This is a genomic window from Paraburkholderia sp. HC6.4b, from assembly GCF_014200875.1.
Taxonomy (GTDB): Bacteria; Pseudomonadota; Gammaproteobacteria; order Burkholderiales; family Burkholderiaceae; genus Paraburkholderia; species Paraburkholderia tuberum.
The window spans coordinates 230,687-346,029 of the sequence record NZ_JACHDC010000004.1; the positions used below are offsets into that span (position 1 = coordinate 230,687).

96 protein-coding genes and 5 pseudogenes (2 of these 101 running past the window's edge) are annotated in these 115,343 nt (G+C 61.7%); 62 read left to right on the forward strand and 39 right to left on the reverse strand.

The genetic code is table 11. The annotated features are described in order from the left end of the window. On the reverse strand, positions 1–779 hold the 5' portion of the coding sequence (locus HDG34_RS07730; protein WP_184058919.1) for an IclR family transcriptional regulator. Its footprint begins 76 nt before the window's first position; 779 of the gene's 855 nt are visible here — the first part of the coding sequence; the start codon lies at positions 777–779; its stop codon lies beyond the left edge, outside the window. Between the two features lie 61 nt (positions 780–840). Continuing rightward, positions 841–1,588: pseudogene (locus HDG34_RS07735) on the reverse strand (IclR family transcriptional regulator); the annotation flags it as partial. Between the two features lie 205 nt (positions 1,589–1,793). On the opposite strand from HDG34_RS07735, the gene HDG34_RS07740 reads away from it, so the two are divergent. Both HDG34_RS07740 and HDG34_RS07745 read left to right on the forward strand, forming a co-directional pair. Further along, positions 1,794–2,753 (forward strand): MBL fold metallo-hydrolase, encoded by a 960-nt coding sequence (locus tag HDG34_RS07740; protein ID WP_184058923.1) that lies wholly within the window; start codon positions 1,794–1,796, stop codon positions 2,751–2,753. 87 nt (positions 2,754–2,840) lie between these two features. Further along, complete coding sequence (locus tag HDG34_RS07745) at positions 2,841–2,993, forward strand: hypothetical protein (protein WP_184059277.1); 153 nt, start codon at positions 2,841–2,843, stop codon at positions 2,991–2,993. Here HDG34_RS07745 and HDG34_RS07750 read toward each other — a convergent pair. Further along, entirely contained in the window at positions 2,990–4,033 is a 1,044-nt protein-coding gene (locus HDG34_RS07750; protein WP_184058925.1) for a hypothetical protein, read from the reverse strand. The genes HDG34_RS07745 and HDG34_RS07750 overlap by 4 nt on opposite strands. Positions 4,034–4,323: 290 nt before the next feature. Here HDG34_RS07750 and HDG34_RS07755 point away from each other — a divergent pair, with 290 nt between their 5' ends. Further along, a complete protein-coding gene (locus HDG34_RS07755) occupies positions 4,324–4,686 on the forward strand; it encodes a hypothetical protein (RefSeq protein ID WP_184058927.1) in 363 nt (120 codons plus the stop codon). On the opposite strand, the gene HDG34_RS07760 is transcribed toward HDG34_RS07755, so the two are convergent. The 9 genes from HDG34_RS07760 to HDG34_RS07800 all read right to left on the reverse strand — a co-directional run bounded on the left by HDG34_RS07760 (position 4,676) and on the right by HDG34_RS07800 (position 27,236). After that, positions 4,676–4,951: an immunity protein Tsi6 family protein gene (locus tag HDG34_RS07760; RefSeq protein ID WP_184058929.1), complete on the reverse strand. Its 276-nt coding sequence runs from the start codon at positions 4,949–4,951 to the stop codon at positions 4,676–4,678. The two genes, HDG34_RS07755 and HDG34_RS07760, sit on opposite strands and share 11 nt — an antisense overlap. Before the next feature lie 13 nt (positions 4,952–4,964). Further along, positions 4,965–5,219 carry a polymorphic toxin type 46 domain-containing protein gene (locus HDG34_RS40105; protein WP_184058931.1) on the reverse strand — a complete coding sequence of 85 codons (255 nt, stop codon included), beginning with the start codon at positions 5,217–5,219 and terminating at the stop codon, positions 4,965–4,967. Then, on the reverse strand, positions 5,123–6,127 hold the full coding sequence (locus tag HDG34_RS07770) for a polymorphic toxin type 46 domain-containing protein (protein ID WP_184058933.1): 1,005 nt from the start codon (positions 6,125–6,127) through the stop codon (positions 5,123–5,125). Before HDG34_RS07770 ends, HDG34_RS40105 begins: the two co-directional genes overlap by 97 nt. Before the next feature lie 40 nt (positions 6,128–6,167). After that, complete coding sequence (locus HDG34_RS07775) at positions 6,168–6,419, reverse strand: hypothetical protein (RefSeq protein ID WP_184058935.1); 252 nt, start codon at positions 6,417–6,419, stop codon at positions 6,168–6,170. Continuing rightward, positions 6,416–10,624 carry a LysM peptidoglycan-binding domain-containing protein gene (locus HDG34_RS07780; protein WP_221309068.1) on the reverse strand — a complete coding sequence of 1,403 codons (4,209 nt, stop codon included), beginning with the start codon at positions 10,622–10,624 and terminating at the stop codon, positions 6,416–6,418. Before HDG34_RS07780 ends, HDG34_RS07775 begins: the two co-directional genes overlap by 4 nt. Before the next feature lie 188 nt (positions 10,625–10,812). Next, on the reverse strand, positions 10,813–11,406 hold the full coding sequence (locus HDG34_RS07785; protein WP_184058939.1) for a hypothetical protein: 594 nt from the start codon (positions 11,404–11,406) through the stop codon (positions 10,813–10,815). Between the two features lie 81 nt (positions 11,407–11,487). Next, complete coding sequence (locus HDG34_RS07790) at positions 11,488–11,754, reverse strand: hypothetical protein (RefSeq protein WP_184058941.1); 267 nt, start codon at positions 11,752–11,754, stop codon at positions 11,488–11,490. A gap of 2 nt (positions 11,755–11,756) precedes the next feature. After that, on the reverse strand, positions 11,757–12,587 hold the full coding sequence (locus tag HDG34_RS07795) for a hypothetical protein (protein ID WP_184058943.1): 831 nt from the start codon (positions 12,585–12,587) through the stop codon (positions 11,757–11,759). Between the two features lie 456 nt (positions 12,588–13,043). Next, positions 13,044–27,236 (reverse strand): LysM peptidoglycan-binding domain-containing protein, encoded by a 14,193-nt coding sequence (locus tag HDG34_RS07800; protein ID WP_184058945.1) that lies wholly within the window; start codon positions 27,234–27,236, stop codon positions 13,044–13,046. Positions 27,237–27,520: 284 nt separating this feature from the next. Between HDG34_RS07800 and HDG34_RS07805 the strand changes: the two genes are divergently transcribed. The 18 genes from HDG34_RS07805 (at position 27,521) to HDG34_RS07890 (ending at position 43,799) form a co-directional block, all read left to right on the forward strand. Continuing rightward, positions 27,521–28,699 (forward strand): tetratricopeptide repeat protein, encoded by a 1,179-nt coding sequence (locus HDG34_RS07805; protein ID WP_184058947.1) that lies wholly within the window; start codon positions 27,521–27,523, stop codon positions 28,697–28,699. A gap of 279 nt (positions 28,700–28,978) precedes the next feature. Then, entirely contained in the window at positions 28,979–29,221 is a 243-nt protein-coding gene (locus HDG34_RS07810; protein WP_260321071.1) for a flagellar biosynthetic protein FliQ, read from the forward strand. Between the two features lie 4 nt (positions 29,222–29,225). Continuing rightward, positions 29,226–29,978 (forward strand): flagellar biosynthetic protein FliR, encoded by a 753-nt coding sequence (locus HDG34_RS07815; protein WP_184058950.1) that lies wholly within the window; start codon positions 29,226–29,228, stop codon positions 29,976–29,978. 2 nt (positions 29,979–29,980) lie between these two features. After that, a complete protein-coding gene (locus HDG34_RS07820) occupies positions 29,981–31,051 on the forward strand; it encodes a flagellar biosynthesis protein FlhB (protein ID WP_184058952.1) in 1,071 nt (356 codons plus the stop codon). Then, positions 31,048–33,150 carry a flagellar biosynthesis protein FlhA gene (locus HDG34_RS07825; RefSeq protein WP_184058954.1) on the forward strand — a complete coding sequence of 701 codons (2,103 nt, stop codon included), beginning with the start codon at positions 31,048–31,050 and terminating at the stop codon, positions 33,148–33,150. Before HDG34_RS07820 ends, HDG34_RS07825 begins: the two co-directional genes overlap by 4 nt. Positions 33,151–33,197: 47 nt before the next feature. Further along, complete coding sequence (locus HDG34_RS07830) at positions 33,198–33,920, forward strand: flagellar hook-basal body protein (protein ID WP_184058956.1); 723 nt, start codon at positions 33,198–33,200, stop codon at positions 33,918–33,920. 2 nt (positions 33,921–33,922) lie between these two features. Further along, positions 33,923–34,696 (forward strand): flagellar hook-basal body protein, encoded by a 774-nt coding sequence (locus tag HDG34_RS39820; RefSeq protein WP_184058958.1) that lies wholly within the window; start codon positions 33,923–33,925, stop codon positions 34,694–34,696. A gap of 57 nt (positions 34,697–34,753) precedes the next feature. Further along, positions 34,754–35,935, forward strand: a complete 1,182-nt coding sequence (locus tag HDG34_RS07840) for a transferrin-binding protein-like solute binding protein (RefSeq protein ID WP_184058960.1) — start codon at positions 34,754–34,756, stop codon at positions 35,933–35,935. Between the two features lie 9 nt (positions 35,936–35,944). Further along, complete coding sequence (locus HDG34_RS07845) at positions 35,945–36,727, forward strand: hypothetical protein (RefSeq protein WP_184058962.1); 783 nt, start codon at positions 35,945–35,947, stop codon at positions 36,725–36,727. Between the two features lie 7 nt (positions 36,728–36,734). Continuing rightward, entirely contained in the window at positions 36,735–37,322 is a 588-nt protein-coding gene (locus tag HDG34_RS07850; protein WP_184058964.1) for a flagellar basal body L-ring protein FlgH, read from the forward strand. After that, the gene (locus tag HDG34_RS07855) at positions 37,322–38,464 is read left to right on the forward strand and encodes a flagellar basal body P-ring protein FlgI (RefSeq protein WP_260321072.1); all 1,143 of its coding nucleotides are present in this window, start codon (positions 37,322–37,324) and stop codon (positions 38,462–38,464) included. Before HDG34_RS07850 ends, HDG34_RS07855 begins: the two co-directional genes overlap by 1 nt. Positions 38,465–38,478: 14 nt before the next feature. Then, positions 38,479–38,844 carry a hypothetical protein gene (locus HDG34_RS07860; RefSeq protein ID WP_184058966.1) on the forward strand — a complete coding sequence of 122 codons (366 nt, stop codon included), beginning with the start codon at positions 38,479–38,481 and terminating at the stop codon, positions 38,842–38,844. A 4-nt stretch (positions 38,845–38,848) separates the two neighbouring features. Next, positions 38,849–39,322 (forward strand): flagellar basal body rod protein FlgC, encoded by a 474-nt coding sequence (gene flgC / locus HDG34_RS07865; RefSeq protein WP_184058969.1) that lies wholly within the window; start codon positions 38,849–38,851, stop codon positions 39,320–39,322. Next, positions 39,322–39,657 (forward strand): flagellar hook-basal body complex protein FliE, encoded by a 336-nt coding sequence (fliE, locus tag HDG34_RS07870; protein ID WP_184058971.1) that lies wholly within the window; start codon positions 39,322–39,324, stop codon positions 39,655–39,657. Before flgC ends, fliE begins: the two co-directional genes overlap by 1 nt. Positions 39,658–39,670: 13 nt before the next feature. Next, positions 39,671–41,215 (forward strand): flagellar basal-body MS-ring/collar protein FliF, encoded by a 1,545-nt coding sequence (fliF, locus tag HDG34_RS07875; protein ID WP_260321073.1) that lies wholly within the window; start codon positions 39,671–39,673, stop codon positions 41,213–41,215. Further along, complete coding sequence (locus tag HDG34_RS07880) at positions 41,202–41,768, forward strand: hypothetical protein (protein WP_184058974.1); 567 nt, start codon at positions 41,202–41,204, stop codon at positions 41,766–41,768. The genes fliF and HDG34_RS07880 overlap by 14 nt, the downstream gene beginning before the upstream one ends. Next, complete coding sequence (locus tag HDG34_RS07885) at positions 41,765–42,478, forward strand: FliH/SctL family protein (RefSeq protein ID WP_184058976.1); 714 nt, start codon at positions 41,765–41,767, stop codon at positions 42,476–42,478. The genes HDG34_RS07880 and HDG34_RS07885 overlap by 4 nt, the downstream gene beginning before the upstream one ends. Beyond that, complete coding sequence (locus HDG34_RS07890; RefSeq protein WP_184058978.1) at positions 42,471–43,799, forward strand: FliI/YscN family ATPase; 1,329 nt, start codon at positions 42,471–42,473, stop codon at positions 43,797–43,799. Before HDG34_RS07885 ends, HDG34_RS07890 begins: the two co-directional genes overlap by 8 nt. A 4-nt stretch (positions 43,800–43,803) precedes the next feature. On the opposite strand, the gene HDG34_RS07895 is transcribed toward HDG34_RS07890, so the two are convergent. After that, positions 43,804–44,259, reverse strand: a complete 456-nt coding sequence (locus tag HDG34_RS07895; RefSeq protein WP_184058980.1) for a hypothetical protein — start codon at positions 44,257–44,259, stop codon at positions 43,804–43,806. Here HDG34_RS07895 and HDG34_RS07900 point away from each other — a divergent pair. The 15 genes from HDG34_RS07900 to HDG34_RS07970 all read left to right on the forward strand — a co-directional run bounded on the left by HDG34_RS07900 (position 44,259) and on the right by HDG34_RS07970 (position 55,828). After that, entirely contained in the window at positions 44,259–45,032 is a 774-nt protein-coding gene (locus tag HDG34_RS07900) for a hypothetical protein (RefSeq protein WP_184058982.1), read from the forward strand. The two genes, HDG34_RS07895 and HDG34_RS07900, sit on opposite strands and share 1 nt — an antisense overlap. Next, positions 45,022–45,444, forward strand: a complete 423-nt coding sequence (locus HDG34_RS07905) for a flagellar hook assembly protein FlgD (protein WP_184058984.1) — start codon at positions 45,022–45,024, stop codon at positions 45,442–45,444. Before HDG34_RS07900 ends, HDG34_RS07905 begins: the two co-directional genes overlap by 11 nt. A gap of 12 nt (positions 45,445–45,456) precedes the next feature. Continuing rightward, complete coding sequence (locus HDG34_RS07910) at positions 45,457–46,650, forward strand: flagellar hook protein FlgE (RefSeq protein ID WP_184058986.1); 1,194 nt, start codon at positions 45,457–45,459, stop codon at positions 46,648–46,650. 134 nt (positions 46,651–46,784) lie between these two features. Next, entirely contained in the window at positions 46,785–47,477 is a 693-nt protein-coding gene (locus HDG34_RS07915; protein ID WP_184058988.1) for a FliM/FliN family flagellar motor switch protein, read from the forward strand. Next, a complete protein-coding gene (fliN, locus tag HDG34_RS07920; protein ID WP_260321074.1) occupies positions 47,474–47,803 on the forward strand; it encodes a flagellar motor switch protein FliN in 330 nt (109 codons plus the stop codon). Before HDG34_RS07915 ends, fliN begins: the two co-directional genes overlap by 4 nt. Further along, a complete protein-coding gene (locus tag HDG34_RS07925; RefSeq protein ID WP_184058990.1) occupies positions 47,800–48,171 on the forward strand; it encodes a flagellar biosynthetic protein FliO in 372 nt (123 codons plus the stop codon). The genes fliN and HDG34_RS07925 overlap by 4 nt, the downstream gene beginning before the upstream one ends. Then, a complete protein-coding gene (gene fliP, locus HDG34_RS07930) occupies positions 48,168–48,971 on the forward strand; it encodes a flagellar type III secretion system pore protein FliP (protein WP_260321075.1) in 804 nt (267 codons plus the stop codon). The genes HDG34_RS07925 and fliP overlap by 4 nt, the downstream gene beginning before the upstream one ends. Next, a complete protein-coding gene (locus tag HDG34_RS07935) occupies positions 48,968–49,747 on the forward strand; it encodes a sigma-70 family RNA polymerase sigma factor (RefSeq protein WP_184058992.1) in 780 nt (259 codons plus the stop codon). Before fliP ends, HDG34_RS07935 begins: the two co-directional genes overlap by 4 nt. A 49-nt stretch (positions 49,748–49,796) precedes the next feature. After that, the gene (locus tag HDG34_RS07940) at positions 49,797–50,333 is read left to right on the forward strand and encodes a tetratricopeptide repeat protein (protein ID WP_184058994.1); all 537 of its coding nucleotides are present in this window, start codon (positions 49,797–49,799) and stop codon (positions 50,331–50,333) included. A gap of 14 nt (positions 50,334–50,347) precedes the next feature. After that, on the forward strand, positions 50,348–50,716 hold the full coding sequence (locus HDG34_RS07945; RefSeq protein ID WP_184058996.1) for a hypothetical protein: 369 nt from the start codon (positions 50,348–50,350) through the stop codon (positions 50,714–50,716). Positions 50,717–50,837: 121 nt separating this feature from the next. Beyond that, positions 50,838–51,044, forward strand: coding sequence for a hypothetical protein (locus tag HDG34_RS07950; protein ID WP_184058998.1), 207 nt, complete (start codon positions 50,838–50,840; stop codon positions 51,042–51,044). A 137-nt stretch (positions 51,045–51,181) separates the two neighbouring features. After that, a complete protein-coding gene (locus HDG34_RS07955; protein ID WP_184059000.1) occupies positions 51,182–53,077 on the forward strand; it encodes an FAD-binding monooxygenase in 1,896 nt (631 codons plus the stop codon). Between the two features lie 27 nt (positions 53,078–53,104). Further along, a complete protein-coding gene (locus HDG34_RS07960; RefSeq protein ID WP_184040718.1) occupies positions 53,105–53,545 on the forward strand; it encodes a MarR family winged helix-turn-helix transcriptional regulator in 441 nt (146 codons plus the stop codon). Positions 53,546–53,941: 396 nt separating this feature from the next. Continuing rightward, complete coding sequence (locus HDG34_RS07965; protein ID WP_184059002.1) at positions 53,942–54,769, forward strand: MetQ/NlpA family ABC transporter substrate-binding protein; 828 nt, start codon at positions 53,942–53,944, stop codon at positions 54,767–54,769. A gap of 93 nt (positions 54,770–54,862) precedes the next feature. After that, positions 54,863–55,828, forward strand: a complete 966-nt coding sequence (locus tag HDG34_RS07970) for a sulfonate ABC transporter substrate-binding protein (protein ID WP_184059004.1) — start codon at positions 54,863–54,865, stop codon at positions 55,826–55,828. Between the two features lie 33 nt (positions 55,829–55,861). On the opposite strand, the gene HDG34_RS07975 is transcribed toward HDG34_RS07970, so the two are convergent. After that, a complete protein-coding gene (locus tag HDG34_RS07975; RefSeq protein ID WP_184059006.1) occupies positions 55,862–57,262 on the reverse strand; it encodes an MFS transporter in 1,401 nt (466 codons plus the stop codon). A 287-nt stretch (positions 57,263–57,549) separates the two neighbouring features. Here HDG34_RS07975 and HDG34_RS07980 point away from each other — a divergent pair, with 287 nt between their 5' ends. From HDG34_RS07980 to HDG34_RS08000, 5 genes are all read left to right on the forward strand, one after another. Next, entirely contained in the window at positions 57,550–58,098 is a 549-nt protein-coding gene (locus HDG34_RS07980; RefSeq protein WP_184059008.1) for a DUF488 family protein, read from the forward strand. 45 nt (positions 58,099–58,143) lie between these two features. Continuing rightward, a complete protein-coding gene (locus tag HDG34_RS07985; protein WP_184059010.1) occupies positions 58,144–58,758 on the forward strand; it encodes a uracil-DNA glycosylase family protein in 615 nt (204 codons plus the stop codon). A 291-nt stretch (positions 58,759–59,049) separates the two neighbouring features. Continuing rightward, entirely contained in the window at positions 59,050–60,159 is a 1,110-nt protein-coding gene (locus tag HDG34_RS07990) for a sugar ABC transporter substrate-binding protein (protein ID WP_184059012.1), read from the forward strand. Then, positions 60,159–61,163, forward strand: coding sequence for an ABC transporter permease (locus tag HDG34_RS07995; protein ID WP_090811666.1), 1,005 nt, complete (start codon positions 60,159–60,161; stop codon positions 61,161–61,163). Before HDG34_RS07990 ends, HDG34_RS07995 begins: the two co-directional genes overlap by 1 nt. Continuing rightward, positions 61,163–61,993, forward strand: a complete 831-nt coding sequence (locus tag HDG34_RS08000) for an ATP-binding cassette domain-containing protein (RefSeq protein ID WP_184059243.1) — start codon at positions 61,163–61,165, stop codon at positions 61,991–61,993. Before HDG34_RS07995 ends, HDG34_RS08000 begins: the two co-directional genes overlap by 1 nt. A 34-nt stretch (positions 61,994–62,027) precedes the next feature. Here HDG34_RS08000 and HDG34_RS08005 read toward each other — a convergent pair. The 4 genes and pseudogenes from HDG34_RS08005 to HDG34_RS08020 form a co-directional block, all read right to left on the reverse strand. Then, positions 62,028–62,201: pseudogene (locus tag HDG34_RS08005) on the reverse strand (hypothetical protein); the annotation flags it as partial. Positions 62,202–62,246: 45 nt separating this feature from the next. Beyond that, positions 62,247–63,395 carry a hypothetical protein gene (locus HDG34_RS08010; RefSeq protein ID WP_184059016.1) on the reverse strand — a complete coding sequence of 383 codons (1,149 nt, stop codon included), beginning with the start codon at positions 63,393–63,395 and terminating at the stop codon, positions 62,247–62,249. 82 nt (positions 63,396–63,477) lie between these two features. Next, a complete protein-coding gene (locus tag HDG34_RS08015) occupies positions 63,478–64,716 on the reverse strand; it encodes a lipopolysaccharide biosynthesis protein (RefSeq protein ID WP_184059018.1) in 1,239 nt (412 codons plus the stop codon). A 68-nt stretch (positions 64,717–64,784) separates the two neighbouring features. Then, positions 64,785–67,046: a polysaccharide biosynthesis tyrosine autokinase gene (locus tag HDG34_RS08020; protein WP_184059020.1), complete on the reverse strand. Its 2,262-nt coding sequence runs from the start codon at positions 67,044–67,046 to the stop codon at positions 64,785–64,787. Positions 67,047–67,441: 395 nt separating this feature from the next. Here HDG34_RS08020 and HDG34_RS08025 point away from each other — a divergent pair, with 395 nt between their 5' ends. The 3 genes from HDG34_RS08025 (at position 67,442) to HDG34_RS08035 (ending at position 70,572) form a co-directional block, all read left to right on the forward strand. After that, positions 67,442–68,353 (forward strand): polysaccharide deacetylase family protein, encoded by a 912-nt coding sequence (locus HDG34_RS08025; protein ID WP_184059022.1) that lies wholly within the window; start codon positions 67,442–67,444, stop codon positions 68,351–68,353. A 257-nt stretch (positions 68,354–68,610) separates the two neighbouring features. Then, positions 68,611–69,552, forward strand: a complete 942-nt coding sequence (locus HDG34_RS08030) for a glycosyltransferase (protein ID WP_184059024.1) — start codon at positions 68,611–68,613, stop codon at positions 69,550–69,552. Between the two features lie 99 nt (positions 69,553–69,651). Further along, positions 69,652–70,572, forward strand: coding sequence for a glycosyltransferase (locus HDG34_RS08035; protein ID WP_184059026.1), 921 nt, complete (start codon positions 69,652–69,654; stop codon positions 70,570–70,572). A 280-nt stretch (positions 70,573–70,852) separates the two neighbouring features. On the opposite strand, the gene HDG34_RS08040 is transcribed toward HDG34_RS08035, so the two are convergent. Beyond that, positions 70,853–71,977 (reverse strand): glycosyltransferase, encoded by a 1,125-nt coding sequence (locus tag HDG34_RS08040; protein ID WP_184059028.1) that lies wholly within the window; start codon positions 71,975–71,977, stop codon positions 70,853–70,855. 105 nt (positions 71,978–72,082) lie between these two features. Next, positions 72,083–72,679: pseudogene (locus tag HDG34_RS08045) on the reverse strand (sugar transferase); the annotation flags it as partial. 1,199 nt (positions 72,680–73,878) lie between these two features. On the opposite strand from HDG34_RS08045, the gene HDG34_RS08050 reads away from it, so the two are divergent. Further along, positions 73,879–74,964: a glycosyl hydrolase gene (locus HDG34_RS08050; protein ID WP_184059245.1), complete on the forward strand. Its 1,086-nt coding sequence runs from the start codon at positions 73,879–73,881 to the stop codon at positions 74,962–74,964. 540 nt (positions 74,965–75,504) lie between these two features. Here HDG34_RS08050 and HDG34_RS08055 read toward each other — a convergent pair. The 5 genes from HDG34_RS08055 to HDG34_RS08075 form a co-directional block, all read right to left on the reverse strand. Further along, complete coding sequence (locus tag HDG34_RS08055; protein WP_184059032.1) at positions 75,505–75,942, reverse strand: hypothetical protein; 438 nt, start codon at positions 75,940–75,942, stop codon at positions 75,505–75,507. Between the two features lie 228 nt (positions 75,943–76,170). Then, entirely contained in the window at positions 76,171–78,432 is a 2,262-nt protein-coding gene (locus HDG34_RS08060; protein WP_184059034.1) for a polysaccharide biosynthesis tyrosine autokinase, read from the reverse strand. A gap of 456 nt (positions 78,433–78,888) precedes the next feature. After that, a complete protein-coding gene (locus HDG34_RS08065) occupies positions 78,889–79,323 on the reverse strand; it encodes a hypothetical protein (protein WP_184059036.1) in 435 nt (144 codons plus the stop codon). Then, entirely contained in the window at positions 79,323–81,281 is a 1,959-nt protein-coding gene (locus HDG34_RS08070) for an RICIN domain-containing protein (RefSeq protein ID WP_184059038.1), read from the reverse strand. Before HDG34_RS08070 ends, HDG34_RS08065 begins: the two co-directional genes overlap by 1 nt. Positions 81,282–81,298: 17 nt before the next feature. Continuing rightward, positions 81,299–81,943, reverse strand: a complete 645-nt coding sequence (locus HDG34_RS08075) for an SCO family protein (RefSeq protein WP_184059040.1) — start codon at positions 81,941–81,943, stop codon at positions 81,299–81,301. Positions 81,944–82,422: 479 nt separating this feature from the next. Here HDG34_RS08075 and HDG34_RS08080 point away from each other — a divergent pair, with 479 nt between their 5' ends. After that, on the forward strand, positions 82,423–82,656 hold the full coding sequence (locus HDG34_RS08080) for a hypothetical protein (RefSeq protein ID WP_184059041.1): 234 nt from the start codon (positions 82,423–82,425) through the stop codon (positions 82,654–82,656). A gap of 1,179 nt (positions 82,657–83,835) precedes the next feature. After that, positions 83,836–85,020 (forward strand): glycoside hydrolase family protein, encoded by a 1,185-nt coding sequence (locus HDG34_RS08085; RefSeq protein WP_260321077.1) that lies wholly within the window; start codon positions 83,836–83,838, stop codon positions 85,018–85,020. 275 nt (positions 85,021–85,295) lie between these two features. On the opposite strand, the gene HDG34_RS08090 is transcribed toward HDG34_RS08085, so the two are convergent. Beyond that, entirely contained in the window at positions 85,296–86,081 is a 786-nt protein-coding gene (locus tag HDG34_RS08090; protein WP_184059042.1) for a hypothetical protein, read from the reverse strand. Positions 86,082–86,220: 139 nt separating this feature from the next. Beyond that, positions 86,221–87,093, reverse strand: coding sequence for an endonuclease/exonuclease/phosphatase family protein (locus HDG34_RS08095; RefSeq protein WP_184059044.1), 873 nt, complete (start codon positions 87,091–87,093; stop codon positions 86,221–86,223). A gap of 247 nt (positions 87,094–87,340) precedes the next feature. Here HDG34_RS08095 and HDG34_RS08100 point away from each other — a divergent pair, with 247 nt between their 5' ends. Further along, positions 87,341–88,033: a phosphatase PAP2 family protein gene (locus HDG34_RS08100; protein ID WP_184059046.1), complete on the forward strand. Its 693-nt coding sequence runs from the start codon at positions 87,341–87,343 to the stop codon at positions 88,031–88,033. A 62-nt stretch (positions 88,034–88,095) separates the two neighbouring features. On the opposite strand, the gene HDG34_RS08105 is transcribed toward HDG34_RS08100, so the two are convergent. Next, positions 88,096–88,995 (reverse strand): SDR family oxidoreductase, encoded by a 900-nt coding sequence (locus HDG34_RS08105; protein WP_184059048.1) that lies wholly within the window; start codon positions 88,993–88,995, stop codon positions 88,096–88,098. Between the two features lie 104 nt (positions 88,996–89,099). Here HDG34_RS08105 and HDG34_RS08110 point away from each other — a divergent pair, with 104 nt between their 5' ends. The 3 genes and pseudogenes from HDG34_RS08110 (at position 89,100) to HDG34_RS08120 (ending at position 91,688) form a co-directional block, all read left to right on the forward strand. Further along, positions 89,100–89,957, forward strand: a complete 858-nt coding sequence (locus HDG34_RS08110; protein ID WP_184059051.1) for a helix-turn-helix domain-containing protein — start codon at positions 89,100–89,102, stop codon at positions 89,955–89,957. 322 nt (positions 89,958–90,279) lie between these two features. Further along, positions 90,280–90,546, forward strand: a pseudogene (locus HDG34_RS08115) (trehalose synthase); the annotation flags it as partial. Positions 90,547–90,674: 128 nt separating this feature from the next. Continuing rightward, the gene (locus HDG34_RS08120; RefSeq protein ID WP_184059053.1) at positions 90,675–91,688 is read left to right on the forward strand and encodes a Gfo/Idh/MocA family protein; all 1,014 of its coding nucleotides are present in this window, start codon (positions 90,675–90,677) and stop codon (positions 91,686–91,688) included. A 97-nt stretch (positions 91,689–91,785) separates the two neighbouring features. On the opposite strand, the gene HDG34_RS08125 is transcribed toward HDG34_RS08120, so the two are convergent. From HDG34_RS08125 to HDG34_RS08130, 3 genes are all read right to left on the reverse strand, one after another. Next, entirely contained in the window at positions 91,786–92,133 is a 348-nt protein-coding gene (locus HDG34_RS08125) for a hypothetical protein (protein WP_084754269.1), read from the reverse strand. A gap of 133 nt (positions 92,134–92,266) precedes the next feature. After that, entirely contained in the window at positions 92,267–92,524 is a 258-nt protein-coding gene (locus HDG34_RS38975; protein WP_260321079.1) for a hypothetical protein, read from the reverse strand. Positions 92,525–92,780: 256 nt separating this feature from the next. Beyond that, the gene (locus HDG34_RS08130) at positions 92,781–93,485 is read right to left on the reverse strand and encodes a GntR family transcriptional regulator (RefSeq protein ID WP_184059055.1); all 705 of its coding nucleotides are present in this window, start codon (positions 93,483–93,485) and stop codon (positions 92,781–92,783) included. Positions 93,486–93,689: 204 nt separating this feature from the next. Between HDG34_RS08130 and HDG34_RS08135 the strand changes: the two genes are divergently transcribed. From HDG34_RS08135 to HDG34_RS08155, 5 genes are all read left to right on the forward strand, one after another. Beyond that, complete coding sequence (locus tag HDG34_RS08135) at positions 93,690–94,964, forward strand: glucarate dehydratase family protein (protein ID WP_184059057.1); 1,275 nt, start codon at positions 93,690–93,692, stop codon at positions 94,962–94,964. 71 nt (positions 94,965–95,035) lie between these two features. Further along, positions 95,036–96,364: an MFS transporter gene (locus HDG34_RS08140; protein ID WP_184059059.1), complete on the forward strand. Its 1,329-nt coding sequence runs from the start codon at positions 95,036–95,038 to the stop codon at positions 96,362–96,364. Positions 96,365–96,416: 52 nt separating this feature from the next. Then, positions 96,417–97,706 carry an MFS transporter gene (locus tag HDG34_RS08145; RefSeq protein WP_184059061.1) on the forward strand — a complete coding sequence of 430 codons (1,290 nt, stop codon included), beginning with the start codon at positions 96,417–96,419 and terminating at the stop codon, positions 97,704–97,706. Between the two features lie 66 nt (positions 97,707–97,772). Next, positions 97,773–97,895 (forward strand): hypothetical protein, encoded by a 123-nt coding sequence (locus HDG34_RS08150; RefSeq protein WP_409259271.1) that lies wholly within the window; start codon positions 97,773–97,775, stop codon positions 97,893–97,895. 39 nt (positions 97,896–97,934) lie between these two features. Then, complete coding sequence (locus HDG34_RS08155; RefSeq protein ID WP_184059063.1) at positions 97,935–98,669, forward strand: ABC transporter substrate-binding protein; 735 nt, start codon at positions 97,935–97,937, stop codon at positions 98,667–98,669. A gap of 106 nt (positions 98,670–98,775) precedes the next feature. Here HDG34_RS08155 and HDG34_RS08160 read toward each other — a convergent pair whose 3' ends face one another. The 3 genes from HDG34_RS08160 to HDG34_RS08170 all read right to left on the reverse strand — a co-directional run bounded on the left by HDG34_RS08160 (position 98,776) and on the right by HDG34_RS08170 (position 103,097). Continuing rightward, positions 98,776–99,192: an organic hydroperoxide resistance protein gene (locus tag HDG34_RS08160; protein WP_184059065.1), complete on the reverse strand. Its 417-nt coding sequence runs from the start codon at positions 99,190–99,192 to the stop codon at positions 98,776–98,778. A 233-nt stretch (positions 99,193–99,425) separates the two neighbouring features. After that, positions 99,426–100,730 carry a cation:proton antiporter gene (locus HDG34_RS08165; RefSeq protein ID WP_184059067.1) on the reverse strand — a complete coding sequence of 435 codons (1,305 nt, stop codon included), beginning with the start codon at positions 100,728–100,730 and terminating at the stop codon, positions 99,426–99,428. Positions 100,731–101,060: 330 nt separating this feature from the next. After that, positions 101,061–103,097 carry a protein-L-isoaspartate(D-aspartate) O-methyltransferase gene (locus HDG34_RS08170; RefSeq protein WP_184059069.1) on the reverse strand — a complete coding sequence of 679 codons (2,037 nt, stop codon included), beginning with the start codon at positions 103,095–103,097 and terminating at the stop codon, positions 101,061–101,063. 230 nt (positions 103,098–103,327) lie between these two features. Here HDG34_RS08170 and HDG34_RS08175 point away from each other — a divergent pair, with 230 nt between their 5' ends. Further along, the gene (locus HDG34_RS08175) at positions 103,328–103,852 is read left to right on the forward strand and encodes a CinA family protein (RefSeq protein WP_184059071.1); all 525 of its coding nucleotides are present in this window, start codon (positions 103,328–103,330) and stop codon (positions 103,850–103,852) included. A gap of 84 nt (positions 103,853–103,936) precedes the next feature. On the opposite strand, the gene HDG34_RS08180 is transcribed toward HDG34_RS08175, so the two are convergent. From HDG34_RS08180 to HDG34_RS08190, 3 genes are all read right to left on the reverse strand, one after another. Next, positions 103,937–104,215, reverse strand: coding sequence for a DUF2934 domain-containing protein (locus HDG34_RS08180; protein WP_184059073.1), 279 nt, complete (start codon positions 104,213–104,215; stop codon positions 103,937–103,939). 302 nt (positions 104,216–104,517) lie between these two features. Continuing rightward, positions 104,518–104,790 (reverse strand): DUF6723 family protein, encoded by a 273-nt coding sequence (locus HDG34_RS08185; protein WP_184059249.1) that lies wholly within the window; start codon positions 104,788–104,790, stop codon positions 104,518–104,520. Positions 104,791–104,958: 168 nt separating this feature from the next. Further along, the gene (locus HDG34_RS08190; RefSeq protein WP_184059075.1) at positions 104,959–105,519 is read right to left on the reverse strand and encodes a hemerythrin domain-containing protein; all 561 of its coding nucleotides are present in this window, start codon (positions 105,517–105,519) and stop codon (positions 104,959–104,961) included. A gap of 142 nt (positions 105,520–105,661) precedes the next feature. Here HDG34_RS08190 and HDG34_RS08195 point away from each other — a divergent pair, with 142 nt between their 5' ends. The 3 genes from HDG34_RS08195 to HDG34_RS08205 all read left to right on the forward strand — a co-directional run bounded on the left by HDG34_RS08195 (position 105,662) and on the right by HDG34_RS08205 (position 112,224). Continuing rightward, positions 105,662–106,741 carry a glycosyltransferase family 4 protein gene (locus tag HDG34_RS08195; protein WP_184059078.1) on the forward strand — a complete coding sequence of 360 codons (1,080 nt, stop codon included), beginning with the start codon at positions 105,662–105,664 and terminating at the stop codon, positions 106,739–106,741. Positions 106,742–107,047: 306 nt separating this feature from the next. After that, on the forward strand, positions 107,048–108,037 hold the full coding sequence (locus HDG34_RS08200) for a chemotaxis protein CheB (protein WP_184059080.1): 990 nt from the start codon (positions 107,048–107,050) through the stop codon (positions 108,035–108,037). 104 nt (positions 108,038–108,141) lie between these two features. Beyond that, positions 108,142–112,224, forward strand: coding sequence for a CheR family methyltransferase (locus tag HDG34_RS08205; protein WP_184059082.1), 4,083 nt, complete (start codon positions 108,142–108,144; stop codon positions 112,222–112,224). Positions 112,225–112,280: 56 nt separating this feature from the next. Here the strand turns inward: HDG34_RS08205 and HDG34_RS08210 are convergent. Next, positions 112,281–112,676 (reverse strand): annotated as a pseudogene (locus HDG34_RS08210) (phophatidylserine decarboxylase associated domain-containing protein); the annotation flags it as partial. Between the two features lie 103 nt (positions 112,677–112,779). Between HDG34_RS08210 and HDG34_RS08215 the strand changes: the two are divergent. Together HDG34_RS08215 and HDG34_RS08220 are read left to right on the forward strand one after the other, a co-directional pair. Continuing rightward, positions 112,780–113,487, forward strand: a complete 708-nt coding sequence (locus tag HDG34_RS08215; RefSeq protein ID WP_184059251.1) for a PIG-L deacetylase family protein — start codon at positions 112,780–112,782, stop codon at positions 113,485–113,487. Positions 113,488–113,542: 55 nt separating this feature from the next. After that, positions 113,543–114,475 carry a glycosyltransferase family 2 protein gene (locus tag HDG34_RS08220; RefSeq protein ID WP_184059084.1) on the forward strand — a complete coding sequence of 311 codons (933 nt, stop codon included), beginning with the start codon at positions 113,543–113,545 and terminating at the stop codon, positions 114,473–114,475. A gap of 31 nt (positions 114,476–114,506) precedes the next feature. Here the strand turns inward: HDG34_RS08220 and HDG34_RS08225 are convergent, their stop codons facing one another. Continuing rightward, positions 114,507–115,343 carry the 3' portion of an ATP-binding cassette domain-containing protein gene (locus HDG34_RS08225; protein ID WP_184059086.1) on the reverse strand. The gene runs 1,857 nt beyond the window's last position, so only the last 837 of its 2,694 coding nucleotides appear in the window; its start codon lies off the right edge, out of view — the gene reads right to left on this strand; its stop codon occupies positions 114,507–114,509.

Genomic DNA, 115,343 nt, shown 5'->3' on the forward strand with positions numbered 1-115,343 from the left:
GTGCTGAAATCAAAGCCGCCCGACGGACCGATCACCGCGACCACCAGACTGACGCTGCCCGTATGATCGAACACGGGCGCGGCCAACGCGCCGATGCCCGGCACCGGCGCATCGAGTGCGTCATCGATGCCGTCGCTGACAACCTTCGCACGACGTGCCAGATAGGTCGGGGCCAACGACGGCGGGCCCTTTTTCGGCGCCACGAGCACTTCCGCAACCGGCGCGCCCGCGAGTCTGATCGATTCCTGCGACAACAGTCCGACCAATACGTCGTCCGCAAGATGCGCGGCGAACACGCGCCCTATCGCCGTGTTGACGAGCGACATCACGGTGCCCACGCGCAGGCTCACGTGTTGTGGTCTCGCCGATTCTTCGAAACGGATTACCGTGGGACCCAAAGGTCCAAGAATCGCCACCGCGACGCTCATGCCGGACTCCGCCGCAAGCGTGACGATCTCCGGTTCGGCATCGCGAATCGGCGACATGCGCTGCAATGCGATCAGGCCGAGCTCCATGCCGAGCGGTCCCGCACTGAAAAGACCGGCGTCGTCGCGGCTCAGCAAGCCGACCTTGAGCAGACTCACCAGATGCGGAAACGCCTTGGCGGCGGCCATATCGGCGGCCGCGGCCAGATCGCGCAACGACAGCGGACGGCCGGCGGCAACGAGTGCCAGCAGGAGTTCGCCTGTGTTGTCGAGCGCGCTGATTCCGCGCTGAGCTTTCGTGTCGTTGAGTTGGGGCGTGTTCGCGTCGGACGCGTCCGGGGTTTCGATCTGCATGATTCTCAGCTGGGTGTGACCAGCGCTTCGGTGATACGTCGGGAAGTTTCGAGCAATTGACGCGCGACCACACCGTCCCACGCGACTTCGATCGAGCCCGACGAGCCGATCGCCGTCAACGCGAGTTGCATCCGTTGATCGCCATCGAACACCGGCACGCTCAGACTGCTGATGCCCGGACTCGGCGCATCGATACCTCGCTCGATGCCGCGCGCGCGGATCTCATCGAAGCGTTTGCGCCACTCCGCGCTAGTCGGCCCTTTGGCGGCGCGGCCGCGCGCCGGCGTCGGGTCCGCCGAATGCGCCTGGCTTCGCGCCATTTGCGCGACCTGCTCGGGCGCGCAGAACGCGCAGAATACGCGGCCCGTCGATGTCGCTTCGAGCGACATCACCGTGCCGATGTGCAGATTGACATGCAGCGGCGCACCGCTGCGCTCGTATCGGACGATGGTCGGGCCCTGCACGCCCGCCACGCAGATCGCCACGCTAAGACCGATCCGCTCCGCGAGCGACGCCGCGTGGGCAGCCGCGATGCGATAGACCGGCTGCTGTTCGATATGCATGAGGCCAAGCCGCAACGACAGCGGCCCCGGCTCGTAGTTGCCGGTCAGGGCATCGCGCTTGACGAGGCCGAGGCGCGTCAGGCTCACGAGATAGGTATGCGCCTGCGCCGACGACAGTTGCGCCTCGCCGGCCAGTTCGGTCAGCCCGAGCGGTTCGCGCTGTCGCGCCAGCGCCTGCAGCAGACGTCCGCCAACCTCGACGCTCTGAATCCCCCGCTGTTTCTTTTCGCTTGTCGTATCAGCCATCGTGTTGTCCGCCCTTGACCCGAAGGAGATTCGGCCCGTCCGCTGTCGCCCGTGGAAGGCCTAGATGGTATCCGATCGAACCGTGCAGACCAACCAACGGAGTTTACCCTTGCTTAGTGAATGACAAGGTATTTTGTCATTGACAAATATCAGCGTGACGACGACTATTAGTCATCCCCCAACGAGTCGTGAGACGGAGACAGACATGGCGAAGGCTTTCGCATCCCAGGCCGATCTGGAAGAGAAGAAGATCACGTGGACCCAATTGTCGGAAAACGCGTATGCCTACACGGCCGAAGGCGACCCTAACTCGGGCGTGATCATCGGCGACGACGGCGTGCTGATCGTCGACACCACCGCCACGCCGGCCATGGCGCAAGACCTGATCGCGAAGATCCGCAGCGTCACCGACAAACCGATCAAATACGTCGTGCTGTCGCACTATCACGCGGTGCGCGTGCTGGGCGCGTCGGCGTACTTCAAGGAAGGCGCGCAGCAGGTGATCGCCAGCCGCGGCACCTACGAAATGATCGTCGAGCGCGGCGAAGCCGATATGAAGTCGGAGATCGAACGCTTCCCGCGCCTTTTTGCGGGCGTCGAAACGGTGCCCGGCCTGACGTGGCCGACGCTGGTTTTCGAAAAGGAAATGACGCTCTTTCTCGGCAAGCTCGAAGTGCGCATCGCGCATCTCGGCTCCGGCCACACGAAGGGCGACACGGTCGTCTGGCTGCCGTCGCAGAAGGTGTTGTTCTCCGGCGACCTGGTCGAGTACGACGCGGCCTGCTATTGCGGCGACGCGCAACTCGAACAATGGCCGGCAACGCTCGAAGCATTGCGCGCCCTGAACGCGGAGAAGCTGGTGCCGGGTCGCGGCCCCGCGCTGCTGTCGCCGGCGGAAGTGAACAAGGGCCTCGATTACACGAAAGACTTCGTCACCATGCTGTTGCAGGCGGGCCGTGACGCATTCAAGGACAAGCTCGATCTGAAGGGCGCGATGGCGCTCACGCGCAAGTCCATGGACCCGAAGTTCGGCAACGTCTTCATCTACGAGCATTGCCTGCCGTTCGACGTCTCGCGAGCCTACGACGAAGCGAGCGGCATCAGCCATCCGCGCATCTGGACCGCGCAGCGCGACAAGGAAATGTGGGACGCGCTGCAGAACTGATCGTTCTGTGCATTCGAGGAAAGGCCGTTCGGTCTTTCCTCACTTCCGTTTAGACCATGAAGGCGCGCTCCGCACGCGGAGCGCGACATGCAGCATTGCCTCGATGGCAACGCTATTGGCTGCGCCGCGCCCGTCGCGAGTGACGATTCGGTGTTCAAGAAGGTCGCGTGGCGCGTCGTGCCGTTTCTCTTTCGAAAATGCAATGGATACGAAGTGCGCAACGCCTACCGTGACCTCTAATCCGCATTGGGAGTAGCCGCTTGCGCCGATGCCTCAGATACACTCGCCGCTTGTCGCACTACGTCGAAGTTCGCCAGCGCTACCTCAAGGTTGGCGTTAAATTGCAGGGACCCATCAGGATAGCGCAGCAGCGACCCTGTGTTCCCCATCGATACTTGACTCGCGGCAATGCCGTTATCGTCCTTGACCTGAGTGTCGTTTCCGTTGATCTCATACTTGCGCTGCAGGCTCTCGGCCACCAAACGGCCCATCTGCGCAATACCATCATGCATGCTTGCTCGCAGCAGACGGCCATTGTTGTCATTCCATATCGCGACGTTCTGCGTCGAATCTTTGCCAGAGGTCACTAGCTTGGCGCGGTACGTGATACTGGCCCGGTACACTGAGTTCTTCGGGGCAACCGCTAGTCCGTTGTCGGGTGCCGTCGCTTGAACGATTGGCTGCAGTTTGGCCGCGGCGCGAGCCTTGGAGCTACGCGGAAACAGCAGACTGCGTGTCGAAAGCTCAAATGTGGAAAAATCAGGCGATAGGTGATAGTCAACAGTCACGAACATCACAGAGCCTGACTGCGAGGCGATGAACAATTCATTATAGTCTTGGTCCTTTACATCCTTAGTCACTTCAACGCGCTCGACTTGCATCTCCGGCGCTTCTCGAAGCGCATTCAATATCGATTCGCGCATCTGCTGGTCGAAATTTAGCTCGACCAGTTGGTCCTTTAGAGGATGGATCGTTTCCTCAGCGCTCTTAGCACGCGAAGTATTGATACCTGCGTCCACCGCGCCGAGAGCACCGCCACAGGCAGCGGCCAGTAGAATGCCAATGCCGGGAATCACCCCACAGGTCGCGGCCGCAGCCAAGCCCGTGGTCGACGGGACGAACGCCGCATACAACTCTGGTTGCGCGATACCCACCCGAACTTCGACGGGTTGCATGGTTGTCAGAACATCGTGCTCCACAGACTGGGTGAGCGGCGGGCGAGCACACCCGGTAAGAACAACGAGACTCGCAAACATTGCGACAGCACGGATTTTCTTCAAGATACTCCCTTTTCTTTGATTTATATTACAAATTCAAGCTCGATCGGCTGCGCGAGCTGCTGCCCGTGAAGCTGGTGATAGAGGAAACAACCTTCGAGAAACCACCGGTACCCGAACGCAGGCCCGGCTAATGCCTACGCTCGCGGAAACGACAAACCCACTTGGTATTCTTCACAGATAAAGCCATCCTCGGCCGGATTGTGCGGTGTCCGATCCGAAGACCAATACCGCAATGACGGAATTTGGCTTTGTATGTCATTGCGCACTGCCGCGGACATTCGGCTTGTCATGTGAACGACCTGTTTCACCTTGGACCATCCTTCCGCGATCTCTTTGACCGAGTTGCCAGCCGCAACCGCGATCTGAACTGCAAGGTCGATATGCGGGGAAAGACACCAACATCAACGGGATCGACATCCACCGTCAAGGAGTACTGCGCTTCCGCGTTGACGCCCGCGCTAATCGCTCCTGTGCCTGCAAAAGAGGCCCACATCTGCGAACCAAGCAAGCCACCTGACCTGAAGATCGGTGCATCACCGCCGAGCATTTCGCTCGCGAGTGCTGCACGCCCGCCGTTGATGAGCGCGGTGATTCCCATTTTGATCGGTACGGCAACTCCCATCTTGAGGATACTCAATCTGCCTAAACCTTAAGCCCCTTTGCTGCTTTATATGCAATCGCTTGTGCAGCATGCAATGCTTTTGCCAGCTCAGGATCGTTCTCTTCGAACTCCCGTGCAGCAAAGTGCCCCACAACTATTTTTTTCAGGCGCGTGCGATCTTTATCGTCCCCTCTCAGAACGGACAGCAAATACTCTAACTGGGCCACAGTCGAAGCAAATATCTCGAACCCAGAGGCTGCATTCAACCTTGCTCTCGCAAGAGCCAACGCTTTCTCTACTGTTTCTATTGCGGTCATACCTTTCCCCAAATCATCGTGGAACCAGCACAAACACTGGTTTCTGCGTAGAAAACAATTGGCGTGCCCCACCAACGGCCGGGTACGACTGCCCCTTGACCGACCAGAAATCGTCTACGGCCGCCGATGTACTGCGCAGCATAGTTACCGGCTCTGCGGTCCTGTAGGAGTTCAGGATTTTCGGCTCAACAGTTTGTGTCGTCCGATTAAAACCAAGTGGACTGATGCCAAGCTCGGCCGGCTGAGCGGACGAACAAACGAGTACCAATTACCTTGTGGAGCTCCTGGCGTCTGGTATTGCCATAATGACCGTCCAGTACCGATGGTCTGCATTTCAACGCATTTAGTGAAGTCAATACCCATCATATACGATGGAATACTGGTTTCCGGTACACCCTGAGACACGAAGAAGTTAGTTGCCGTTTCTTGGCGCCCTCGAATGTTAATGTCAAGATTCAAATTTCCTGTGCGATCAAACTTGTCATTTAGATAAGCACGCCGCAATGCTGTTGCATCAGATGTAATGTCCCTCACAGCCTGCCCAGGTAACATCGCATCAAGCAGTCCCGTCCCCTTCATGGCGAGTTGCTCCGTCATCCCGAACATGCTCAACGCAAATCCCGTCGCATTACCCGAGCGCGCCGCGAACGTATCCTCAGCCTGGAAATACGGAATCTGAGGCGTCTTGCCACTAGCCGCACCCGGCGGGAAGACTCCAACCGCTTCAAGCCCACCCACTGCCACATGATCCAGTTCAAACCCGCCATTCACAAACTGGATTGGTGTGTTGGCCAGACCCATCACGAAGTTGACGCTGTCCGATGCCGCCTGCTTCGCATACTCCCACGCGAGCAACGTATTGTCCGGATTGCCGCCCGTATCCGCCAGCATGATCGGTCGCTGCCGATCCGGCAACCCCATCGATGGGCCAAACAGCGTCGACGATGCGCTATATGACGACTCACTGTTATCAACCAGCCCACCATACACACCGAACAGCGGCGCATTGCTGCTGTATGCGGGTGCGACGAACCCGATGCCCACTCCACCAAGACCACCCGGCAGAATCTGACCGGTCACGCCATCGATCGCCTGCTGCGTGCTCAGCGCCGTCGTGTCACTCGCTGCGACGCGGTCCACCACCATATTGCCAATCGTCGATGCGATCGCATCCATCGCAATGGCGCCAACATTGCGCCCATCTTTGAAACGGTATTTAATCCGTGTTCAAGTACCCGGCTTCCTTGAGGAAGTGTGCGATTCCAATATTCAAATCCGCATCTGAAATCCCGTCTACTCGTCCTACGCCCTTCCAGCGGCGAATGAGTTGGATTGCGGCACCATCAATTTCCGGGAAGCGATCAACTAGTAAACGACATAAATCCCGTGAAGTAAACGTTGGATTGGAAGACAAGATCTCTCCAAAGAGATCTGAAGCGACTACGCCTTTGATTAGCTCATCCATCATCGACCAAGCTTCATAAAGTAAGCAAATTGAGTATTGGAAATGACTGGATCTGGCACGATTACTGACGTATATCCATAACTCGACGCTAACCTGCCAGTCCATGTATTGAGCGCAGCATTTTCCTTGCTCATCCCTGCAGCCAAGTTCCGCGCATACTCAGCGGCATTGACACTGTCCGTTCCTGATACCCATGTACCGGTAATGCCATTAACCTCAATTCCTTCTCTATCCAATCTCAGCATCATACTGGCAAACATATCTTTGCCAGAGCCGAGTTTCGCTACATCGCCGTTAGCACGAATCTCAAACGAGAGACGCTGGCTTTGATCGATGTATGCGTTCAGCCCATGGCTCCCGTATTCTGCGTCGAGATAGTCAATGCTAACTCCCCCACCATATCTATTGATTGAGAATTGGTCGCTAACATCGAGCCGTGGGATAGGAGGTCCAACCCGTGAACTGATCGCCATGTCCTCGGGTAGTGCATACATCCGAAGCCCCGGCGCCGCGCGTTCGAACATACCTTCAATCTGCGGCCCAAAGCTCTCGCCCGCCGACCGCAACATTGCCTGGCCCTGCTGCCTTGCAAGCGTTACCGCTCCACTTTCGAATGCACCAACGCCGAGCGTACCGGCGTTAATCACCAGGTCTTCCTTTGTCCGCTGAAGTTGCCCCGGGCTACGCATCTCGCCAGTGACCGGATTCAGGCCGAACTGGGAGAACAGTGCAGCAACGTCGCCAGCCTTTTCAGCGGCACTATATGCAAACCCAAGGATGGCACCGCCCGGCGTATCCGCCACGCTCGGATCAGACAGCCGCTCGCGCATGCTCAGCGGCAAGGCACGAATTTCACCAGCTTCTCCGCGCGACCCAACACCCGTAACCAGAACGTTCAGTTCGCCCCATCCCGGTCGAACATCGGCCGGGTTCGCCGCCTGCAACTGCATCTCTGCGATACGGGCGATGCGTGCCTGCTGCGCGTTGAACGCAGCACCACCGTACGGACTCGGCGTACCGCTCACATAGCCGCCTGCTGCACTGGCGGCACCAGTCGATGCCGCTGGCCCCTGCAACGCTAGGCTCCAGCCCGCCGTCCCTGCAAACTGATCGCCAGCGCTGACGTTATAGCTCTGCTGCGTCGTCTGTCGAACCAGGTCATCGTAGTTGCCACCGACACCGTACAGCGCACTCATGCTGCCGTCACCGGACGTCGCAGTTTTCGCGACCGACGCGGCCTGAACCTGGCTCACCACCAGATTGCCAATGGTGCTCGCGACGGCATCCATCGAGATTGCGCCAACATTGCGCCCAAGGCTCCCACCGCGCACGATTGTACTAGCCGCACCTGCAGCAACCCCCGCGCTCACGCCCGTCACAAATCGACCGCTGTCGGACTGCATATTGAAGCCAAAGTCCGCCCCGACGCTACGCACTGCGGCGCCCACGCCATACGCGACTCCCGACGCGATCGCAGAAGCAGCTACCCCCTTCCAGTCGAAGCTGTGCTGTGCGCCAGTCAGCACGCCAAGACCCTGCGTAGTTACCGACCGGATTGCTCCTTGCGCGGCGGCACCGGCAAACTGGCTGGCGGCACTTCCGCCGAACGCGCTACCGACCGCCGTGCCAACTCCGGTTACGCCAAGAACGCTCGAGCCGACCGCTGCGCCGACAGCGCCCATCGCCACCCCCTTCCAGTTGAAGCCGCTCTGCTCGCCAGCCGCGATCATGACGCCCTGGGCCGCTGCCGCTCCTACGGCACCACCGATCACAGACGCCGCTACCGCAGTACCGAAGCCCATCGCCGCACCGCCGCCTACCAGCGCGGCGGCGCCGGCCGTCATCGCGCCACTCACGGTCAAGCTCGACAGCGTTCCGGCCAGCGCCATCGATGCCGCTCCTGCAGTGAACACCGTTGCCACCGCCGCAACCACGACGGCAATGATCGCCGCCACCGGACCACATCCCCCATCCTTGCTCGGCGGAGGCGGCGGATCAGGCAAGGTCGGCTGCGTATTGCCGATCGCCTTGCCCGGGTCATACGGCTTGAACGTCGTCGCCGTATTGTGCACGTTCGTGACCTGGTTGGGCACCGTCAGCATCTGCCCGGCCTTCAGCACGTCGTCGCCCTTCAGCCCGTTCGCGTCCGCCAGGATGTACCACAGCGTCGCATCCCCCCACAGCGACGACGCGATCGACTGCAGCGTATCCCCATCGCGCACCGTCCAGGTACCCGGGCTCACGCCCGGATACACCCCGTTGATCGCCATGAAGTTCTCGTCGAAGTCCGCGCTGCCCACCGGCGTGAACACCTTGTACTGACTCTCGCTGCCCTTCGCGAGCTTGCCGGCCAGCTCCTGCACGTAGTCGACCGTCTCGACCCCGTCGTTGCCCTGGTTGCCCACCCGGTTGCCGTTCAGGTAGTAGTAGTTGTGCTTGCGATCGCCCGTCGCGCCCCGGATCGTGCCGTCATCCCCAACCGTCACGCCCACCAGTTCGTCGCGCCGCTGCACCTGGCCGCGCAGATCCGTGTAGTACGTGAACGCGCGTGCGCTGCCCGCCTGGCCGCCACCATCGTCGTAGGTGGCCTTCAGGTTGCCGTTGACGTCGTAGTTGAAATAGCTCGATGCCGGTCTCCAGCCCGGCGCGTCCGGGTTGCTCCCCTGCGCCAGGATCTGGCTCTGTTTCGCGCTGTCCCACCATTCGTACGAATAGGTGGATGTCATGGTCGCGCCGCTGCCATTGTCGGGACGTGTGGCGACCTGCCCGAGCGTGCCGTCGGCCATGCGCGTATAGGTCGTCGTCGTACCTTCGATGTTGTCATGCTCGGACATTAACTGGCTGTCGGCGTCCCAGTCGCGCGTCACCGCCGTCACGATCTGACCGCTGCTCCTGTCCCGTTCGATGATCTCCGTGACGCGCCCCAGCAGATCATTGGTGCGCTGCCGGATCACCATGCCGTCGACCGTCTGCGTCGCCAGCAAGCCGTTCGCGTCGTACGTGTAGTACTCCGTGCGTCCATCCCTGGCATAGACCGCCATCGTCCGCTCGCCGGCCGCGTTATAGCCAAGCTGCACGCCGTCGCCGCCGGCCGCGCCCGCCACGATATGCACACTGGTGTCGTCCGGATCGGTGGCGCGCGTGCCCGACAGCGATCCCATCGAGACCGTGAAGCGGTTCAACGCGTCGTACTCGTACCAGTACTCCTGCTCCGTCGCGTGATAACCCACCATGTCCGTGTACGTCGCCATCATCCGGCGGCGATTGCCGACCGCATCGTACTCGTAACCGACCTGGTAGCTGTTGTCACGGATCGCCACGACGCGATTCAGGGCGTCGTATTCGACCCGCGACTGCGCGAACACGTACGAGTTGCCGAAGTCCGTGAAAAATTCCGCCGTACGGTTGCCGTCGCCGTCGTATTCGTAGAGCGACTGGGTCTGCGTGCCGTAATCCATGATCGAGCGCACCAGACCGTGCGAGTAATAGCTGTATTCGACATGCTGGCCACTCGTGCCTTCCTGTTTTGTCAGCAGACCGGCCCAGTTGTACGTGTACTGGAACACGTGGCCACCGAGATCGGTATGTTTCGTCACCCGGCCGAACAGATCCACCTCGTCGACCATCGAGCGGCCGTTCGCATCGATCGTCGTCTTTACCCATCCACCGCTCGCGACCGAGCCGATCGAGCTGATCGTGCTCGCCCAGCGGTAGTCGTACTGCACCGTGCGGCCCGCCGCGCTGACGGTCTTCACGATACGACCGTCGGCGTCGTAGTAGATGCGTTCGCGTCCGCCCAGCGCGTCCGTGTGGGCAATGCGGTTACCCGCACCGTCGTACTCATAGCGGTCGACGCTGCGCTGCCCGTTGGCTAACACCGGCCGGGCGATCTCGATCAGCTGGTTGGCCCTGTCGTACGTGTAATCGGTGCGTCGTCCCAGCTCGTCGGTCGACACGCGCAGATTTCCCACCGCGTCATACGAGAAGTTCTTGCTATACCCCATCGCATCCCACGACTGCGCCACCGCCGGCTGCGCGAGACCGTAGTTCCACTGCTGGGTGCTCAGATGACCGTTCGCATCCTTCAGGCCCACGAGGTTACCGGTCAGATCGTAGTAGTACGTGGTGAGCGGAGCCATCTCTATCTGCGCCCCGTTCTCCAGCGTGACCATGACAGTCGGCTCGCGTTTGAGCGTGAGAGAACCCACTGCGACGATTGCGCGATGAAGTTGACTGAGATGACACGATCACCATCGGTCGGCACATCATGTATTTCGGCGATATCGTGCGACGGCACCATGATGCCCAGGGAATGCAAGACCAAGGAGTTGGGACTCAAGCGCGCAGAGCGAAGGGCCGATAACACCGTTATGAGGACGGCACTATCGGCAATACTTTACTTGTCGCCGTTCGATGTGAACTCCACATCGCTAACCACGCCCTTGTCGTTGAAAGCAATAACAAGCTGTTTGTTATTGAACTTTAGGCTGAATGCCGATCCGGAAACTTGCGTGTAGCTGTAGATCAGCGCATCGTCATCCTTGTTCTTGATCAGAGGATAGATAGCTCGCCCGCTCGGCTTCCCCAACATCGCGATCACATCGTCCCGCGTCGTCTGGCCCTTGGCGATTGAACCCACCTTCGATTCGTCGAAGTCCGTGGAATCCGACTTGAATGAACTGACGAACTCGTCTCCGACAAGTGTGTTGTTGAACAGCGAGAAGTTCATCGCACGCGCAGGCGTCACCCCGCTTTTTACAGCTTCACCAGCCGTGTTAGCGTAAGCATATTTTTTGACCTTGATGATCTGTCCGTTTTTCGTGACCTCACCGTTCTGATATGGTTTTCCCATCATCGCCTCGACATCCGCAGCGGTTGACTTCCCGACATCCAGCCGTCCCGCTTCCGGACGAACAAAGTCGGTCCCGGCACAACCGGACAGGAATGCGACAGCAAACAGGGTAACGACCAAGATCTTTTTGCTTTTCATGTAGTTCAAAGTTTGAAGCTGGTGATAGAGGAAACAACCTTCGAGAAACCAGCGGTACCCGAAAGCAGGCCCGGCTAATGCCTACGCTCGCGGAAACGACAAACCCACTTGGTATTCTTCACAGATAAAGCCATCCTCGGCCGGATTGTGCGGTGTCCGATCCGAAGACCAATACCGCAATGACGGAATTTGGCTCTGTATGTCATTGCGCACTGCCTCGGACATTCGGCTTGTCATGTGCACGACCTGTCTCACCTTGGACCATCCTTCCGAGACCTCTTTGACCGAGTTGCCAGCCGCAACCGCGATCTGAACTGCATGGTCGATATGCGGGGAAAGTATTTTCATTTTCAGTTCCTCAGTTTGATTTTGTCGATCAATCGAAGCTGGTTGCTGTAGTCATGAATAAAGTACTGGGGCGCTTGGTCTGCTCTTGCCAGGTGAATGTCAAATCCGGAAGATGCGCGTGCAGCCTGACTCTCCGCAACGTTCGCGAGAACCGTTTCGCGAATTGCACCCATGCCGCCGCTGACGGAGATTTCCGCTCCCCTTCCAACAGTGGCAGCCGGGGCCGCGCCTTCGGGCCCAAGCAGCAACGCGCCAGCAAAGCCAAGCATCGCACCAGCCTGGGCCGCCGCGTTCGGGTTCACACCAAATTGTTCGAAATGAGGAACGCGAACATCGGACGCGCCGGGTGGCAGAACACCATATTTTTCACCCAGTGCCAACCCCAGATGAATCGTGTCGAATGCGCCGTTCACGCCAGCATTCGTACCATTGACCAAGCCCTTGCCAGCATCAACGAAAGACTGGCCGACCTCTTGAGCCGTCTTTTTCGCGAAGTCCCAGGCCGACAATAGCGCCTCACCATCACGACCTGCCAGCGGCATCGAAGCGATCCGGTTTCCGCCGAATGCGCCATTGTCGTAGCCGAACCCGGTTCCTTGACCCAATGGACCCGCCATCGACAACCCAAGGTTGGGACCGTAGAGCGTAGCAGCGGCGCTGTACGCCGTAGGCGCCCGGCTCGATGCAAGCGCATCCTGGGCGGCCGAACCAGTCAATCCGTCCAGCAGACCAAGCGAACCGTTGCCGAACAGCGCAGCATTGCTGCTGTACGGCGACGCTACAAACCCGCTGCCCACCCCGCCCAGCCCACCTGGCAGGATCTGACCAGTCACGCCATCGATGGCCTGCTGCGTGCGCAGCTTCGTCGTGTCAGTCGCCGCAACGCGATCGACGACCAGATTTTGCCAAGACCCGATGGCTCAAGCGTATGCGTCGCCCCCCGTCGCGCACCCCATCCTTATCGAGCTGCGCAGCTTCAACTCTTGCTTTCGTATCCTTCCACCTTGAGCGAGTGACCACATTTTGCACAGACTTTCGGATTCAAATCGACATACCGAATGAAACGTCCTCGCGGGATAGCTCCACAAAATGGACATTTGTAACGAGCCACAATAATAATCATGACGATTATCCATGGGAACGACAAATACATCGCAAGTGACTCATAATGCCCAGCATCGTAAAATTTCAGAAAAATCAATACAAATATCCATATCGCAATCCCCAGGATTATATCCCGTCTGATTCTATTAAATCGGATGACACTCGACTTATCAGATTCCACCGCGTCACCTCCATTTGTAATTGAATTCGATGACATTGACTTTAAATTCGGCGCCAACACCCAAAGAAGGAGTTAAAGCTATACCGCTTTTAAAGTATGAATAGGCTCCAGATACCGGCGTTTGCGTTATATTTGAGTATCCACCTGCACCCGTCGACAGTAATTGAAATGACGCTGGTCCAGCGATAAAATTAGCGCCGATTGATGAGCCAATACGATAATCCCCAGCATCGAGAGTACTATTTCCCGTGGAAATAAAGTCAATTGGAAAGCCCTGTGCGGAAGAGCCTACCGATTTTAGATATCCATGGGCACCGAATCCGGTACCGACGCCAAATTTCACCTCGTTAGGGATGATGCCGTTGAACGTCATTTCGACTTCACCGCCAAACCCAAGATATGCGCCGACTGAAACCGAATAATTTGGTAGACCGAGGTTCGCCAAGTCGAATTGGGCACGTCCAGCGGTGCTGTTTCCGTATTGATCAAATCCGCCTCGGACATCGTTGGACGACGATGCTAATTGAAATGGCAACGCAGTAAAGGACTTCGACACATACCGCGTCGCCTCCCGATTAGTGGGCGTGCTGGCCGGAGCAGCTTTGGAGGTAAGGCCGTAGGCGTATTCAATTTCCGGTGCGCTAAACGGGTCATTGTTGCCCGGTGCATACGCCGCTGAAGTAAGGGATCGCGTTAGCGGTTCGGAATGTACAGGCTGTCGCGCATTCGAAATTCCATAGGCACGCTGCGCAGCAAGCGCCTGATTTGCGGAACTTGCGAACTCGTTGCCAAGCTGCTGCTTGAAAGCGATGTCTTGTGCGATTGCATCATTCGCCAGTCGGCCGAATTGATCCTGCAAACCGCCAACGAACGCCTGCTCGCGAAGCCCTGCCTTCAACGACAGGTCCCAGTTCGCCAGGCTCGCGAACTGCTTGCCCGGATCGCTCGGGTAGACAGCCCGCACCATGCCGTCGATATCGCCGCCTGCGCCATACAGCGTACTGGTGTTTTGCCGGTTCGCGATATTGTCGACCACCAGATTGCCAATGGTGCTGGCGATGGCATCCATCGAGATTGCGCCAACATTGCGCCCAAGGCTCCCACCGCGCACGATTGTACTAGCCGCACCTGCAGCAACCCCCGCGCTCACGCCCGTCACAAATCGACCGCTGTCGGACTGCATATTGAAGCCAAAGTCCGCCCCGACGCTACGTACTGCGGCGCCCACGCCATACGCGACTCCCGACGCGATCGCAGAAGCAGCTACCCCCTTCCAGTCGAAGCTGTGCTGTGCGCCAGTCAGCACGCCAATACCCTGCGTAGTTACCGACCGGATTGCTCCTTGCGCGGCGGCACCGGCAAACTGGCTGGCGGTACTTCCGCCGAACGCGCTACCGACCGCCGAGCCAACTCCCGTTACGCCAAGAACGCTCGAGCCGACCGCTGCGCCGACAGCGCCCATCGCCACCCCCTTCCAGTTGAAGCCGCTCTGCTCGCCAGCCGCGATCATGACGCCCTGGGCCGCTGCCGCTCCTACGGCACCGCCGATCACAGACGCCGCTACCGCAGTACCGAAGCCCATCGCCGCACCGCCGCCTACCAGCGCGGCGGCGCCCGCAGTCATCGCGCCACTCACGGTCAAGCTCGACAGCGTCCCGGCCAGCGCCATCGATGCCGCCCCTGCAGTGAACACCGTTGCCACCGCCGCAACCACGACGGCAATGATCGCCGCCACCGGACCACATCCCCCATCCTTGCTCGGCGGCGGTGGAGGATCGGGCAGCGTCGGCTGCGTATTGCCGATCGCCTTGCCCGGGTCATACGGCTTGAACGTCGTCGCCGTATTGTGCACGTTCGTGACCTGGTTGGGCACCGTCAGCATCTGCCCGGCCTTCAGCACGTCATCGCCCTTCAGCCCGTTCGCGTCCGCCAGGATGTACCACAGCGTCGCATCCCCCCACAGCGACGACGCGATCGACTGCAGCGTATCCCCATCGCGCACCGTCCAGGTACCCGGGCTCACGCCCGGATACACCCCGTTGATCGCCATGAAGTTCTCGTCGAAGTCCGCGCTGCCCACCGGCGTGAACACCTTGTACTGACTCTCGCTGCCCTTCGCGAGCCTGCCGGCCAGCTCCTGCACGTAGTCGACCGTCTCGACCCCGTCGTTGCCCTGGTTGCCCACCCGGTTGCCGTTCAGGTAGTAGTAGTTGTGTTTCCTGTCCCCCGTCGCGCCCCGGATCGTGCCCTCGTCCGCCACCGTCACGCCCACCAGTTCGTCGCGCCGCTGCACCTGGCCGCGCAGATCCGTGTAGTACGTGAACGCGCGTGCGCTGCCCGCCTGGCCGCCACCATCGTCGTAGGTGGCCTTCAGGTTGCCGTTGACGTCGTAGTTGAAATAGCTCGATGCCGGTCTCCAGCCCGGCGCGTCCGGGTTGCTCCCCTGCGCCAGGATCTGGCTCTGTTTCGCGCTGTCCCACCATTCGTACGAATAGGTGGATGTCAGGGTCGTGCCGCTGCCATTGTCGGGACGTGTGGCAACCTGCCCGAGCGTGCCGTCGGCCATGCGCGTATAGGTCGTCGTCGTACCTTCGATGTTGTCATGCTCGGACATTAACTGGCTGTCGGCGTCCCAGTCGCGCGTCACCGCCGTCACGATCTGACCGCTGCTCCTGTCCCGTTCGATGGTCTCCGTGACGCGCCCCAGCAGATCATTGGTGCGCTGCTGGATCATCATGCCGTCGACCGTCTGCGTCGCCAGCAAGCCGTTCGCGTCGTACGTGTAGTACTCCGTGCGTCCATCCTTGGCATAGACCGCCATCGTCCGCTCGCCGGCCGCGTTATAGCCAAGCTGCACGCCGTCGCCGCCGGCCGCGCCCGCCACGATATGCACACTGGTGTCGTCCGGATCGGTGGCGCGCGTGCCCGACAGCGATCCCATCGAGACCGTGAAGCGGTTCAACGCGTCGTACTCGTACCAGTACTCCTGCTCCGTCGCGTGATAACCCACCATGTCCGTGTACGTCGCCATCATCCGGCGGCGATTGCCGACCGCATCGTACTCGTAACCGACCTGGTAGCTGTTGTCACGGATCGCCACGACGCGATTCAGTGCGTCGTATTCGACCCGCGACTGCGCGAACACGTACGAGTTGCCGAAGTCCGTGAAAAATTCTGCCGTACGGTTGCCGTCGCCGTCGTATTCGTAGAGCGACTGGGTCTGCGTGCCGTAATCCATGATCGAGCGCACCAGACCGTGCGAGTAATAGCTGTATTCGACATGCTGGCCACTCGTGCCTTCCTGTTTTGTCAGCAGACCGGCCCAGTTGTACGTGTACTGGAACACGTGGCCACCAAGATCGGTATGTTTCGTCACCCGGCCGAACAGATCCACCTCGTCGACCATCGAGCGGCCGTTCGCATCGATCGTCGTCTTTACCCATCCACCGCTCGCGACCGAGCCGATCGAGCTGATCGTGCTCGCCCAGCGGTAGTCGTACTGCACCGTGCGGCCCGCCGCGCTGACGGTCTTCACGATACGACCATCGGCGTCGTAGTAGATGCGTTCGCGTCCGCCCAGCGCGTCCGTGTGGGCAATGCGGTTACCCGCACCGTCGTACTCATAGCGGTCGATGCTGCGCTGCCCGTTGGCTAACACCGGCCGGGCGATCTCGATCAGCTGGTTGGCCCTGTCGTACGTGTAATCGGTGCGTCGTCCCAGCTCGTCGGTCGACACGCGCAGATTTCCCACCGCGTCATACGAGAAGTTCTTGCTATACCCCATCGCATCCCACGACTGCGCCACCGCCGGCTGCGCGAGACCGTAGTTCCACTGCTGGGTGCTCAGATGACCGTTGGCGTCCTTCAGCCCCACCAGGTTGCCGGTCAGATCGTAGTAGTACGTGGTGAGCGGAGCCATCTCTATCTGCGCCCCGTTCTCCAGCGTGACCATGACAGTCGGCTCGCGTTTGAGCGTGAGAGAACCCATCGTGTTATACGACGAGTAGGTCCAGTTGCCGCGCCCGTCCCTCTCCGCCGACACCTCACCGAACGCGTCGTGCTGCTGCAGACGGTCGATCGTCATGTCCTTCGCCAGTTCCTCGATCACTCCGACGATGTCGACATTGGTGACCGGGTTATTGCGCGTGCCGGTCAGGAAGTAGCTCTGGCGCTCCATCAACACGTTGCCGGCGGCGTCCATTGCGAGGTAGCGGTACTCGTACTCGACGTTCGTCGGCAGATCGCCCGCGTCGAACAGGAAGCGGCCGGCAGCGTCGCGAGTGAGGATCGCCGTTTTGAACGGCCGATCATAGTCATCATCCTGCTTTGTCGATTCGCGGTAGTACAGCGTGATCGTATCGACGTTCGTAAGCGGCGCGCCGCTGCTGTCCGTCGGCGAAAACTGGAAAATCGACGGCAGTGCGCTACCGGTCAAAGTCACTTCGGACGTCGCGTTGACACCGATCCTGATATCGCCCTGCCCCATCGAGAGCGGCCGGCCCGCCGTGTCGTAAGCGGTGAACCTGATCGAATAGACCGAGTCAGGCTGCAATCCCGCTTTCGTTGTGTCCCACAGGAAGTCGCCCGCCATGCCGGACAACGTCGTGTACTGCGTGGTGCCGTCCTGCTCCCACGACACGACCATGTGGTCCGTGCCGGCCGGTTGGCTATGAAACACCACAGTCGATTTCAGGTCCACAAGGTAGCCGAGCGCAAACGACGGCGACTGGCCATTGCCCGGCAAATTGATCGTGCCGCGCAGTGCATCGATCTGTGCACCGGCCGAGTCGAACAGGTCGAGCGATATCTCATAGACTCCGGCGCCTAGCGACGCCATGTCGATCTGGAACCCGCCGGTAATCGGATTGCGCCAGACCGGATAGTCAAGCTGCCAACCTGGATTATTCGGGTCGCGCAGGCGCACGACGATATAGTCCGCCAGCTTTCCTTCTGTGCTTCGTATGCCAAAGATATTCAGCGACTGCGGTGCCGCCCAGATATAGTTTCCTGACGCATCGACGGTAAAGCCGGGACATGAGCTTGGCGACGCCGCAGGAAGGTCGGCTAATTCGATCTTCGGACCGTCGGTATGCGAAATGTGAAGCCTATAGCCATCGCGCCGAAGCAACGACCCCGCCTCGCCGTAACTACCATCGCTGACAGCAATGAAGATCACCTCATAGTCGTCGTCCGGCAGTCCGCTGGTGTCGACGGTAAACGAGTTTGGGAGGCTGCTCGAACTCTTTGGAAGCGGCAAAAATGTTTCTGTCGATCCCGCGCGACGGTAGTACAGCATGCCCGCAGTTCCTTCCGGGAGCGAATTGCGCGCGACACTCAGCAAGCCTGAAGCAACCTGCAGCGGAGCACTGGCGTCAAGCACATCACTGTTTCCAATCAGGGCCTGGCCGTTGCTGAAGTTGATGAGCTGCGCCGACTGCGAAACCGTACCCGCGAGCACTGGACCCGATCCCGCGCTGAGCGGCGTCACGTAGATTTCAGCGGTCCATGTAAAGGTCACGCTTGAATCGACAAAAAAGCCATTTAACCAAAGCTGACCCGAACGCCAGTTGACCGGTACGCTCACCTGCGTCGCATTCATCGGCACCACGGCTGACCAAGCCGTACCCGACGGCCTGCCGAATGGCTGCGCAAACGCTGCCTGATCCTGTCCACCACGGATCTGCCATTCGGATCCGGAGGCGGTATAGCTCACGCGAACCTCAACGTTATAAGCACCATACAACTGCGCAAAGTCAGGCAAAGAAAAATCCAGGCTGCTCACGCTGATATAGCCGTTATCCTCAGATTTGTCCACAGACCAGGAGCCTGTCACGCTAACCTTTCCGTCTGCATCCAGCATTCCCGCATCGCCGTTGACGAGCGGCAACGTCGGCCCGGTCACCGGCCGCGCTGACGAATCGATCCACCCCGAGATGCTCAATTCAGTATTCGCGAACACCCCACCATCGATCGGAATATCGACCGGGCTAAAGCTGATGGTCGGTATCCCGCCCGACGTCTTCGGCTGCCGAATCTGAATCACCTGATTCCGCTGGTCATAGCGCGTGTAAGTCTGCATCATGTCGACGCTCTGCAGCAGCGCGACGAGATCGTCCCCGGTCGTGATCACGCGATAGCGCAGATCGCTCTCCATCGACTCGACCTTCAGCGTCGCATTGCCATTGCGGTCATACATGAACAGATGCGACACCCCGTCATCAAAGTTCGTGCGCACCACCCGGCCGGCGTTGTCATAGTCCGCATATTCCTGCCATTCACCGTTCGCGCCGCCGCCCCCCGTACGCCGTCCGGTCACTTCGCCATACGCGTTGTAGCGCTGCTCGATCAGTGCACCAGTTGACACCCGTGCACCCGTCGCTGCGTCACTCGTTTGGGTGACGCGCGAAATTTCGCGGTTTTCCGCGTCATAGGTGATTGTGGTGGAGTCGAGCCGCTGGTTCCCGTCCACATCGCTGCGTAGATAGAAGACGCTCGTGACATTGCCCACGGCGTCATACCGAAAATTCGTCGCCACGCCCAGCGCGTTGACTTTCGAATGAAGTCGACCACCCGCGTCGTAAAGGTACGTGGTCACCTGGTCCGGCTCACCCTTGCGGGTTTCCCTGACGACATTGTTCAGGCCGTCGTAGTCGTATATCGTGGTGACGCGCACCTGCCGGTTCTGATAGTCGGCGAACTGCGGCAGCATCTCGCCCGTCAGACGTCCGAGCGCGTCGTAGGTGAAGTCGTACTGGCTGCCGTTCGCGTCGACCTTGCGCAGCAGGTGCCCCTCTCCGTCGTATGAATAGTTCGACGTGGCGTCACCGGTCGACTGCACGAGCTTGCCGTTGGCGTCGACCTTCGCGAACTCAACGCCGACGCGCGACTCGCTCAGCAACCGGCCGTTGTTGTCCCAGGTGTAGTTGGTGATGCGATCGTCGGGGCTGCGGGGCCACGAACTGACGATGGTATTGACGGAGGCGCTCGCCGAAACCGGGTCCGGGAACGGCAGTGCAAACCGCGTTTCCTGCGTGACGTTGCCTTGCGCATTCACCATGTACGCGATGCCGAATCCCTTCGCGTCGATTTCGAGCGTCTTCTGTCCGGCCTTGTTATAGAAGTAGGTTGTGCGATTGCCGGCCGGATCGACGGTCGCGGTAACCTGGCCGCAACCATCGTATTCCCACGTCGTCACCAGCTCGCTGCCAGACGTGATGAAGTATTCGCCCCGCGCGTCGTCACCCGCGCTCGGATCGAAATAGCCTGTCGCTACATTCTGCACGCGGGACTGAATGAGCCGGTTATCCGCGTCGTAGACGTATCGCGTTTCGCGCACGTTGGCCGCATCGGCAGGCACAGGCGGTTGCGAACCAGGTTGCGCCACGATCGGATCCGCGTAGACCTTCGTCGCGATGACATTGCCCACCGCATCGCACGCCCATAGCGTGAGCGTGCCGGTCGGGCTGACCTGCGCAGTCTTCCGGCCCGCCACGTCGTAGTACAACGTGGTGGTATGTCCATTCGCGTCGGTAATCGATGTGAGATTGCCTTGCGCGTCATAGACCCGTGTCTCGGTCGTGCTCGCAGGAAAGCCAGCCTGGTACACCGACACGCCGGTCAGCGTGATCTGCCGGTCAAGCAGGTCATACCCATAGCGCGTAACACGCTCCTCTTTGAGCCCCTGCGCTTCGATCGTCGCTATGCGATTGCCGCGCGCATCGTATTCGAACGTGTTGACAACCGCCTGGCCACCCGAAGTAACCGGTAGTGTTTCCGACAGCATCAGTCCACGGCGATCATACGTATAAGAAAACTGCCCGCCGACCTTGTTCGTATAGCCGGTGCGGTTGCCGAATGCGTCGTACGCGTAAAGTTCGCTATAGCCCTCGGCGTCGGTCGACCTCACCAGGTGGCCGAGCCGGTCGTACTCCATGCGGGTGACCGCCTTCGTATCCTGCGTCACCTTGACCGCATCGCCAAACGCGTCGTATTCGGTCAGCACGATGCTCGCCGTCGGCGAGACGACCTGCACCGCGCGGTTCAGCACGTCGTAGGAGATCTGGCTGATGATGTTCCTGTTCTGGTCGGCCGCCGTCACCCTGTTGCCGAAAGCGTCATAGGTGTTACTGGTTATATAGCCGAGCGCATCGGCCGTAACCAGTAGATCACCCCTCGCGTTGTAGATATAGCGCATGCGATACGCCGCCTGCAGATTGCTCCGCTGGCTGGGGCTGAGCGCTGCTGCCTCGAGCGCCTCGCCATTCGCGTCGACATAGCCACGCGCCTTGCGCTCGGCAAGCGCCCAGGCGGTGTCCCGCTCGGAAAGCTCCACCCCGCGTGGATCGGTCTCAGCGGTCACACGTCCCATCCCGTCATACGTGTAACGTGATGTCGCAGCGATTGACGTACCGTACGCGCGGGTCTGTTCGATCATGCGCCCAGCTGCGTCGAATACCGCATGTGTGACGCTCTGTTCGGGCAGACCATCGGCGACGCTCGTGTTCACCGCGCGTCCCAGCGCGTCAAGTTCATAGCGCGTGACGACGCCTGCCGCATTCGTCGTGCTCGTCAGACGTCCGGCGCTGTCATAGTCGTATCCCGTCACGGCCGCCGAAGCCGGAATGATTTGCGGCAGAAGTGCGGCAGCCTGTTTCTGGCTGGCGCCGCGCGCCGCTTCGTATCTGTCCGCGTAGCGGATGGTCGTCAGCAGATGGCCCGCTGGATCGTAACGTTGCTCCGTGACGTAGCCTTCGGCATCGATCACATAGACCGGCCGGGTGGCGGCATCATAAATCCACGTGGTCGTGCGATCCCCGGACGGCCTCCCGACGCCAGGTGAGGCGAGCCAGAGCTCCAGCGTCGAGGCGTCTGGAATGCCGGCCTCCGCATACGGCGTCTGGTACTGCGTGCGTTCGAGGAGATTGCCGCCGGCGTCGTAACGGTTGGATGTGACGAAGCCGAGCGCATCGATACTGGCTGCCACCCGGTTTGCCACGTCATAAACCATGCGCGTCGTGCGATCGCTCGCATGCGCCTGAGCCGATTGGGCGCTCAGCGCTGTGGCAACGGCGTCGACGGTGAGGGCACCCGCTATATTGACGGGGCTTGCATACGTGATCGTGCTGATCACATTGCCGTTGGCGTCGTAGACGTTCTCGGCAACGTAGTTCAGCGCGTTCACCACGTAGCGCAAGCGGCCGTCTGCGTCATACACGTATTGCGTGGTCTGGTCGAGCAGCGGCTGAACCGTTTGACTTCCCGTGATGTACGCGTCGGTCAGATTGTCCGGCGAACCGTCCAGAGGGAAGGCAAACGCCGTTCGCGCGACGACACGCCCTGCGGCGTCGTACACGCTCCTGACGAGCGCGCCGGTCGGTCCGACCGACCATATCTGCCGCCCCTCCTCATCGTAAACGTAGCGCGTGACGCCACCCGCCGCATCGGTCACGGACACGACATCGCCATTGGCGTCGTATGCGTAGCCTGTTGTGAGGCTGAGTCCTGCCGGGTCGACGACCGTACTGGTCAACCGCCCCGCCTTGTCGAATACGTTCTGCGTGACACGCGGGTTGCTGCTGCCCGCACCTTCGGTCACGGTGAGGACGTTGCCAACACCATCGTAAGCAAACGTCGTCAACAGGTTCAGTCCACCTACGTCGGCCGTCACGGAAGCCGTGTGTCCGGCTGCGTCATAACGGGTCTCAGTCACGACCCCAGACGGGTCCGTCACGCGGGTCGCCTGACCCTTGCCGTCGTATTCGTAGCGGGTCGTGAGATTCAGGCCGCTCGGGTCGACTGTGCAGCTCAGCACGCGGCCCGTCGCGTCGTAGCTATACGTGGTGTGAACACCGCGCGCGTCAACCGTATCGATCAGATGGCCTGCGTGATCGTAGTTTTGCGTGGTCGTCGCACCGGTTGCATCGGTCGTGCTGACCAGGTTGCCGTCACGGTCGTACGTGTAGCCTGTCGTGTTGCCGCGCCCGTCAGTCAGCGTCACGATCTGGCCGGCGTCGTTGTACGTCAATGTGGTCCTGATGCCCTCGGCGGTCGTCACTGTCACCGCGCGGTCGAACTCCGAGTATGACCATGTCGTCGTGCTGCCCGTCGCGTCGGTGCGGGTGAGCATGTTGCGGAACGCGTCGTACGTCATGTGCATACGCGCGCCAGTGCCGTCGGTCACCACCACCACATTGCCGTTGCGATCGTAGTCCTGGCGGCGCAGCACACCGTTGGCATCGATCGATTCGATCACACGCCCAAACGCGTCGTAGATTGCCTGAGTGATCAGGTTGAGGCCGCCCGCGTCGGACGTATGGCGGATCGCCTGACCGAGCCGGTCGTAGTCGATCGTGTCTCGCACCTGAACATTGGAGGCAATGTCACGAACGGTGGAAATCTGCTCGCCAAACGTGTTGTAGGTATAGCGTGTGCTCAGACCTAACGCATCGGTACGCTGGACGAGGCGGCCGGCGGCGCTGTAAGTGAAAGCAGTGCGCGTGACGTCACTATCATCACCCAGCACCGCGAGTGTGCTTCTGAGCGGGTCGGGCAGGAGACCGCCTACCAGACTGGCCAGCGTGTCCGCTGCAACGCGCGTCGCGTAGACCAGCGTCTCCGTCACGTCACCGAATGCGTCATACTGGTACTCGACGACTTCGCCGATCGGATTGACAACGTGGGTGAGGTGGCCCGCCACGTCGTAGTAGTAGTACGTGGTGTTGCCGTTCGCGTCCGTCATGGAGGTGCGCAGGCCCGCCGCGTCGTACGTGTAGCTCACCCCCCACGATTGCCATACGGCATCGATCTGTGCAAGCGTTGCGTTCGCGCCAAGCGCTGCGAGCGCCGTGCTGCCTTCGCCGCCCAGCTGCGCAATCAGCCGTCCCTGCAGATCGTAGCGGTAGGTCGTCGTGCGCCCAGCGGTCGTCTCGCTGGCCACGCGGCCCTCGTCGTCCCAGGTCCAGCTAGTGGAGACATTGCCGCCCATACCGTCCTGCGAATACGTAGTGCGGCCCGTGAGCCGTCCCATTGCGTCGTAGGTGTAGTAGGTGAACTCCATCTGCCCGGGACGACTTGTCCACGCGAGCATGGCGTCGGCCCGCAGCACATAGCGCAGGCTTTGCTGCGAGGCGTTACCGCCTACCGGCGTGCTCAGCTCGTCAGCCTTGCTCAGGCAGGATGCGCCAAAGGTTGCGGACCCTATCGAGAGGCCGCTGTCCGCCGGATAGCGGAACTCGATCGTATGATGCGCAAGCGGCACTATGTTCGGTACGTCAAGCGTACCGGTGGCGAAGCCTCCGAATGGGAAGTCGAACGTGAGCGCTCCCGCCTGCACGCCATCGATCCAGATTTCAACACTGCCGCTTGAACCCAGCGTCCCGGTCACGTTAATCGTGACCGGGATCTGCTGTGGCGCCTGCGTCGAGCCGAGATCGACTTGCTGGCCGCGCACGCGCTGTGTGACGTTGCCCCACGCATCGTAGCTATAGTGCGTCACGTAACCTTCGGCATCGACTTCTGCACACAACAGGCCGCGCGAGTCATAGAAGTAGCTCAGGTGAGCGTCTGCGTCGCTGCTACCGGGAACCAGCTGCGCAAACATGCCCTGACTGCGCAACGAGGCGTCCGTTGCCGTGGCATAACGAACCGTCTCAACACGCTCCCCTGCGCCGTTGTACCGGTATTCGGTCAGGAAACCTTCCGGGTCAAGTTCCCCGCGCAACAAACCATCCTGATCGTAGAAGTAGCGCGTGACGCGATCGTTGGCCGGATCGGGATCTGGTAAGACCTGTGTCGGCGCCACGCTGGTGTCGACCCGGTTCGCAAAGACCGTCTTCACCACGGGACGTCCGCTGCCGTCGTACTGAACCTGGGTGACGGTTCCGTCCGCGTCAACGGTATGGTCGATGAAGTTGTTGAGATAAAAAGCCCATACCGTCCGGTCGTCCACCGATGCAGGCGGGCGCAGCTTCGAGGAGTCGAGCGTCAGCAACGCCCCCGATTTCAGCCTTTCGGCGGGTGTCCCGTCGGCGTTGGTCAACGAGGCGAGTTGCGCGGCCGTAAGCCTGGTTGCATAGGTGAGCGTGCGCAGCGGCCTCGCGAATGTGGTGTCGTAGACATACTCCGTCAATGTTCCATCAGGGGCGATCTGTGCGACACACTGGCCACGCCCGTTGTACAGGTAGTGCGTATTCAGTCCATTGGCATCGGTCGTCATCTGCAACCGGCCGTTGGTGTCGTAGTAGTTCCTGATCTGCGACTGCACTTTGCCCTGCACCGAATCGACCACGGCGACCAGTTCCCCCGCGGCGTTATACGTAGAGGTACGCGTCAGCCCGTTGCTGAAGGTGACTGAAACCGTGTGGTGCGCATCGTCGTACTGATACAGCGTCGTGACGCCGTCGAACTGAATCGCGCAGAGGAGGCGGCCGAGCCCGTCGTACGTGAAAGTTTCAGCCTTCTCGTTGCCCGGACTGCCCGCAAAACGCTGTAGGAGACGACCGGCAGCATCATAGACGTACCGTGTCTGGATGATTGCTCCCGTCACATCGCCTGTGCCGTCGGCCAGCAGCTTCTCATAGCGCGTGACCGTCGCGAGGTTCCCACGGTAGTCATACGTCGAATCGATACGGATCGCCTCGCTGGGATTCACAAGGCCCGCCGCCCATGCATTCAACGTCGCCTCCGACACTGCATCGGTGTTGCTCAAGGCGCTGACGTCGAATGCCGCCGATGTGTACTGGATCTCGCTGACCTTCTGGCCCGCCGCGTTGTACCTGAACTCCGTGACGCGGCCCGCCGCACTCACCACGTATCGCAGATGCCCGGCTGCGTCATAGACATAGCGCGTCGTCAGGTACTGGTTCGCGTAACCATTGGCAAAATTGCTGGTCTTGTCAAAGACCGTCTCGGTCAACAGTTCATTGTTCGACCCGTACGTACGGGTAACGTCGGCTGAGCTGTCCGATTGGCTGATCAGATTGCCCGCGGCATCGTAAATAAAGTAGATCGGTTTGCCCTTACCATCATTCAGAATCCGCAGGTCGCTGTCGCCGTTGACGGTATACGTAAAGTTCAGGTTTACCCACTGTCCGTCCAGAGACGAAGTCGACCGGATGCTGATCAACCTGCCGGCATCGTCATACGTCAAGACCTTCCTGTAGCCAAGCGGATCGGTCACCGTCGTCTGCCTGTTCGCGGTGTCATAGCTAAGCGTGGTGATCCGAAACACCCCGTCGTCGGCCTTTTCGGCAATCGTCGCCACCCGGTACTCGCCGTTCACCTGAAGATAGGTGAACATCACCTGGGATCCATCCGACTGGGTGATCGAGGCGATCCGGCTGCTCGTGCCGTCGTACGTATAGGTCGTCGTATAGACGTGAGCGTCGGCGATGCTGTTGTCTTCCGGACTCAGGTCGACTGTCACCCGCGACAGTCGACCCTGTGTGTCGTACGCGTAACGGATCGTGGTCGACGTGACCAGACTGTTACCCATCCCCCGGTAGACCGAGCGCAGATCCGTCAGTTGACCGGCTGCGTTGTAGTCGAGATAGGTGACGTCGCCCCCTGCAGTCGTTACCTGCGCGAGCTGCCCTGCGGCGTTGTAGGCGTAGCCGACCGTATTGCCGTCCCTGTCGCGGGTTGACACGAGCCTGCCGCCTCGCGTGGCATCGTAAAGCTCGCTCAGCCCGTTGTTTCCGTCGTTCCACTGCCAGTTGCGGGTCGCCTCATCAAAGGACAGTGTCGCGTACGCCCCTGTGCCAGTAGCATCGGCATAGCCGGGCTCAAAGTCGCCTTGGGCAACGCTGGCGCCAAGCCACGCGGTCGACACATACAACTGGCGCGACGCATCGTACTCGTACACCGTACTCGAACCATCCCAGTCTGTCAGGGTTACCGTACTGCCTATGCTATTCAGCGTCCCAGTGAGGCCATCCACCGTGCGCGATCCGCCTGGGCGCCAGTTGTCTCCAGCAAACTGTCCGAGGCTGTTATAGGCGCGGTAGATCGAACTGTTCACCCCCTGGCCGAGCAGCAACTGGTCACGATCCTGAATCACCAGATTGCCGTTCGCCGCGTTCACATAGAGCTGCTCTCCGGTCTGCCCGAATGCCGCATTGCCGACCTGACCATGGGCTCCAAGCCCCAATGCCGACGACGACTGCAACCCCAAACCATTGCCCGTAACGATCGCTACCATCTATGCCCCGTACTTGTTCGTTAAGCCTTGCGCGATTGGTTCCCCGAACCGCTTCCGAACAAGTTGTCCGAAGATTTTTAGAACTGTTTAGCAAAAATCTCAGGCGCTCAGGATCTCGTGCGTCCTTGCGTGCGATGAAGCATAAATTGTGGCGGCGATTGCCGGCCTGATCTCGCAATAAGGATCCCGCAGCAATTCCAGACTGCTATGCTAGAAAAGGGCTACTCACTTCCGATCCCTCACTTTCGGCTTTGTCCACCGACGCAGCGAACACCCGACGCCAAATGAACTCCACTTCCGAACACGCCGTTGCTTTGGCATCTGCCCGACTGACCCGGCTGCTTGCGTTCCTTGAGTCCGACCCCAACAACCTGTCGTTGCTAGGAGACGCCACCGCGTGCGCATTCGACGCACAGCAATTCGAACGGTGCGATGAACTGCTCGCACGTCAGCAAGCGCTCGGTGCGGTGCCGCCGGAGTCGATGCATCTGCGTGGGCTGTGTGCCATGGCTCGTGGCAAATTCGAGGACGCGCTCCGGGCATTCGCCGCGTTACCGGACGGTGAAAGCCATCCCGCGATTCGCTATAACAAAGCTTATGCGCACGCCATGCTCGGCGCTTTCGACGAAACGCTAGCGCTGCTGGATGAAGGCGTGCTGACAACGATTCCGCAAGCCATCACGCTCCAAATGCGGTCGCTTCACCATCAAGGCCGCCTTGACGAGGTCATCGAAGTTGGCAAGCGGTATGCGGATCATCCGGAGACCGGCATCGAAGTCTGCGGACTCCTCGCCGCTGCTTTGTTCGATGCCGGACATCCCGACAGCGCGCGACAGTTCGCGTCTCTTGCAAAGCGCTCTCCCGACGGTCTCGCCATAGCTGGTTTGCTGGCACTCGGCGAAGGCCGCGAGTTCGACGCCATGGCGCTGTTCGCGGAGGCACTGCGCATCCAGCCGGCACACAGCCGCGCGCTTCTCGGCACAGGGCTCGTGCTACTCGAACAGCACCGCTTCGAGCAGGCCGCGCAACACATCGACGCCGCATCCGAATCGTTCGGCACCCATGCGGGCTCCTGGATTGCGGCCGGCTGGGCCCATTTGCTCAATGGCGATCTGCAACTGGCGCGGTCGCGCTTCGAACAAGGCGCTCACCTAGATCGCGGTTTTGCCGAAGCCCCAGGCGCACTGGCCATCGTGGCGCTGCGCGAAGGCAGACTCGACGAGGCGCGTGCGCATACGAAGGTGGCGTTGCGGCTGGACCCCGAGTGTCTGTCCGCCGCGCTTGCGAAGAGTCTGCTCAGCACCTCCGCAGGCGATCAAACTACAGCGAGTCAAGTCCTTGATGCGGCATTGAATCGGCCCTTGGACCCACAAGGCAATACGCTTGCAAAAGCGATCGCGAGAAGGGTGACCCGGAGCAATAAGACCCCTCCCCTCAACAAATCGTCACAAGAACTGGAATAGGCAAACGCCTAATTTTTCGCGAATGGTCGATCATCTGCGAAATAGAACTTGTCCTAAAAATACGTGCCGATCGACTATTTTGAGTGACGCTCGACTATTTTGATATAAGCACCTACCTCTCTGATTACATTCGTTTTTGATTCGTTTGCCTCACTATTTTCACTCGTTTGCCTAACTATTTTTTTCAATTTTACAACTTCCAATTCGAAAGAAAGCTCTTCATAATGCGGCCCACTTAAACACGGGACCTTATCCATGTCGGCCGACCAGGCAATCCAAATGATGACGCAGCTGTTCTGGAACAGCTTCCTCATTGCGGGGCCAATTGTTATTGCCACGCTCGTGGTCGGTCTGCTGATCAGTGTCTTTCAGGTCGTCACACAGCTGCAGGAGATGAGCCTGAGCTATGTGCCGAAGCTCGCGGTCGCCGTCATCGTGACGGTTTCGCTCGCCCCGTGGATGCTCGCGCGTCTGACCGGTTTCGCAGCATCGCTTTTCCGCAGCATTCCTGATCTGGGCTAACGCAATGACAATCGAAGCCAGCACGAGCTGGACGCTCGGCGTTCTTCTTCTTTCGTTGCGAATCGGCCCGGTGTTCGTTCTTGCGCCGCCGTTCTCACAAACGCAGGTGCCCGCGCGGGTCCGCGTGTGCTTCGTGCTGGCGCTCGCCGCATGTCTGGCACATCGCGCTGCACCCGACGTCTACATGGACGGCGCAGCGCTACTCATCGCCGCTGCAGCCGAATTGATGCTGGGCCTCGCGATCTGCTTCGCGTTCCAGGCCGCGTTTGCCGCGCTAACGTTTGCTGGCCGCGTGCTCGACGTCCAGGCCGGCTACGGTCTCGCGATGGTGATCGATCCGGGTTCGCGTGCACAGGCGCCGCTGTTCGGCACGATACTCACGCTCGTCGCGGGCCTGCTGTTTTTTGCTTCGGGCGGTCATCTCGAGCTGGTACGGCTTTTGATGGCGCTAACGAGCGTCATACCAGTCGGCTACGCGCGAGTCGCCGTCACTCCCGATGCGCTGATCGGCTATTTCGGCATTGCGCTCGGCATGGGTCTGTCGGTCATCGCGGCCGCAATGGTCACACTGTTTCTAATCGATGTATCGATCGCCTTTCTCTCCCGCGCGTTGCCGCAAATGAACGCACTGATGTTGGGTCTGCAAATCAAAGTCATCGCGACGCCCGTCATGATGGTGCTATCAGCGGGTCTACTCGCACCTGCGACATTGCGTTTGCTGACGCACGCATTGGCTTTCGTACCGTCCCTGGATTAGTCATGTCGGATACGGAACAGAACAAATCGGAACAGGCCACTGCTTACAAGCTCGATCAGGCGCGCAAGAAGGGTATGGTGCCGCGCAGCCAGGAGCTCGGCATGGTGCTCGGCCTGCTTGCGAGTACCGGCTACCTGTCAGTGTGGGGCGGAGAAATGGCGGCACGTCTCGCTTCGCTCGGCGCTCATGCGCTGAGCGAAGCCGCGTCACTCGACGCAAGCGGCCGTGCGCTGCCGGTCGCGTGCGCGGCGCTGCTGCTGCAGGGCGCGCACGCGGTTGCGCCACTGATTGCGATTGCGATGGGTAGCGCGCTACTGTCAGCGCTGATGCAGACCGGCTTCCTGTTCGCCCCCGGCGCACTCAGGCTGGACACCAGCAAGCTGAATCCGGTGCAAGGTCTCAGGCGTGTTTTCTCGACACAGACGCTGATCGAAGCCGCCAAGGCATGCTTCAAGATGGTCGTCTATGTGGCGATCATCCGTTTCACGATCATCGATGCGGCCGTCTCGCTCGCACATGAGGACCTGTCCGCGGTACGCATTGCGCAGACGCTGCTCGCTAGCGGCGTCCACCTGCTTTTCATGCTGCTCGCGGCCGCGTCGGTGTTCGCGTTGCTCGACCAGGTGCTGGTGCGACGCTCATTCGCGAGAAAGATGCGTATGAGCCGCTACGAGCAGAAGCAGGAAATGAAGCAGCGCGAAGGCGATCCGCGCATCAAGCAGCGGCGCCGCCAGTTGCAGCGCGAATTGCTGCAGCGTTCGCGCAGCATGAAGGCGGTGCGTAGTGCGGACGTGATCGTCGCGAACCCGACGCATTATGCGGTCGGTCTGAAATACGATCCGTCACGGATGGCCGCGCCGCATGTCGTCGCCAAAGGGGCCGGCGATTTTGCACTGCGTCTGAAGAAGCTCGCCTTCATCTACGGCGTGCCGGTCATCGAGTCGCCACGTTTCGCCCGCGCGCTCTATTTCAAGGCAGTGCTCGAACGCGAGGTGCCGGGCGATCTGTATCGCGATACCGCGGCGATCTATTTGCAGGCGCGACGTGCGCCGTCGCAGGTGATGTCCGCATGACGCTTCGATCCCGTCTGCGCAATCATTCCGACCTCGCGCTCGTCTTCGCCGTCGTCGCGATCCTGTTGCTGCTGTTTACACCGATTCCGGCAGGGGCGCTCGACCTGTTCATCATCGTCAATTTCGCATTCGCGTTCACGATCCTGTTGATGACGTTTTACGTGTCGCGACCCGTCGAGTTCTCGACGTTCCCTTCCCTGCTGCTGATCGCGACGCTGTTCCGCTTGTCGCTGAACATCGCCGCGACCCGTCTGATCCTGTCCGGCGCCGAAGCGGGCCAGGTCATCGCGGCAATCGGCGCATTCGTCGTGCAGGGTAACTTCGTCATCGGCCTGATCGTCTTCTTCATCCTGATCGTCGTGCAATACGTGGTGGTCACGACCGGCGCGCAGCGCGTGTCGGAAGTCGCCGCGCGCTTCGTACTCGACGCGATGCCCGGCCAGCAGATGAGTATCGACGCCGACCTCAACATGGGTCTCATCGATCAGGACGAAGCGAAGCGCCGACGCAAGGCGCTCGAAAAGGAAGCTGGCTTCTACGGCTCGATGGATGGCGCGAGCAAGTTCGTCAAAGGCGATGCGGTAGCCGGCATCATGATCCTGCTGATCGACATTCTCGGCGGCTGGGCGGTCGGCGTCGCGCAGATGGGCATGCCGCTCAGCCAGGCAATGCAGACCTTCACGCTGCTGACGATCGGCGACGGCATCGTCACGCAGGTGCCCGCGCTGATCATTTCCGTCGCGACCGGCATCATCGTCACGCGCTCGTCTGCGGACGGGGAGCTCGGCAACGAGGTGCTGCGTCAGCTCGTGCAATTCCCGAAGATACAGATCCTCGTCATGGTCGCGCTGACCGGCCTGCTCGCGCTGCCGGGCATGCCGAAGTGGCCCGTGCTGATCCTTGCAACGATTGCGGGTGGCGCCTGGTGGATCGCGCGCCGCAAACGAAGTGCGGCGCCGGATAACCAGGCCGCGACGGACGGAGACGACAGCGACGCGGCCGCGGCCACCCAGGCCACCGATCTGCCGGCCGTCGAAGTGTCGTTCGGCGCCGCGCTGACGGCCGCATGGATCCCGACGCAAAGCTTGCTGGCCGAACGCATTGCGGCGTTTCGCAAACAGTACGCGGCCGAGATGGGTGTGTCCATTCCGCCCGTGGTGTTCCGCGACGGCGCGCAGCTTGGCTCCAACGACTACCGGATCTTGCTGTTCGGAGACCGCTTCGGTCAGGCAACGCTGTATCCGGAAAAAACACTCGCCATTCACTCGTCGGACAAGGGTGAGAAGGTGCCCGGCATCGCCACTCACGATCCGGCCTTCGGGCTGCCCGCGGTATGGATCGATACGGCCGACCTGTCGCGCGCGCGCTCGCTCGGTTACACCGCGGTCGATCCGCTGACCGTGCTGATCACGCACGTCACCGAGGTGATCAAGGCCAACGTACCCGCGTTGCTGTCGCGCACCGAAGTCGTCGCGATGCTCGAAGGAGTGCGTTCACGCACACCCGGCCTCGTCGAGGAACTCGTGCCGAATGTGCTCGCCGTCAGCGACGTGCAGCACGTCTTGCAGAATCTGCTGACCGAGCAGGTCGCGATCCGCAATATCGGCCTGATCGTCGAAGTGCTGGTCGACGCGGGTCGGCATGAAAAAGACCCTGCCGCGTTGAGCGAGCGTGTGCGCCAGCGGCTCGGCCACGGCATCTGTCAGGCAATCCAGAGCGATCACGATGCGCTTGCGGTGCTGACGCTCGACCCCGCGCTCGAAAACGCGATCGTGCAGAACCTGCAGGGTGCTGACGGCGCAGGCGCGTTCGTGCTCGACCCGCGTCTGGCCGAAAGCTTCCTCGCCCGGCTCGCCGCGCAGGTCGACGCGATGATGCGGCAGAACCTCAAACCTGCGTTGCTGTGCCGCCCGGAAATTCGTCGTCATCTGAAAACCTTCACGCATCGTGTTGCGCCACGGCTCGCCGTGCTCTCGATGAACGAGGTTCCGCACTCGATCAGCCTGAGATCGTTCGCGATGGTCAGTCTCGACGCAACTGCGGCTCGGGCTCCCGCGCGCGCCGCGCAGCCCTCGAACGCTACAGCGCTCGCCGCCTGAGTGTCGAGCAGCTTGCTACCTGCCTGCCAAATTGAAACGGATTCCTGATGGATAACATGATGACTGTCGCGGCCAGCCTGATCTCGCACGAAACGCGCCGGATCGAAACCGCTGGGCAAAACCTCGCGAACGTGGCCACGCCCGGCTACAAGCGGCAGATCGCGTTCGACGACGTGCTGGCAGCCGGACGCACCGGGACGGTCCCTGTGTCTGCCATGCTCGTGCCGCCTCCAACCGGCATCGCCACCGACTTCTCCGCCGGCAAGCTGGTCCACACCGGCAATCCGCTCGATCTGTCGATCAGCGGCTCCGGCTTCTTCGAGGTCATGACAGCGAGCGGTCCGGCCTACACTCGGCTCGGCGCGTTCCATCGCGAGGCCGACGGACGTCTCGTCACGGCCCAGAATTGGGCGTTGCAAGCCGCGGGTGGCGGCGACGTGGTCTTGCGTTCGGGCAACTGGCAGATCGCCAGCGACGGCACGCTGATTGACGACGGCACGCCTTCGGCCGTGATACGCGTCGCAACTTTTACGGATCCGACCCAACTCGAGCGCCGCGCGGACGGCCTGTTCCATGCCACGGACGCGCAGGCCGTCGACGCCGAACAGCCGCACATCGCGCAGGGCTTTATCGAATCGTCGAACGTCGCGCTCGGCAACGACATGATGCAGATGATGGAGGCAATGCGCCGCGTCGAGTCCGGCCAGAAGCTCGTGCATGCGTACGACGACATGCTCGGCGCCGTTTTGCAGCGTTTGGGAGACATGTAAGCGTGAACAACGTTTTTTATATCGGCGCGATGGGCTTGAACGCGCAGCAGACAGCCGTCGACGTCACCGCGAACAACATCGCGAACATGAACACACCGGCGTTCAAGCGCGGCACGGTGTCCTTCAGCGAGTTACTGACGTCGGCGGTCGCCCCACTCAGCCGCGCCCCGGCCAACGAAACCGTCACCATCGCCGCGGGCGTGGCGGCCGACCCGTCGCTGCACGTTTTCACGGCGGGCGAGTTGCGCCCGACCGGCAGCGCGCTCGATCTCGCGATTCGGGGCGACGGCTTCATCGAACTGGCGTCGGACTCGGGACCGGCCACGTTGTGGCGCGGCGGCACGCTGCACGTCGGGGCCGACGGTTATCTGACTGCGTCGAACGGCCTGCCGCTCAAAACGATGATTTCCGTTCCGCGCGACGCCTCCAGCATCACCATTTCGACGACCGGCCAGGTGCAGGCGGTTCTGCCGAACCAGACCGACCCGATTGATCTCGGCGAAATCGAACTCGTGATGCCGACTGACGTGCGCGCGCTGCAATCGGCCGGCGACGGAATCTATCGCATTCAGGACGATGGGATCACTGTCAGCCGCGTGCGTCCCGGCGAAGACAACGCTGGGACGTTGGCGCAAGGATTCAGCGAAGCCTCGAACGTGTCGCTGTCGGATGAGCTCGTCAGTCTGATGCTGTATCAGCGTGCGTATGCGTCGAATGCGCGACTCGTGCAGGCCGGCGACGAGTTGATGGCGATTGCGAATGGGTTGAAGCGGTAATCAGCGCTGGAATGCATCGACCGACATTCAACAGTGAGACGAACCCAAAAACACACCATGCAATTTACGTTCAAAAAAACGCTGCTCGCAGCGTGTTGCACGCTCACTCTCATCGGCTGCGGGGGCGGAGGTAACTCGGACAATGCGAGTTCGTCCAACGCCAGCGAACAAAACGCGGCGTCGAATCCCGATCGCGATTCGGGCAGCGTCGACGCGTCCGCCCCGAAAACGTCTGCGGAGACGCTACCCGGCGAGCCAACCTCACCGCCCGACAACGCAGGCGCGACGCCCCCGCCCGACGCCGAAGTCGGGCCGCCGACGCCGGGCTACGTGAAGATCGCCGACCTCCCTCTCGGGTCCATCGAAGGCGTGCAAAGCGTCGCGATGAACGCTCGTTCGAAGCTCAGCTATACCTTCCCGCCAGACCCTGTTGCTGTGATCGATTCGATTACGAACCCGGTTTCCGGGGATATCAAACTGCGGCTCGTTTCCAAATCGTCGGTCACCGGCGGCTATCTTTCGCAGATCGGCGCAAGCATGCCGGCCATGGCCAGCGTCGACGGTGCACCGACCGCGCCGTCATTCGACGAACTCGTGGTTTCCCTGATAAATAGTCAGAAGCGGATCCTCGGCATCAACTACGACATCTCATCCGGCAATCCGTTGAGGTTCGCGCTCGTACGCGGACAGAACGGTAGCGGTTATGTCGCGGCCGGCGCCTGGGAGGCGAGCCGAACCGCTATCTACGTCACCGACTATTGGGTCACCTCGGGCGGATTCGCATTTGGCAGCCAGACTCGCCCGGAAGACTTTGGCCAGATTCACTCGCGCACGTATGCCGGAGCGTTGGTCGGCAAGTTGCGCTATCAGACCGACTGGGTAGGCTCGCCGAGCTATCCGCTCGCCGGGGCTGTTATTCAGGGCGTGGCCGATATGGACGCGAGGAAGATCTCTTTTCAGGTGCCGAAGGTGACCAGGATCTCAGTGGCAAATGACTGGAGCGTGGCGGAAGCCGAAATGTCACCGCCTCTGTTCACCTGCGACGCCGACATCGATGTGGTCAACAACGCGTTCTCGTGCGATCTCAAATCGAACGACGGCTATCCATCAACCGGACGGATCAGCGGCCGGTTCTACGGCCCCAAAGGCGAGGAAATTGGTGGAGTACTGAACTACACCAACTGGTCGACCTTTCCGTTCAGTGAGGTCGTCGCCGGCTTCGCACTCACGATCAGATAAGGCCGCCCCGTGTTCGATCCAGGCGTGCCCGATCTCATGTCGCCTATCCGTTTTCGCCGGCTCGACCCGTTAGCCATCGCGCTTGCCTGCATGGCGGCGAGCGCGGCGGTTCACGCGTCCAGTACAACGCTGACATTCCGAAACGTCGCCGACTTCGACAGCAGCATAGTGCGATTCGGCGATATCGCGGAGGTGAGCGCTTTGCCTGTCGCCTTGCAAAAGCAGGCGGCCGATCTCGTCGTCGCAAGGTTACGCGAAGCGGATGCGAGTGTTGCCATCGAGCCGCGGCGTCTGACCGAAGCGGCCCGACGGCAGATTCCGGCTCTCACGCCGTGGCTTGCGACGCAGGACGGACAGCCGGCCGTCATCATCAGCCGACCTGTTCGCGCTACGCCTGATCCAGCGCGCGAAGTCCGGTCTGTGCCGGCGGCACGCTGCGTCGAACTACTTCGTGATCTCTCGAAAGGAGATGCAATCACGTTCGACGGCGTGCGTGATATCGCGTGCCCGCGGGACGCGGTTACACGTGGCGTTCATTACGACGACAAAGCGCGCCTCGCGCGCGCGGCTCAGGACCTCACGCGCGGCGACGTGATAACCGGCATCCCCTCACAACGTCTCGCCCAGGTCATTCGCGGCGAACGCATTGTGGCCGTTGTACGAACGGGTGCCGTCACCGTCTGGCGAACCGGCATCGCATTAACGGACAGCGCGAGTGGCCGCGTAACCATGATCGCGACAGGCGATCACGACATCGTGGCCATTCCTGCTACCACCTCGCTGTCGAAGTAACTCAGTCATGCAACCCAAGATCCGTTCAACGCTGGCAACGATAGGCATCGCCTGGTGCGCGCTCACGCCCACCCACGCCGCCGACCTCTTCCACAGCGACGCCTACCAGTCGCTGACCTCGGACCGCCGCGCCTCGCGCCCGGGCGACATCGTCACGATCCTCGTCTATGAGAACTCGACCGCGAGCAATACTGCGGACACGTCGACCAAAACGAACGTGGCTGTGCAGGGCAACGTGTCGACGATGTGGGCCGGCAGCAATGCTGCGCAGATCGGCCTCGGCGATAACTACGGCGGACGCGGACAGATCCAGCGCACGGGCCGTTTGCTCGCGCAGATCAGCGCGCGTGTGGAGGCGACTGAGCCGAATGGTGACCTGATCGTCGCCGGCGAACAGGCCATCGACGTCAACGGCGAAAAGACGCGCATCCATCTGCAAGGCCGCGTGCGTCCGGTCGACATCGCCGCGAACAACACAGTGCAGTCGAACCGCCTCGCGGACGCGAAGATCGACTACGTCGGCGAAGGCTTCATCACCGATCGGTCGAGACCCGGCCTCATTCCCCGCTTTCTCGCATGGTTGGGCTTATGGTAATGCGGCTCTCTTCTCGCACGATGCGGGTTATCCAGGCCGTACTGCTGCTCGTATGCGCGATGGCCGCGGGCAGCGGTCCAGCGCACGCGGCAAATGAAGTGCGCCTCAAAGACCTCGGACGCTTTCTCGGCTGGCGCGACAACATGCTCGTCGGCTACGGCATCGTGTCGGGTCTCGCGGGCTCGGGCGACACGCCGCGCAATCAGGCCACGCGTCAGGCCATGATGAACATGATGTCGCAGTTCGATCTGAATCTGACCCAGGACCAGATCCAGAGCCGCAACGTCGCCATGGTCATGATTACGGCCTCGCTGCCGCCGACCGCCAACATCGGCGACCGGATCGACATCAACGTCACGTCGATGGGCGATGCACGCAGCCTGTCGGGCGGCACGCTGATCATGACGCCGCTGCGCGGCCCCGACCGCAAGACGTACGCACTCGCGCAAGGACCGATAACGGTCGGCGGCTACCGCTTCGACGCCAACGGCAATCTGCGCCAGAAAAATCATCCGACGGTCGGTACCGTGCCGCAAGGTGCGATCGTCGAAGTACCGGTGCGCGCCGAGCTCGTCACGCAGGACGGCTATCTGAACTTCGTCCTGCGCAACGCGGATGCGACCACGGCAGAGCGCATCGCACAGCGTATCAACCAGGCGTTCGGCGCCAGCAGCGCGCGCTCGCTCGACGCGGAAACCGTCCAGATCCGCGCGCCCGGTGAAGGCAGCGCGCTCAACAGTTTCGTAGCGCGCGTGGAGACGCTCGGCGTCGTGCCCGATCAGGGCTCACGTGTCGTCATCAACGAACGCACGGGCACCGTGGTCGCCGGCGGCGACACGCACATCTCGCCGATCACGATTTCGCACGGCGACATTCGCGTGACGGTCACGACCGAATACTCGGCGTCGCAACCCGAGCAGATCGGCATTGCGGGCCGCGGCGTGCGCAGCCTCGTGATCGGCAACAGCGATCTTTCCGTCGACGAACCCGGCCAGACCGTCGCCGCAACGTTCCCCTACGGCTCGGTCGGCGAACTCGTGCAAGCGCTCTCGCGCAGTCGTGTCAGCACCCGCGACGTGATCGCGATTCTCGAAGCCATCAAGGCGGCGGGCGCGTTGCACGCCGACATCATCGTTCAATAACAGGAGGAACCGCTATGACGATCAACCTCGTCGCCGCCATCGCCGGCAAGGCCCTCGACGGGCTGTTCGCACGGCAAACGGCCACCGCGCAGAACGTGGCCAACGCCGGCTCGGCGAATTTCACGCCGCTGCGGGTGTCGTTCGAGGATGCCTTGCGCGACGCCGCCGCGTTGCACCCCGGCGACACGCCGGCCAGCGTGCTCGCGCGTGTCGCGGGTGTCGCGCCCCGCATCGACGCGCCGCTGCCGCTCGCCTCGAATACCGTGCGAATCGACGACGAAATTGCTACGGCATCTGAAACCTCGGCACGCTACGCGATGCTGGCCGGTATGCTCGATCGCACGATGCAGATCGAGAAACTCGCGATAGGCGGAGGCTGAACCGATGAACGATTCCATCTTCGCGATTGCGCGCTCCGGACTCGACGTCGAGCGCCAACGCATGGAAGTCATTGCGCAGAACCTGGCCAATGCGGGCACGACGCGCACGGCAAGCGGCGCGTCTTATCAGCCGCTGCGGCTCGTGTCGGGGCCGCGCCTGGCCGCAGGGGACTTCCCCGGTCTGCTCGGCAACGGCGGCACGCCCGGTGCGCACAGCGCCGCGGGACTTCCCACCACGCATGGGCTCGGGGGCGTGCAGACGTATGGCATCGAGACGGTCGACGCGCCGCCGCGCCTCGTCTACGACCCGTCGCATCCGCACGCGGACGCGAAAGGCTTCGTGTCCTACGCCGGTCTCGATCATGCCGGCGAGATGGCGCTCATGGTGCAGACGTTGCGCGTGTACGAAGCCAACACGGTGATGTTCAACGCGGCACGCTCGATGTATCTGCGTGCCCTCGAAATGGGGAGTCACTGATGAGCATCGCCGTCATCTCCGCGCTCGAACCGGGCTTTCTCGCGCCAACGTGGCAAACCGGCCTGGCGCCGTCGCTCGCGCCGCAAGTGGAGCAAGGCCTCGGCGCGACCACTCAACCCGGCTTCGGCGCTCTACTCGTCGATGGCCTGCAATCGGTCGACACGCAGGTCAGCACCGCCAATGCAGCGATTGCCGACTTCGCGCTCGGCGCGGACCTGCCGCCGCATCAAGTGATGATGGCGCTCGAACAGGCCCGCATATCGCTGCAATTCGCGTTGCAGATCCGCTCGCGCCTCGTCGAGGGCTACCAGGAACTGATGCGGATGCAACTCTGAAATGGAAGCCAGCATGTCCCGCTTCAAGTCGTTTTTTGCCGATGCGCCGCGCGAGCGGCAATTCTTGATGGTCGGCGCGCTATCACTGCTGCTATGCGGCGCGATGGCAGCCGCGTTCTTCCTGTCACGGCCCGGCTATCAGGTCCTGTTCCGCGATCTGAAGCCGCAGGACGCGTCCGCGCTCGTGGCCGAACTCGACAAACAGAAGGTACCCTACCGGATCGACGACGAGACCTCCGCGATTCTGGTGCCCGCCGGCGATACGCGCGCACTGCGTCTGAAGCTGATGAGCAGCGATCTGCGCCTGCACGGCGCGGTCGGCTTCGAGCTGTTCAATAACTCAGATCTCGGCCTCACCGAGTTCGCGCAGAAGGTCAACTATCAGCGCGCGTTGCAAGGCGAACTCGCGCGCACGATCATGACGCTCGACGAGATCGACCTCGCGCGCGTGCATCTGACGCTGCCTGAGTCGTCGCTGTTCCGGCGCGATGCGGCGCGGCCCAAGGCCTCGGTCGCGCTGTTCATGCGCGACGGCCAGGCGCTCGCTCCCGAAACGGTGCGCGGCATCCAGCGGCTCGTGGCCGCCGCGGTGCCCGAGCTGTCCGCCAACGACGTCACTGTGCTCGATCAACGCGGCAGCGTCGCGGGCACGAAAGCCGGCGAAAACGCGCTGACCGACGACCCGCATTTCACGTTGAAGCAGGCGATCGAGCAACGCTACGAACGTAAGATCCTTACGCAGATTGCGCCGCTGGTCGGCGACGGTCATGTGAGCGTCAGCGTCGACGCGGCGCTTGACTTCGCGCAGACGCGCACGACGCGCGAGTCGGGTGTCACCCGGCCCATCGTCAACGCCGACGGCGCGGCCAGCGCCACGCCGCCGCTGCCGTCAACGAAAAACGCAAATGCGTTGCCGCCCGCTGGCACGCCACCGCTGCCCGCAATGCCCTCCGTGGAGGGGACAAAGACCGATCGCAGTCTCGAGCAGATCGTGTCGGAACCCGGTTCGATCCGCCGGCTATCAGTCGGCATCGTGCTCGACCATGCCTTGCCGCAAGACGATATGACACGCATAAACGCGATGCTGGGCGCGTCAATCGGTTTCGACGCGGCGCGCGGTGATGTGCTGTCTATCTATGTGCGTCACTCCGCCGACGTAGCGACGAGTGCGGTTGCGCAAACGACGCCCGCGAACGCCGGCGTTGCGGCACCAGTCGAGCCCGATGCGAGCGCGGATCTGGAGGCCGGCGCCACGATTCGCGACGCATCCGAACCCGTCGCATTGGCCGTCGCAAATTCCGCTGCACGCGACGCCGACGCACGGCGCGTGGAGGCTGTGGTCCAACACCTCGCGCAATGGATGGCCAGTCATCCGACCGCCGGCGTTTGCTCTGCCCTGTTGCTCGTCGGCATCATTGGTGCGTTGCTCGCGATGCGCCGGCGTCGTGCTTCCCGTCGCTCGTCGTCACGTGCTTTGAGTCTGCATCAGCGCGAAGCCTACGTGCTGCGCTTGCGTGCGCTGCTCGCCGAAGAAGGAGAGCAGCATGGCCACGCCTGAGCGCGACGCATCGCGCGAACGCTGTCTGAGGCGCGCGGTTGCCGATCTGAGCAGGCTTGCGATCGACGATATCGAGGCGATCTGGAGCGCGCTCTCGCACGACGAGCGCGCGCGCTTGCGACCGCTGCTCGCTGACGCCGCGCGCGTCGCACCCGGAAATCTGGTGGCGGCGATGACGGCCCCGGCGACAGATGACCGCGTTGCGATTGCCAGCGACGGCCATTCGCCTGAAGACGCGCGACTCTCCGCATCACGGCTTGCGCGTTTCGCCGAGACCTTGCCGCATGAACTGCTTTGCCGGTTGATGTCTTGCGTGAACGCACCGACCCGCGAGGCCATGATCATTGCGTTGCCGCCCGAGCGCCGCGCAATGCTCGCGTCACATGGTCGTGCATATGACATCACGGAGCGCGCGCGTACGGCGTTGCAGGCCGCGGCGCTCACAGCCAGCGCGCAACTCGGCGATATCTCTGATGATGACGGCAAGCCGCCGCAGGTCGAACCATTGCGGCTCCACCAGAAGCTTCGCCGCTGGATGGGGCGGTCCGCATGAGTCTGCTGCTGAAAGCCGCGCAGGTCACGCTGGGCAGCGGACGCAAGACGCTCGGTCGAGCCACGCTGGTTGCCGTAGCCGCCGAGCCGTCCGAACACGTGCCGGTGCAAGTTCAGCACGCTTTCCAAACCGACGCACAGATCGACGAACTCAGACGCGAACTGGCGGAACTTGCGCAAACGCATGCCGAGCAAATCCGCGACTTCGAGGAACGGGAACGCGCCGCCTATCAGCGAGGCATCGAAGAAGGCATCGAAAAGGGGGTAGCGCGCGTCAAGCTCGATCACGTGCAGCGGATCGAAGCACTCGTCGCCGGTATCGACGCGGCGCTCGCTGCGTTGCGCGACCGCCTGCAAGAAGTCGAAAGCCTCGCGCTCGATGTCGCACAAGCCGCGCTGCGGAAAACCCTCGGCGACACCACTGCGTGTGCGGCGCTCGTCGTGCAAACCGCGCGCCATCATCTCGCGCAGATCGCGGCGGGGTCGGCGATCGGCGTGCGCGTGTCCGCGAAGGACTTTCCTGACGCCGATGCGCTGCGCGACGCATTCGCCACGCTCACGCGCGATACCGCACTGACGGTCGACGCCGATCCGCAATTGGCTGCCGGCGCGTGCCTGATCGATCTGACACTCGGCCGCCTCGACGTGAGCCTGCCGCGGCAGCTCTCGCATTTCAATCGCACGCTCGACGAACTTCGCGCCGATGACTGACCGTCCCTCGCTCCACCGCTATCTTGCCGCAATGCGTCAGGTCGATCCGGCGACCCGGGTCGGCGCGATCACGCGCGTAATGCCGACGTTCGTCGAAGCGGACGGACCCGGCGTGCCGCTCGGCTCGCGCTGCTCACTCGGCGCGCCGGGTCCGCAGCAATGCGAGGCGGAAGTCGTCAAGGTCGAGGTGGGCCGCGTCACGCTGGCGCCGTACACGTCGACGGCAGGGATCTGCGTTGGCGACCCGGTGTGCGCGATGCGAGTGGGAGCAACGATCCCCGTTGGGCCACGCTGGCTCGGACGCGTCGTCGATCCCCTGGGCCGGCCGCTCGACGGCGGTGCACCGCTTCCCGCGAACGACGCCTCATGGCCGCTCGCCGGCGTCTGCACGCCGCCGCTCGATCGCCTCTCGCCGGTCGAGCCGCTGGAGACCGGCATTCGCGCGCTCGACGGCCTGCTAACGCTTGGCGTCGGCCAGCGCGTGGGCATTTTTGCGGGCAGCGGCGTCGGCAAAACGACCCTGCTCGCGAGCCTCGCGCGCCACGTCGAAGCCGACGTCTGCGTGCTGTGCCTCGTCGGCGAGCGGGGCCGCGAAGCGGAGGAGTTCTGGCAGCGTGCGCTGTCCGACAGCGCGCGCGCCCGCTCCACGATGGTAGTCGCAACCTCCGACCAGCCTGCCGTGATGCGCGCCCGCAGCGTGCAGGTGGCGCTGTCGCTCGCCGAGTATTTTCGTGCGCAGGGCGCGCACGTGCTGCTGCTTCTCGATTCGGTCACGCGCTATGCGCTCGCGCTGCGCGAGATCGGCCTCGCCGCCGGCGAGCCGCCGACCGTTCGCGCGTACACACCGGGCGTGTTCGCCGCGCTGCCGAAAATCGTCGAGCGGTGCGGCGCAATCAGGAACAGTGGCGCGATCACCGCGCTGATGACCGTGCTCACCGAGACCGACGACATCGACGATCCGATGGCCGAGACGATGCGCGCGCTGCTGGACGGCCATATCGTGTTGACGCGCGAACTCGCCGAACAGGGTCACTACCCGGCGATTCAGGTGCCGAGAAGCATTAGCCGCGTGATGCAGTACGTCGCTGAGCCCAACGAACGGCGGCTCGCCGCCGAAGCCGTCGCGCAGCTTGCAGCGTACGAAGCGTCGCGCACGCTCGTCGAATCGGGGCTTTACGCGCCAGGCAGCAACCCGGCGCTCGATCGCGCGCTGCAACAGCGCGCCGCGCTAATCGATTTTCTGCGTCAGGCCCCTGATGCGACGACGCCGCGCGCGACGACCATCAACGCGCTCGCTGCTTTGCTTCGGGAAGTTGCATGACGAGTCATTCATGAAAAAACGCCACCAGTTTGAAACGGCACGAGAGATCGCCGACTTGCGTCGACTGCAACTGGAACGCGCGCGCCTGGATACCGTGCGAGTCATTCAACTCCATCAGCGCAGCCACGTACGCGAACAATCGCTTTGTGCGAGCCTCGACGCCCATGTCGCGCAATGGCGCGACGCGTTGCAGGCGCCGGACGGCTTGTCGCCTGCGCTCGCGGCCAATTGGGCAGGCGCGCTCGCCTCGGCTCGCGCCGCCCATCTGCACGCGCAACAGGACACACGCGATGCCGCAAGCCGTGTCGAACGACAGCGCGCCGTGTTGGCGCGCCACGAACAGCAAACCGAGCACGCTTGCGGCGTGGCCGCCAGGGTCGAGCGGCAATTCGAACTTCAGCGCGACGAGCAGCGTGCGAGCCGGATCGAGGACATGTATCTGTCGCGGGAGGAGCGCCAATGAAGCTCACCGTATTTCCAACGTGGCGCAATGCGCCGATGTCCACAGCAAGTTCGCCCAAGCCCGATGCCAGGCACGCGGCGTTCGATCAGGTATTGCGGGTGATGGAGAAAGTCATGTGGTCGGGCGCGAAGGCCGGCGCGTTGAACGAAGATCCTACGCCCGCACGACAGCGACGCACGCCAGCGGAACGTTACGACAACTCGCCGGCATTCGACGCCTGCTCCTATGCTCCCGATAGGTCCGTTGACCATGCGAGCGAGCCGCGCGGCTGTGCATCGGCGAGATCCGCTCGCATCGATGCCGAATCGCATGCGCGCGACACCGAGCCTGCGCTCCCTGACCACGATGGCGCTCACGCCGGGCACGTCACCAGGTCGCCGGTCACGGTCGCCAGTTCGTCTTTCTCAGCATCGGGCAGCACGGTTCACGACGCACTGTCGCGCCAACAGGCCGTACCGTACAGGGCCGCTCGTATCACTTCGTCCGCCGCATCGATCGCCTCACGAGCCGCTAAGGCCGCTAATACCGAGAGCGGCGCCAGCGCCGGGAGCGCGCCAACGCCCTATCGTCTGACCGTGATGACCGGCGAAGCCGGCGTGTCGATCGCATTACGCATCAACCATGCGATCACGAACGCGGACGAACCCGACGCCCGCGCCCAGCGCGCCCTCGACGAGCTGCGCCGCGCCGTACCGCGCGCCGTGCGAGTCGTCGTCAACGGCGTCGAACACATTCCGACTACATCGCAAGGCATCGCTCATGGCCACTAATCCGATCAGCTCGAGCAGCGACGTCGGCAACCGCATCGATTCGATCGGTCTCGACATGCAATCGCTGCTGCAGATCATCCTGACGCAGCTCACCTATCAGGACCCGCTAAAGCCGGTCGACAACTTCGAGTTCGTGTCGCAGCTCGCGCAGTTCACGTCGCTCGAACAGACACGCCAGATCACGGACAAGATCGACGACCTGCTGTCGGTCCAGTCAGCCACGCAGACGCTCGGCCTGCTCGGCCGCAACGTCGACGTGCAGACCGACACGGCGCTGCTGAGCGGCATCGTGAAGAGCTTGTCGTTCAAGGATTCTCAGCCGCAATTGACGATCGAAACCGAGAGCGGCGAATTTCTGACGAACGCCAATATTTCGCAGATCGTCGCAGTGCGCCAGACGAGTGGTTCTTAAAGGAGAGTTTCCATGCTGGAAAGCATTTACATCGGCATGAGCGGGTTGACGGCGTACGCGAAGGGCCTGCAAACCATCAGCAATAACGTCGCGAACCTGAACACCGCGGGCTTCAAGACCTCGACGCCGGGGTTCGCCGATCTGTATTACGGCCAGCAGTTCGCGCGGGGCGAACCAGGCGCGATGAACACGATGCAATTCGGCAGCGGCGTCGAGTACGGTTACTCGTCGTTGAATTTCGCGCAGGGTGATCTGCGCGTGAGTAACGGCCAGCTCGATCTTGCAATTCAGGGAAAGGGCTTTCTGACGCTGCTCGACGGTGACACCGCACGTTACGCCCGCACCGGTCAGTTCGCGGTCGGCAACGACGGCTTTATCGAGGACAAGGCGACGGGATTGAAACTCGCGGCCTTGAGCGCATCGGGCAGCCTCGGTCCGATTTCGCTCGCCGGCAAACAGATCAGCCCACCGCAGGCGACGACGGTGATCAGGTTTTCCGACAATCTGTCGACGGGTTCGACCAGCTTCTCGATTCCGGACGTTGACGTCTTTGACGCGAACGGCGGCAAGCACACGCTGACAATCGCGTTCGCGCCCGATTCGAGCATCGTTCCCGGGCGCTGGCAGGTGACCGTCTCCGACGAAAACAACATACCGGTCCAGCAGGGCACGCTGCAGTTCAACGGTGGTATTCCCGAGCCCGGACGCGACCGGATCGACTTCACGCTGACTTCCGCCGACGCGCCGCCGCTCACCGTCACACTCGATTTCTCGACCGGCGTCACCGGCTTCTCCGCCGGCAGCTTCTCGAGCCTGCGTGTGTCGGACAAGGACGGCTATGGGACCGGTACGTTGTCGTCGATGAACGTCGACGTCGATGGGCGACTGGTGCTGCAATACTCGAACGGACAAACCGATGAGCTCGGCACGATCGCGCTCGCGAGCTTTGCGAATCCGCAGCAACTGGTGCAACAGGGGAATGGTCTATTCGATGCGTCGCACGCGTCGCCGCCGCAATGTCGCACCAGCAATGGCGCGGGCGTTGGGCAACTGCTCGCGGGCGCGACCGAGGCGTCGAACGTCGATCTATCGACGGAGTTTGGTCAACTGATCCTGATTCAGCGCGGCTTCCAGGCGTCGTCGCAGGTTATCAGTACCGCCAACGAAATGATCATGCAGCTGTTCCAGATGCGAGGTCAGGGATGAGCGTCGTGCCAATCCGCTGGCGGCCGCTCGGCGCGCGCGATCTCGCAGCCGGCGCGGCGTGGTTTGCGCGCGCAATCGATCCGTGGCGGCAGGCGTGGCTGGCCGCGCCCGAGCTCACTGTCGAAGCCGTGGACTTGCTCGATCCGTTCGACAGCGCGCCGCCTTCGGGCCAATGCGAGTCGTGGTCAATCGGCGACCACGTCTGGCTATTCACCGAGCCTCGGCAGATCGTCATGCTGGTCAACGAGACGCTCGATCTGCCGAAGACGTTCGCCCTGACCGACGACGCTCGCGCGCCCCTGCTCGCGGACGTCGGCAAGCAGCTTGTCGACGAACTGCTCGATGCGATCGGTGCGGCGTTATCTCCTGGGCAACAGTCCGCTGCCCGCGTCCGTACGACAGGAAACACCGATACACCGCGTCTTCGTTTTGGCGGCGCCTGCTTCCGAATACGGAACACGAGCGGCGAGACCGTCTTGACGCTCGTCTGCGGCGCGCCGGCGCTGTGGTCGTGTTTGCCCGTCAGCAAGCCGACGGTTCATGGAGCGAACTCACCGGCCACCACGCGTCGCACCACGGCCGTCGAATCGAGCCGCGTATCGCTCTGGGCGATGCTCGGGCAGTGCGAACTGAGCGTGCCGCAACTGGCCACGCTCGCCGTTGGCGACGTCATCCGACTCGACCAGACGATTTCCGAGCCGATCCCGTTGCTGTTGGCGCAGTCCGATTGCGGACGACTCACCCCCATCGCCGCCGGCACGCCTGGACAACGCGGCGGCAAATTATCCATTCAACTCACTTCGATAGCCGGGCCCGATACCCCATGACTCTGAGTACCCCACCCAACCGACCGCTCGTCATGCGTGTCGATCTTCCCGAACAAGAACCGGTCTACGACGACCGCAACACGACACGCCCGCAGCTGGCGCTGCTCGAAGAAGTGAAGGTCACCGTCGATATCCGCCTCGGCTCAGCCGAGATGTCGATCAAGGAACTGCTGGCGCTGCAATCCGGCGCTGTGGTCGAACTCGATCGTCATCTCGGCGATGCCGTCGACGTGTTGCTCAATGACAAGCGCGTTGCGCGCGCCGAGATCGTCGCGCTTGGTGAGCAGTTCGGCATTCGAATCACTGAAATCTCGACGCACCCATGACCGTTTCAACCCCGGCCTCATGGCTGCAAGGCGCAAGCGACGCGACCGCAGGCCAACATGCGTTATCGGCAACCGGCCTCGCACTCGCGGGGGTCGACGTCATGCGCGTCGGCATCACACTCGTGTGTTGCATCGCGCTTGGTATCGTTGCGATTCTGCTTTTGCGGCGAAGCCATCGGGTCGGCGCGTGCGGTTCGTCGTCGAGCCTCGCGCCGCGGATCACCGCAGCCGCATCGCTGCGTCTGGGCCCGCGCACGACGCTTCATCTGATCGAATACGATAGCCGCGTCGTCCTGCTCGCCTCGGATGCAACCGGTGTCAAGCTGCTGGACGCGCGCGATCGACCTGACGGAGCGCGCAAAGCATGATGCAACGAAGTCGGTTTCACGCGTGGCGCTGGCTGATCGCGCTGCTGCCAGGAGTCTTGTGCCTGTATGCCGGATTCGTCGACGCTGCGCCCATCGCGCCAATCGCGCACAGCGGTGACGCAGGCATGCTGTCGCTCTCCGGTTCCGCATCCGGAGTCATCGCGGACAGTAAGGGCGTATCTGAAGCGGTACGCATTGCGACGCTGCTCACGCTACTCAGCGTCGCCCCTGCATTGATCGTGTCGATGACGGCATTCATCCGCATCGCGATCGTACTGTCGATGATCCGGCACGCGTTTGGCATGCCGGAAACGCCGCCGACACCCGTGCTGATCAGCCTCGCGCTGTTCCTGACGGCATTCGCCATGCTGCCGACGCTGCAGGTGATCAATCACGACGCGCTGCAGCCATTCATGCACGGCCAGATCGACCTCGCTCACGCTCTCGACAGCAGTACCGCGCCGATTCGCGATTTCATGCTGCGCCAGGTGCGCGAGGATGAGCTAAGGCTGATGTACGAGATGTCGCAACAGGCGCTGCCGCAAACGCCGGCCGACGTCAGCCTGGTGCAGTTGACGCCCGCGTTCATCCTCAACGAATTACGCGTTGCGTTTCAGATCGGCTTCGTGATCCTGCTGCCGTTCCTGCTGATCGACCTCGTCGTGTCGAGCGTGCTGCTGTCGCTCGGTATGCTGATGGTGCCGCCCGCAACGATCTCATTGCCGCTCAAAGTGCTGATGTTCGTGCTGGTGGACGGCTGGAGCCTCGTGTTGCGCGGCGTGCTGGGTAGCTTCAAATGAACTTGCCGGCGGAGTATGCGAATGCCGACGAGACCCACGGTGGCGCCGCGGCGTCCGCATTGGAGGAGAGCCTATGGGCAGCGCTACGCGACGAAAGCGGTCCGCAAGCGCGCGAAGCCGTATTCGCGCACTTTCTGCCCTACGCACAGGCGCTCGCGGCGCAACTATACGCAGGCCGGCACCGCGACGACGTCGAGTTCAAGGACTTTCTGCAACTTGCCTGCGTCGGTCTGCTCGAAGCAATCGACCGCTTCGAATCCGGGCGCGGCGTGTCGTTTCGCACCTTCTGCACCCCACGCCTCAGAGGCAACGTTTTGACCGGCGTACAGCGCCTGAGCGATGCGCAGGAACAAATCGCGCTGCGCAAACGGATACGGCGCGAGCGTGTTGCATCACTAGAAGCGCCCGCTCGCGCGAGCAAGCAGTCCGATACGTTCCAGGCTCTCGCGACGCTCGCCGCGGGCCTTGCGATCGGCTTCATGCTCGACGATACCGGCATCGTCGAGGAATCCGCCGCACAGGCCGCGCCGTATGCAACCGCTTATCAAATCATCGCCTGGAGGCAGACAACGGAGCAACTGCATTCGGCCGTCGCACGATTATCCACGCGCGAGCAGAAGATTATCCGCTACCATTATTTTCATGGACTGGGATTCGAGCAAATCGCCGACATTTTCGGCGTAACCAAGGGCCGCATCTCACAGTTGCATCGCGGTGCGCTGCTCGATCTGCGCAACCTGCTCGGCAATACCCAGCATCTGCATATCACTGGCTAGAACTATGACTCATGAACACGATTCTCCTACGCACTGCAACGATGGCGTCATGTCGTCCGTCCTCTCCGCGATGCAGGGCACCGATGAACATGCGCTCGATGTGCTGAACGAGACGCTCGCTGGCTGGCCGCTCGATGCACGCCTGTGGTTCCTGCGCGGCTCGGTGTACGCCAACCAGGGTCGACACGGCGAAGCGCGTACTGATTTCGTTCAGGCGTTGACGCTCGTACCGGATCTTCACGTCGCCCGCTTCATGCTGGGGCTTCTCGAACTGCAAAACGGGCTCGTCGCGCAGGCGTCGCGAAGCTGGTTGCCACTCGATCGCCTGGCTGAGTACGACGCACTGCGCGTGCTCAAAGATGGGCTGCTGAGGTTTGCCGACGATCAGTTCGATGACGCGCTCGACAAGCTCAATCTCGGCATGGAGCTCAATCAGCAGTATCCGTTGATCAACGCCTATGTCGGCGCGCTGATCGCGACATTGACCGCCGCGGCCGAGCCTGCGGATCAGGCGAAAGAAGGCTCCGCGGCGCAACACGACCATCTGCTGCTGTCGGGCTATCAGAACAATCAGACCCGTCACTGATTCGCGGCCGCGCCATGGACCCCATTTCGACGCTCAATCAGGCAATGCAGGTGCTACGGCAACAACTCGCCGAAAAGGAGCAGCGGGGCGAACGGACGGCCTCCGGCCGCAAGGGGGCATCTTCCATGCAGCCTGGCGGACCACCGCCGACTGCCGAAGGTCTGCCTGATGCGATTCGAACGCGGATCGACACGTTACGCGCGGCAGGTGTCGACGACGAGCGGCAGTTCTTTCGTGCCGTGGTCGACCTGCTGTTGCTGCGCGAGTTCGGCGAAGAAATGGCCAACGATCCCTCTTTCCAGCAGATGAGCGAATGGGTCAGCGAGTGCCTGTCCGAACAGCTCGACACGCGTCATGTGCTGCGCGAGGTCATCCGTGATTAACGACGTGCATCGCTGACGCTGAGTTTCTGGGTGCCATTGCCGAGGACGACACTGTCGACATGGTGGCAGAAGACGGCTGGACTGAATCTTGCGTCTCCTCAATCATTGGAGGAAAACGATCATGACCAGACTACTCTTTGCAATCATCGTGGCAGTCGGCCTGGCGGGCTGCGTCGTCGCCCCGCCGCCGCCCAGCTCTGGCTACGGTTATGAGCCAGCGCCCGCCTATGGCTATGCCCCCGGGTATTACGTCGCGCCCTCCGTGAGCCTCGGCATCGGCATTGGCGGCTACTGGGGTGGCCATGGGGGCCATTGGCACGGTCATTGAAACAGCCGTTCCCGAAAGTCCACGAGCGCTCTACCGAACCAGGGTAAACATCCATCCTCCCACGAAGCACTTCAAAATGGTTGGTGTACGGAGTATATTCGCGTTCAGCAAATATCTACTGAACGGAGGAGGACGTCATGCAATTTCATCTCAACGGTTTCCGGGTCGGCGATCCGACGATCGAGCCAGTCATCGGCAATGCGCATGCGGCGCAGATGCCCGAGACGGTCGACGTGCTGATCGTCGGCAGCGGCCCTGCCGGACTCGTACTGGCGGCGCAGCTGTCGCAATTCCCGTCGATCAGCACGCGCGTCGTCGAGCGTCGCGACGGACCGTTGCAGATGGGTCAGGCCGATGGCGTGGCGTGCCGTACCGTCGAGATGTTCAATGCGTTCGGCCTCAGTGACCGCCTGCTGCAAGAAGCCTATTGGGTCAATGAAACAGTATTCTGGCGACCTGATGCAAATGACCGCGGCGCGATCAGTCGTACCGGCCGAGTTCAGGATACCGAAACAGGCCTTTCGGAATTTCCGCACGTCATCGTCAATCAGGCCCGCATCCAGGAATATCTGCTCGACGTGATGCGCCGCTCCGCGCGACGGATCGAACCGGACTACGGCCTCGAAGTGGTCGACGTTCAGCGCGACGATACGCACGAATACCCGGTGCTGGTCACGCTGCGCCATACCGATCCCGCGCGGCTCGACGAGACCGTGTCCGTGCGTGCGCGCTATGTCGTCGGTTGCGACGGCGCTCGCAGCCGCGTACGTACCGCCATCGGACAAACGCTGCGCGGTGACGCGGCCAACCATGCGTGGGGCGTGATGGATGCGCTGGCGGTCAGCGACTTTCCGGACATCCGGCTGAAAGCGGCGATTCAGTCCGCGAGCAGGGGCAACCTGCTGATCATTCCGCGTGAAGGCGGATATCTGGTCCGCTTCTACGTCGACCTCGGCGATGTCACCCCGGAGAACCGCGACAGCATCAAGCAGATCACGGTCGATCGCATCATCGAGACGGCGCAGCGCATCCTCCATCCCTATACGCTCGACGTAAAAGAAGTGGCGTGGTTCTCGGTCTATGAGGTCGGGCAGCGCCTCACCGACCGCTTCGACGATGCCATCGCCGCCGACGGCACTTCGCGCGAGCCTCGTGTGTTCATCGCGGGCGACGCCTGCCACACGCATAGCGCCAAAGCGGGTCAGGGCATGAACGTGTCGATGCAGGACGGCTTCAATCTCGGCTGGAAGCTCGGCGCGGTGCTGGAGGGCCGCAGCGACGCCGCTCTGTTGCGCACGTATTCGGACGAGCGCCAACCTATTGCGCAGGAGCTGATCGATTTCGACAAGGAATGGTCGGCGATGATGGCCGCGCCGCCGAAGGATCCCAACCGGCCCGAGGCGGGCGGCGTCGATCCCGCGGAGCTTCAGGCGTACTTCGTTCGCGCTGGCCGCTACACGGCTGGCGTCGCAACGCGTTACCGGCCGGCCACCCTGACCGGTGAAGCGACGCATCAAGCGCTCGCCAAAGGCTTTGCGATCGGTACGCGCTTTCACTCGTCGCCTGTCGTTCGCCTCGCTGATGCAAAACCGTTCCATCTAGGGCATGCCGCGCAAGCGGACGGCCGCTGGCGCCTGTACGCTTTCGCGGACGCGTCGCGTCGTGCGCTGGATGCGCTGTGCGAGCATCTCGACAAGTCGCCCGATTCCGTTTTGAGGCTCTTCACGCCGAAGGACGCCGACGTGGACAGCGTTCTCGATCTGCGCGCGGTGCTGCAACAGCCGCATCGCGAAGTCCGCCTCGAAGACGTCCCCGCCCTCCTGCTGCCGCGCAAGGGCCGCCACGGCCTCATCGACTACGAAAAGGCATTTACGAGCGACGCGACGGCTGATATCTTCGACGAGCGCGGCATCGATCGCGAACAAGGCGCACTCGTCGTGGTACGTCCCGATCAATACGTGGCCCATGTTCTCCCATTGAATGCGTATGCGGAGTTGAACGCCTTCTTTCGGCCCATCTTTCGCGTGCGTTAAACCACAACGAAACCCAAACCTCCGAAATTGCCGATCAAACCCGAAGACGCCGGCGCGCTCCCCAAATTTACTGGCAGCCTGGTGCGCCGTGCCCAACAGCGCCATGCAGCGGTCTGGCTGAGCGAGGTTTCCGCGGAGATCACGAGCGTGCAGTACGCGGCGCTCGAGGTCTTGCACGAGACGCCTGGCGTCAGTCAGCGGCAACTCGGAGACAAACTCGACGTGGATCGTTCGACGATTGCCGATCTCGTTGCACGCATGGTGCGCAACGGCCAGATCGAGCGCGCCGACGATCCTGTCGACAAGCGCAGTTATGTGCTGTTTCTCACCACTGCCGGTAAGAAGCAGCTCTCGGCCTTGCGTCCGCGCGTCGAGCAGGTCGAGCGCGTTCTCACTGAAAGGCTGACGGCAAGCGAATTGGCGCAGTTGCGCCGGCTGCTTTCGGCACTGTTGCCGCCGCGGGCTTGATGCGCTTGCTTCTGAAGACCGCCTGCCGTCGCGGTCTGCCAGACAGCGCCTCCATTTCGGCTCCCATAGCCCCCTCCCCGCCGCCGCCTGGTTAGAACCGGCTGCCTTTCCAGAACAAATGACGGACGACGCACGCGAGCCCGCACATCTGTTCCGGCACGCAACCTGAAACGAAAACCGCGCCAGCGGACATTCGCACGATCCGGCATCCGCCAACCCCGCTGCGGCTCGCTTCATGCCAGCGCGGCGATCGCGCTTGGCTTATTCCAGCAGCGCCATGCACGTCGTACCGCCGCTTACGCTCAAGCGCGATAACGATAGCGCTCGATATTATTTGTGCACTACCGAGCGCCTCTCTACGATCTCCGGACCTACACTTCGATCTCTTTTCAAAACATGGCTACGACAAAAGCGCTCAAGGCCGCACTCCTCTCGGTTCTCGTTACATGCGGCATCGTCAGCGCGCAACCGGCGCTCGCGGCGGGACAAACGGTGCGAGTCGGCATCATGTCCGGCGAGGACGAAGACGTGTGGCGTGCGGTCGCGGCCAATGCCGCCAGGCAGGGCGTCACCGTCAAGATCACGACCTTCTCCGACTATACGCAGCCGAACGAAGCGCTCGCGGAACACGACCTCGATGCGAATTCGTTCCAGCACAAGCCGTATCTCGACGCGCAGATCGCGGCGCGCCACTATCGGATCGTGCCGGTCGGCTATACCTACCTGCAGCCGATCGGTCTCTACTCGCGCAAGGTGAAATCGGTCGCGGCGCTGCCGCAGGACGCGGCGATCGGCGTGCCGAACGATCCGAGCAATGAAGGCCGCGCGCTGCTTCTGCTGCAGGCGAATGGACTGATCAAGCTGCGCCCCGACGTCGGCCTGCTGCCGACCGCGCGCGACATCGCGGAGAATCCGAAGCACGTCCAGATCAAGGAACTCGACGCCGGCATCGTCGGCCGCGCGATTGGCGACCTCGACGCTGCCGTCGTCAATACCGACTGGGCGATCAAAGCGGGCATCAAGATTCCGCAGGAACGCATCGCGCAGGAGAAAGTGCCGGGCAACCCGTACCGCAACTTCATCGCGGTCAACGCGAAAGACGCGAACGCTGTGTGGGTGAAGGCGATCGTCGACAGCTACCAGCAGACCAACGTCGCCGCGGCGATCCTGACCGTTTATCACGGCGCCACGCTGCCGGCATGGGATGGCGCGCCCCAGCACTAACCTGACGCACGAACAACGCACGACTCACGCCGCGGCGCCTCGGCCGCCGCGCTTCCTGCCTTCTTCATTGCCCTCCTGATCGTATCGTCCGTCATGTCCATTAACAGAACGCTCCACGACCGCCGCACCTTCCTGAAACTTTCGCTCGGCGCCGCAGCGGCCGCGGCAGCACCGCTTTCGTTCGCGCAAGGCAACGCGCGCACGCTGCGCGTCGGCAATCAGAAGGGTTACCTGAATCTGCTGAAGGGCCGCGGCACCCTCGAAAAACGGCTCGCGCCGCTGCACGTATCGGTTACATGGACCGAGTTCGCGGCGGGCCCCGTGCAACTGGAAGCACTGAACGTCGGCTCGATCGATTTCGGCGACGTCGGCGAAGCACCGCCGATCTTCGCACAGGCCGCCGGCGCACGGTTGGCCTATGTGGCGGCGACCGTCAAGCGGCCGCGGTCGGAAGCGGTGCTGGTGCCGCCGCAATCGACGATCCGCTCGGTCGCGGACCTGAAGGGCAAACGGATCGCGCTCAACAAAGGCAGCAACGTCCACTACTTTCTCGTCAAACTACTGCGTCAGCATGGCCTGCAATACGGCGACGTAAAGCTCGTGTTCCTCGCGCCCGCCGATGCACGCGCCGCGTTCGAGCGGGCGTCGATCGACGCGTGGGTCATCTGGGATCCTTTCTTCGCCGCGGCGGAGCAATCGCTCGGAGCTCGCGTGATTGCCGATGCAAGCGGCGTAGTCGGCAATCGGGGATTCTACTTCTCGTCGCAGAGTTATGCGGCGAACAATCCCGACGTAGTCCGGATCCTGATCGAAGAACTCGACAAGGTCGATCAGTGGGGCAAGCAGAACAAGGATCAGCTCGCCAGCGAACTCGCGCGGCTATGGGGTCTGCCGAAGCAGGTCGTGGACGTGGCGGTGCAGCGTCAGCAGTTCGGCACGCAGCCGATTACCCGCGCGATTCTCGGCGAGCAGCAACAGATCGCCGATACGTTCCTCGATCTCGGCCTGATTCCGAAGCACGTCGACGTGCTGAAGGCGGCGCCTTCGAATCTCGCGTAGGCGTATGGGCGGCAGAACGACGCCGCAGCCGCGTCAACGCTCGGAGACCGACCGCGTTGGCGTAGCCTGCTGTTCCGGCGGGGCGTCGCTGTGCTCCGTCATACGCCGCACCGAACTCACGCTGGCCGCGATCAACGCGAGCGCCGCGGCAATGCCGGCAATCAACGTGAGGTGCTGGCCATGCACGAGTCCGAACACGATGGACACCGCCACCGCGCCGCTCGACTGGCCGAGCAGACGACCCATCGATTGCAGGCCGGACGCGCCGCCGCTGCGATGCCGCGGCGCACTGCCGATGATCACGCGGTTGTTCGGCGACTGAAAGATACCGAAGCCGAGGCCGCAGACCGCGAGCCGCCACACGATGTCGAAACGCGTCGCCGTCTCGCCGAGCTGGCAGAGCATCGCGAGTCCGCACCCGAACACGACGAGCCCGACGCTGCTGATGCGTCCCGGCGCCCACCGATCGGACAGCCGGCCCGCGACCGGTGCGATCAACGCGGTCACGAGCGGCCACGGCGTCATCAGAATGCCTGTCTGTGTTTCCGACAGCTTCAGCGTCTGCTCGAAGTAGAACGGCAGCATGATGTACGCCATCGTCTGCGCCGCGAACGAGCAGATCGACGTCGCCATCGACAGTGAAAACACCGGCATGCGCAGCAGGTCGATGGGCAGCATCGGTGTCGCGAGCCGGCTTTCGCGTCGCACGAACAGCACGCCGGCCACCAAGGCGATCGCGACCATCACGGCGCCGCGCTGCGTCGCGCCCGCCTGGTTGAATGCCGCGAGACCGGAGATCAGCAGGCCGAATGTGAGCGCGTTGAGCAGGACGCTCAGGCCGCTCAGGCGAGCCCCCGAGGTCGGCGTCGCGGGCAACGTGCGCGCGCCGATCGACAGCGCCAGCACGCCGAGCGGCACGTTGACGAGGAACAGCCACTGCCAGTGCGCGACCGACAGAATCGCCGACGCGATACTCGGCCCCGCCGCCGACGAAACGGCCACCACCAGCGACGAATAGCCGACGCCGACGCCAAGCCGTGCCTTCGGGAAAACGAAGCGCACCAGCGCGATATTCACGCTCATGATGCCGGCCGCGCCGAAGCCCTGAAACACGCGAGCGACCGCAAGCACCAGCAGCGTGTGCGCATTCGCGCAGGCGAACGACGCCAGCGTGAAAAGCGCGAGTCCGTAGCAGTAGACCCGTTTGTAGCCGAGGCTGTCCCCGAGCACCGCGAGCGGCAGCAAGGACACCGTGATCGCCAGCTGATACGCGTTGACGACCCAGATCGCGTTTGCGGGCGATACCGCGAGGTCGTTGCTGATGGTGGGCAGCGCGACGTTGACGATCGAGGTGTCGAGCACCGACATCGTCATCGCGATGGCGATCGCGATGTACGCAAACGCACGTTGGGGATTGGGCAGGCCGTCGGTCATGGTGCAAGCGGGTCGAAAGAGAATGCGCGGGCGACTGCGTGCGGCGCGGGCGCCGTCGCGGGTGCATTGTTGCAACTCCGACTCGCGGGAGCAAGGTTGCATTCGATACCGGAATGATGGCTACCCGGCTTGTCTCCCCGGGGTCTTGCGATTCGCGAGCGCGTGGATACGCGCGCTCGTCAGGCATGACACGTGCAACACCTGAATCGGGACACAGTTGACGTTACTGCGCCACACGTTGTAAATCTGTCGGGATCGTTGCCGCTATCGGCGCCGGCGAAGCACGCATGGAAACGAAACGCCCTTTTTTCACGATCGGCCACTCGACGCGTCCGTTGCAGGAATTCGTCGACTTACTGAAAGGCGAGCAGATCGCCTTGCTCGTCGACGTGCGCAGCATCCCGCGCTCGCGGACCAACCCGCAGTTCAATCGCGACACGCTGCCCGCCTCGCTCGCACCGGAACATATCGACTACATGCATCTCGCCGCGCTCGGCGGACGCCGCAGCAGGCGCAAGGTTGACGCGCCGTCGCCGAATGCGTACTGGACGCATCCGGCCTTTCGCAACTATGCCGACTATGCAATGAGCGACGCGTTCCGCGAGGGACTGGCGCAACTTCTGACGCTCGGTCATCGGCAGCGCTGCGCGATCATGTGCTCGGAGGCGGTCTGGTGGCGCTGCCACCGGCGTATCATTACGGACTATCTGCTGATGCACGATGAAACCGTGCTGCACATCATGGACGCACATCACACGAACGCCGCCACGATGACACCGGGCGCCGAGGCCCAGGCCGACGGCACGCTGATCTATCCGGCTCAGGCGCAGACCTGAGCCGACTCACGACACGACTGCGCACCAGTCACCTCGCACCGCTTTATGGCTGTTAGCACCAAACGTCCGTCGAAACTCGACACGCTGCTTCGCGACATCCGCGCCTGCACGCTGTGCGCACCCATGCTGCCGCACGCGCCCCGCCCCGTGCTCGCGGCGTCCACGCGGGCGCGCATTCTGATCATCGGGCAAGCGCCAGGCGCGCGCGTGCATGCGTCGGGGGTGCCGTGGAGCGACGCGAGCGGCGCGCGTCTGCGGACATGGCTCGGCGTCGACGACACGACCTTCTACGACGCTTCCAGATTCGCCATCGTGCCCATCGGCTTCTGTTTTCCGGGCCGCGGCGCGAGCGGCGACCTGCCGCCTCGGCCCGAGTGCGCCGGCCGTTGGCACCGCGAATTGCTCGCGCAAATGCGTTCGGTGAAATTGACGCTGCTGATCGGACAATACGCGCAGCGCTTTGGCCTCGGCGACGCGTTTGGCCCGACCTCGACCGAAACGCTCGTCAGGTGGGCCGAGTTTGGACCGCATGTGATGCCGCTGCCGCATCCGTCGCCGCGCAATATCGCGTGGTTCAAGCGCAATGCCTGGTTCGAGGGCGCGGTGCTGCCGACCTTGCGCGAGCACGTGGCGACGGTGTTGGCGGGCGGCGAGCTTTGAGCGCCGCGCACCCATCCGCGCGATCAGCCGCTCGTGGTAAACACGCATCCTGACCCGGCGTCCCAATCTTCGGAACGGTTACGGGTATACATGGATTAGGAGTCGCTACCGCACTGCACTAACATTTTTGCGGTACCGCACGGCTCGTATCGAGCGCTTCCGAATCGGGGTTGCACGTCCCACGCCAAACTCTCGCGCTGCCCCGCGAACTCCCGGTGCCGTCCAGCATCTGCACGCAATCGACGCAACGTCGACCACATCGACCAATGAAGACAAGAACCGGAGGATCAGATGGCACAGCAACGGGATGACGATCAGAAAAACAGCGGCAACGGTTTCAGCACGGCGCGGCGGGGGCTGATGCAGGGCGCGGGACTCGGCGCAGCGCTTTCGCTGATGGGCGCGCTAGGCGGCGCGGGCGGTCTGATCGGCACCGCGCAGGCAGCGCAGACGGCTTTTCCGTCGCACAAGAAGTGGAGGATCGTGTTCGTCAATCACGTCACCACCAACCCGTTCTTCGTGCCCACGCAGTACGGCATTCAGGATGCCTGCTCGCTGCTCGACATGGATTATCAGTGGACCGGCTCGGCCACTTCGGACGCGGGCGAAATGGTCCGCGCCGTGAACTCGGCGATTGCCGCGAAGGCCGACGCCATCGCGGTGCCGATCGTCGATCCGAGCGCTTTCGACAAGCCCATCCTGGCCGCGCTCGACGCCGGAATTCCGGTGTTCGCGTACAACGCCGACGCGCCGCGCGGCAAGAAGAATCCGCGCCTCGCGTATATCGGCCAGGACCTGTATCTGTCGGGCTACCAGATGGGCGAGCGCATCGTCAGTCTGATCGACAGCGGCATGGTCGGGCTGTTCATCGCCACGCCGGGGCAGCTCAACATCCAGCCGCGTCTGGACGGTGCGAGCGACGCCATCAAGAAGTCCGGCAAGAAGATCGACATCCAGACCGTGGCCACGGGCGCGACCGTCAACGAGGAGCTGTCGAAGATCAAGGCGTTCTACCTGGGCCACCAGGACCTGAAAGGCATGTTCGCGGTGGATGCGGGCAGCACGCAGGGCGTCGCGCAGGTGATGAAAGAGTCGAACCTGCCGTCCAAAGGCGTGCACGGCGGCGGCTTCGACCTGCTGCCGAGCACGATCCAGCTGATCCACGAAGGTTTCCTCGACTTCACCATCGATCAGCAGCCCTACGTCCAGGGTTTCTATACGGTGATGGAGGCGTTCGTGTTCCTCAGCTCCGGCGGCCTCGTCGGCCCGGCCGAAATCAACACCGGCCTGAAATTCGTGACGAAGGATAACGTCGAGCCGTACCTGAATACCTCGACGCGCTTTGAAGGCAAGACCGACAAGGAGCAAATCGTTCCGAGATCCGGCGCAATCAAGTCCTGATGAATACAGTGAACGAAACCAGCAAAGCTGTCCGCGCGTCCCGGCGCGCGGGCGTTTCCTTCGCGTCTCAATGGGCGGCCGAGCTGCGCATCCTGCTCGTGGCCGTGCTGCTGGCCGCCTACTTCGAATTCGCCAACCACGATTTCCTGCTCACCAACGCGAGCCTCGTCAACCTGTCGCAGTTCATCGCGCCGGTGGCGATCATCGCGTTCGGCGAAATCATGTTGATGATCGGCGGCGACATCGATCTGTCGGCGGGCATGGTGTTCGCGTTCGCGCCATTCATGATGGTGTTCGCGAATGACGCGGGCGCGCCGATGTGGCTCGCCGTGATCGCGGGGCTCGTGGCCGCGGGAATCGTCGGCTTCGTGAACGGGGCGGTGTCGGTTTGGCTGCGGCTGCCCTCGTTCGTTACGACGCTCGGCACGCTCTTTCTGATCAACGGTATCACGCTCACGATCTCGCGCGGCACGCCCGCCGCCACGCCGGGATCGCCCACCTTCGCCGCGTTCATGGGCGCGTGGGGCTACAGCGAGATCATCTGGACCCTGGTGATCGCGGCCGCGATGCACGTGCTGTTGCGGCATACACGCTGGGGCCTGCATACGCAGGCCGCGGGTGCGAATCCGCTCGGCGCGAGCGAGGCCGGCATACATGTGAAGCGACTGCGCCTTGGCAACTTCGTCCTCGCCGCGGTGCTGGCGGGCTTCACCGGCATGCTCGAAGCCTTTCGCATTACCTCGATCGACCCGCAGGCCGGCGGCAACCAGATCATGTTCCTTGCCGTGGCCGCCGCCGTGATCGGCGGCACGCCGCTCACGGGCGGCTCGGGCACCATCGTGGGCGGCCTCATCGGCGCAGCGGTGCTCGGCATTCTGAACGACGGCTTTACACTGATCGGTATCAACGCGTTTACGTTCAACATCATTCTTGGCGCCGCGATTCTGGCGGCGATGATCTTCAACATCCACGTCGGGCGCATTCGCCGCAAGGGTGGACGATGATGGACCAATCGCAAACCTCCTCCGCGGGCGCCAATGCCACGGCCGCTGCGCCCAGCGCGCCGAACGCCCCGCTCGCGCTGCGCGGCGACAGCCTCGTCAAACGCTTCGGCGCGGTGACGGCGCTCGATGGCGTCTCGCTCACGCTCGGCAAGGGCGAGATCCTCGGCATACTCGGCGACAACGGCGCGGGCAAGTCCACGCTCGTGAAGATCCTCACGGGCTTTCATCAGCAAACGAGCGGCACGCTCCACATCGACGGCGAGGAGACGCTGTTGCGCTCGGTCGATCATGCGCGTTCGCTCGGTATCGAATGCGTGTATCAGGATCTCGCGCTCGCGAATTCGCTGAGTATTTACCACAACATGTTCCTGAACCGCGAAATCGTGCGGCGCGGGCCGTTCAGGCTGCTCGACCACAAACGGATGCGCGAGCGCGCGGCGCAATGCCTCGACGATATCGGCGTGCACGTGCCTTCGGTGGATTTGCCCGTGGAGCGTCTTTCGGGCGGCCAGCGCCAGGCGATCGCCGTGGCGCGCGCCGTGCATTCGAACGCGAAAATCCTGTTGCTCGACGAACCGCTCGCCGCGATGGGCGCGCGCGAGGCGGGACTCATCATCGACCTACTGATGCGCTTGAAGGAAAAAGGCGGCCTCTCGATCATCATGATCATGCACAACTATGCGCAGACGCTCGATATCGCGGATCGCATCATGTTGATGCAGCGAGGGCGCGTGACCTACGAGCAACAGAGCGCGCTGACTTCGGTGGCGGAGCTGATGGACATCGTGCAGCGGGAATACCGGGCCATGCGCGCCGGCGGCGCACAGTGAGCCCGCCACGGCCCGCGACACCGCGCAACTCAGATCAGAAATCGATCTTCGCGTTCACACTGACCATGCGCGGATCGCCCGGCGCGATGTAGTCCGAGTACTGGACCATCCAGTAGCAGCGATTCGTGATGTTGTCGATCGCCGCGCGCAGCGTCACGTCATACCCACCGATGCGCGTCAGATAGTTCGCCCCGATGTTTACGATCATGTGCTTCGTTGACGGCCTACTGAATCAGCGGACCTTCATTGCGATTCAGGAGGCGCTGCGATGCTTCGACAATGTGGACTGGTGGTGGGCGCCGTCGTTCACTCGCGACGCACTCTGCGCCGATACCGTTATGTGTTCATCGTACGAGAGCCGCAGGACGAGAAACATGATCATCGGCGACACCGGCGAAAGATGCCGCAGAAATGACCCATAGTCCGGCTCGAAAATAGCTTGCGTTGATAGGAAACTGACCAGAAAACAAAAACAAAGCGTCTCGAATCGGCCCACCGGAAATAGCGCCGCCGCGGAGCGATAACGCATAAACACAATCGCAAAAGTGAAAAACACGCCAATGCCGCCCAGCATTTGCAGCGGAGAACCCGACGTAATCAGCCGCACCGGCAAAACGAAGGTCGCCAGCGTGATGGCGACGTTCGCCACGCCAATGAACATACCACTGCCTGGAATGAACTGTACGATCATCGACCCCACTTCCTCCGGGTCCCGCCACTCATTGGCGTTCTGCCTTGCGAAATCCAGTGATTCGCCATAGGCCTTCTGGAACACGAAGGCGACCATCACAAACATGGCCAGCGCGAAAAAGATCAATGAAACCGGCCTTCTGAAGCCGTTTGGCGCGAAATAAAGAAACACGGTTGCGGCCAGTGTAATGCCCCAGTACGATCTGAAGTACACGGCTACCAGCGCTCCCAGGACGACAAACAAAACCAATATCGCACGCGACGAGTTGTAAAACAGCATCAGAAGAACCAGAACCGAAATGATGATTTCTTTCGATGGAACGCCGATGTAGACGGTCTGATTGGCGAGCCAGAACGCAACCAAAAAGAACTCGGCCGGTTTTAGCGAAGTGACACCGGAACGCCAGACGGCGACAAACATGCCGATAGTCGATACGAGAAATCCTATCAAAGAAATGGAGAAACTCTGGAGACCGAAGAAGTTGAACAGCCACGCGAGATTGTCAAATGAGTCGCCAAACGCCCTGAAAGCCGTGACGGTCTTCATCCGGTCGAAGATCACCAGTTCATCCAACAGAAAACGCGCCGGCAACGTGCTCTGATGAAACGCGGAGATCGCATAAAGTGCGATGAACAGAATGAACCAGACCACGGCCGACACGCCTGGACTCGCATTCCTTCCGATGATGCCGGGGAGTTTTACAATGCGCATTCTCTTTCCCTGAACAAGTGAGCGACTCGCCTCGCGGTGGAGGAGCTAAACTTGCAGCGTCGCTGATTTTTGAGCGCAGAGATCACGGCGCTTCAAAACTAGGTTGGCGATTCAAATAAGCGTCCGGCTCCTTGCCGATCTTGAGCGCCTGGTAAGTACCCATACTTGCCACGATCGTTCCACAGACGCTGAGCAGAAGAAGCGAGTGGATGAACCCGACGCCGAGGAATTGAGCCGTCGCAAAGATCAGGAAGATCGATACGGCATTGACTGCCTGAATCATCAAGTCGATCTTCAGCCGGTTCGCGACAATGAATACCTGAGCCATCGAGCCATAGATCGCCATCGTGATGAAATAGGGAACAAAGATCAGGTACACGGACATCGACGGTTCCCATTCGTCGCCCATCTTCATGTGGATAATGAGGCTAAGGCCTGCATAGCACGCTGCCACCAGAGAAATGCTGATAAACGTCAGCATAGTAAAAAACTGTTTCGATGGATTCACTCTGTCTTTTCTGTGGCCGTCGAAATAATCGATCAGATCGCGGCGGAAGACAGCGCCCAAACTTTGCGACAAGAGGGACGCAGGGAAGTACCCCACACGATACGCCAGCGCAAAGATGCCGGCTTCACGATGATCGAAGATCATCGGCATCAAAATGGCGGACGCATAGATCACGAATGAATTCAGCGTAGTGGTCGGCACACCAAATTTTGCATACTGGATCTGAAGCGCGGAGAACCTGAGGAAGGCCAACGGGATCATCCGGCGCGCCGAGTAAAGGCAGATCGCGGCCGGCACAACGGTCGAGGCCAGAAAAATCCAGCTATAGATGTTGAATACGGTGGTGCCTGTGCACTCCCCTTTCGAAAACATCATCATGCAGACGAAGTAGACGGCGAACGCAGCATTAGGGAAGAACCGGATCGTCGCGATTTGCGCGTACTTTCTTTCGGTGGTGAGTGCTCCGCACAACGCCTGTTGCAGGAACACGCCAAGTGCCAGACCGATAACAGGTATGTATTCCGTATGCCCGGCCGCTGCCGTGGCCACCACGAGCCCCACGCCGATCCCTATGGCGACCGCACTGGAACTCGTCATTGCGCGCACGGCCTGGGCCTTGTCCGCCGCCATGCACGCAACCTCCAGACGCAAGCCGATCACCGACCCGATAAAAAGACCACCGGCCATGAGCTGGCTGAAATACCCGAGAGCCGTCGGCCCGCAGAACTTCCCGATCAATAGAATCGAAACGAAATTGAGCGCCTGACTCAGTACGACTCCAGCGATACTGACGATCGAATGTTTGATATTCACAATTTATCTACGTCGAAGTCCGGATGAATTTTTCATCGCTCTACACGACGATGGTTGTCGTCTGAAGGCTAGCCTTTCTGCGTCTTTCCGCTGGCGGGCAATGCGTCGAGATAGGAAGCACTGCGATAGAGGCCTGCGCGCGCGCCCAGACTATAGCGATAGACATCCGTATCGATCCCGTTGAAGATCACGCCCTTCACCCGGGCATTCGCCTGCTTGAGCTGCTTGGTGGCCTCCAGCACCTGCGCAATGGAAGTGGTCTCGAAGCGGGTCACCAGCAGCACGGTGCCGCAGCTATCCGCAAGCGCGGTCGCGTCGGAGACGGCGAGCACCGGCGGCGTGTCGATCAGCACGATATCGTATTCGCTCGTCTTCGCGAGGAATTGCTGCATGCGTTCGCTCACCAGAAGCTCGGCCGGGTTCTCCGGTATCGCTCCGCGCGCAACGAAGTCGAGGCCCGGACGCACGTCACGCATGATCACCGGGTCGGACGTCACCTCCGACGTCAGATAGTCAGCCAGGCCGGGGCTCGAGTCGAGACCAAAGTATTGCTCGAGATGACCTTTGCGCAGGTCCGCGTCGATCAGCAACACCCGCTTGCCGGCCGCCGATACGACCGCCGCCAGATTCGCCGAAAGGAACGACTTGCCCACCTGTTCCGTCGGCCCCGTCAGCAGCACGCGATTGTCGCCCGATTCCGATTCCAGCATTGCAAAATGAAGCGCGGTTCTGAGTCGGCGCAGGCTTTCAATCGACGGGTCGCGCGGAAACTCGCTCGCCAGCAGGAACTTCTCGCCAGCGGGCAGCTTCGGCGTCTTGCCGATTCGCGCGACTTTCGCCTGCGACAGCGGCACGCTCGCATAGACGTTCAGGCCCGTTTGCTCCTCGATCTCCTGCGCGTCGGTCACGCCCCGAAACAGCGCCGTACGCCCGAACGCCGCACCCACGCCCAGAATCAGGCCGCCCAACGCAGCATAGACAATCACCAGAAGCTTGTTCGGCTTGATCGGCTCTTTCGGCACCACCGGGTTATCGATCAACCGCACCGTTCCAACCTTGCCGGCGCGAACCAGTCTGAGCTGTTGCATGTTGTTCAGCATGCCGACGTAAAGCTCGTTGTTCACGTTCATGTCACGGGTCAGGCGCACCGCATTCTGCTCCAGGTCCGGCAACGACTGTTCCTGCTGCGACAAGCTTCCGATCCTGCTGCTCAGCATGCCGATCTGCTGATCGATCGCCTGGATCGCGGGGTGACCCGGCGCGTAGATCGCGCCCATCTCCGCGCGCTTCTGCTTCAGTTCGAGCAGGCTGCGCTGCGTGGCTACGCTTTGATCCAGATAGGCCTTGCCCTGCTCACTCAGATTGAACACGCCCATGCGGTTGCGCATGTCGTTATAGCGTCCCTCGGCGCGCTCCAGGTCGCTCTTGAGTTGCGGCAGCTGCTCGCTCAGGAACGCAAGCGACTTCTCGGCTTCCGCCGCCTTGCGCTTCAGATTCTGGTCAACATACGCATTGCCGATTTCGGCGAGCGTGCTGGCCGTCAGCAGCCGCTCAGAGCCCATCAGCGACGCGCCGATGATGCCGCTGTCTTTACCCTTCTGCGAGACCGTCAGTCGGTTTTGCAGGCTTTCCACCGTCTTCTCGCGCGACTGTCTCTCCAGAATGAATTGCGTGCCCGGCTTTGCGTTCAGCGAATCGACCTGCAGCGTGATCGCGCCATCGGGCAGTTTCGTGTCGAGCTTTTCGCCCACGCGACCCTCGATCGGCTCGCTGAGATCCGACTGCTCCAGCCGGTAGCGTCCGCCGTCCAGAACGGTCAGAACGAACTTCTCGCCTTCGAATGCTTCCGGGACGTCGAAGCTGGACACCTTGATCGCTTCATCGCCCCATGCATATCCGCCAAATCCAAAGATCCCTGGCTCGGAAAGACTCCGGGCTTGCCGGCCCAACCAGTCTCCGATCAATGGAAAGCGCTTCGGCTTTGCGCTGACGTCGAGGTGCAGATCGTCAACGGCTTTTCCGACCACCATTCTCGACTGCAGGATTTCCATTTCAGCCGTCGCCTCTGTTTTGACGTCGAACATGCTGGAGACGTCGCCCAGCGGGCCTTTTGAATTGCTGGTCGGAATGCTGTCTTCAACCTGGACGAGAATATCGGCCTGGTACACCGACGGCGCGATAAACGCGTAGGCCACGCCCACGGCGAGCACGCCGCCGGCGATTCCACCGACCAGCCAACGGTTGGCCATTAGAACGTCGAAATAACGCGAAAGACTGACATCGTTATTCCGGAGCACGGCAGCATTCGTAAGCAGAGAGATCTGATTCATCGAAACCCCAAGGCGGGTGTACGAAAAGGGTGGAAGCTCGATTTAATGTGCAGGCGATGCGGCGTTGCCAGATCTCGCTTTTTGTCACGGGACGGCAACATTTTCGGTGCTGGCGCTGCGCGCGTCAGTTCGGTGTGCAACGCAATCTGTCAACAATTCCTCTGCTTTGCGCGCCACCAACTTCAGAATAATCGTCTTACCGTACAAAGATAAGACTGCCTAATTCTCCGCTGAACCACTGTTTCCCCGCAGTAGATTCCTCGGTGGAAAATTAGCGTATATTTCAGAAGTATCCAGACTATCTTAAGACGGTCGTCATCTCCGTACGCTAACGCACATCGCATTTATGGCCGTGACGGCACAATCCCATTCAACGCCGTTAGCTTGGGATGCATATGAAACAATTCATGTGTGAGATATTCACACGCGCGCTGCTTTTCAGTGGAACCCCCGCGGCGATTCGAGCCTTTCTCTGGCGCGATCGCACCGCGATTCTGCTCTATCACGATCCGTCGCCCGCCACGCTCGAGGCTCATTTTGAGTACCTGAAAGACAAGGTCGAGTTCGTGCCGTTGTCGCAGGCAAATTCGCGAGGTAGTGGTCGCCCGCGCGTGGCCGTCACGTTTGACGACGGCCATATCGGCAATGCAAATCTGCTGCCCGTATTCATCAAGTACGGCGTGTACCCGACCATTTACATCTGCAGCAGTGTCGTGGCGCACGATCGTACTCACTGGTTCCTGCATCCTGTCGCGAGGGATGCAGGTGTGAAGCGGCTGATTCGCATGAAAAACCACGAGCGCCTGGCTGAACTCGACGCGCGAGGCTTTCGTCAGGACTTGCCAGACCCAGCGGCGACGATTAGTGGCCTCAGCGCCGCCCATATTGAAGAGATGCGCCCCTATGTCGACTTTCAGTCTCACACACGCTATCACCCGACACTAACCTTCTGTGACGATGACGAATGCTTTGAAGAGCTTGCGCTATCAAAGTCGGAGGTAGAACGGATCGTAGGTAAGCCTTGCGAGCATTTCGCGTATCCCTATGGCATTTATGGTCCGCGCGAAGTCGAGCTGCTGAAGGCCGCCGGCTACAAGACCGCACGCACGACCGACGTGGGCTGGAACGACGAAGGAAGCGACCCGTTCCGACTCAAGGCGTTCGACATTGACGATGACTCTTCCGTGTCGTGGTTCGCCGCGCAGCTCACGGGGCTGACGTTGGTGCCGCGCTATCTGCGACTGGGACGCGTCAGGCGCCTCGCTCAGCGCATCTTTAGCAGGCCACGTGCATTGAACCAGGCGTAGAAAGCACAGCGCCGACGCGACAGCTCGCGCAGCGGCGTACGACACCGTCGTGCACCGCGCTGCATCCAACCCAAGGCAGCGAATCGTCACGATAAGGTATTCGCTAATAAAAATACTATCGCGCGCGATCTCGGCTTCGAGCAGAACAAGCGGTCAACGTTCGAGCACCCGTCAATCAAAGGCGCGACCGGACCGCCAGTGCACTATTCGTAACGGCCTTATTGTTCCTTATCTCCACGGTTAAAAAGGAAGGCGGCATGCGCAAAATCTTCATCACGTCTCCGGGTACCGCCAATTATCCGGAAATTACTGCCTATCAAAACTATTTTAAAGCGCGCGGCGTGGATGTGGTGGTCGGAACAATCAGCGATTACCGCGCCCTCGATAACAAACGAGATTTCGTGTTGTGGGAAATCATGGGTTTTTATCCGAACCGGTTTGAATCCGACTTTGTCATCCATGACTACCGTTCTCTCTCCGTTGGCGGCTGGCCGGCGATGAAAGACGTCGCGAAGCGGTATTTCAATTGCCAGCCGAATCTGCGGATCTTTCAGAACAAACGGCAACAGGAGATCATGGGTTTCGGTCACGGCGTACCCAGTGTGATCCTGCCCATGGGCGTGCCGAACTGGATCTTCGAGGTGCAGGATGGCGGTCAGACCGAAAAGAAAGCTGATTTCTGTTATATCGGCGAAATGAGCGTCGAGCGGGGCTTCGATCGCGTGCTGGAAGCATTTATAAACAACTTTCAGAAGCGCGACGTCTCCCTCCTCCTGGTGGGAAAACCGGACCCGCGCATCTACGAAAGATTTTCGAATGCAAAAAATATCATTTTCACTGGGCCGTTGCCGCAGCGTGAGGCGCTGAAGCACGTGGTCGAATCCGATGTTGCGGTGTGCTATTTCCCCTATCACCGGCCGCATTGCTATCAAACGCCGACCAAGCTGCTCGAGTATGCTGCGCTCGGCAAGAAAATCGTGTGCAACGACTCGCCGTCGAATATCAGATGCTGTGAAGAGATGGGCATCCATAGTGTGATCACCACGGCGAACATCTTTGACGGAATCGATGAAGACGCCGCGCGCGGTGCGACAGCGAATCGTCGGACGGACTTCGCAGACCTCATTTGGGACCGGGTGATAGAGCAGTCCAACGTCGCGACATTTCTGCCGACGGATATCAAGCTAACCAACGCTTGACCAATCCATTGAGGTGCGACATTTCAACGAATGCGACTCGAACTGCCCTTGGTAGCACTGAGTCAGCCGAAGAGACGACATTTGAACGGTGGTAATGACATGCAGATATTCATTCTTCACCCCGGCAAGGCGAATTATCCTGAGATAGACGCCTACACGAAGTATTTTGTGAGAAACGACTGTAAGGTAACCTCAGGGACACTGGATGATTACAAAAAAGTCAAGAATCCGGAAGAGTACATTCTCTGGTGCATCATGGGCTTTTACCCCAGGATCCCTGCTGCAAAATACGTTATCCACGATTACCGCTCGCTGTCTGTCGGGCGTAACAGTGCGCTAAAGGACAGCATCAAGAAAACGTTTCAACCACGGCCCGATCTTCGAATATTTCAGAACGACTCAATGAGTGCAGTCATGGGCTTCCGCGACGGCGTAGATACCGTTTTCCTGCCGATGGGCGTACCAGATTGGATTTTCACGACGGATGCTGACCGCAACCAGGCGCTTCCGTCGGGAACGTATTGTTATCTGGGCGAGATAACACGGGAACGCGGCTTTGTCGGCTTCATCAGGGACTTCCTGGCCGCCAAGCGCGACTCGGATACCCTCGTTCTGATTGGGCCTGTTGAAAAGGAAATCTCCGACGCATATCTTCGATCGCCCGGCATCCTGTTCACGGGACGTCTTGCGCAACGCGATGCCCTCGCGGTGGTTCGCAACTGCGAGATTGCTATTTCAACCATCCCGTACAAGCGTCCGTACGACGTGCAGACGCCGACCAAGCTTCTGGAATATGCTGCGCTTGGCAAAAGAATCATCTGCAATGACTCGCCTTCGAATCTGAACGCCGCCGCCAAGTTTGGAATTCAATGTAAAGTAACGGGCCCAGACGTATTCTCTAGCATCTGCAATTTCCACGGCGATATGGTGCCGAAAAATGACCCCTCCACGCTGCTGCATTTGCGGTGGACAGATATAATCGCCGCCTCGGGCGTGGAGCGATATCTCGCGCGGCTCTAAAAATTAAAATGGTTTGCGCGATGACACGCGCAAACCATTTCTCAAAAGTCAGTCTCGTCGCGATCGCGTTCCGTGAACGTTGGTTACGGAGTGGTGCTTCGATTCTTGCCGCGCCCCATCGGCACGTTCGGGCCAGTTCTTCGCCCGTCCCGACTGCGCGAATCGATGAAGAGTTGATGGTCACACGCGTGAAGAGGCTTTTGTCCGCTACTCTTCACTTCGGCAAGAGCACTGTATGCAATCGGTCCCAGACGACGGCCTGCTGCAAATCGCGCAGTAGTCACTCGCTCAGCACCGAACGGCCCTGGCGAATGCTTCTCAACTGGGCCGAATAAAGCAGCGCGATGTTGTTGAAGAAACGATCTTCACTGAATCTGTTGCGCGCTTCTTCCTGCGCGCGCCGCAATAAACCTTCACGAAATTTATCCTCGGCTATCATCTTCCGGATCAGCGAAGTCGCTTCCGCAGCCGTCCGATAAAGAACGCCGGTCGAATCGTGACGAATGGTGTCTATATTGCCCGGACAATCTGACGCCACAACGGGAGTGCCGAGCGTCATTGCTTCAATCAGAGAAATCGGCATTCCCTCCCAGGAAGCTGTCGACAAATAGATATCCGCTTGCGCCACAGCCGCGATTACGTCAGCACGCGTAAGCCAACCGGTCACACGCACGCCGGCGTCCTCGAGCGTCCTCCTGAGATCTGCGTCGCCGTCGCCGATCCATACGAACTCGACGCCGTCCCGATCAAACGAGCGTGCAATTTCCGCGAACAATCGCGGATTCTTTTGCACACGAATGCCGCCGACAGTCACAATTTTTCGCCTTTTCGTCGATCCGACTTTTCCGGCGTTTTCCAAACGATTGTTGCCCTGGACACTGACAGCCCGATCGATCGCGTTCTCGACCAGTACTGCATCTCGCCGAAGATAGCGGCGAATAGCGGCGCATTCACTCTCGGAGCAGCCAACGTATGTGCAGTTCTTCACACACGCAAGCAACTCCAACGCGGCGAAACAGTATCGCTTCAACCTGCCTATGTCTCGCCGTACGAAAGAGATGCAGTGCGGGCTATAAAGAAGCGCCGTTGACGGCAACGCAAACAAGGTCGACATTCGTCCCAGGAAACCTGCGAATGACGAGTGCAGATGGACGATATCCGGGTTCAATTCGATGAGTTGTTGGCGCAAGACAGACATGATCCGTGCCAATGATGGCCCTTTCATCTGCAGATGCTGCAGGACGACGTCAGAGTGAAACATCGCGCGCAAATTCTTCGGTGTTTCCTCGCGCTCTGAATAGATCACATACACCTCGTGACCTTCCTTGGCGAGGCGCGTCGCAAGCGTGCTCACAACTGCAAGCGTTCCCGTAGCAGTCGATTCGATTACGTGGACCACTCTCATAACATGTTTCTCGTGAATTGCGCAGCGATAGCGGAACACATCCCCGATCGGTCACGGCGATCGGGACGACATGCAATCTACGACAGGGAAAGGACCCCAGCCGGCTCAGTAGGCGCCGTCTTTCGCGAACACCACTTTGACGGTTCTCAGAAGAATCGACATATCGAATGTCAGCGAGCGGTTCATTGCGTATTTAACATCGAGCGAAACCCGCGTCGGATAGTCCACATCGTTGCGGCCGCTGACCTGCCATAAGCCTGTCATTCCCGGCTTCAGCGCGAGGTAGTAACGAACATCGCGGCCATATCGCACCAGCTCCTTCTGCACGATAGGACGGGGTCCCACCAGGCTCATATCGCCGCGCAGCACGTTCCATAGTTGCGGCAACTCATCGAGGCTCGTCTTGCGCAGGATGCGGCCAACCGGCGTCACACGAATATCGTTTTTGAGCTTGAAATCCCGGTCCCATTCCGCACGAGCCTGCGGATCGGTTTCGAGCAGTTTGGCGAGAACTTCATCCGAGTTCTTGACCATCGAGCGGAACTTCAGGCACTTGAAAGTACGTCCGCCTCGGCCAATTCTCGGATGACCATATACGGCGTTTCCGTGATCTCTCATGACTGCCAGCGCAATTATCAGAAGAACCGGGAAAAGCAGGATGAGTAGAACCGACGCCCCGCAAACGTCCATCGTTCTCTTCACTGCGTCGTCCCACCTTGCGACGAAGATGTTCTCGCTTTGCGGGTTCGAGTCATCCAGGGCGACCTGTTTTGAATTCGCCTCAAGGCACGCCTCTTTCAGTTTCGGATCCGCGGTGGCGTTGGATTCGAACATACTATCTCCTCAGTTCGGAAACTCGTGGGGAACGATGCCGGCGTAGGCACCCTGCGCTTGCAAAACAGATTTTGGTGTGGAAGTGAATCGTTTAGTGAAGCTAATTTCATTGATTCACTGACGAGTCACGACGAGCGTAACATCTCACTCAAAGACCGAATGTTAGCAATAGCGCATAAAGTCGCCATCGTACAGTTCGATCGAGACACGTCGCCCTTCATCAGGTGCACCAACAGTTCTTCTGCCAATCAAATACGCAGAATTCGAATCATGGCTTCGTTCTTTGATTGGTCTTATCGCCAGGTATCACTCGTAAATACCATGACAAAGCGTTCAGGTCAGACGCATGCTTTTATCAGAGGTGTATCCGTTCTTTCGAAAGCTCGTGATTGCGAATTTGTCTAAAGAGAGACGACAGTTTACATCTTTAGGAAAAAAGAACATTTGATGAAGGAACAACTTGTGTAATGACTGACCGCGGCAAGGTCTATGCGATGACTCGCGCTGCACATCGAAGTCGCAAGTATCCCGGCTCGGCACTACGAATCGATGTGCGTTCCCGTACATGATCGGACGATTCGCTCATTGCGGAGTTCGACGCGAAGACTTCGTGATATGCCGACAAGCGTGGCGCAACCGGCGTCGGAAATCTGATAGTGAGGCATTGCGTCACACAACAAACTTCAGCTGGGACTGATGCCGAACAAGAGGACGCATCCTTAGGAAGATTGAGTCGCTCTGTTCGGAAGTGTAGTGTCTGTGCGGGACTCTGACGTCGACACGGTATTCGATGCGCGTGTTCGACATATCCGTGCCGTCAATGCGGTCGCTTCAACAATTGATGTTCATCGGCACACTTAACTCTGACGTTTTCGGAACCAATTCCACGCGACAGCATTTATAGTTGAGAAATGAAACTCACACTTTTCTTTTTATTCGCCGTCTTAGCCCTGTTGTGCGGACAATCGATGCCAGCGTTCTCCCAGACGAGTTCGACCGCCGCCACCGCCCAGCAACTCGCGGCGCTGCAGCCGCCGCCCACCGGAAGCGGAAACGACCGTTTCGCAATGGACGTGAACTGCAATCTCTGGAGTGCGGATCAGACGGCGCTGAGCGAATGCTCAAAGGACCTGGATCTGATTGCCGGATTGGGCGTCGGTACGGTTCGCCTCGGCGTTTCGTGGGACTTCATGACGCTGGCCGACGGCAGCACGCTGGACCCCAACAAAGTGGCCTTTCTGAAGTCGCTTCTGAACGCCGCACGCACGCGCGGCATGAAGATTCTTTTCCAGGTGGGCATGTACGCGCCGTCTAGCGCATACCAATGCCCGGCCACCAGGAATCCGCCGAGCGCATCGTCACCGCGACTCGACTTCTGCGACGCGACGTTCACGAAGTATCTCGGCTCGCTCATGGACGTCGTTCTGCTCTTTACGGCTGACATCGAACTGTTCAATGAGACCAACTGGTCGTTCTCCGCTTCGGACCCGTCTTACGGCGATCCGAACGGTATCTCCGGATACATTCTGAATCGCAGCAAGACGCTCTATTCGGAAGCCAGGCAGATCCTGAACACGAAAAGCCAGTCGGGCTACAAAACGGTTCTGCACACTCAGGGCATCTCGTACTTCTACAACTCGGCGTACCCGAATAACGGCTGGCAACCGCCCGCGGGCAGCGAGCTGATCCAGGCGACCGACTACATCAAGGCAATGGGTAACAACACGAAGAGTGCTTCCAGCCCGTTGAACACCACGATCGACGTCGTCGACGTTCACCCGTACTTCAGCAGCGCCGACTACCAAACGCTGATGCAGTCGTTCAAGACGACCGTTTCGAATCTGGTCGCTAGCGGTCCCAAGCCGATCTGGATCACGGAAACCAACAACGGGACGACCCGTACGGACGCCGGACAACTCGCGGCATTCAATCAGTTGAAGGTGCTGATGGACAACGGTTCGGTGGCAAAGGCGTTCTGGTATGTCGTGCGTAACGGCGATCCGAGCAACGGGGAAGGCGACGGCTACTCAATCTACGATTACAACCGTAACCTGATCTGCCCGCAGCTTGCCGCCGCTATTCGGGCCTACACCGCGAGCATCCCGCGAGCACAGCGATTCCTATCGGGTCCCTACCTGACCCCGGTCCAGTGAAGGCGTCTAATTGCAATCGATGAGATGAACGCGAACGCCGACTCCGCCGTCTGCGTCATTTTGCTGTTCTGCCCTGCTCCAACGTGCTTGATGGTGTTGCAAAGAGGAAGCAGCGGACATCCGCAATGACGGATGGATCATAAGAGGGCGATGAGACTAATTATCCTCCTTTGATCCTCTCGCGCGCGCAACGCAAAGCGCACACGCGAAGACCCCAATCGCCACGCCGATCAGCAGACAGGCGGCATGCGTCAAGAAAGTTACCATCTTCCACTCCCTTTACGACCACATCGAATTTTCGAGAAGTTGAACAGCACGATGTCATCGGTGGCGTAGCTATGGCTTGAGATCTTCCCTAGCGGCACCGGACAGTGTGATGAAGGCGATCCAAAGTCCGGCAGAGATTGACAAGGGCGCAATGTCCCGCTTGCGGATGGATGCCGACCTAATAATCGAACTCACTATACCACGGGTTTAGCCACGCTTTCGGCGCCAAACTTCAGAATGGCAAGCGCATTGCATCGCCGGCGGCGCGCGGGTTCAGAAGAACGTGACGTACGAAAATAGCCGACGCAGTAGGCGAGCGCGAAGATGCCGGCGTCGCGATGGACGAATATCATCAGCATCAAAATGGCAGACGCCGGCCGGCACAAACAGAGAGGTCGGAAAGATCCCGCCATAGATGAAGACGCCGGTGCCCGTGCGCTCAGCTTTCCAATGCGCCATCAGGCAGATGGAGTGCCCGGCGAACGCAGTGATCGGTAAGAGACGGACCGTGGCGATCTTCGTGTACTCCCTTTCGCTGGTCAGCGCTTCACCCAGCGTCTGTTGCGGAAACACGCCGAATGCGAGGGCGATCACCGGGATCGAATCGGAGGGGTCGGAAATGATCGTGGCCATCAAGCGCGGGCCGATCGGTATGGCGACGGCGCTGCAACTCGTCATTGCACGCACGGCTTGGGCGTTGTCCGCCGCCATGCACGCAACCTCCAGACGCAAGCCGATTAACGAGCGGATAAAAAGTACCCGAGAGCCGTCGGCCCGCAGAACTTCCCGATCAATAGAATCGAAACGAAATTGAGCGCCTGACTCGGTACGACTCCAGCGACACTGACGAATGAGTCTTTGATATCCGCCAATCATCCACGCCGAAAGTCGGCTGATTTTTCATCGCCATTCGTGACGACGGCCCTCGCGCCGTGAAGGCTAGTCTTTCTTTGTCTCTCCACTGGCGGGCAGTGCATCGAGATAGGAAGCACTGCGATAGAGGTCTGCGCGCGCGCCCAGACTATAGCGATAGACATCCGTATCGATCCCGTTGAAGATCACGCCCTTCACCCGGGCATTCGCCTGCTTGAGCTGCGCGGTCGCCTCCAGCACCTGCGCAATGGAAGTGGTCTCGAAGCGGGTCACCAGTAACACGGTGCCGCAGCTATCCGCAAGCGCGGTCGCGTCGGAGACGGCGAGCACCGGCGGCGTGTCGATCAGCACGATATCGTATTCGCTCGTCTTCGCGAGGAATTGCTGCATGCGTTCGCTCACCAGAAGCTCGGCCGGGTTCTCCGGTATCGCTCCGCGCGCAACGAAGTCGAGGCCCGGACGCACGTCACGCATGATCACCGGGTCGGACGTCACCTCCGACGACAGATAGTCAGCCAGGCCGGGAGTCGAGTCGAGACCAAAGTATTGCTCGAGATGACCTTTTCGCAGGTCCGCGTCGATCAGCAACACCCGCTTGCCGGCCGCCGATACGACCGCCGCCAGATTCGCCGACAGGAACGACTTGCCCACCTGTTCCGTCGGCCCCGTCAGCAGCACGCGATTGTCGCCCGATTCCGATTCCAGCATTGCAAAATGAAGCGCGGTTCTGAGTCGGCGCAGGCTTTCAATCGACGGGTCGCGCGGAAACTCGCTCGCCAGCAGGAACTTCTCGCCAGCGGGCAGCTTCGGCGTCTTGCCGATTCGCGCGACTTTCGCCTGCGACAGCGGCACGCTCGCATAGACGTTCAGGCCCGTTTGCTCCTCGATCTCCTGCGCGTCGGTCACGCCCCGATACAGCGCCGTACGCCCGAACGCCGCACCCACGCCCAGAATCAGGCCGCCCAACGCAGCATAGACAATCACCAGAAGCCTGTTCGGCTTGATCGGCTCTTTCGGCACCACCGGGTTATCGATCAACCGCACCGTTCCAACCTTGCCGGCGCGAACCAGTCTGAGCTGTTGCATGTTGTTCAGCATGCCGACGTAAAGCTCGTTGTTCACGTTCATGTCACGGGTCAGGCGCACCGCATTCTGCTCCAGGTCCGGCAACGCCTGTTCCTGCTGCGACAAGCTTCCGATCCTGCTGCTCAGCATGCCGATCTGCTGATCGATCGCCTGGATCGCGGGGTGACCCGGCGCGTAGATCGCGCCCATCTCCGCGCGCTTCTGCTTCAGTTCGAGCAGGCTGCGCTGCGTGGCTACGCTTTGATCCAGATAGGCCTTGCCCTGCTCACTCAGATTGAACACGCCCATGCGGTTGCGCATGTCGTTATAGCGTCCCTCGGCGCGCTCCAGGTCGCTCTTGAGCTGCGGCAGCTGCTCGCTCAGGAACGCAAGCGACTTCTCGGCTTCCGCCGCCTTGCGCTTCAGATTCTGGTCAACATACGCATTGCCGATTTCGGCGAGCGTGCTGGCCGTCAGCAGCCGCTCAGAGCCCATCAGCGACGCGCCGATGATGCCGCTGTCTTTACCCTTCTGCGAGACCGTCAGCCGGTTTTGCAGGCTTTCCACCGTCTTCTCGCGCGACTGTCTCTCCAGAATGAATTGCGTGCCCGGCTTTGCGTTCAGCGAATCGACCTGCAGCGTGATCGCGCCATCGGGCAGTTTCGTGTCGAGCTTTTCGCCCACGCGACCCTCGATCGGCTCGCTGAGATCCGACTGCTCCAGCCGGTAGCGTCCGCCCTCCAGAACCGTCAGAACGAACTTCTCGCCTTCGAATGCTTCCGGGACGTCGAAGCTGGACACCTTGATCGCTTCATCGCCCCATGCATATCCGCCAAATCCAAAGATCCCTGGCTCGGAAAGACTCCGGGCTTGCCGGCCCAACCAGTCTCCGATCAAGGGAAAGCGCTTCGGCTTTGCGCTGACGTCGAGGTGCAGATCGTCAACGGCTTTTCCGACCACCATTCTCGACTGCAGGATTTCCATTTCAGCCGTCGCCTCTGTTTTGACGTCGAACATGCTGGAGACGTCGCCCAGCGGGCCTTTTGAATTGTTGGTCGGAATGCTGTCTTCAACCTGGACGAGAATATCGGCCTGGTACACCGACGGCGCGATAAACGCGTAGGCCACGCCCACGGCGAGCACGCCGCCGGCGATTCCACCGACCAGCCAACGGTTGGCCATTAGAACGTCGAAATAACGCGAAAGACTGACATCGTTATTCCGGAGCACGGCAGCATTCGTAAGCAGAGAGTTCTGATTCATCGAAACCCCAGGGCGGGTGTACGAAAAGGATGGAAGCTCGATTTAATGTGCTGGCGATGCGGCGTTGCCAGATCTCGCTTTTTGTCACGGCTGAAATCGGAGGCACAGTCCGAGTACGTCAGTCCTGCTCGCAAGCGTGCTCGAAATGAATCGTCTTATGGTCTAAAAGAGACTTCCGCCGGGTCTGGCGCAGACTTCTAATTTTTCCGCATCCGATGTATTGCGCCAGCAAACAGAAATCGAGTTATTCATAGCAGAAGTCATCGCAGCCTATCTGACGGCTTGCCGCACCTCCGTACGCTGCCGCACATTCGCGTTTTTCGCCCCAACGGCGTCATGCGCAATTGCGATGTCGCTATTTCGATCATTTCGAACAAGCGCCCGTATAGCGTGAAAACACCGACAAAAGCTGGTGGAGCAAACGGCGCCGAATTCGCGCAACCGCGCGCAAAGGTGCTAGCGCTTCGTCACGAAATGCCAGAGCGCCGCACACTCGGTCTCGGATATCCGGTAGTGAGGCATGGCTTTGCGCAACATCACGTTGACCGGGTCGATGCCTTCCCTCAGCGCCCTGCAGAACGTTGCCTGATCGTAACTGCTCGCCGGACCGTCCCTTCGACTCTTCGCAGGAAACAGGTTGCCGGCGGTCAAGGGTGGTGCGAATGCGTCGCTCGAGCCGGTTTGCGAATGGCAGTTCGCACAACGGGTGGTCGAGCCGGGCAACAGACGATCGTCGTCGCGCAATTGCGCCTCAACCGAATGCTGCCCGTTGAAGATCGAACACCCGAGATCGTTCGACTCACAAAGCGGCGCGCCATGCGCGACATACGTGATGTTCGCCAGCGCCAGCGCCAGCGCACGCGCCGCGGTTCGCCGTGACCGTAACGCCATCACTGGATCTGCACCGTGCGCGAAACGCTCGGCACGCCCTTCGCGTTCAGGCCAAACAGCATGTAGTAGCCAGGCACGACGACACCCGGATCGGAAGGAATATTGATCAGATATTCGCCCGCCGTTCCTACCGTGAAAGTCACGGGTACCCGCCGCTGCTCGTTGTTGACCGCGTGGGTCGACGAAGACATGCGCATCAACGCAAAGGCCTTGATGCCACTGCTGCCCGTTACGGCGATCGATGTCCCGAGCTGTGCCGTAGTGGGCGCGGCTGTGAGGGTCGGCCGTGTTGCCGCCGAGCCGTCCGCGTTGAGCAGGTACGGCGGCGTCAGTATTTCGAGGTTCGTATGGTTTGTCGAGCAGGTTCCGCACAGTCCACCGCCACCACTCAGTACGCGACCGTCCGACAACAGCAGTGCGATGCTGTGATAGTTACGCGGCACGGCTTGCGGCGGGAGCACCGAGAAAGTCTTGGTGGTAGGGTCCCACAACTCTGGCGCCAGCACGGCGGTGTCGTCCGAAAACGTTATCGGGTACGCCTCTCCACCAAGGACTACCACCTGACCGTTCGGCAAGACCACGCTGGTGTTGAAGGCGCGGCGGTAATTCATCGGCGTAAGCGTTTGAGTCACCGCGGTGCCGCTGCTGATGTCGATTAGGGTGGCGTCCGCAGTCGCGTTGGCATACTCGTAGCTCGGCGCACCGCCTACAGCCAGGATCTTGCCGATATCGTACATAACGGCGTTGCCGTTCATCGCATCGGTATCGCTGCCCCGGTTGCCGGCAGGCGTCACGTTGCCCGCGCCGGCGGTATCGAACCAGTGCATGGCAACGCTCGGACCAGCGTGGAAGACTCGCCCATTTGCCACCGCAAACAGCCATGCATGATTGTCGGAGCGGAAAATGCCAGCCGCGTCATTCGTGAGGATGTAGTCGGCGAGAATGGCGCTATTGAGCTGCCAACCCGTACTCGGTGACCAGGTTTCGCCGGTCTTGCCGCCCTCGCCTCCGTTCCACGAGCCGCCCACCAGGAATACGTTGCCATTGCTCAACGTTACGCTGCCGTGGTAGGCGCGCGGAATATTCATTAGAGGACCTGACGACCATTTTCCGGTCGAAGGCGTGTAGAAACTCGTCGCGTCGCTGCTCGAGCCACCAGTGACGTAAATACGGCCATCCGGAAGATTGACGATGCCCGGGCAGAACATATCGTGGCCGGTATTCGACACGAGAACCTGTTTGCTCGTGCCGGTAGTCGGGTTAAAGATTGCGGTGTATGTGTTGCCGGGAGTCACTTCGCCAGCCGTAAAGTCCAGCTTCTGGTCGGCGGACCACACTACCACGGTGCCATCGGGCAGATTCGCCGCAGCTGCCGGCACGATCGACAGGTTATAGGGTGTAGTCCACTTTGCCGGCAATGTTTTCGCGGTCATGCCGCTGATCTGCCACGTCTGCAGAGCGGTTCCGCTGCAAGCCTGCTGCGTGATCTGCGAGCCCTGCGCCGTGAGGCTGGCAACAGCCAGACACAGGTGACTCTGCGACGCGACGATTGCAAAGCCGCCACCTTGCGGGATCAGCTGAAAGCTTTGATTCGCCTGGCCATTGCAGGTCCACTGGTCCGCCCCAGCGCCGGCGTCCGTGCTGACACCGTAGATGTCGAGGCAAAGGTTGCTGTTGACGTTGACGAACTGATAAAGCCCGTTGTTCTGCGTCAGTGTCCAGTGCTGGTTATTCCCGCCATTGCACGTCCACTCGATAACCGAGGCGCCAGGCGTCTTCGATTCGGCGTTCACGTCGGCGCACAAGGTCGTGCCGTTGACGGTGAGCGTGCTCGATGTCTGCGCGTCGGCAGCTGTGGAGAACATCGAAAGCGCCGCCATGAATGTGATCAGCAGCAACGCTTTCACGCACCCGTCGAACGATTGCGAGAGGATCCTAAACGATCGGTTTTGTGACATAGCCTCAGTCCAGTAGGTTACACACGCCCTAATGCGCCCAGTACATCGCAAATTTGATCCGCGCGAGGCAGGTCGTCACTTCGCCAGCGCAACATTGCGTTCGCATCGAAGCAGTAGATTTGGGTCGAGTGATCGGCAATGTTGCCGAGTGGCAGGGTGCTGCCCGAAAGCGCTCTGCGCATCCGGTCGACGTCCTGCAACGTCGGCGTGGCCGCCCGCCATTCGGGTCCGGCCTGGAAGCGCATGAGCCATGCGTGCAGCGCGGGCGGCGAGTCGGAAAGCGGATCGATTCCGATCGACACCAACTGAACGGGGTAGCGGTGCTGTAACTGCGATATCCGTTGCTGAACGGTGCTGAACAGTGCACCCTGCAAAGGACAAACTGAAGTGCATCCTGTGTAAATCGTCTGCAACGCAGTCACTTTCTGACGCAACAGGTCGGTTAGCAACTGTTTCTGGCCGCTTTGATCGACCACCCAGAAGTCGTCGAGACGAATGGGCGGCGTGACGAGTCCTATGCTTGCGTGCTGCGCGTATAGCGGAAAAGAAACGCCGGCTAACGCCGCGGCCGATATGGCACGCAGCAGCGCGCGGCGTCCCGGACTTCGGACCGGCGCGCACGCACGCAACGTCGCGCGAGTCGGCGCGTGTTGATGGAACATGACTATGATCTCCCGCAACGTGTAATGGCTCGCAGAACCATTCGTCGCCATCTTTTATTGCGTGTTACCCACGCGATAATGCGCACGAGTCGCGCGACGGCTACGTTCGCTTTCTAATTGCGAATCAACGGCATTCGGGAGCGTAGCAGAGAACCTTCCGGAAAATTACAGCGTCAGGCCCGCGACTTGCTCCGCTTTGTGAGGTCGGCCACATAACAATGAAACTTCAAAAACTGGGTGTTTTAGAAAGCCCGAGCAAAACCTATGTTGTCCTGAGATTCGTCGTGAGGCGGCGGAAATGGCGAAGTCGCGAAAATGAATTGCGCGCTCAAACGTGGCGGCAAGACGCGTCAGGCAGGCGGACCAGGTCGGCCCGGCCGAAGAGACTCGGCTGACCGTTACCGAACTGCCAAGCCCTGCTCCTACAACGAAGGGGTTGCCCAACAAGGCCTCAGCATCGGCACGATGGCAAGTCCGCGGTGGCGAATAGCAAGCAGCGCCGGTGTTCCGGCGGCTTCGAGTTTCGCCGCGACCAGGCGAGCCATTGCGCGTGTTTCGCTGGCGATGATATTCAGGTTCCGCGCCCCTGGCTCCCGGCCGTCTCCTTTTCCAAAGCCCAAAGTCAAACCGTGGCAAAATTCGCATTCCGCGATTTATTTGATGCGACCGGTGCGGCCCATATAAATGCCTCGGCAGCATTATTTTCTTTCTAAAACCATACCGAAACATTTAATCAGCATTTAATTAGGTCCCAGCCATCCCGATAAGAACCATACATTGGCGGAAATAAAGCACCGCGACTGTCTAAAAGCGACAAGTAACAATTTTGTAACGGTTTTTTTGTTGTTTTGTGAATCTCGAATTCGGGCGTGAAAACGCCTCTGGATAAGCGTTGGAAGGGAGGAGGGACGCGTTGCCGATAGGCTCACATAGCACAAATTTCGTTGTTACGCTTAGTTACGTCCGATGGCGAAAGTTTTGTTCCAATTCTGTATCATTCATATTCATCAGATCAGTCAGGGAAAACCTCGATTTTGATTCAATTGCAAAAACTTCGCAATTTGCGACGAATTACCGAATCTTCCCGAATTACCGAATCTTCCGATTGAAAATGATGAAAGCGGGTTTTCAGTAGGTCGCATTAAATCTGAAGATTAAACGCGATTAGTGCCCCACGCGAGTGCGGCAGCGGGCGGCTCTTGACAAAAGCCGATCATTATTCAGTTGTACTTCGTGTTGTTGCGTATTTTTTCGTGGCGACGTCCTTATCACGCGAACGTTGTTCGTTTTAGCGGCCAGGTTCCATCGGCCTTGATAGACAGATGTCCTTCTTCAGCAGACTCTCTCCAAGACTGAAACCGTCATTTCGTCGGCTTCCCCAGATCGCAAAAACTGCTTCGGCGCTTGCATTCATCGCAGGCGTACTAAGCCTTGCAGGTTGTGGCGGTGAAACAAGCGATGATGGCAGCACCGCGTCCGTGACCGCCAACTCCCTCCCTGCCGACACAGTCGCGAACGCGGCTACAGATCCGTACAGCAACGGCGTAGTGCCCCCCGACAATGGCTCTCCGCCGGTTCAGGCGAACGGTCAGCCTTATAACCGCGCCCTGGTGCAACGGGCGGGACAAGGCGATTGAACCGTTTCGCGACGATCGATACGAAACCCGCATATCCCGTGCAAGAGCATTTTCAATCGTGATGTCAGCGACCGTTGACTCACGCGTTTGACGTGTTTGCGTTACGTATGCCATCGCTTCAGGAACTGATGGTCATCGGCAAACGTAATTCCAACGTTCTCGGCCCATCCCCGGTCAGTAGCAATTTATAGCTAAGCCATGAAACTCAGACTCTACTCACTATTCGCCGTTTTAGCCCTGTTGTGCGGGCAATCGATGCCAGCGTTCTCCCAGACGAGTTCGACCGCCGCCACCGCCCAGCAACTCGCGGCGCTGCAGCCGCCGCCCACCGGAAGCGGAAACGACCGTTTTGCAATGGACGTGAACTGCAATCTCTGGAGTGCGGATCAGACGGCGCTGAGCGAATGCTCAAAGGACCTGGATCTGATTGCCGGATTGGGCGTGGGTACGGTTCGCCTCGGCGTTTCGTGGGACTTCATGACGCTGGCCGACGGCAGCACGCTGGACCCCAACAAAGTGGCCTTTCTGAAGTCGCTTCTGAACGCCGCACGCACGCGCGGCATGAAGATTCTTTTCCAGGTGGGCATGTACGCGCCGTCTAGTGCATACCAATGCCCGGCCACCAAAAATCCGCCGACCGCATCGTCACCGCGACTCGACTTCTGCGACGCGACGTTCACGAAGTATCTCGGCTCGCTCATGGACGTCGTTCTGCCCTTTACGGCTGACATCGAACTGTTCAATGAGACCAACTGGTCGTTCTCCGCTTCGGACCCGTCTTACGGCGATCCGAACGGTATCTCCGGATACATTCTGAATCGCAGCAAGACGCTCTATTCGGAAGCCAGGCAGATCCTGAACACGAAAAGCCAGTCGGGCTACAAAACGGTTCTGCACACTCAGGGCATCTCGTACTTCTACAACTCGGCGTACCCGAATAACGGCTGGAAACCGCCCGCGGGCAGCGAGCTGATCCAGGCGACCGACTACATCAAGGCAATGGGTAACAACACGAAGAGTGCTTCCAGCCCGTTGAACACCACGATCGATGTCGTCGACGTTCACCCCTACTTCGGCAGCGCCGAATACGACATGATGGTGCAGGCATTCATGACCACGGTGTCGAACCTCGTCAGCAGTGGCGCGAAGCCGATCTGGCTGACCGAGACCAACAATGGCACCAACGGTACGGACGCCGGACAAACGGCCGCATTCAACCAGTTGAAGGTTCTGATGAACAACGGTTCGGTGGCAAAGGCGTTCTGGTATGTCGTGCGCAACGGCGATCCGAGCAATGGCGAAGGCGACGGCTATTCGATCTACGACTACAACCGTAACCTGATTCGTCCGCAGCTGGCAGCCGCGATTCAGGCCTACACGGCGACCATTCCGCGTTCGCAACGCTTCCTGTCCGGCTCTTACCTGACTGCGATCAAGTAAGCCTGCCTGCTGTAACCCATGAATGAACGGAGCGCGACTGTCGCGCTCCTTCGTTTTTCCGTTTTGGCCGGGTTGACAGGACCGCATCCAGTTTGAGGGCGCAGCGAAATTCCCGAGGCCGAGCTTCGCGAGGATGAACTGGCACTGTGCCAATGCGTTGCGTCAAACTCGTCGCTGCCGTAATCGAAGGAGCAGACACGGCAAACAACGCGGCGCCACCCGAGAAGCGGGCACGCAATGGCTATTCCCGAACATTCGTAGCCTCTTCGCGCCATCTACCGCATCGCTCGCCCAGCAGGACGTTGCGGTAAGAAAATCACGCAGAGCGCCATGAACGAAACCAGAATCACCGACGCATAGAGTCGGCTGATCTCGAGCCCACCTTGAGAAATGGGTTTGTCGAGCAGGTCCCCCAAGGTCGCGCCGAGCGGACGCGTCAGGATGAACGCCGCCCAGAATATAGCGGTCCGTGACAGCCGCGACCAGTAATAAAGCGCACCGACGATCAGCAGCCCCCCACCGAAGATCAAAGCGCCGTACTCATAGCCAAGCCCCAGACCGCCTTCGTCCGATCCCGCCACCCAATCGCCCAAGGCCGTACCCAGTGTCTGCGAAAAGAGGATCGTCACCCAATAGAACCACTCGGCTTTGGGCGTGGTTACGCTCTGCACCGCCACCGTACCTTCCGATTTGTACCAGACGCCCAGGCTCGCAAGCAGAAGCGCGAAGACGATGACTACACCGCCCGGATAGCCGACTCCCACCGAACGATCGAAGAAGTCGGCCAGCGTGGTACCGAGCGTGGTCGTTGCAACGATGGTCGCCCAATAGAGCGAGGCATTGAACCGCTCCGCCCTGATCTGCCCTGCGACCAGCCCAATAAAAATAACCGCAAAAATCGCGGTGCCGATCAGATAACCCAATTTGAGCGACATGGTCACCCAATCGCCGCCCGTTTCGCCAAGCGTCGTGGCGGCGATTTTGATGATCCAGAAGCCCAGCGTGATCTGCGGGACTTTAGTGAGTGCATGCGCGCGAGTTTGCAACGGGTTGCTATTCATGTGACGTGCTCACTATTCTCATGGCTTGAACATAGGCTCAACCATCGCAGAGCGACCCTTAACAGCACCTTAAGCATCCCGCCGAATCACGCGGTCAGATTTTCCTGCGCCAGTAACGGGGCGGTAACTCCGAGTCCCTTCAACGCAGTTCCAGCCACATCGGCTGATGATCGGACGAGCGGCTGTGCTGATCGACATCGCACGATGCAATGCGTGCGCTCAGGTCTGCCGTGACGAAAACGAAATCGCACGCGAATGCTCCGTCGGGCCATTGCTCGTGATCGTATAGGCCGACCGTCGCGGCACGCGGCTCGCCGGGGTGCGCGCGGGCCCACGCATCGACGAACGCCGGAGCGTTGGTGATCGGTTCGAGCATCCGGCAAAAGGCGGTGTCTTCGAATGCGCTGTTGAAGTCTCCGCAGACAATCGCGCTGACCGGGCGCGCCGTATCGGCAAACGGACTGTCCGGCTTCTCGCCACGCGCGGGAGCGCGCGCGTGAGCGCACGCCTCCTGATGCAACTCGCGCAGTCTCGCCACTTGTGCGAGCCGCTGTTTCTCCGAATAGAACTCGAGGTGCGTGGTGATGACACGAAGCGGACCGACGTCGGCTTCGAGCACCGCTTCGAGCGCGACGCGCAGCATCGATGGCTTGGCGGGGTCCGCGGGCCACGGCAGAGAATGGCGCAGCACCTGACGAACCGGCAAACGGGTCACGATGGCATTGCCGAACTGCCGCCGATGACGGCTCGCGCCCAACGAGGGCAGATCGGAGCCGACCGCATCGAGCACGGTCATCTCCGGCAGCAGAGCGGCAAGTTCGGCGAACTGATCGGACGATGGCGCGCCTTTCAGTCCGCCGGCCGCCGGTTCTTCGTTGAAGCCGCGCGTGACTTCCTGCAGACACAGGGCGTCGAAGTCGCACAACGCGCGCGCTTCCCGCACGATCCGTCCGAGGTCGACGCGGCCGTCGACGCCGCATCCCCACTGAATGTTCCAGTCGACCAGTTTCATGACGGCCTCCTTGAAAGATCCGACTACAGTGTATCGCCGCATCCTGCGCGGTGACTCAGCGCTGGACAGGACGGGCGCATTTCAATCACACGGCTCCCCTTGTTATGAGCGTCCACAGGGTCACTGAAAGTTAGCGATGAAATTGCGCGGTAAAAATTGTCAGTGAAAGTAAGCGCCAAAAAATGCCGTGCATGCGATGAATTATGCTGACCCTCATCCGCGACCGGCTCAATTTCTTTAGAAAACAATGAATAGCTTCGATTTGTCCATCGAAACATATCTGTCCAACATACACCTCGGTGAGTTCGCGAATCTATCCATCCAGGCCATCGACAACCTGTACACCTTCAAAGGCCTCGTACTCATTCCCGTGCTGTGGTGGATGTGGTTTCAGCAAGACGAGTGCCGCGAATGGCGGCGAGAAATGGTTCTCGCGACGCTTGTCAGCGGCATCGTGGCGCTCTTCGTCGGAAGACTGCTGACTCACTGGTTGCCATTCAGAGTGCGCCCCGTCTACGACACCGAACTGCATCTGCGCTTTGCCAGCGGCGAAATCAAGGACGCAGTGCTGACCAACTGGAGTTCCTTCCCGAGCGATCACGCGATGCTATGGATGGCGGTCGCCACCGGCATCTTCCTCATGTCGCGGCGCGTCGGCGTGCTGGCGCTTCTCTATACTGCGCTGTTCATTTGCCTTCCGCGCGCCTATCTCGGCTTTCACTATCCGACCGATTTGCTGGTGGGCGCCGCGGTGGGAATCGTGATTACATTGGTGATGACGCGGGATGCGATCCGCGTACGCTACGCGACGCCGGTGCTGCGATGGACCGAACGCCACCCGGCGCCCGCAGCGACGCTGGCCTTTATTCTGTGCCTCCAGCTCGTCACGCAGTTCGACGAACTGCGCAAGCTGGCGAGTGGCGTAATGAAACACCTATGATGACGGCGATGGTTGCTCCAGGTTTGTTCTCGTGCGACGGCGGCTGACAGCGACAGCGAAAGCTACGTGGACACCTGAACGTAGCGCGCTTCGTTCAGATCCGCGAGAAGCGTCGGACCTGTCGGTCGCCAGCCCAAATGCGCCTGCGTCTGCGCGCTCGATGCCGGCATATCGAGCGCGGCGAACATCGCCATCCATCCGAAGTACGCCTGCGCCTCGCCGCGCGCGATCGAGACGACCGGCAACTTCAGGCCGCGTCCGAGCGCCTCGGCGATCTCGCGGGCGCTAACGCCTTCTTCGCCGACCGCGTGATAGCGCGCACCGCGTTCGCCCTTCTCGATCGCGAGCCGGTACAGCCGCACGACATCCGACAGATGCCCCGCCGGCCAGCGGTTGCGTCCCTCCTCCACATATGCGCACACGCCTTTGTCCCGCGCGATCTGGATGAGCGGCGTGATGAGGCCTTGCCGGTACGGGTTATGCACTTGCGGCAAGCGCATCACCGACACGTTGACGCCCGCCTCCAGCTGCACGTTGCCGGCCAGCTCCGAGCCGATGCGCGGGTTCGGGTGACTGGTGTTGAACACGTCTTCGGTGGCCGGCTGCCCGTTATCGCGGCTGCCGACGCCCGTGCCCGACGTGATCAGAAGCGGCCGATCCGAGCCGGCCAGCGCCGAGCCCAGTGCAGCGATAGCACGCTTGTCCTTCTCGCAGTTCTCCACGAAGTGCGAGAAATCGTGGTCGAAAGCAAGGTGAACGACGGCGTCCGCCTTCGCGGCGCCGCTGCGCAGGCTATCGGTGTCTTCGAGCGTGCCGCGATGGACCTCCGCACCGGCTGCGCTGAGCGCCTGCGCGCCCTGGTCGGACCGGGTCATGCCGACAACCTGATGCCCGGCTTCGATAAGTTCGGGCACCAAAGCCGAGCCGATAAACCCGGTTGCGCCCGTCAGAAAGATTCGCATGGTCAAGTCTCCAGAATAGCCACCGACGCACTATGCGATCATTCACTATGCTATTGAAGTAGTGAGCTTATCCCGGTAAAGCGACTAACAGGTTAATCATCCCAGTGAACACCGCCCAAACCCTCGGGGACTTTCTGCGCAGTCGCCGCACGCGGCTCGATCCGGCCAGCTTCGGCTTCTCGGGCCGCAGGCGCACGCCCGGATTGCGCCGGGAAGAAGTGGCGCAGCGCGCGAATATCAGCTCGACGTGGTACACGTGGCTCGAGCAGGGCCGCGGCGGCGCGCCGTCCGCCGCGGTGCTTGAGCGCATCTGCGCGGCGCTGATGCTGACGAATACCGAGCGCGAACATCTTTTCATGCTGGGCCTCGGACGCCCCCCGGAAGTGCGCTACCGGTCCACCGACGCAGTGGACCCGCGCTTGCAGCGCGTGCTCGATTCACTCGATGCCAGCCCGTCGATCATCAAGACCGCGACGTGGGACGTCGTCGCGTGGAATCGCGCCGCAGCCGTGGTGCTGACCGACTACAGCGCGCTGCCGCCGGGCCAGCGCAACATCCTGCGCTTCCTGTTCGGCGATCCGGCCGTCCGGGCAAAACAGCACGACTGGGAGAGTGTCGCGCGCTTCGTCGTGGGGACGTTCCGAGCGGACGTTGCCCGCGCGGGGCTCGCTTCCGAGGTGGGCGATCTGGTCGACGATCTGTGTCGCGCGAGCCCGGACTTCGAACGCATGTGGCGCGAAAACCAGGTATTCGGCCACAGCGAAGGACAGCACGTTAAGCGCCTGCTGCATCCTGCGTTCGGGTCCATCGAAATGGAGTATTCGCTGTTCGCCGTCGATGGTCGGCCAGACCTGAGCATGCTCGTGTACACGCCGCTCGACGCGCGAATCGCCGCGCGCATCCGCAGTACCGTTTCATCGATCGATGAGAGTGCCAGCGCCGCGCCTTTGACCGCTGCGTGATCGGCTTTGACGCTCGAGCGCGAGCGCGGCCGCCGGATCGCACTCGGGCGACTCCGCAATTGCTCGTGGAAACTAATGAGGTTGAAGCACCTTGGGGACGACTACCGAACTGCATCGTTCGGCCCGTTAATTGGCTGCACGGCATCGCACAAGCTTCGCGTAAGAATCACGATGACCGCCTCGCTGGCGGCAAGCAAGTTGGCGCGATCATTTATTGCCTCTCGGTAGGCACCTTCATGGATGCGAATGGCGACGGCGTCGGCGACTTCCAGGGCCTGATGCGCAGCCTCGATTACCTGCAAGGGCTTGGCATGACGACGATCTGGCCGAAGCCAACGTGCCGCCCCAAACCGACCTGCACTACTTCGGCGACGAGGGCGAGCGCCTGCCGATGATGTTCAACTTCCGGGTCAATCAAAACACGTTCTACACGCTCGCGACGGGCAACACGAAGCCGTTGAAGGACGCGCTCCTTGCGACGAAGCCACGGCCGCCGAGCGCGCAATGGGGGGTGTTTCTGCGCAATCACGACGAACTCGATCTGGGCCGGCTGACGCCCGCTCAGCGCGCGGCAGTGTTCGCCGCGTATCGCGGGGCGACACGGTTAAACTGATACGATCGCGTGCTTCTGGTCGTGCGGACTCACGCGACTTGTCGACTCACGCGAATGTTCAGCCTGCTCGACTCATCGGATACGCAATCGAATAAAGGGATGTCATGGCAAAGGATGAAATAGTCTGGGGAATTTTGGGTGCCGCAAAGATCAACGACAAGGTGGTCGTGCCCATGCACAATGCGCCGAAGTGTCGGGTGAAAGGCATCGCGTCACGCTCTCCGGAGAAGGCGCGGGAAGCCGCGGCCAGGTATGGTCTGGCTGTCGCATACGATAGTTACGAGGCGCTCCTCGCGGACCCGGAAATCGACGCGGTCTATATTCCATTACCCAATCATCTCCACGTGGAATGGACGATCAAATCGGTCGAGGCGGGCAAGCACGTCCTTTGTGAGAAGCCGATCAGCCTGGCCGCTCAACAGGTTGAACGGCTGATCGCCGCGCGCGACAAGAACGGCCGATACATCCAGGAAGCGTTCATGGTTCGCACGCATCCGCAATGGTTGAAGGTGCGGACCTTGATCGACGAAGGCGCGATCGGCGAATTGCGGGCAGTGACCGGCGGTTTCACCTATCACAACACGAACGAACACAATATCCGCAACAAGAGCGAGCTAGGTGGCGGCGGTCTGCTCGATATTGGTTGTTATCCGATCACGACGTCGCGCTTCACTATCGGGCGTGAGCCACGGCGCGTCGTTGCGCTGGTGGAGCAGGATCCGACCTTCAAAGTGGACCGGCTCGGCTCCGTGCTGATGGACTTCGATGGCGTGCAGGCGAGTTTCTTTTACTCGACTCAGACCTATCCGTACCAGCGGATGCAATTTCACGGTACCAAGGGGCGAATCGAAGTCGAAATTCCATTCAATGCACCAAACGATCGACCGACACGCCTGCTAGTCAGTGAGCACAATAGCGACGGTGTCGCGACTGACCGCTGGCTGGAGCTTGCGGTGTGCGATCAATATGGCGTAGCCGCCGGCACGTTCGCGGAGGCGATCCTGAGTGGGGGCCCGCAGGCTATTCCGCTAGAAGATGCGCGCGCGAATATGCGGGTGATCGATGCCGTGTTCCGCTCGGCTCAATCGGGCGCGTGGGAGAGCATCGCCCAAGGTTGACGTGCAACGCTTGCACTTGCCGCGCTGTTCAACGCGCGGCAAGTGCCCAGTTGTCCGCTTTCGCAAAGCCATAGACTATGCCGAGCGAAAGTGGTCTTTACCTGGCCGGCGCGGTGACATCGCAGTCGCCGCCGTGGGCACCGCTGCCGGTGTTTTTCAGCGTAAGCACGAGTCTGCTACCCCTGTTTGCCGTCATGATCTGACCATAGCTAACGGTGGGAATGAACTGGATATCCGGCGCCACCGCCACCGGGGGATTTCTCGCTCCGTCGACGGTCAGGTCGAGTTCCACGGTGATAGAGTCGATTGCAGCGCCCAGATCCTGCTTCCGGCCGGCCTGATCTTTGCGGAAATTGCACAGGCCCTGGAGAACCTGCTCGAGGGCAGTCGGAATATCGACCGGCTTGCCCGGTGCGATCGGAGGCGTGTTACAGCCGACGATCATGAACGGCAAGGTGCAAAGCGCTACGTATCGGCAGGCTCGCATCAGCTTCCCCGCTTGATCTGGTGGACGTGGTGTCTGCCATCCCCTGCTGTCGCTGGTTCAGTGCCCAGCTGGCGCACGCGAACGCAAACGCTCAATACTTGATATTCCTGGCCGCCTCACGGCCATTCTGCTTGGTTTGCCGCTTGTCCTGCCGGCATTGCGAATTGCTCTTCTGGTCCGTGGCCCGGCACGCCTGCTTCGTGTGGCGGGAACCCTGGCGTGTCTCCTGGCGAACGTCACGTCCGGCGCGACGCTGCTGAGCCTGTTCGGTTGCCCAGGAGCTTCCCGCGCAAACCATCACGGACACAGCCATGACCGCGACCGCGAACTCCCGGCTCCATGAAAACATGGCGACCTCCCTGACAGGTTGAATACGAGTATGCCGGCTTTGTACGAGGGTGCCACGCGTGGCTGTCGCGTCAATCGGACCAAGGTCTTAGGGCCTTCGCGTCGTGCGCGATCCACAAGCCGCCGCGCTTCCGGTTCGATGAACATGAAAACAGGATGCTGCGGTCCGCTCAACGAAGCGGTACCCCACGCGGCGGCGAACGGCGGTCCATTCAGAATGACCGTGAACCAGCCGTAGCCAGCGAATCAGCGAACGCTCACTCGTCCGCCAAAAAATTCGGATGACTTGTGCGGATCTGATCGATCTGACTCAGCGTCCCCGACAGATGCTTGCGTAGCGCTGCCTGCGCCGCCTCGACATCGCCTTTGTCGATCGCATCGACGATCTCGGTGTGATCGCGCACGACCGCTATCGTCTTGCCCTCCACCGGCAGATTCAGGCGCCGCAGCCGGTCGATATGGCCGCTCAACCTACGCACCAGATCCCATAGCTGCGGCACGCCGGCCGCCTCGTACATCTGCCGATGAAACGCCTGATCGAGCAGCGAGAACTGCTCGTAGTTCTTCAGGTCGAGCACTTCCGTTTGCCGCGCGATCGTCAGGCGCAGTTCAGCGATCAGCGTGGCGTCGCGCTGCTCCGCGAGCGTGCGCACCACTTCGAGTTCAATCGAGCGGCGCAGGAAATGCGCCTGCAGCGCGGACGTCACGTTGATCTGACTGACGACCGTCGCGTGCTGCGGATAGATGTCGACGAGACCTTCCTCGCCGAGCTTCATCAGCGCGTCGCGCACGGGCGTCTGGCTGAGCCCGTAGCGGTTCGCCAGCTCGGTGCGCGACAGCACCGTACCCGGCGTGAGTTCGAGGGAAAGGATCATTTCGCGCAGTCGTTCGAATACTTGCGGCGCGGCGTGGCGGGAGCGGTCGAGCCGGGTTACCGTCGACGAATGAGCGTGGTTTTTCATGGCAGAAACTGAAGCATGGAAGCAGGCGTGACCCGGCATGGCGGTCCGCTGAGGCACTAGTACTATAGCCGACGCGCGCCCCTTCCAGCGGGCTTGCGAGCGGAATTCCGCGAACAGTGCACATGGTACTTACCCCAGTAACGCACTAATACATTAGTGCTTTACCATCCGTCCCATCCAACTCTTCTTATGCCGAATGCCATCATGACTCGCGACATCACCATCACGCAGGTGCGCATCACCCCGATCGCCTTCCGCGACGGCCCGCTGCTCAACGCCGCCGGAATTCACGAACCTTGGGCGCTGCGCGCCATCGTCGAGCTGGAGACGAGCGACGGCCGCGTCGGCATCTCCGAGACCTATGGCGACGAACCGATGCTGCGCGTGCTCGAACAGGCGAAGTCGCTGGTGACCGGCCTGTCGCCATTCGACCTCAATCGCATGGAAGAGCGCGTGCGAGCGTCGATCAAGGCGAGCCCGGGTGCGGTCGAATTCGAACTCGCGCCCGGCTCGCACTCGGCGAAGAACGCGCCGAAAGTCATCAGCACGCTCGAAGTCGCGATGCTCGATCTGCAAGGGCAGATCGTCGGCGCGCCGGTCGTCGACCTGCTCGGCGGCAAGGTGCGCGACGCCGTGCCCTACAGCGCCTATCTGTTCTTCAAGTACGCCGAGCACGTCGACACGCCCTATGCGCCCGATGCCTGGGGCGAAGGCCTGAGCCCCGGGCAGATCGTCGCGCAGGCGCGTCGAATGATCGAGCTGTATGGCTTCCAGAGCATCAAGCTGAAGGGCGGCGTGTTCGAACCGGCACACGAAATCGCGTGCATGCGCGCGCTGCATCAGGCGTTCCCCGGCGTGCCGCTGCGCCTCGACCCGAACGCCAACTGGACGCTCGAAACGAGCATCGCCGCCGCCCCCGAACTCGACGAGCTGCTCGAGTACTACGAAGACCCGTGCCCGGGTCTCGAAGGAATGGCCGAACTGGCGAAGCACACGCGCCTGCCGCTCGCGACCAACATGGTCATCACGACGATGGAAGATTTCCGGCGCGGCGCCGAGATGGGTTCGGTCAAGGTCCTGCTGTCGGATCACCACTACTGGGGCGGCCTGCGCGCGACGCAGACGCTCGCGCGCATGTGCAAGCTGTGGGATCTCGGCATGTCGATGCACTCGAACTCGCACCTCGGCATCAGCCTGATGGCGATGACGCACGTCGCGGCAAGCATCCCCAACCTGACCTATGCGTGCGACACGCATTATCCGTGGCAGGAGGAAGAAGTCATCAAGGGCGGCCGCGTGACGTTCGACGACGGCTCGGTGCGCGTGCCCACCACGCCGGGCCTCGGCGTCGAGCTCGACCGCGGGCGGCTCGCCGAACTGCATGCGCAGTATCTGTCGTGCGGCGTGCGCAATCGCGATGACCTCTCGCAGATGCGCAAGTACGAGCCGGGCTTCACCGGCAAGAATCCGCGCTTTTAACTCCCGCTTCCAATCCGCGCCTACGAGCCCTGCGACGCGCAACGCGCGTCGCCATCGAAGGAGACAACTCCATGAGTAGCCCGATTGCCGACACGGCGCGGCCCGAGCGCGCCGGCGCGCTGGCGAGCGCGGTGCGCAAGATCAAATTGCGCGTGCTGCCGCTGTTCGTCGTGATGTTCATCGTCAACTACATCGACCGCGTGAACATCGGCTTCGTGCGCCAGCATCTGAGCGCCGATCTGGGCATCGGGGCGGCGGCCTATGGGCTCGGCGCGGGGCTCTTCTTCATCAGCTATGCGATCTTCGAAGTGCCGTCGAACCTCCTGCTGCAGCGCTACGGCGCGAAGCTGTGGCTCGCGCGCATCATGCTCACGTGGGGGCTGGCCGCGGCCGGCATGGCGTTCGTGCGCGGCGAGACGTCGTTCTACGCGATGCGGCTCCTGCTCGGCGCGGCCGAAGCGGGCTTCTTTCCCGGCGTCATCTACTACTTCACGCAATGGCTGCCGAGCAACGAGCGCGGCAAGGCGATGGCGATCTTCCTGAGCGGCTCGGCGCTCGCGTCGGTGCTGTCCGGGCCGATCTCCGGCGGGCTGATGCTGATCGAAGGCGCGGGGCTGCGCGGCTGGCAGTGGATGTTCATCATCGAAGGCATGTTCTCGGTCGTGCTCGCGGGCTTCATCCTGCTGTGGCTCGACTCGAAGCCGCGCGACGCCGCCTGGCTCACCCGCGCCGAGCAGGACGCCTTGCTCGATGCGGTCGACGAAGAGCAACGCCAGCGCGCCGCCGCGCACCCGGTCAAGCCATCGATAGGAGCGCTGCTGCGCGATCCGCAAATCCTGATCTTTTGCCTGATCTACTTCGCGGTATCGCTGACCATCTACGGCGCGACTTTCTGGCTGCCCAGCATCATCCGCAAGATGGGCCATTTCAACGATTTCCAGGTCGGCCTGTACAACTCGATTCCGTGGCTGATCTCGATCGCGGCGATGTATCTGTTCGCGATGCTCGCGGCGCGCTTCAAGTTCCAGCAGGCGTGGGTCGCGAGCGCGCTGCTGATCGCCGCGCTCGGCATGTATGCGGCCGGCCAGGGCGGCCCGGTGTTTTCGTTCGTCACGATCTGCTTTGCGGCGATCGGCTTCAAGGCCGCCTCGTCGCTGTTCTGGGTGATCCCGCAGGGCTATCTCGACGCGCGGATTTCCGCCGCGGTGCTGGCGCTGATCAACTCGATCGGCAACCTCGGCGGCTTCGTCGCGCCAGCGACCTTCGGCTTCCTCGAACAGAAGACCGGCTCGATCGAGGGCGGCCTCACTGGACTCGCGGTGATGTCGGTGGTAGCCGCCGGGGTCGTGTTCTTCTCCCGCATGAGCCCGCGCGAAGGAATGCCTGCCTCCGCGCATTGACTGCATCGAACAACCGTATAGACACCATTTGCAGAAACCTTAAGGAGACACGATGAAAACGATAGAAGCCACGACGGCCGCCGCACGCACGGCCGTCGGACGATACCGATGGACCATCTGCGCGATGATCTTCGCCGCGACGACGATCAACTACATGGATCGTCAGATGCTCGGGCTGCTCGCGCCGCTGCTGCAAAAGGATATCGGCTGGAGCCAGGTGCAGTACGCGCAGACCGTGATGGTGTTTACGGTCGCCTATGCGGTGGGTCTCGCGATCTTCGGCCGCATCGCGGATCGCGTCAGCACGAAGAAGGTCTACGGCAGCGCGATGGCGCTGTGGAGTCTCGCGGCGATGCTCCACGCGGTGGCATCGACCGTGCCGGGCTTCGCGGCCGTGCGCGGTCTGCTCGGCTTCAGCGAGGCGGCCAATTTTCCGGTTGCGATCCGCACTACCGCCACGTGGTTTCCGAAGAAGGAACGCGCGCTAGCGACGGGCTTCTGGAACATGGGCGCGACGATCGGCGGCATCGTGGCGCCGGCCTTCGTGCCGATCGCTGCCGTGACGTGGGGCTGGCGCGCGACGTTCATCGCGGGCGGCGCGACCGGTTTCATCTGGCTGGCGGTGTGGATGCTCGTTTATCGGCAGCCTTCGGAGCATCCGTCGGTGTCGAAGGAAGAACTCGACTACATCAATGCGGATCGCGAGGAAGTCGTCGAGCAGAAAGTCGGCTGGTTGTCGGTGCTCAAGTACCGCGAAACGTGGGCGTTTGTGTTCGGCAAGCTGCTGACCGATCCGGTGTGGTGGTTCTATCTGTTCTGGCTGCCCAAGTGGCTCAATGAGTCGCGCCATATCGACATCGGCAACATGGGCCTGCCGCTGATCGCTATCTATACGATGTCATCGGTCGGCAGCGTGGCGGGTGGCTGGCTGTCGTCGCGTTTGATGGCCCGCACCAACAGGCCGAATTTCGCGCGCAAGCTCACGATGTTCATTTGTGCATTGTGCGTGGTGCCGATCGCAACGTTGTCGTATTTCCAGAGCCTGTGGTGGGCGGTCTTCGCCGTTGGTCTCGCGGCAGCGGCGCACCAGGGCTGGTCGGCGAACCTAGTCACCATCGTCGGCGACGTGTTTCCGAAGCGGCTGGTCGGCACGGTGGTCGGTATCGGCGGCGTGGCGGGGATGGTCGGTTCGTTCTTCTTTTCCGGCGTGATCGGCGAGACCTTGCAGCGCACCGGGCAGTATTGGGCGCTCTTTACGGTCGGCGCGTCGGCGTATCTGGTTGCGCTGGGCATCATTCATCTGTTGATGCCGCGGATGACGGCGGTGAAGTTGCGCGATTGAAGTGCCGCTGGCGGGTGAAAGGGCGACGGGACGTGGCACGGATAACTGGCGTCCCCCGCCCTTGCAATGATGCTTCCTGCCGAACTTTTGGAGCGCGAGCGCAACGAAGAAGTGTCAGAAGCAACGGGCGAGCATCTGTTGCATACTCTCAACGCGCTATCCCGCATCAGCGAAATCCTTGAATCCTGAGACTTCGCTCGCCCCAACGCCATCGCCACGAGAGCCGTTATGACCATCGATCCCTCCGTCGTCGCCGCATTCACGCCCACGGGCAAGCTGCGCGCGTCGATCAATCTCGGCAATCCAATCCTCGCCAATCGTCACGCCGACTCCGGCGAGCCGTTCGGCGTATCGATCGATCTCGCGCGCGCGTTCGCCGCGAAACTGGACGTCGAACTGGAGCTGGTCGTCTTCGATACGGCCGGCAAATCGGTGCAGGCCGTCGGCGAGGAGCGCGCGGATTTCGGCTTCTTCGCGATCGATCCGTTGCGCGGCGAGACGATCGCGTTCACAGCGCCGTATGTGTTGATCGAAGGCTTCTACCTGGTGCGCGACGACTCGCCGGTGCGCTCGAATCAGGATGTGGATCAGGCGCACAACCGAATCGTCGTTGGCAAAGGCAGTGCATACGATCTGTTTCTGACGCGCGAGCTGAAATCCGCGCAAATCGTGCGCGCGCCGAGCTCGCCGAGCGTCGTGCCGACGTTTATCGAGCAGCATCTGGAAGTGGCGGCAGGCGTGAAGCAGCAACTCGAGGCCGATGCGAAGCAAACTCCCGGTCTGCGGTTGCTAGACGAGCGCTTCATGGTGATCCGGCAGGCGATGGGTGTGCCGAAGAGCCGCGGCGAAGCGGCGGCTCACGCGCTGCGTTCGTTTGTCGAAGAGATGAAGGCCTCGGGCTTGGTGGCGCAATCGCTCGCGCGGCACAAGATCGCGGGAGCGTCGGTTGCGCCTGCGGCGTAGCGGGCCGCACGAACCGACACCGCGTAGCTTTCGAAGCTGCTGGCATGGCAGATACGCGGGGCCGCGCGATGCTTCGGCGCGGCCCCGCCACCACCCTCAGCGACGCTCAAACGAGCGTAGTCTGCACATCCACATTACCGCGCAACGCCTTCGAATACGGGCAGGTCAGATGCGCTCGCTCGATCAACCCGTGCGCCACGTCACGCTCGACACCGGGAAGACTGACGAACAGACGCGCCTGAAGAAAGTAAGCGCCATTGGTGGTGCCGAGATCGATCTCCGCATCGACGCTGGTATCGGCCGGCAACGACAGGTGCAACGCGCGCGCCGCCAGCCCGAGTGCGCCGATGAAACACGCCGACCAGCCCGCGCCGAGCAACTGCTCGGGATTCGTTCCACCCCCCGAGGTGCCGGGCGGCGACAGCTTGATGTCGAGACGGCCGTCCGAGCTGCGCGCGGCGCCTTCGCGGCCGCCGGTCGTATGGGTTTTGCCGGTGTACAGCACTTCTTCGATGCGGGTCATGGTGGCTTACTCCTGTTGATCCAGTGATATTCAGGTCTGCAAATCCGGGCTCGAACTTGCGGTGCACGTATTTGAACGCGCCGACGTATCTCGCATGTGTCTGGATCAGCGGGTTTGGTAAGCGCACGTATCCCCGGGCCGCGCGGATACATTGCGATACAAGGAGCGGCAAACGGGAGCCGGGCGGAGCGCGGCGCGACAACTCACGCGCGCCATCGCGCCCGTCGCTTCATTCAGCGACGCCGGTCGAAATACCGCCGCAACAGATAGTTCGCCGTCGAGCCATGCAGCAGCACCGACAACACGATCGCATCGAGCACGGCGGGCAGCAGCGGCGTCATCGCGCCACGCACGTATTCGAGGCCGAACATCAGGTAGTAAAACGCGCCGACGCCGCGAATCCCCATCCACGCCATCAGATGCCGCTGGCTATTGTCGATGCGCGCACCCATCATCGCGACGACGACGGACAGCGGCCGCGCAACGAAAAACAGAAACACCGCGGGCAACACGGCGCGCAGATCGAACATCTCGCGCCAGTGCGCGGACACGACGCAGCCGATGATCAGCATCAGCGACAACTCCGCGAATCGCTCCATTTCGCGCATGAAGCCCATCATCGATTCGGCGAGGACCGCATGCGCCATTTCTGGATCCTGGGCGACATCGACCTGTTCGCCGTGCTGCACCTCGTCGAGCACTTCCGAGGGATTCTTGTCGCCCGTCGCGCGCAGTTCCTCGTGACGGACGGCGACGCCGGCCACGAACACCGCGACGAACGCATACGCGTGCAGCAGCAGCGATGCGCCGTACGACGTCGACATCAGGCCTAGCGCGAGAAACCCGTCGAGACCGATCGCTTCGCCGTAGCGGGTGCGCAGAAAGAAGATCGCGCGCGCGAACACGATCGCAAACACGCAACCGATCACGAGCGCACTGACGATCCCCCACAGCACCGAGCCGACGAAATGCACGCCACTGCCCGAGCCGAACAGCCTCGCGCCGGCAAGCGTCAGTCCCAGCACCGCAAACGGATAGGCGGCACCGTCGTTCAGGCCGCCTTCACCCGACAACGCGAACCGCACGGGCTCGTCGTCGCCAGCTTGCGTCACGCGCAGCTCGTTGGCGAGCACCGGGTCGGTCGGCGCGAGCGCGGCCGCGAGGAACAACGCCGCGCCGTCCGCGCGTCCGGTCACCAAAGCGGTGAAGCCGAACATCAAGGCGACGGTGAAGAGCATCGCCGGGCCGCCGAGCCGCAGCGGCAACAACCACAGCGGATTGCGCAGCCGCACGCGCAGATGCATGCCGATCGAAAACAACGACACGACAAGCCCGACTTCAGCCAGCGTCGCGAGCAACGCGGTATTGCGGAGCAGATCGACCCCGACGAGCCCGGACACGGCCGGCCCGACCGCCACGCCGACCAGCAGATAGATCATCGCGCCGGTCAGCGGCAAGCGGCGGATCGGCCCGCGCGCGACGGCCATGAACGTGAGCAGCGCGCCGATCAGCAGGAACCAGACCGGTTCGTCCTTCATGGCGGAATCGCGAGCACGCGCGGCGGTGGCGGCAGCCAGGCCGCGTCGCCGCTAGCGCGCACTGCTCGCGCCATGCCGGCGGCACTGTCCGTGCTGAACCGCTGCCTGGTTCGCGCGCCCCGCATGTTCACGGTTCGCCTGGTCGCGGCTCAGCTCGCCGGGCGCCTTGCGCGCAGACGACGCCACTGGCAACACCCGACATCGCGGCGATGGCAAGGCGCTGTACAACCTTGTTCATGAGCGACCCCTCGGTTCGGACCAGCTGGAATGCACTGTCCGTTCCGTTGCAAGCCGCGTTCCTCGCCTGAGGCGTGAGCGTGCCGATCGCCCTCACACACCGAATGGAAAAGTCTCCGCCGCGTGGTTCTTTTCGTCGGCGGAAACGGGCAGCGCGCTCACCGCGCTCGTGCGATCGAACCACACGAACGCATCGAACTGCTCGGCCAGCGACGCTTGCGCGTAATGGCTATACCGCTCGGTCCCGGGACGGTAGATGACGCCGATGAAGCGCTCCAATAGCGGCGCGCGCAGCCGTTCGCGCAGCGTGTCGTGCATGCCGGGCCGCAGGTCGAGCAGGAAGCGCGGGAGACCCGTGCCGTGCATGCTGAATTCGACGCTGCCCTCGAGCGATGGCTGCACGGTTTTGACCTCCATCGGTCCGCCCCAATCGCTCGCCGCGGCGACCGTGCCGCTGTGCGTGCCAAACCCGATCAGCGCCGCCGCGTCGCCGAACTGCGCGCGACACAGCTGGCCGAGATTGATCTCGTCCTGCATGCGGCCCATCTGCGTGGCGCTCGCGTCGCCGATATGCGAGTTGTGCGCCCACGCGACCAGACGCGCCTGCGGCCCGCGGCTGTCGAGCGTATGACGCAGCGTGTCGAACATATGCGTGTCGCGCAGATTCCAGCTTTGCGGCCCGCCGTAGTACATCGCGCGATAGTAGTGCTCGGCGACCGCCACGAGCCGCGCGTTCTGCGCCGCGTCGAGGAAGCGCTCGCCGTCTTCGCGCGCATAGTCGAGCCGGCTTTTCAGCAGATCGCCGAGTTGCGCGACCACGTGTTCTTCGCACTGCGCGTAGCCGCCGCTCAACGCGGCGCGTCCATATACGGCCGGATCTTTCTGCCACGGACTGAGGCACCCGTAACGCTCGCGAGCGATGCGCGCCGCGGCAGGGTCGACGCTGTCGAGATAGCGCAATACCGCGTCGATCGATTCGGAAAGGCTGTAGATATCGAGCCCGTAAAAGCGCGTTTCGCGCTCGGGGTGCGCGGCGTTGTGCGAGCGCAGCCACGCGACCAAGCCCATGAAGTCGGTGTTGCGCCACATCCAGGTCGGAAAGCGGCGAAACGGTCGGGACCGCCCGCCGGGCATCGGCCGATCGCGCACATGCCGGTCGATGATCGCGGCGTCGGGCCAGTCGGCCTCGACCGCGATCATCGAAAAGCCGTGCTGCTCGACGAGGCGCCGCGTGATCGCCGCGCGCGCACGGTAGAACTCCGACGTGCCGTGACTGGCCTCGCCGAGCAGCACGACGCGATGCCCGGCGAAGCGGTCGAAAAATGCCGCGAATTCCGCGGAATCGATGTCGGGCAACGGTTCGGCCGCGTCGCGAATCGCGAGTTCGAGCGCGGCCGGCATAGGCGCGGCCGGCATAGGCGTGAGCGGGATCGGCGTGGACGTGGACGCGGGCCGCAAATCCGCGCGCGCCGCGCCGCCTGGCTCCGGCCAGCCATCGTCGCCGACGAGCGGCACGAAGCGCACGTCGCCGAACGCATCTTCGTCGTAGTCGTGTTCGTCGCGCCGCACGATCTTCACGAGCCGCTGACGGCTCTGACTGCTGCCGACCGGCATCACGAGCCGTCCGCCCACGGCGAGTTGCATGCGCAGCGCTCGCGGCACACGCGGTCCGCCCGCCGCCGCGATGATCGCGTTATAGGGCGCATGCGCGGCAAGACCTGCGGTGCCGTCGCCGACATGCACTTCGACGTTCTCGTAGCCGAGCCGCTGCAAGCGCTCGCGCGCGCCCTCGGCGAGGCTCGCGTCGCGTTCTATGGAATCCACCCGGCCCGCGATCTCCGCGGCGATCGCGGCCGCATAGCCGGAGCCCGTGCCAATGTCGAGCACGCGATCGCCGGGCTGCAACTCGGCGGCCGCGAGCATCTTCGCGACGATGTACGGCTGCGAGATCGACTGCTCGCCGCCGATCGGCAGCGGCGTATCGTCATACGCGAATTCGCGCAGATCGGATGGCACGAATGCCTCGCGCGGCACGCGCCGCATCGCTTCGATCACGTAGTCGTCGCGCACGCCGCGTTGCACGATCTGCCGTTCGACCATCCATGCGCGCGCTTCGTCGAAATCGCTCATCGCCGCCTCCTCGCGAATGCGCAGCGCTGCGCGCGCCACGCATTGCGACGGGGCCGCGCGCGCGTGCACTGCTGTTCCACGCTTCAGTAACGAGCATACCGCCGGCGGGGACCGGTGGCGATGCGCGAAACGTGAAGCGCGCCCGGACCGATCTTTGCTGCACGCTTCTCGAGAGCGATTGCACGAACCAAATGCCGGTCCGAATCCGTCGCACAATCAAAGCAGAAATCATGAACATTCCCATCCAGGTCGTGTCCTTCCTCAGCTCGCGAGGTCTGAAGCTCGCGACCGCCGAATCTTGCACCGGCGGTCAGATCGCGTCGTATCTGGCGAGCGTGCCGGGCAGCGGCGCGTGTCTCGATGTCGGCTTCGTCAGCTACTCGCCATCGGGCAAAGCAGGCTTTCTCGGCGTGCGGCAAAGCACGATGAAGCGATACGGGCTTACCAGCGAAGCGGTCGCGCGCGAAATGGCCGAGGGCGCGCTGCGCCAGGAAGGCTGCTGCGTGGACATCGCGGTATCGAACACGGGGCTCGCCGATAGCGGCGCGCATGGCGGCTCCGATGACGATCCGCCACCAGGCACGCAATGCTTCGCGTGGTCGTTCCGACGGCGCGGCAATGAGTTCACCACGTTCGCCGAGACGCGGCGCTTTTCGGGCGACCGCAACGACGTGCGATCGGCCGCCGCGCTGTATGCGCTGTCGCGCGTCGAGCATTACTTCGATCAACTCCCGCGCGTCGAGCGGGACCACTGACGAGAGAGCGCGACGCGCCACCAACGCGCATTGCCGGTGGCACCGACGCCATTGCCGGCGTCGGTGTAAAGGGGCGGCGCTCGCTTATCCGGCGCGCGGCCGCGTGGCGCGCTTCGGCGGTTCGATGTCATCGCCCGACATTTCCTGCAGTTGCTCTTCGGGCGCGATGCGCGAGCCGCGCTCGCGCTCCGCGGACTGATCGGTCGGCTCCTGCGGCACGGCAGCGTCGTCGGCCGCGCCTTCCGCCTCGATCTGCCGGCGCGCTTCTTCCCAATGGTCGTCGGCTTTCCCTTCCGGCGACGGATCGTTTTCCCAGATCTGGTACGCCCGCGTGCGAATGCGGGCTTCGAGTTCCTTGTCCATATGTGCTTCTCCGTGAACGTGAGCGATGCCGCGGTACGGCGCCACATGCACCGTGCCCGAATGACGGCGAGCCACAGGCCAGCAAGCGTTGTTCCGCGCGTCGCACGTTCGTTCGATGGCACCCGCTATTCGACGTGCGAATCAAATCAGCGCGCCGCCGGACTGGTGCTCGAGGAAGTCGACGTCGACGACGTCAGAACGAAAAAGGGCGGGCGCACAGATCCACCCCGTGCCGGTCGTGAACCAGGGCAAGCGTTTGACAGGGAGGGTGTCGCCAGGCGATATCGCGGCGGGCCGCGCGCTCACGCCTCGGGACAGGCAAGGTCGGCCGCGACGATTCGCGCACCGTACTCCTCGGCGGCGAGCCGCGCTTCCTCGATACTGTTGAACGGACCGACTTCGGGCGCGCCATCGAACGGGAACAGACGGCGGCCATCCACTTTACGGCTCACCAGTAGATCGGCATAGAATCGCCCATCGGCGCTGCGGCGCGCGGTGACGTAGATGGAAAAGTCGTCGCGCGAGGCGACCCCTGCCGCCAGATACGGCGTCAGTTTCAGCTTTCTCCTTGACATGGCTCTCCCCTGCTGCATTAGGCGATCCTGTTCTACCCTCCTGAAATCGATGGTAATGGACATGTAACAGGGTGCGCACGTCCGTAAGTGTCGACTTATAGACATGACTGTCGCAGCGACGTCTTAAACGAATCAGTGCGAGCGCCGCGCGCAAATTCAAGACTCCCATCAGGTCTTGTCACCGACCGCGCGACTGCCCGCCTGATCCAGCCTGGCTTGCAGCGTTTGCTTGCGCGCCGCGATCTTTTCACCGAGAGCGGCGAGATCGCAGCCGGTGCGCCGCAAGGCCGGAAAGAGTTCGCCCTCCTCTTCCTCGACGTGATGCCGCACGAGCTCGGACATGACCTTGAACGTCGCGTCGAAGCCTTTGTCGCCCGGCTTCAGCGTCTCGAACTTCGCGATCAGCGTTTTCACCAGAAAATGCTCGACATAGGCTTCATCGACATCGAGCTTGTCGTCGTCGGGCAGCGCCTGTTGCGCGGCCGGATACAACAGCTCTTCCTCGATGATCGTGTGCATCGTCAGCTCTTCGCACGCGCGCTGCGTCAGCGCGGCTTTGGCTTCGAGCGTGTCGCGCTCGTCGCCGCGCGATTTGCCGAAGGCGTCGAACAGCTTTTCCACGGCGCGGTGATCGGCCTCGAGCAGCGCGAGCGCATCGGGCGTGCTCGCGGGTTCGCGTCGAGCGGTGGGCTGCGTGTCGTCGGTAGCGGATCGCGTTGCGCGGTTCATGGCGGCTCCTTCAATCGGTCAAGTGCCCGCATCGAGCAAACGCCATACCGCGCCAACGGTCCCGCGGCGGTACGTCACTTGCTGCTGGTGGTCCGGCGCGCCATGTTGCGCGCTAACCTCTCCTTCCTCTTTTCAACGACTGATGAGAATCGCCCAGATCGCTCCGCTTTACGAAAGCGTGCCGCCGTTCGCGTACGGCGCCACCGAACGCGTCGTGTCGTATCTGACCGAAGAGCTGGTCGCGCGCGGCCACGACGTGACGCTCTATGCGAGCGCCGATTCGACGAGCGCCGCGCGGCTCGTGCCGATCTGCCCGCGCGGTCTTTGGCGCGACGCGAACGTGTGGGACACGCAAACCCATCACATCAGGCAGCTCGCGCGCGTGATTCGCGACGCGGACCGCTTCGACGTCATTCATTTTCACGGCGAGCCGCTGCATTTCGCGTGGGCCGAGCGCCTGCCGTGCCGTACGCTGACGACGCTGCACGGCCGTCTGCTGCTGAACGATCATGGCCCGCTGTTTCGCGAATTCGCGCGCGTGCCGGTGGTGTCGATTTCCGTGAGTCAGCGCCGGCCCGTGCCGTGGGCGAACTGGCAGGGCACGGTCCATCACGGACTGCCGCTCGACCAGTTCGAATTTCAACCGATGGCCGGTTCCTACCTGCTTTTTCTCGGCCGCATGATGCCGGAGAAACGTCCCGATCTCGCGATCGAAATCGCCCGGCGCAGCGGCTTGCCATTGAAGATCGCCGCGAAGATTCATCCCGGCGAACGCGACTATTTCCGCGAACGCATCGATCCGCTGTTGTGCCGCTCGAGCGCGTTCACCGAATACCTTGGCGAAGTCGGCGGCCTCGCGCGCCGGCAATTGCTCGAGAACGCGCGCGCGTTGCTGCTGCCGATCGAATGGGACGAGCCGTTCGGCATGGTCATGATCGAGGCGATGGCATGCGGCACGCCGGCGATCGCGTTTCGCCGCGGCGCGGTGCCCGAGTTGCTCGAAGACGGCGTGAGCGGCCTGATCGTCGATAACGTGGACGAGGCCGTGCAAGCGGTTGCGCGCATCGACAGCATCGAGCGCGGCGCGTGCCGCCGCGCGTTCGAGCGCCGCTTCACGGCCGCGCGCATGACCGACGACTATCTGACGATCTACGACGCGCTGCTCGCGCGCGACACGAGCGGCCGCCCGCGAGCAACGGGCAGTCAGCCCGCGCCGGTGTAATTGCATTAACCGGACCGCCCGCGCGGCGCACCTCGGCTTCGCGGGGCGTCCGGCTCTGCATCACCGCGATGCGTCGCTGCGGCAGTGTGATCTTGCACGACATTCGTCATATGCATTGTGCGAGCTTCGCGCGGCGCTTTCGGCCCGCGTGCCTGGATTGTGGCGGAGGCTGAAAACCGCCGTCGCCAAAAGAACGTTTTTACCGGCAACGCCCCGAAAAATGCAGCGACGGCATATAGCTTGCTCGTTTGTTTGACTAACAAGAAAGGTCCGCTTTCACGCCCGCTTCCACGTCCCGGAGCCCACTTGACCCACCGCGACTTCATCGTAATCGGCACGTCCTCGGGAGGGGTCGATGCGCTTCGTTCGCTTGCCTCGCAGCTTCCCGTCGATATGCCCGCCAGCATCGCCGTCGTGCTGCATATCGGCGCGCATGGCAGCATGCTGCCCGCGCTGCTGAACCAGGCCGGACCGCTACCCGCCAAGCACGCACAGGATGGCGAACATTACGCGCCCGGCAGAATTTACGTGGCGCCGCCCGATCGGCACCTCGTCGTCGAGGATGGGCTACTGCGGCTTCTGCACGGCGCGAAAGAGAACTTCGCGCGCCCGGCGATCGACCCTCTCTTTCGCACTGCGGCCGCGCAGATAGGGCCACGCGCGATCGGCGTGATCCTGACCGGCCTGCTCGACGACGGCACCGCGGGCCTCGAAGCAATCCAGGCGTGCGGCGGCGCGACGCTCGTCCAGGACCCGGCCGACGCGTTCGCGAGCGAGATGCCGCGACATGCATCGCCGTTTGCCGACCACGTGCTGCCGCTCGATCAAATGGGGCAATGTTTGGTAAAACTGACCGGCGGCAACGCCGGCGCGCTGGGAAAAAACGGCCGTGCGCGGCGCGAGGCGACCGATCGCATCGTTCTCGAACAGGACGCGTGGCTGGCCGGCACCACGGCATTCGAAGCAATCAGGGGACTCGCGACGCCCTCGACTTTCACATGCCCCGAATGCAACGGCACGCTGTGGCGCATGAACGGATCGCGGGTGATGCGTTATCGCTGTCATACCGGTCATGCGTATTCGGCCGCGTCGCTCGGCGACGGCCGCATGACGAATGCCGAGGACTCATTGCGCAAAGCGCTGCGTGCGCTGCGCGAGCGCGAAATGTTCAGCCGCGAGTTGCGCGACCATTTCGCCAAAACCGGAGATACCGCCGCCCAACAGCGCGAGGAGGATAATGCGCTGCGTGCGAGGCACGCGGCCGAACTGCTGCAGTCGATGCTGATGGAAAAATGAGTGCAATGCGGGATAATAGCCGTCCGAGCCAGCAAGAAATGGGCTCGTCGCCCTATAAAAATCCACCGCTGAACACTATCCTTTCCAAGAAGGGACACGCAGCCATGTCAAAGAAGCGAGGGCAAACTCTGCCTAGCCAGGCACTCTATCCGATCGTCGGTATCGGCGCATCGGCGGGGGGGCTTAACGCGCTGACGGAATTCTTCGAGGCGCTGCCCGCGCGCACGTCGATGGCCTTCGTCGTGGTCGTTCACCTGTTGCCGGATCACGAAAGCAATCTGGCCTCACTGCTGCAGAAAGTCACCAGCATGTCCGTGCAGCAGGTCACAGGCCCCACGCCGATCGAATCGGACCACGTCTATCTGGTCGCGCCCTCGTTCGAGATGATCATGGTCGACGGCTACCTGCGCGTCACGCGGAAGCTGCCCGAGGAAGGACGCCGCGCGAGCATCGATCTGTTTTTCCGCACGCTCGCCGAGGCGCACCGCGAACGCGCGATAGGCATCGTGATGTCGGGAGCGGGCTCGGACGGCTCGGTCGGCTTGTCGCGCATCAAGGAAATGGGCGGCATCACGCTCGTGCAGGACCCTTCCGAGGCCGAATACGACAGCATGCCGCGCAGCGCAATCGCGACCGGCATGGCCGACTTCGTGATGACCGCGGCCGAGATGCCGCAACGGCTGCTCGATCTGTGGTCCACCGCGCGGGAAATCCATCTGCCGGCCGCGGAGACGGACGAGCCCGAGGAAGACACGGTCAACGAGTCGGCCGAGCGCGCGCTGCGCGAAATCATGGTGATTCTGCGCACCCGCACCGCACACGATTTCCGACATTACAAACGGGCTACGGTTCTGCGGCGTATCGAACGCCGGCTGCAAGTCAACGGCATTACCGACCTGCAGGTGTATCGCGATTATCTGCATCTGCACCCTGAAGAAACCCAGGCGCTGTTGCAGGACATGCTGATCAGCGTCACCAATTTCTTCCGCGACAAGGAAGCGTTCGACGTGCTCGAACGTGAAGTATTGCCGCCCCTGTTCGAAAGCCGCGGCGAACAGGACCGCATCCGCGTGTGGTCGGTGGGCTGCGCGACGGGCGAAGAAGCCTATTCGCTGGCGATGCTGCTGCAGGAACGCTCGCTGAAGTCGCCCGAGGGCGTGTCTTTTCAGGTATTCGCGACCGACATCGACGAGCGCGCCATTTCCCTCGCGCGCGCCGGTGTGTACCCGGACTCGATCTCCGCCGACCTGACGCCGGCGCGCATCCGCCAGTTCTTCACGAGGGACGCCGCGCATTTCCGGATCAAGAAAGAGCTGCGCGAGCACATGCTGTTCGCCCACCATAACGTGCTGAGCGACCCGCCGTTCTCGCGGCTCGACATGATCTGCTGCCGCAACCTGCTGATCTACCTCGACCGCGAAGCGCAGATCGAAATCCTGAAGATGTTCCACTTCGCGCTGCGTCCCGGCGGCATGCTGTTCCTCGGCAGCTCGGAGTCGGCCGACGGCGTGAGCTCGATGTTCACCGTGGTCGACAAGCGCAACCGCATCTATCGCGCGAACATGGCGGTACGCAGTGACACGCCGCTGCCGATCGCGATTTCCGGCACCATGAGCTCGCGGCCTGTCGTGACCACGGTGCAGCCGCCGGGGCGCCGGCGCTTTTCGTTCGGCGATCTGCATCAGCGGCTCGTCGAGCAATATGCGCCGCCCAGCGTGCTGGTGAGCCGCGAATCCGAAATCGTTCATCTGTCCGATCGCGCCGGGCGTTTTCTGCAGTATTCCGGCGGCGAGCCGTCGCACAACATCGTGGCCGTCGTGCGTCCGGAACTGCGGCTGGAACTGCGCACCGCGATCTATCAGGCCCTGCACACGAACCGCAGCGTCGAAGCGCGCCGCGTGCGCATCGAGCGCGATGGCCGGTCGTACTTCGTCAACATGACCGCGCGGCCCGTGCACGATCCGGAAGCGAACGCGGACTTCGTGCTGGTGCTGTTCGACGAGGTCGAGGACAGCGTGGCGAACGCCGAAACGGCGCCGGCCGACGTGCAGAAAGACCCGATCATCACTCAGCTCGAACGGGAACTGCAACGCACGAAGGAACAGTTGCAGTCCACGATCGAGCAGTCGGAAACCTCAACCGAGGAGCTGAAGGCATCGAACGAGGAATTGCAGGCGATCAACGAGGAACTGCGCTCGGCGACCGAGGAACTCGAAACCAGCAAGGAAGAGCTGCAATCGATCAACGAGGAGTTGACCACGGTCAACGCGGAGCTGAAGTCGAAGGTCGAGGAAACCGGCAAGATCAACGACGACTTGCACAACCTGATCGCCGCGAACGACATCGGCACGATCTTCGTCGACCGCAACATCTGCATCAAGCGCTATACGCCGCGCGCAACCGACGTCTTCAGCATCATTCCGTCGGACATCGGCCGCTCGCTGCTCGACATCACGCACCGCCTCGAATACGACAAGCTCGCCGACGACGCGGCCGAGGCATTCGACTCGTTGCGCCTGATCGAACGCGAGCTGAAGAGCAACGACGGGCGCTGGTATCTCGCGCGCTTCGTGCCTTACCGCACGACCGAAGACCGCATCGACGGCGCGGTGCTGTCGTTCATCGACATCACCGGGCGGCGTCAGGCGGAAGACCGGCTGCGCGAAGGCGAGCGGCGCATGCGCATCGTCGCGGAAAGCACGCGTGACTACGCGATCATCACGTTCGACGACAACGGCGTGATCAACAGCTGGAACGCGGGCGCGGAGCGGATTTTCGGCTATACGGAAGCCGATATGATCGGCCAGTCCGCCGACATCCTGTACACCGAAGAGGACCGCGCCGACAACGTCGCGCAACGCGAGTTCGCCGAAGCGCGTCTGAATGGCCGCGCCGAAGAGGAGCGCTGGCATTTGCGCAAGGACGGCACGCGCTTTTTCGCGAGCGGCGTGCTGTCCCGCCTCGACGAACCGGGCATCAGCGGCTTTGCGCAGATCACGCGCGATCTCGGCGAATATGTGAACGAACCGACCTCGGGACGCGGCACCCATGTCGAATCGCTGCGCGCGGCAAGCGAGCGCGACGCGCAGCGGCGCCGCGACGAATTTCTCGCGGTCGTGTCGCACGAGCTCAAGCATCCGCTGAACCTGATTTCGGCCAGCGCCGAGCTGATCGCGCGCGCGCCGGAAACGCGGCAGAACCTGAACGTGTCGCGCGCGACCGATACGATCCGCCGTACCGTGATGGGCCAGGCGCAAATCATCGACGATCTGCTCGACATTTCGCGCGTGCGCACGGGCAAGCTGTCGGTCGTGCGCACCGTAGTGGACATGCGCGAGATCGTGCAGCGCGTGTGCAGCGCGGTGCAGGACGATACGGCGCAGCGCGGCGTCGCGTTGAGGGTCGACATCACCGATGCGCCCGTGATCATTCACGCGGACCTCACGCGGATCGAGCAGATCGTGTGGAATCTGATCAGCAATGCGCTGAAGTTCACGCAGCGCGGTTCGATTCAGGTGTCGTTGCAGGTCAACGATCACGCCGAGGCCGTGCTGCGCGTCAGCGATACCGGCATCGGCATCGAGGCGTCGCTGCTGCCGCATATCTTCGAGATGTTCCAGCAGAGCCGCGATCCGGGCTTGCGCCGCGGGGGCCTCGGCATCGGCCTCGCGCTGGTGCGTGATCTGGTCAACCTGCACGGCGGCGCGGTGCGTGCGGAGTCGGACGGCGTCGGCCGCGGCGCGACTTTCACGGTGACCCTGCCCATCCACCGGCTCGCCACCCGCACGAGCGCGGATATCGAAGTCACCGCCGAGCCGTTGAAAGGCACGCGCATCCTGATGGTCGACGACGACGCCGCGACCGTCGAAACCTTCAAGCTGCTGCTGGAAAGCGAGGGCGCCGAAGTGCGGACCGCGACGAGCGGCGAGGAAGCGTTGACGATCATCAACGGCAACGCGCCCGATATCATCCTGTCCGACATCGGCATGCCGGGCATGGACGGCATGGAGTTCATCGGCAAGCTGCGCGGTATGCCGGCGATGAAGTCCGTGATCTGCGTCGCGGTCAGCGGCTTTGGACAGCAGGCGGACGTCAGTGCGGCCGAACACGCGGGCTTCGACGCGCACCTGAAAAAGCCGGTGGTTCTCGAAGACCTGCTGAGCATTTTCGCGCGGCTGCGCGGCTGAACTAGCGGCTTGACGGGGCGCAACGCATCTATCCGTTGCTTTGCGACGACGACGCGTTGCGCGAGGCCGATCCGTTTGTCGGCCTCAGGGCTAAACCAGCCGTCGGGCGACGACGTATTTAAATGCGCGCGTGAATGCGGGCCGCTCAGGAAGCCACACCAGCAGTTCAGCACGTGCTTGAGTTGCGCATTGAGCGCCGGGTCGCGAAACAGCATGTAGCCGGACGGCATGCACATCGACCAGTCGAGCACCGCGTTCAGCGGACAGGGAATCAGATCGGATTCGCTGAACGGCGGTGCGTAGGTCATCAGGTAGTCGACGATCGTCATCAGTTCGTCGATCGATGCATAGCCGAGCACGTAGCCCGCCTCTTGCGCCTGAATGATGGCCCGCGTCATATCCATGCGCAGCACCGGATCGCCTTCGATCAGCGCGCGTGCGTGGCGCCGTGCGCGCACGTTCGCGTAGTAGTAGAACCGCAACGGGAGCAAGTGCTATTCCCGCACCGACCCTTCGCGCACCGCGCCGGCGGAATGCAGCTTGCTACCCGCCGGTATGGAATCGGACCAGCGCTTGCTTGTCATCTCACCGCATCTCGACGATGCGGTCCTCAGTTGCGGACTGCTGATCGCCGCGCATCCCGGCACGGTCGTCTGCACGGTTTTCACCGCGCCGCCCGCCGAGAACACGACGACCGATTGGGACCGCGCGGCCGGTTTCGCCGACGCGTTCGAAGCGATGCGGGCGCGTCAGGCGGAAGACCGGGAGGCGCTGGGGTTGTTGTCGGCGATTCCGGTACATCTGCTGTTTCGCGACGCGCAATACCACGCATCGCCTGATGCGGACGAGCTGATCACCGCGTTGAACCACGCTGTTTCCGAAACAAAACCCACGCTGATCGTGATGCCGTTGGGTCTGTTCCATTCGGATCACGTTCTCGTGTCCAATGCCTGTCTCGCCCTGATGCGGCGTCAGCCAGCCACGCAGTTCGTCGCGTATGAAGACGTGCCCTACCGGCGCATGTCCGGCGTCGTGCAAGCGCGCCTGTCCGACCTCGCGAAACGCGGCTATGCCGCCAACACGCCGCATGCGTTGGACGTGCCCGGCACCACGCAACACGAGCGCATGAAGCGCGCGGCACTCGACGCCTATCGCAGCCAATTGCGCGCATTCGGTCCCGAAGGACAGGCAAGCCTTTTTTCGTCCGAACGCTATTGGCAGCTTGGCCGCGACGAATCGGGTCGATCAACGCAAAACGCGTGACGCACGGCACGAGGTTTGCGTCGTCGCAGTCCAACCGTCGAAGCGATTGCACAGCATGCAAACCAAAGCCCCCCACCCGCGTATTTCGGTCGTCGTTCTCACGTATAACCGTGCGGGCGAATTGCTCACCACCCTGGAACGTCTGATCGCGTTACCCGAAAACCCGCCGATCATCGTCGCCGACAACGGTTCCACCGACAACACGGTCGCACTCGTCGAAGCGCGCTATCCGAGCGTTCGCGTCGTCGAATGCAACGGCAATCTCGGCGCGGCAGGGCGCAACCACGCGGTCGCGTGCGTCGAGACCGACTATGTCGCGTTCTGCGATGACGACACCTGGTGGGGCCCGGGCTCGCTCGAACGCGCGGTGCAATTGCTCGATGCATGGCCGCGCGTCGGTGTGCTGAATGCGCGTGTCGCGGTCGGCGCGGACAACACGACCGATCCGACCTGTGCGTTGATGCGCGCAAGCCCGCTCGGCCGTGTCGGTCTCCCGGGGCCCTCCTTGATCGGCTTGATGGCGGGCGCGTGCGTGTTTCGCGCGGCGCTGTATCGCGAGATCGGCGGCTATGAGCCGCGTCTTTTCATCGGCGGTGAGGAAGCACTCGTTTCGCTCGACGTGCTCGCGTCGGGACATGCGATCGTCTACTGCGAGCAGTTGACGCTCCATCACCATCCGTCGCCGGTGCGCGACAGCGCGTTGCGCCGTCGCATGCTCGCGCGCAACGCCGCGTGGGTCGCGTGGCTGCGTCTGCCGTTGGGCGAAGCGTTGAGCGCGACTGTGCGCGCCCTCGACGTATTCGCGCGGGAAGGCACGCTGCTGCGCGACGGCACCGAATTGCTGGCCGGGCTGGCGTGGACCGTGCGAGAACGCCGGGTAGTCCCCCGGTCGATCCTCGCGATGCGCGACCGCGTGCGCGCGTCCGAGCGCAATCTCGACGCGTCCGCAACGACGACTGTTGGTGGCAAGTTCGACGCGCCGATCTGAGACCTCGCTCAGACCTGAATCGCGCGCATCATTATCGCGGCAACGCCGTGTCCGTGCGCGACGGCGCCTGCGCGAGCCGCCGGATCGCGGCGATCAGTTCTGCGGGCGCCACGGGCTTGTGCATGTGCGCGTCGAAACCCGCGGTGCGCGCACGCTGATCGTCGAGTGCGTCCGCGTAGCCGGTCAGCGCGATCGCGGGCAGTGGCCCGCCGCGTATCGGCGGCCGCCCGCCTTCCAGTGCGCGCAAACGGCTCAGCACGTCATAGCCATCTTCGCCGGCCAGCATCAGATCGCAGAGCAGCACGTGCGGCCATTGCGCCGGGTCCGCCGCGCGCAGCCAGTCCAGCGCTTCGGTGCCCGCTGCACATAGCCGTACGCGTGCGCCGCTCGTGCTCAGCACCGCTTCGAGCGCGTCGCGCGCTTCTTCCTGGTCGTCGATCGCGAGCACGAACAGGCCATCGAGCGCAGCGGGCTCCGCCGAATCCGGCGCCGTGGGCGCCGACGCCAGTGGCGGTTGCGCATCCGAGACCGGCCGCAGCGGCAGCATCGCCACATAGGCGAGCCACCCGTTCAGCGGCGTCAGCGTGAAGCCGCCGCCCGCGGCCGCCAGCGCGCTTTCCATCTGCCGCGCCGCCGCCTGCGATAGCTCGGCCGGCTTGTCGCCCATGCCGAGCACGCTGAACCACACGTGGTTGCCGTGCCGCTGCGCGCGCAACGCGATGCGCTGCCCCGGGCTCGCCTGCGCGATCTCATTGCGGCACAACTCGGCGATCAACGGTTGCAGCACGCTCGGATCGCCGGTCACGCGCAGCTCGTGGTCGGACGGCTCCGCGTAGACGACGACGCGCTGCCCGGCGATCTCGTCGTG

Coding starts and splice junctions, on each gene's coding strand:
- HDG34_RS07740 (WP_184058923.1), top strand. CDS start 1,794: ATGGCGAAGGCTTTCGCATCCCAGGCCGATCTGGAAGAGAAGAAGATC.
- HDG34_RS07745 (WP_184059277.1), top strand. CDS start 2,841: ATGCAGCATTGCCTCGATGGCAACGCTATTGGCTGCGCCGCGCCCGTC.
- HDG34_RS07760 (WP_184058929.1), bottom strand. CDS start 4,951: ATGACCGCAATAGAAACAGTAGAGAAAGCGTTGGCTCTTGCGAGAGCA.
- HDG34_RS07770 (WP_184058933.1), bottom strand. CDS start 6,127: ATGGATGCGATCGCATCGACGATTGGCAATATGGTGGTGGACCGCGTC.
- HDG34_RS07775 (WP_184058935.1), bottom strand. CDS start 6,419: ATGATGGATGAGCTAATCAAAGGCGTAGTCGCTTCAGATCTCTTTGGA.
- HDG34_RS07785 (WP_184058939.1), bottom strand. CDS start 11,406: ATGAAAAGCAAAAAGATCTTGGTCGTTACCCTGTTTGCTGTCGCATTC.
- HDG34_RS07790 (WP_184058941.1), bottom strand. CDS start 11,754: ATGAAAATACTTTCCCCGCATATCGACCATGCAGTTCAGATCGCGGTT.
- HDG34_RS07800 (WP_184058945.1), bottom strand. CDS start 27,236: ATGGTAGCGATCGTTACGGGCAATGGTTTGGGGTTGCAGTCGTCGTCG.
- HDG34_RS07805 (WP_184058947.1), top strand. CDS start 27,521: ATGAACTCCACTTCCGAACACGCCGTTGCTTTGGCATCTGCCCGACTG.
- HDG34_RS07810 (WP_260321071.1), top strand. CDS start 28,979: ATGATGACGCAGCTGTTCTGGAACAGCTTCCTCATTGCGGGGCCAATT.
- HDG34_RS07815 (WP_184058950.1), top strand. CDS start 29,226: ATGACAATCGAAGCCAGCACGAGCTGGACGCTCGGCGTTCTTCTTCTT.
- HDG34_RS07820 (WP_184058952.1), top strand. CDS start 29,981: ATGTCGGATACGGAACAGAACAAATCGGAACAGGCCACTGCTTACAAG.
- HDG34_RS07825 (WP_184058954.1), top strand. CDS start 31,048: ATGACGCTTCGATCCCGTCTGCGCAATCATTCCGACCTCGCGCTCGTC.
- HDG34_RS07830 (WP_184058956.1), top strand. CDS start 33,198: ATGGATAACATGATGACTGTCGCGGCCAGCCTGATCTCGCACGAAACG.
- HDG34_RS07840 (WP_184058960.1), top strand. CDS start 34,754: ATGCAATTTACGTTCAAAAAAACGCTGCTCGCAGCGTGTTGCACGCTC.
- HDG34_RS07850 (WP_184058964.1), top strand. CDS start 36,735: ATGCAACCCAAGATCCGTTCAACGCTGGCAACGATAGGCATCGCCTGG.
- HDG34_RS07855 (WP_260321072.1), top strand. CDS start 37,322: ATGCGGCTCTCTTCTCGCACGATGCGGGTTATCCAGGCCGTACTGCTG.
- HDG34_RS07860 (WP_184058966.1), top strand. CDS start 38,479: ATGACGATCAACCTCGTCGCCGCCATCGCCGGCAAGGCCCTCGACGGG.
- flgC (WP_184058969.1), top strand. CDS start 38,849: ATGAACGATTCCATCTTCGCGATTGCGCGCTCCGGACTCGACGTCGAG.
- fliE (WP_184058971.1), top strand. CDS start 39,322: ATGAGCATCGCCGTCATCTCCGCGCTCGAACCGGGCTTTCTCGCGCCA.
- fliF (WP_260321073.1), top strand. CDS start 39,671: ATGTCCCGCTTCAAGTCGTTTTTTGCCGATGCGCCGCGCGAGCGGCAA.
- HDG34_RS07880 (WP_184058974.1), top strand. CDS start 41,202: ATGGCCACGCCTGAGCGCGACGCATCGCGCGAACGCTGTCTGAGGCGC.
- HDG34_RS07885 (WP_184058976.1), top strand. CDS start 41,765: ATGAGTCTGCTGCTGAAAGCCGCGCAGGTCACGCTGGGCAGCGGACGC.
- HDG34_RS07890 (WP_184058978.1), top strand. CDS start 42,471: ATGACTGACCGTCCCTCGCTCCACCGCTATCTTGCCGCAATGCGTCAG.
- HDG34_RS07900 (WP_184058982.1), top strand. CDS start 44,259: ATGAAGCTCACCGTATTTCCAACGTGGCGCAATGCGCCGATGTCCACA.
- HDG34_RS07905 (WP_184058984.1), top strand. CDS start 45,022: ATGGCCACTAATCCGATCAGCTCGAGCAGCGACGTCGGCAACCGCATC.
- HDG34_RS07910 (WP_184058986.1), top strand. CDS start 45,457: ATGCTGGAAAGCATTTACATCGGCATGAGCGGGTTGACGGCGTACGCG.
- fliN (WP_260321074.1), top strand. CDS start 47,474: ATGACTCTGAGTACCCCACCCAACCGACCGCTCGTCATGCGTGTCGAT.
- HDG34_RS07925 (WP_184058990.1), top strand. CDS start 47,800: ATGACCGTTTCAACCCCGGCCTCATGGCTGCAAGGCGCAAGCGACGCG.
- fliP (WP_260321075.1), top strand. CDS start 48,168: ATGATGCAACGAAGTCGGTTTCACGCGTGGCGCTGGCTGATCGCGCTG.
- HDG34_RS07935 (WP_184058992.1), top strand. CDS start 48,968: ATGAACTTGCCGGCGGAGTATGCGAATGCCGACGAGACCCACGGTGGC.
- HDG34_RS07940 (WP_184058994.1), top strand. CDS start 49,797: ATGTCGTCCGTCCTCTCCGCGATGCAGGGCACCGATGAACATGCGCTC.
- HDG34_RS07945 (WP_184058996.1), top strand. CDS start 50,348: ATGGACCCCATTTCGACGCTCAATCAGGCAATGCAGGTGCTACGGCAA.
- HDG34_RS07950 (WP_184058998.1), top strand. CDS start 50,838: ATGACCAGACTACTCTTTGCAATCATCGTGGCAGTCGGCCTGGCGGGC.
- HDG34_RS07955 (WP_184059000.1), top strand. CDS start 51,182: ATGCAATTTCATCTCAACGGTTTCCGGGTCGGCGATCCGACGATCGAG.
- HDG34_RS07965 (WP_184059002.1), top strand. CDS start 53,942: ATGGCTACGACAAAAGCGCTCAAGGCCGCACTCCTCTCGGTTCTCGTT.
- HDG34_RS07970 (WP_184059004.1), top strand. CDS start 54,863: ATGTCCATTAACAGAACGCTCCACGACCGCCGCACCTTCCTGAAACTT.
- HDG34_RS07975 (WP_184059006.1), bottom strand. CDS start 57,262: ATGACCGACGGCCTGCCCAATCCCCAACGTGCGTTTGCGTACATCGCG.
- HDG34_RS07980 (WP_184059008.1), top strand. CDS start 57,550: ATGGAAACGAAACGCCCTTTTTTCACGATCGGCCACTCGACGCGTCCG.
- HDG34_RS07985 (WP_184059010.1), top strand. CDS start 58,144: ATGGCTGTTAGCACCAAACGTCCGTCGAAACTCGACACGCTGCTTCGC.
- HDG34_RS07990 (WP_184059012.1), top strand. CDS start 59,050: ATGGCACAGCAACGGGATGACGATCAGAAAAACAGCGGCAACGGTTTC.
- HDG34_RS07995 (WP_090811666.1), top strand. CDS start 60,159: ATGAATACAGTGAACGAAACCAGCAAAGCTGTCCGCGCGTCCCGGCGC.
- HDG34_RS08000 (WP_184059243.1), top strand. CDS start 61,163: ATGGACCAATCGCAAACCTCCTCCGCGGGCGCCAATGCCACGGCCGCT.
- HDG34_RS08010 (WP_184059016.1), bottom strand. CDS start 63,395: ATGCGCATTGTAAAACTCCCCGGCATCATCGGAAGGAATGCGAGTCCA.
- HDG34_RS08020 (WP_184059020.1), bottom strand. CDS start 67,046: ATGAATCAGATCTCTCTGCTTACGAATGCTGCCGTGCTCCGGAATAAC.
- HDG34_RS08025 (WP_184059022.1), top strand. CDS start 67,442: ATGAAACAATTCATGTGTGAGATATTCACACGCGCGCTGCTTTTCAGT.
- HDG34_RS08030 (WP_184059024.1), top strand. CDS start 68,611: ATGCGCAAAATCTTCATCACGTCTCCGGGTACCGCCAATTATCCGGAA.
- HDG34_RS08035 (WP_184059026.1), top strand. CDS start 69,652: ATGCAGATATTCATTCTTCACCCCGGCAAGGCGAATTATCCTGAGATA.
- HDG34_RS08040 (WP_184059028.1), bottom strand. CDS start 71,977: ATGAGAGTGGTCCACGTAATCGAATCGACTGCTACGGGAACGCTTGCA.
- HDG34_RS08050 (WP_184059245.1), top strand. CDS start 73,879: ATGGACGTGAACTGCAATCTCTGGAGTGCGGATCAGACGGCGCTGAGC.
- HDG34_RS08055 (WP_184059032.1), bottom strand. CDS start 75,942: ATGGCGGCGGACAACGCCCAAGCCGTGCGTGCAATGACGAGTTGCAGC.
- HDG34_RS08060 (WP_184059034.1), bottom strand. CDS start 78,432: ATGAATCAGAACTCTCTGCTTACGAATGCTGCCGTGCTCCGGAATAAC.
- HDG34_RS08065 (WP_184059036.1), bottom strand. CDS start 79,323: ATGGCGTTACGGTCACGGCGAACCGCGGCGCGTGCGCTGGCGCTGGCG.
- HDG34_RS08070 (WP_184059038.1), bottom strand. CDS start 81,281: ATGTCACAAAACCGATCGTTTAGGATCCTCTCGCAATCGTTCGACGGG.
- HDG34_RS08075 (WP_184059040.1), bottom strand. CDS start 81,943: ATGTTCCATCAACACGCGCCGACTCGCGCGACGTTGCGTGCGTGCGCG.
- HDG34_RS08085 (WP_260321077.1), top strand. CDS start 83,836: ATGCCAGCGTTCTCCCAGACGAGTTCGACCGCCGCCACCGCCCAGCAA.
- HDG34_RS08090 (WP_184059042.1), bottom strand. CDS start 86,081: ATGAATAGCAACCCGTTGCAAACTCGCGCGCATGCACTCACTAAAGTC.
- HDG34_RS08095 (WP_184059044.1), bottom strand. CDS start 87,093: ATGAAACTGGTCGACTGGAACATTCAGTGGGGATGCGGCGTCGACGGC.
- HDG34_RS08100 (WP_184059046.1), top strand. CDS start 87,341: ATGAATAGCTTCGATTTGTCCATCGAAACATATCTGTCCAACATACAC.
- HDG34_RS08105 (WP_184059048.1), bottom strand. CDS start 88,995: ATGCGAATCTTTCTGACGGGCGCAACCGGGTTTATCGGCTCGGCTTTG.
- HDG34_RS08120 (WP_184059053.1), top strand. CDS start 90,675: ATGGCAAAGGATGAAATAGTCTGGGGAATTTTGGGTGCCGCAAAGATC.
- HDG34_RS08125 (WP_084754269.1), bottom strand. CDS start 92,133: ATGATCGTCGGCTGTAACACGCCTCCGATCGCACCGGGCAAGCCGGTC.
- HDG34_RS38975 (WP_260321079.1), bottom strand. CDS start 92,524: ATGTTTTCATGGAGCCGGGAGTTCGCGGTCGCGGTCATGGCTGTGTCC.
- HDG34_RS08130 (WP_184059055.1), bottom strand. CDS start 93,485: ATGAAAAACCACGCTCATTCGTCGACGGTAACCCGGCTCGACCGCTCC.
- HDG34_RS08135 (WP_184059057.1), top strand. CDS start 93,690: ATGACTCGCGACATCACCATCACGCAGGTGCGCATCACCCCGATCGCC.
- HDG34_RS08140 (WP_184059059.1), top strand. CDS start 95,036: ATGAGTAGCCCGATTGCCGACACGGCGCGGCCCGAGCGCGCCGGCGCG.
- HDG34_RS08145 (WP_184059061.1), top strand. CDS start 96,417: ATGAAAACGATAGAAGCCACGACGGCCGCCGCACGCACGGCCGTCGGA.
- HDG34_RS08150 (WP_409259271.1), top strand. CDS start 97,773: ATGATGCTTCCTGCCGAACTTTTGGAGCGCGAGCGCAACGAAGAAGTG.
- HDG34_RS08155 (WP_184059063.1), top strand. CDS start 97,935: ATGACCATCGATCCCTCCGTCGTCGCCGCATTCACGCCCACGGGCAAG.
- HDG34_RS08160 (WP_184059065.1), bottom strand. CDS start 99,192: ATGACCCGCATCGAAGAAGTGCTGTACACCGGCAAAACCCATACGACC.
- HDG34_RS08165 (WP_184059067.1), bottom strand. CDS start 100,730: ATGAAGGACGAACCGGTCTGGTTCCTGCTGATCGGCGCGCTGCTCACG.
- HDG34_RS08170 (WP_184059069.1), bottom strand. CDS start 103,097: ATGAGCGATTTCGACGAAGCGCGCGCATGGATGGTCGAACGGCAGATC.
- HDG34_RS08175 (WP_184059071.1), top strand. CDS start 103,328: ATGAACATTCCCATCCAGGTCGTGTCCTTCCTCAGCTCGCGAGGTCTG.
- HDG34_RS08180 (WP_184059073.1), bottom strand. CDS start 104,215: ATGGACAAGGAACTCGAAGCCCGCATTCGCACGCGGGCGTACCAGATC.
- HDG34_RS08185 (WP_184059249.1), bottom strand. CDS start 104,790: ATGTCAAGGAGAAAGCTGAAACTGACGCCGTATCTGGCGGCAGGGGTC.
- HDG34_RS08190 (WP_184059075.1), bottom strand. CDS start 105,519: ATGAACCGCGCAACGCGATCCGCTACCGACGACACGCAGCCCACCGCT.
- HDG34_RS08195 (WP_184059078.1), top strand. CDS start 105,662: ATGAGAATCGCCCAGATCGCTCCGCTTTACGAAAGCGTGCCGCCGTTC.
- HDG34_RS08205 (WP_184059082.1), top strand. CDS start 108,142: ATGTCAAAGAAGCGAGGGCAAACTCTGCCTAGCCAGGCACTCTATCCG.
- HDG34_RS08215 (WP_184059251.1), top strand. CDS start 112,780: ATGGAATCGGACCAGCGCTTGCTTGTCATCTCACCGCATCTCGACGAT.
- HDG34_RS08220 (WP_184059084.1), top strand. CDS start 113,543: ATGCAAACCAAAGCCCCCCACCCGCGTATTTCGGTCGTCGTTCTCACG.